Raw genomic sequence first — 111,335 nt, 5'->3', positions numbered from 1 at the left:
CTCCTGGATGCGCAGTGCGGTGACGTCCTGCGCGTGGCCCAGCACGAAAGGCGGGTCGGCCTCGCTGTCCAGCACGTTGTGGTACGCCCAGTAACGGCGCGTACCGTCGGCGGCGATCAGCTCGATGACGCCGGCGTCGGTCAGGTTCTCGCGGATGCGCGCCAGGTAGGCCTTGAATGCTTCGCGCTTCTCCGGGCGCATCAGGTCGCACAGGCTGCGCCCCACCATGCGGCTTTCCTCGTAGCCCAGCGACTGCACCGCGGCAGGATTGACCGAGGTCAGCGTGCCGTCCAGTGTGTGGGTGCAGATCAGGCCCAGGCTGTAGTGGAACAGCCGCCGGTAGCGCACCTCGCTGGCCTCCAGCGCATCCAGCACCGCGCGCTCTTCGGTGACGTCCTGGATCGCGCCGACCAGCCGCGGTCGTCCCTCCACCTGCTGCCGGCTGCCCACCACCCGGGTCCAGATTTCGCGCCCGTCGGCCGTGGTCATCGGCAGCTGCACCTCCCATGACGTGCCCTCGTCGATGCAGCGCTGCACCGCCGTGCTGATGATGGCGCGGCTGTCCTCACGGTAGAACGACAGGGCGCTCTGCAGCGTGGGTTGATAGGTGGAGCGCACGCCGTGGATCTGCTTGGTCTCGCGGGTCCAGCGCACCTCGCGGGTGGCCAGGTCCAGCTCCCAGCCGCCGACCCGGGCGGCACTGTTGGTGCGCTCCAGGAAGTCCTCGCTGCGCTTCAGTTCGCGGTGCAGCGCCTTGGCCTGCGCCATCTGTTGCAGCACGGCGGCACGTTGTTCCAGCACCTGGGTGGTGACCCGGCCCAGATGGACCATCACTTCGCGCTGCGCCGGCGTCAGCTGCCCCGGCACGGTGTCCAGCAGGCACAGGGTGCCGATGCGCGCGCCCTGGGCGGTGCTCAGCGGGATGCCGGCGTAGTGGCGGATGCCGGGCGCAGCGGTGACCAGCGGGTTGCCCGCGAAGCGTGGGTCGTCGCAGGCATCGGGGATCTCGAACAGCCCGTCCTGCTCGATGGCGTGGGTGCAGAAGGAAATGCCACGTTCGGTTTCGCAGGTCTGCTCCAGGCCGATGTTGGCCTTGAACCACTGGCGTTGCTCGGCCACGATGGAGATCAGCCCGATCGGCATGCCGGTGGCGGCGCGCGCCGCAGCGGCGATGGCGTCGAAGACCGGCTCGGGGGCGGTATCGAGTACGCCCAGGCGGTCGATCTCACGGAGTCTGGCGGCTTCATCCATGGCGGACGGTGCAGGCAGCGGGGGTTCCATGACGCCACGCTAGGCGCCTGATCGTTAGCGCGTTGCCTGCAACGGTGAGCCCGGCGTCAACGCTGCTGCAGCGACGCCTGCAGGGCGGTGGCCAGCGCGGCGTCCCCCGAGACCAGCTCGCTCCAGCGCAGCTGCAGCCCGTTGCGGCGCCCCTTTTCGACCAGTTTCAGGCCGTCCGGGTCGATGGTGAGTGTGTATTCCTGGCCGTCGATGGTCACGGCGCGGCGCACGGGTTTGTCGAGCGGGGTCATGGGCGTTTCCTGCGGCGGACAGAGACGTGACGGTGATCGCGGACGTGCCAGCGCCAAGGAAAATCCACCGCGCGGGAGATGCCGATGCGCGGCCCCACCACCGGGTCGTCCGGTGGCGCCATGCCGTCGTCGGCGATCACCAGGCCGTGGCTGCCGTCCACCAGGTCGGCACCGTCATGCCGCCGATCCAGGCCGAACGCCTGCGCCAGCTTGCCGGGGCCGCTGGCGAGGTCATGATCGTGGCGGGCGGCCGCACGCAGGGAACGCATCAGCGCCAGCCCCGCAACCGGTTCGGCGGCACGCAGCAGCACGGCAACGCCTTCACCTGCGTTGCCGCAGACGACATTGCCGGCCCAGTGCATGCCGTAGCTGAAATACACGTACAGATGGCCGGCCTCGCCGAACATGCTGGCATTGCGCGCGGTCATGCCACGGTAGGAGTGCGCGGCTGGATCCTCGCTGCCCGCATACGCCTCGACCTCGACAATGCGTGCAGCGCGGCCATCGTCACGGACCAGCAGCTTGTTGAGCAGCTGCGGTGCGACGGCGGTGGGCGGGCGCTGGTAGAAGTGGCGGGGCAGCGGCGTCCAGGCGGCCGGCAGCCATCGCAGCGTCACCGGGCGGGCGCGGCGTGCCGGAGGAGAACCGGTGGGTGCGGCAGGCGATGTCATGCCCGCAGTGTCTCCCGCCTCAGGTGAAGCCTTCGCCTTCGTGGCCTGGTCCGCGCGGGGAGCGGCGGGCGAGGGCCGCCTGCCGCGCAGCGAACACTTCTGGCGTCTGCGGCTTGATGAACAGCGCGACCAGTTCCGGGAATTCATTCTTGACGGCGGTCTCGATGCGGGTGATGCACGCTTCGATCTGCGGCGTCCGGCGGTCGTCCTCGAACTCACCGCTGAGCATGGCCACCACCTGCGCGGGCCCCATCTGCAGGGTCGTGACACCATTGGCGCGACGCAGGTCCGGATCGGTGGCGGCAACGGTCATGATCCGCTGCGCGACGGCCGGGTGGGCCGGTTCACCCACCAGCAGCCCCTTGGTCTCGCGCGCCAGCAGGAAGGCGGTGACCGCCAGTACCGCAGCGATGAACAGCGAGGCCACGCCATCCAGCACCGGCATGTCCAGCAGTTGTGCGGCCAGCAGTCCGAGCAGGGCAAAACCGAGGCCGAGCAGGGCAGCGCTGTCTTCCAGCAGCACGGTGAAAGTGGCAGGGTCCTTGCTGCGGCGGAATGCTTCGAAGTAGCCCAACGTGCCCTTGCTGCGCCGGAACTCGCGCAGTGCCACCCACCAGGACGCACCTTCGAACAGCATCGAGAGGCCGAGCACGCTGTAACTGATGACGTGGTTGCTGGCCGGTTCGGGGTGGCGGATGTGCTGGATGCCCTCGTACGCCGACACGCCGGCGCCGGCAGCGAACACCAGCAGCGCGACGATGAAGCTCCAGAAGTACAGCTCACGCCCATAGCCGAAGGGATGCAGCGTGTCGGGTGCTTTCCCGGCGCGGTGCAGGCCATACAGCAACAACAGCTCGTTGATGGTATCGACCAGCGAATGCACGCCCTCGCTGAGCATGGCCGAGCTGCCGGACAGGCCGGCGGCGACGAACTTGGCGATGGCAATGGCCAGGTTGCCGGCGAGTGCGGCGTAGATGACCAGGCGCGAACCGGTGGGGGTAGCCATGGCAACGGCTGAGGTGGCGGAGCGCTCATCATCCGGGCCATGATGTCCCGGTGGCGTGACATTTCCGGTCATTGCGCGCCACGCAGGGATGTTTCTTGACCGCCCATGGAAGGATCTGCCTGTCCGTGAGCAACCACAAATACAATCACTACGTTCACAGTGCCTACCTGAGAAGCTGGGAAGTCTCCGGCCAGGTGCGGAGCTACGATCTGCACAGGAACCAGGTGAATACCTCGTCCGCGAAGAACACGGGCGGCGAGAACTATTTCTATTCCTTCCATCCGGATCCGGTGGTCATCCAGCTGGTCATGTACACCTTTTCCGATATCGTCAAGCAGGACGGTGCAGGCGCGGTGTACGCACGCTATCTGGAGGAACTTTCAAGCGCTGCCGAAGCGGAGCCGATGCAGCGCAACAAGCGCTTCATCGAGGGCCAGTATGACCGATGGGAGACGGCCACCGGCGAGGCGCTGAAGGAGATCCGTGAGTCCTGTCGCGGCCCGCTTTCCGCGAAAACGCTCGAGTCGCTGGTGAAGCTCCATTGCATGCAGCATCTCCGTACTCCCCTGATGCGCAGGCGGGTGATGGACCGGATCAGGGGGCTCACCTACGACGGTGTTGTTCTGAGCGAAACGCAGTCGGAAGACTATTTCAAGATACGCCTGGTCGCCGATGCGCAGGCGATGGCATCGGACATCATTGCCGAGGGGTTCCAGATCACGCTCTACGACACCGGCGATGAGCGGCTGATCAACTCGGACAATCCTGCGGTGCAGTGGGTGCATCCGCTGAAGAGCGTGCGCGACATCAGCAGATTCATGCCACTGACGCCGACACTGGCGATGGGGATCGATCACATCGGGCAGGGGGCGGCGTCGCTGCGGACCGAGGTTGTCGGCGCAGCCAAGGTCCGGCAATGGAATGCCAACATCATTCACGGAGCGCACGCGTTCCTGTACTTCTCCACACCCGAGCAGATCGAGCAGTACGCCGATGCAGTGAACGAGCGCCTCGCTGTCATCGCCGGCTAGCGGGTGCCCCGGTGGCGGCCTTCCGTCACCGGGCCCATCGGCGGCCTGGGCGGTCAACGCCCCTGCGGATTCAGATACAACCGCGCGCCATCGGACTCACGCCGCCCCGTCCAGCGCCCGCCGCCACTCGGGTGGAAGCGCCCGAGCACGGTGTTGTCGGTATCGGTGAGCAGCAGCTGGTTGCCCGACAGCAGCCAGCGATTGGCCGAGAAGAAGCCATCCGGGCACCCCGCCGGCACCCAGGCGCCGTAGCCACCGAACCAGGTGCTGTCCTTCAGCTGGATGGTGCAGCTGTTGCCGCTCTCCTGGCCCAGCGTCCAGCTGCCGAACAGATCGCCTTCGCGCACGGTGCCGCGCCTGCGGTCGCTGCCCCAATCGTCATCGTGGCGGTCAGCACCGCCCAGATCGATGCCAACGTCGGTGCTGCGTTCGCGTGACTCGGACTGCGAACTGCCGCTGCTACGGGTCTGGGTGGTGATCGATCCGACGTTGGCGGACGTCGTGCTGTCCTGGCTGGACGCATCCGATCCGGTGCCAACGGATCCGGAGGTGGTCCAGCGGGTGTCGGTGGTCTGCGTGGCGAGGGTCGACTGGCTGCTGCTCTGCTGGTCAATCTGGACGGAGGCGTCCTGGGCCAGCGCGGGCAGGGCGAGGCAGCACAGGACAGACAGGCAGGTGCGGGCAAGGGCGATCATGGCAGGCTCCTGGGGCCGGCACGCCGGTTCGCGTGCGGGGCGGAGCATAGAGCCGCCGGGACGCTAGGCCGTGTGATGATCCGGCGGCGATGGGCATGCCGGACCCGGATCAGTCGGGCATCACCCTGGCGATCGCATCGACCAGCATGCCGCGCACCAGCGCCGGGGCCAGATCCGGGTCGCGCACCGCGCGCATGGCCAGGCCTTCCACCAGCACCCGCAACAGCAGGGTGCGGCCGGCGATGGCGGCTTCGTCGATGATCCGGCCCCGTGCCTGGTCATGCGCGCGCAACCAGGCGTGGATGGCCGCGCTGATCTGCCTGTCATGGGTCCGAAGCACCTCGGCCAACGCCGGGTCACGATGCGCTTCGGCGTTGATTTCCGCGTACAACGCCACGCTGGCGATGGCATTGCCATGGATCGGCAGCACCTCGCCGCGGGCCCATTGCTGGTAGCAGGCGAGCAGGCCGTCGGCCAGATCGGCCGCCGCCGGCATCTCGCTGATCGAGGCCTGGTCGTGGCGCAGCTGGCGCTCGATCAGGGCCAGGATCAGGGCGCGTTTGTTGGCGAAATACCGGTACATCAGCCCTTGGCTGATCTCCGCCTCGGCCGCGATGTCGGCGATCGACCCGGCGTGGAAACCACGCTGGATGAAGCAGGTCTGCGCGGCATCCAGGATGCGGCGGCGCTGTGCTTCGGCATGGGCGGCAAGCGGTGTATCGGCAGGCGAGGGGAGAGCGGTCTTCGGCGTCATTGCGTGAGGTCGTGGCATCCAGAGGCGGGATAGTACGTCACAAAAGGTGTGAATGAACGGTCATTCATTTGTAATTCGCGCCGCCCAGACTGCGCCGGCCTCCTCCTTCCGTGAACGAGATCGATGCGCCCTTCCACGTTGCACCGTCCGCTGCTGTCCCTTGCCATTGCCGCCGCGTTGCCGGGGCTGGCCCACGCCGAAGACGCGCCTGCCGGCGCCGGCGCACCCTCTGCCGATGCCGCGCGCACGGTGGTGGCCCTCGACCAGGTGGTCGTGACCGCGCAGAAGCGCGCCACCAACCTGCAGGAGACGCCGATCTCGGTGTCGGTGGCGGATGCCGAAGCGCTCAAGGACCGCTCGGCGATCTCGCTGGGCAGCCTGTCCGATGGCTCCATTCCTTCACTGCGGGTCACCCCGTTCGCCACCCGCAGTTCGGCGCTGAACATCGGCATCCGTGGTATCGGTGCCTCGGGCGATGCCAACCAGCCGGCGCGCGATGCCGGTGTCGGCATCTATGTCGATGGCGTGTTCATGGGCCGCGCACAGGGCCTGGGCAGCATGCTCTACGACGTGGAGCGCATCGAGGTGCTGAAGGGCCCGCAGGGCACGCTGTTCGGCCGCAATACCGAAGGCGGCGCGGTGAGCATCGTGACCAAGGCGCCGACCGGCGAGTTTGGCGGCAGCGTCAGCGCGGGGGTGTCCAACTTCAGCGGCTACAACAGCGCGCTGCACCTGGACCTGCCCAAGGTCGGCGATGTCAGCTTCAAGATCGACGCCGTGCAGGCCAGGCGTGACGGCACCACCGACAACCCGATGCGCGGCGAGCGTGACTTCAACAGCTATGACAAGCGCGGCGCGCGGCTGAGTGCGCTGTGGCAGCCCAGCGATGATGTCTCGCTGCTGTACGCGTTCGACCGCTCCTACGACGCCACCACGCCCTACCACACCCAGGTGCTGGTGCCGGGGGCCTACCTGAGTCCACTGCAGCAGGCCGGAGCGAGCCTTGACCGCCGCGACAGCGCCATCCTCGGCGGCCCGCAGGAGGACAACATCGGGCGCACCAGCGGCCATCTGTTGAACGTATCGTGGACGCTGAACGAGAACCTGGAGCTGAAGTCGATCAGTTCCTACCGCGAACTGACCCAGGGCCAGTTCGACATGGGCCTGGTCGATGCGATTTCGGCCTATGGTGGCGCCGGTACGCCGTTCGGCCGCTACAGCCTGGCCCAGGTGTACCAGCACCAGTACAGCCAGGAGTTCCAGCTGATCGGCAACACCTCGCAGGTGCAGTTCCTTGGCGGCGCGTTCTATTACCACGAGACCGCCGGCGACAATGCGCAGACGCCGAACATGCTGGTCTGGGGGCCGGGTGGCAACAGCTACACGGTGAACCCGGCGACCAATCCGCTGGATCTTTCCCGCGTGCGCATTGACCGGGCCAGCAAGGCCTGGACCGACAGCCTGGGTGTGTTCGGCCAGGCCACGTGGACGCCGGAGGCGCTGCAACGGCTGCACCTGACCGCAGGCGGCCGCTATACCCGCGACGACAAGAAGGGCAGCCTGTACATCGTCAATGGTGCGGCCACCAACCTTGCCTTCAAGGACCGTTGGAGCCGCTTCGACCCGATGGTGAACATCGCCTATGACCTCGGCGAACACGCCATGGTCTATGCCAGGTACAGCACCGGCTTCAAGGCCGGCGGTGCCAATTCGCGTTCGACCAACTACACCGCGTTCGGTCCGGAAGAAGTGACCGCCTACGAGCTGGGCTTCAAGTCGCAGTTCTGGGACAACCGTGCACGCCTGAACCTGGCCGTGTTCGACTCGACCATCGCGCACAAGCAGATGGACTTCTCGCTGCCGTTCGACCCGAACAGCGGTGAAACCCGCACCACCATGGTCACCACCAACGCATTGAGTGACGGCACATCGCGCGGCGCCGAGCTGGAATTCAATGTGATGCCGGTGGACAACCTCACGCTCGGTCTCAACTACGCCTACACCAGGATCGACGCGCAGACGGCAACCGACCCGTTCGGCGCCGGCGTGCAGGTGACCGTGCAGCCGCTGCTGGCACCGAAGAATGCCGGCAGCCTGGCGGTGGACTACCTGGTGCCGTTCGCCAACTTCTCCGCGCTCAAGTTCCATGTGGACGGCAACTGGTCCGATGGCTACTACACCAGCGAGTACGACCAGATGCTGACCGACAGTTCGTTCGTGGTGAACGCGCGGGTGGCGCTGGTCGACGTGCCGGTCAACAGCACCGGCACCACGATGTCGTTCTCGCTGTGGGCGCGCAACCTGCTGGACGAGCAGCACCTGTTCTACAAGCTCAACAGCCCGGCGCTGGGCCAGACCGGCATTTTCAACGATCCCCGTACCTTCGGCCTGGATGTGGCCGTCAACTTCTGATCCGAATGGAGACCTGCATGAAGACCCGCTCTACCGAACTCGCCCTGGCGCTGATGCTCAGCCTGCCGCTGGTCGCCACCGCCGTGGCGGCCGACGCGCCGCAGGCCATTGCCGCGCAGCCGACCGCTGCGGCCAACGTGAAGCCCGTCGCCTCCGACGCGCAGCGCGTGATCCCGTTGCAGGGCGCATGGAACGTCCGCACCTTCGCCGGCCTGCAGGGACGCCATGGCCCGATTCCGGCCGACGCGTTCGTGCGTACTGCCGACCTTGGCCGGCTGACCGACGCCGACCGCGATGCGCTGGCCGCCGCCGGCGTGAAGCTGGATATCGACCTGCGCACCGCCGATGAGGAAGCCCAGTCGCCGGACCTGCTGGCCCGCGATGATCGTTTCGATTACCAGCGCATCTCGCTGATGGGCACCGAAAAGATGGACCTGCAGAAGATGATGACCAGCTTCCCCGATTCGCTCGGCGAAGCCTACGTGCAGTGGCTGGGCCACAGCCAGCCGCAGTTCAGGCAGGTGTTCCAGCGCATCGCCGCGCAGCAGGAGGGGGCGGTGCTGTTCCATTGCACGGCGGGCAAGGATCGTACCGGCATCATCGCCGGCCTGCTGCTGGACCTGGCCGGAGTGCCCAGGGCCGAGATCGTGCACAACTACGCGATCTCCGCGCACTATCTGGAGGGGCAGCCGAAGGACAGTGCGATGAACGCACAGATCCTGGCGCTGATCAAGCAGAACCCGGAGATCGGCCGCAAGATGGCCGGCATGTCCGGAACCGCGCCGGACAACATGGAGCAGTTCCTGGCCGCGCTGCACAGCCAGTACGGCGGCGCCGAGGGCTACCTGAAAGCGATCGGCGTGTCCGAGCAGGACATCCAGCAGCTGAAGGTACGGCTCGGGCAGGCCGGCTGAAGCCTGGCGCGCTTGCGCAGCCCGTCGTGCCGGCCAGCGGCCGGCGCGACGGGCGGTGGGGCGGCCGCTAGGGGCCGCGCTTCACCCGCGCGACCCGTTTTCGATAGTCGTACACGTTGTCACCGCGGATCCGCTTTTCCTGCGTTCCACTGATGCTGTCCACGCGATGATCCGAGCCGGTCACCGGCTGCGCCTCGATCTCGGTCTCGTGCTCGAACGCATGCGATTTGTCGGTGTTGCGGTAGAAGCGGTACAGCGCCCAGTACAGCGCTGTCGCGCCGGCGGGGCCTGCCGCCAACAACCAGAGACCACTGTCGTCACTCATGTGCTGGCCACCAGGAAGGCAATTGCGAGGGCTTCGATGATCGTGCCGGCGGTCAGCGCCGCCAGCAGCATCTTCCACTGTTGCACGGGCACGCTGCCCATGGTTTCGCCGGTGCGGCCATTGACCGCGATGTAATGCAGCATGCCGCCGTTCCTGCCCGGCTGGTGGTATGAGTACAGCCAGACCGGCAGGTACATCGAGACCCAGCGGGTGCCATGGACCTCCAGCTGTTCCTGCTCCCAGCGCACGCCGCGATCGTAGCGGCGCACGGTGCCTTCCACCTGCGCGCGTGCGATCGACAGCAGCTGGTCCTCCAGGCGCGGGCGCAGTGCGTCCACGTCCAGGTTGCGCTTCTCCGAGGTGAAGCCTGCCAGGTAGGACGCATTCCACTTCACCGCGTTCTTGGTGTCGAACGGCAGGATGGTATTGATGATGTTGTTGGTGTTGGCACGCGTGTCGAGATTGCCGCGTTCGGCGGACGACTCCAGCGGCAGATCGTCGACGGTGAAGTCCACCTGGCGTTCCACCTGGTAGACGTCGGCGTCGTAGTAGGTCTGCTTGTTCTTCTCGCTGCCGCGGGTGTACTCGCGGGTCTTGATCTCGCCCTTGCCGGCCACGGCAGCGCTGACACTGCCGTCGACGATCATGTAGGGCAGGTACACGCCCACCACGTTTTCCGGGGTGAACTGGTCCTTGAACGCCTTCAGCGCGAACAGGCGGCGCTTGTCGACGAACTGGCGAATGCGCGCGACCGCATCATCCTTGCCGATATGGAACGGCAGCACCGCATCGGGCACCGCACCGTTGGCAACCTGTTCGTTGACACCGAATACGTGACGGCACCAGTGGCAGCGTGCGGTCATCGTGCTTTCGGTGTTGACCGTGACCTCGGCGCCGCAGCCGGTGCACTTGAACGTCATCAACGCCGAGGTATCGGCATCGATGTCGCGCGCACCGGAGGCGATGACCGTGCCGCGCAGCTGGCCGATGGCTTCGCCGAGGCCGAATTCCTCCTCCACCCGTGCGCCATGCCATTGGTGGCGGCAATACAGGCAGACCAGGATGTCGGTACCCAGCCTGGGCCGGATGTCGGTGGCGCCGCACTTCGGGCAGCGGTTCAGGCCATCCTTCAGCTCGGCCGCCGAAGTATCGATGGCGAGCGGGTCCGGGGCCTCGACCTCCTTGCGGATCGCGTCGGGCAGCTGCGCGGTGTCCAGCGGAAAGCTGCCGGGCAGGGGCGGGACATCCTGCGGCGACCCCGGGCCATCCAGCGCCGCCGCCGGCAAGGGCGGTGGCAGCGTGGATGCCGGTTGCGGCAGCGGCGGGGGCGTGTTTCGTGGATCGGACATGGTCGATGCGCGTCCTGCGTCGTGTTACAGCCCCAGCGCCTTGGCTTTCAGCGCGTCGTAGTCGCTCTGGGTGATCAGGCCCAGGTCCAGCATTTCCTTGGCCTTCTTCAGCTTGGCCACCGGATCGTCAGCGGCCGGTGCGGCCGGCGTGGCCGGTTGCTGCAGGCTGCCGGCGCCGAACATGCCCGAGGCCATGCCCACGCCGACCAGGCCGGCCGCACCTCCGGTCTCGCCGGCGGACTGGATGCCCTGGGCAACGCTGGCCTGCAGGTTCGAGTTGCCGCGCGAACCGGACAGCGCATCGGCGCGCTGCACGGTCTTCAGCAGTTCACGGGTGTTGGCGTCGTACTCGATGGAAACGATGGCGGTCTTGACGATGGCCAGGCCGCGATCGGACTTCCACTGGTAACCCTGTTCGACGGCGGCCGACAGGCTCTGCGCGAAGCCCAGCGAATCCTGCTGCAGCTTGGTGATGCGGTTGCCCTTGCCCGGATCGTTGGTATACAGGCTGAAGGCCGGCGCCAGCGAACCCACCACTTCATTGAACAGCTGGCTGGCGGCGGCGTTGTCCAGATCGGTAAAGTCGAACACCTGGCCCGGCTGCAGATAGCTGGCCGGCACGAAGTTCTTCACGAACAGGATCGGGTCGATGATCTTCAGCGTGTACGAACCGCGGGTGACTGCACCCACCTGGGTATTGAGGAAGCCATCATCCCAGTAGATTTCCGACTGGGTGCCGAAACGGTTGTCCGGAAGCTCCTTCAGCGAGACGAAATACGCTGCCTGCTGCGAGCCCGGCTGGCCGCCGAACTTGAAGCGTTCCCAGCTCTGCTTGATGAAGGTGCTGACCAGGCCGTCACCGGCGAAGATCGACTGCGAATTCAGATCATCCGAGCGCCACTCGTAGCCGCCGGGTTCGGCGACGAAGGCGGTGATCGCGCCGTCCTGGAACAGCAGCAGGCCGTAGCCTTCGGGCACCACGATCTTCGAGCCGTTGCTGATGACGTTGGACGAGCCGCTGGTGTTGGAGCCGCGCCCGGCATTGGTGCCGCGCGGCACCGCTGCAAACAGCGCCGCCGTCGATGGCAGACCGGTCGGCACGGTGTAGAAGTCCTTCCACTGGTCGGCCAGTACACCGCCGACTGCACCCTTCACCGCTTGTACCAGACCCATGACCTGCTCCCTGTAGTTGCCGGACAGGCACCGTGCCTGTCGTGCCCGGCTGACTATAGAGGAGGCAGGCCGGGCCCGGCTAGACGCCGCGCCCGGGCCCATTCATGTGGGGTCTCAGCCCGGAAGACGGGCACGACGCCACGCGGACGCTGCGTGCTCCACGAGCGTGCCTGCTCGCTGCCGGGAGCCGCGCTCATCGAGGCATGCGCACCTGATGCAACGCCACCCGCATCACTCCGAACGCACCGATTGCGGCACCCGGCGCAGGGTGCGGGTGTCGTAGCCCATCGCCGCGATGCGCGCCACTGCCTGCTGGTAGTCGGCATCGCTCACCTGCGGCGTGCGCGCCATATACCACACGTAATCGCGCTTGCTGCGGGCCACGATGGTCTGGGTGTAGCCCTCGTCGAGCCAGGCGATGATGTACTCGGCCTGGATCGGCCAGATGAACTGCATGCCCCAGACCGCACCATTGCCGTGATCCTGTACGCGGCCGATCGGGTGCATCGATGTCTGCGGCGCCTGGAAGCTGCCCTTGCGGTAGGTGAAGGTGGTCTGGATGCGGCCATCGCTGCGCAGGGCGTAGCTTTCCACCGCATCGAAGGCCTCGCGCTCGGGCCAGGACGGAATGTGCGCGATGACATACCAGTCGCCCATGAAGCGCGGCACGTCCACCTTCGGCGGCTGCGGCAGCGGGCGGGTGTCATGGCTGCTGCAACCAGCGCCGGCCAGGGCGACCGCCAGCAGCGGAATGAGGGAAAGCGGGCGCATGGCGGGGCTCCTTCAGCGCGGGCGGAACAGGTAGTGGGCGACCAGCCATTGCTGGCCATTGTCATAGCCGAACAGCTCGGCGCAGGCCATCCAGAACATGCGCCAGCGCTGCCACCACAGGCGGGCGGCGGCATCGCCGCCATAGGTGCCTGCCAGTACCGGCAGCAGGCGCTCGCGCGCGGCATCCTGGTTGGCCAGCCAGTGGTTGGCGGTGCGCTGGTAATGGGTGCCATCCAGCAGCCAACGCTCCTGCAGCCGCAGATCGTGCTGGAAATGCAGCAGCGTGTCGGCGGCCGGCATCAGGCCACCGGTGAAGAAGTGCCGGCCCATCCAGTTGTCATCGCCCTCGGTTTCGAACGGATACATCAGCGTGCGATGCGCGAAGATGTGCACGAACAGTGCACCCTCCGGCTTCAGCCAACCGGCGATGCGGGCCAGCAGTTGCCGGTAGTTGCGCACGTGCTCGAACATCTCCACCGATACGCAGCGGTCGAAGCCGGCCGCAGGCAATGCCAGCAGGTTGACGTCGCGGGTGAGGACCTCCACGTTGCGCAGCCCGCGCTGCTGGCACTGGCCCAGGATGTACCCGCGCTGGCTGTGTGAGTTGGATACCGCCGTGATGCGCGCCGCCGGAAAGCGTTCGGCCATCCACAGGGTCAGTGATCCCCAGCCGCAGCCCAGTTCCAGGATCTGCTGGCCGTCGGCCAGGCCGGCACGCTGCGCGTACAGCGCGAGCATTGCGTCCTCGGCCTGGTCCAGCGTTTCGTGACCGGTGCGGTAGTAGCAGCTGCTGTACTTCAGGCGGTGCCCCAGGCAGGCCTGGAAGAAGTCGGCCGGGACCTCATAGTGCTGCTGGTTGGCGGCGTCCACGTGCAGCGCCAGCGGACTGTCGGCCAGCTCGGCCAGGCGCTGCGCGAAGCGCTGCGACTGGGCCTGCAGGCCACCGGCGGATTCCTCCCGCAGGCGCTGCGCGCACAGCCGGCGGATGCCAGCGCGCAGGACGGCGTCGGGCAGCCAGCCGCGCTCGGCCCAGCCGGTCAGGCCGAGCTCGGGCGTGGCAGCGGGGAGCGGGGTGGTGGCGGTGGTCATGAGGACGGCTCCTTCGAAGCCCGTGGAAACCAGGGAAAGAACATCGGCGTGGTGCGCTGGTAGTCGCGGTAGTCGTCGCCGCGGCTGCGCAGGGCCTGCTTTTCGGTGAAGGGAATGCCGCTGAGGTAGCGCAGGAACACGTACATCAGCAGCGGGCCGGCCCAGGCCAGCGCCCACAGCGGTGAACCGACGGCCAGCAGCACGTAGGTGAACCAGTGCAGCCACTCGAAGAAGTAGTTCGGATGGCGCGAGTAGCGCCACAGGCCCTGGCGGCAGGTCCGCCCACGGTTGCCCGGGTCGGCGCGGAAGCGGGCCAGCTGGCGGTCGGCCAGGCTTTCTCCGCCCACGCTCAGCAGCCATACCGCCACCGCCGCGATCGTCCATGCCGGGGATGCGCGCTGCGGCGTGCTGGCCACCGCCACGAACGGCAGTGCGAACAGCGCCACCAGCGCGGCCTGGGCCATGAAGAAGCCGAAGATCCGGCCCTGGTGGCCGTGCCAGTACTCGCGCAGGTAGCGGTAGCGGCCGTCCTCGGCTTCGCTGCGCACGCGCCGCCACAGATGCAGCGCCAGGCGGCTGCCCCACAGCCCGCCCAGCACCGCCAATGCGATGCGCGGCCCGGCGTCACCGTCGCCGAGCCAGGCCAGCAGCAGTGCGCCGGCAGCCACGCCCTTGGCCCACAGCACATCGACGATGCCGATGTTCTGGTGCCGGCGCTGCCAGGCCCAGCCCCACGTCATGATCAGTACGGCATACAGCACGACCCAGCCGAGGTGGCTCATCGGACGGCTCCATCAGGGGCGCGATCGCGCCGGGACAGGTCACCGCGCCGGGCCAGCCCGACCAGCAGCGGCAGGGCCAGGCACCAGCCCGCCGCGAGCACGGCCAGGCCGTGCCAGGCCGGTGGCGGGAAGTGCACCGCCTGGAAGCCGCGTGCGGCGGAAAGGTAGGCCAGCGGCGCCAGCAGGGCCATGGCCAGTGGCAGCACGCGATGGCGCTGCAGGAACTGCATCGAATGGGTCAGCGTCATCGCAAACGCCGCCCACAGTGCAAAGATCCACAGCGGCGGCGCCCCTGCCCACGGCGAGGCCGCATAGCGCACCGTGCCCGTGGCCGCGGCACCGCCATCGACCAGCCACGCGCAGGCCAGGGCCAGCAGCACCAGGCGCAGATCCAGGCCGGGATGCGCCGACGCCCGCAGCTGACTGCCCACGAACGCGGTGGCCGCCAGCAGCGCCGGCCATTGCCAGCCGCGCCCCGCACCGGCCACCGCGCACAGCCAGACCAGCTGGTTGCCGAGCAGGTTGACCCAGGCAGCGCGTGTCGGCCGGTTCCCCATGTCAGTGCGTCCGCGCGTCGGCGAGGCCGGGCCGGTAGCCCGGGCGCGCCAGCAGCAGGTGCGACACGCCGATGGAACGCTCCAGGAAGCCGCCCTCGCAGTACGCCAGATAGAACTCCCACAGCCGGCAGAAACGATCGTCGAAGCCCTGCGCACGCACCGCAGGCAGCTGCGCCAGGAAGCGCTGGCGCCAGGCGTGCAGGGTCAGCGCATAGGACGCGCCGAAGTCGTGCTGGGCCAGCAGCTGCAGGTCGCTGGCGCGGGTCTTGGCCGACAGGATCGCCGTGAGCGAGGGGATGAAGCTGCCGGGAAACACGAAGCGCTTGATGTAGTCCACACTGCGCCGCGCCTGTTCGTAGCGATGGTCTTCAATGGTGATGGCCTGCAGCAGGGCCAGGCCATCGGGTGCAAGCAGGCGCTGCAGCGTGGCCATGTAGGTGTCCAGGTACTCGGCGCCAATGGCCTCGATCATCTCGATGGAGACCAGTTTGTCGAACTGGCCCTGCAGGTCACGGTAGTCCTGCATCAGCACGGTGACCCGATCCTGCAGCCCGGCGTCGCGCACGCGCTGGCTGGCCAGGGCATGCTGCTCGGCGGAGAGGGTGGTGGTGGTGACGTGGCAGCCATGGTGCTGCGCTGCGTGCAGGGCGAAGCCGCCCCAGCCGGTGCCGATCTCCACCACGCGATCGCCGGGCTGCAGCTGCAGCTGCTGGCAGATGCGTTCGAGCTTGCGCCGCGACGCGGCCTCCAGCGGTTCGTCGGCGGCAGCGAACAACGCCGAGGAGTACATCAGGTCCGGTGACAGGAACAACGCGAAGAAATCGTTGCCGAGGTCGTAATGTGCGGCGATGTTGCGGCGGCTGCCTTCGCGGCTGTTGCGCCGCAGGCGGTTCCAGCCGCGCAGCAGCCAGCCTGCGGCGCGGGCCGGTCCACCCTCCATGCCGTCCAGCAGGTCGCGGTTGCGCACCAGCAGCCGCACCAGCGCCACCAGGTCGTCGCACTGCCAGTCACCGTGGATGTAGCTTTCGCCGGCCCCCACGCTGCCCTGCGCGGCCACCTTGCGATAGAAGGCCGGGTCGTCGATGGTCACGGTTGCCTGCAGGTCCGCGGCGGCATCACCGAGCAGCACCTCGCCGCACGCATCACGCACGCACAGGCGACCACCGCGCAGCGGCGCCAGCTGGGCCAGCAGGCGTCCGCGCAGGAACGCATCCAGGCTGGTGGGGCGGGGCAGGGGGACCGCGCGGGTGATCGGGTTCATCGTGATTTCTCGGCTGGGGAGGGGTGGTCGTGGACCGGGGTGCGCTTGATCCACAGGCGCAGCGCCTGCCAGTGGATGGCGGCGACCACCTGCAGGGTCATCAGCGGATAGGCCGCCAGCACGTGGGCCAGGCCGCGCGCGTCCAGGGCCCGGCGCTGCATGCACTGGGTCGCGTCGAACTGGCGCCTGCCATCGCGCCAGACCTGCATGTGCACGCGCAGATCGTCAGCGGGCGCAGTGAAGCGCCAGTCATAGGCGCAATCCATCGGCATGAACGGCGAGACGTGGAAGCGTTTGTCGAACTGCCAGCGCAGTGCGCGGCCCTGTGGCAACGCCTCGGCCACCGGCAGCACATAGGCATGCCGTTCCTTCCAGGGCGTGTTGGTGATCTCGGCGACGATGCAGTCCAGGGTGCTGCCGTCCGCCTGGTAGCAGTAGTAGAAGCTGACCGGATTGAACACATGGCCGCCCATGCGCAGATGGGTCAGCACGCGCACCGGCCCGGCCGGCAGGCGGCCAAGCCGGGTTGCGGCGCGGGCGCGGACCGCATCGGCCAGCGGCACGGCGGGGTCGCCCAGATAGTCGCTGCGGCGGAACTCGGCCAGGTTGCGGCGGCCAACCGACCACAGCCAGCGTCCGCTGAACACCTGGTCCAGTTCATCGAGGTCCAGCAGCAGCTGGGCAATGGGGTAGCGGAACCGATGGGGTTGCGGATGATGGCGGCGATGCTCGACATGGCCGGTGTAGATCGCGCTGGCGCTCATGCCGGCATCTCCAGCGTCAGCGTTCTCCGCTGTTCGGCAACGCGCCGGCCAAGTGCATCCACCACACGCTGCGCACTGCGCATGCCGTCCTCATGGAAGCCCCAGCCCCAGTAGGCGCCGGCAAACCAGGTGTGGCGGTGGCCCTGCACCTCGGCCCAGCGCTGCTGCGCGCGCACGGCGGCGTGGTCATGCACCGGATGCGCATACTGCAGGCGGCGCAGGACCAACGCCGGATCGATCGCCTCGCTGCGGTTCAGCGTGACCACCACCGGCGTCGTGCCGGGCAGGCCCTGCAGCAGGTTCATGCAGTAGCTGACCGTGCAGGGCGCGGCAGGGTCGCGCGGCACGTGTGCATTCCACGCCGCCCAGGCCTTGCGGTTGCGCGGCAGCAGTGCAGCGTCGGTGTGCAGGACGACCTCGTTGGGCTGGTAGCGGATCGCACCCAGCACCTCGCGTTCGTTGGCACTGGGGTCATCGAGCAGCGCCAGCGCCTGGTCGCTGTGGCAGGCCAGCACCACTTCATCGAAGCCTTCGATGCCGGCGGCACTGTGGACCCGGATGCCCCACGGCAGGCGCTCGACTGCATGCACCGGGCATTCCAGCCGTTCACGCACCCGCCAGCGTGCGCGCAGCGCGTCCACGTAACGGGCCGAGCCGCCCGTCACCACCCGCCACTGCGGCCGTCCGCTGATCTGCAGCATCTGGTGGTTGGCCATGAACTGCACCAGGTAGCGCGCGGGGAAGTCGAGCAGCGAGGCGGTGGGCGACGACCATAGCGCCGAGGCCATCGGCAGCAGGTGTTCGTCGATGAACGCGCGGCCATAGCGCTCGCGCTGCAGGTACGCGCCCAGCGTCGGCCCGTCACGCTCGTCCAGCAGCGCCGGTGCATGCCGATAGAAGCGGCGCAGATCGGCCAGCATTCCCCAGAAGCGCGGCGAGAGCAGGTTGCGGCGCTGGCAGAACAGGCCGTCGAGCGAGGTGGCGTTGTACTCCACGCCACTGCGTTCGCTGTGCATGGAAAAGCTCATGGTGGTCGGCTGTGACGCCACCTGCAGCTGCTCGAACAGGGCGGTCAGCAGCGGATAGTGCTGCGGATTGAACACGATGAAGCCGGTATCGACGGCCATCGGGTGGCCATCGACCCGTACCTGGTGGGTGTGGGTATGGCCGCCCAGATGGTCGGCGGCCTCGAACAGGGTGACCTCGTGCTCGGCATCCAGCCCCCAGGCCGTGGCCAGGCCGGCGATACCGGAACCGATGACCGCGATGCGCATCTCAGTACCTCGCCTTGGCCAGCACCCAGGCAGGGATCGGCTTGAGTCCGCTCACCAGGCCCAACGCCGCCATGGCGCGCAGGCCGTACCAGGTCAGGTCGATTTCCCACCAGCGGAAGCCCTGGCGCACGGTGCCGGGGAAGAAGTGGTGGTTGTTGTGCCAGCCCTCGCCGAAGGTCAGCAGCGCCAGCCACAGGTTGTTGCGGCTGTCATCGCGGGTATCGAAGCGGCGGCGCCCGAAACGGTGTGCCAGCGAATTGATGGTGACCGTGGCATGGAACAGCACGACGGTGGAGATGAAGAAGCCCCAGACCAGCAGTTGCGGGCCGGACGTGTGCAGCCCCGGTGCGAGGCGCTCCAGCGTCGCGCCCAGTCCATACAACGCGGCGGCCAGCAGCACCGGCACCGCGGTGTCGAACCGGTCCAGCCAGCGCAGCTCCGGGTAGCGCGCAAGGTCGGGAATGCGCCGCAGGTCGGTGGCGAACGCGCCGCGGGTCAGGAACCAGCCCATGTGGCTGCGCCAGAAGCCCCCCGCGCGGGGAGAGTGCGGGTCTTCGGCCTGATCGGCATGGCGATGGTGGTGGCGGTGATGCGCTGCCCACCACAGCGGCCCGCGCTGCACACTGGCCGCGCCGATGACGGCAAACACGAACTGCACCGGGCGCGAGGCCTCGAAGGTACGGTGCGAAAAGTAGCGGTGATAGAACGCTGTGATGGCGAACATCCTGACCGCATACAGGAACGCGGCCACCGCCACCGCAATCCAGGACACGCCCACCCAGATCACCGCAACGCACGCCACATGCAGGCCGACGAAGGGCAGGGCGCGCAGCCAGTCGATGCGCGCAGCGCGGCTGTCGTCGCCGTCCGCCTCACGCGCTGCGCTGGTATCGAACCAGCGCAGCACGGTGCGCAGCGGGGAGGAACGGCGGCGAAGCGGAGGCGCTGCGGAGGCCATGGCCGGAAACCCGTGATGTCGATTGCCCCCTCTACGCAGCGCAGCGCGGATTGGATGCAGTCGCTGCGCGACGACAACGCAGCGGCACCGTCTTCACTCGGGCGTCACTTCGCACGCGCGGACCAGCGGTTGCTGCTGCGCATCGCGCCAGGACGCCTCGGACGCCGCGCTGGCGGCATCGGCAAAGCGCACGGTGACCAGCGGGTAGTCGCCGCGCGCATCGCGCAGGTTGCTGGTGCCATGGAATTCCAGCAGGCGCTGGTCACGGTCCGCATAGACCAGCGCCAGCCGCGGTGCCACGGCGCCGAACCAGGTATCCAGCCGCACATCGATGGCATGCGCGGCCTGGCCCTGCCAGCGCACCGGGCCGCGATAGCGGACCTGCACCGGGTAGTAGCGCTGGCGGGCGGGGACCAGGAACGGCAGGCTGAGCGGGGTTCCGCCCAACAGCGCCGCCCAGTGCGCGCGCACCGCGGCATCGAAGCCGGCGTCGACCACCGCATCCTGCGGCAGTGGCAGGCGCTGCCTGCGCAGCGGCGCGCTGGCCGTTTCCTGCCATTCGACCTGTACCGACGCCGGCCCCACCTGCACGTTCGCGCTCTGGCCGCTGCGCGCGTCCTGCAGGCGGTAACCGCGGGCCTGCGCACGCGCGGTGGCCGGCATCTGCTTGCGCGCGAACGGCTGCCCGCCGGGACAGCGGTACTCCACCCAGCGTGCGCCGCCATCGGCGGCACCCTGCTGCCAATGCACCTCGCGGTACGCCAGGCGCCCGTCGGCGGTGGTGGCCACGCCCTCCGAACGCAGCAGCGGGGCTGCGGCACAGGTGCAGGGAATGCACAGCATCAGCCAGACCAGGCGCATCGGAAGCCTCCATCGGCGGGATGTCTGGCTGTACGTACAGGAGGCACTGCTGGATGCAGGCCGGGCCGTGCATCCAACCGGCGCCCTGCTGCGTACAGAGCAGGACTCCTCTTCACTCCACGGCCGCCAGCGTCGATGTACCGTCCCCCCGCCAGCCCCTTCCACTCCCTCGACGCCACGCGGATCGTGTCCAGCTCACAGCAGCCCAACAATGAGCCGTTGAACTGGACCGGTGACATGGACGGCGTCGCGCGGCTGCGCGACCGTGACTGCTTCATGCGCATCTACGACCACTTCATGCCGCGCCTGTGCCTTTACCTGCGTGGCCTGGGGGCGCCGGAGGCGGTGGCCGAGGAGCTGGCGCAGGAATGCCTGCTGCGCCTGTGGCTGCGCGCGGCCGAGTTCGATCCGGCGCAGGGCGCGCTGAGCACCTGGCTGTTCCGCATCGGCCGCAACCTGCATATCGACCGCGTGCGCCGCGAGCGCAGCTGGATGCTGGTACAGGATGCGGTGGAGACGGCCGCGGCGGGCGATGCCAGCGAACGCAGCAGCGCCGAACAGTTCGCCGACCATGCGCGGCTGCGGCAGCGCATCAACGAACTGCCGGCCACCCAGGCCCGGCTGGTCCGCATGTCCTATTTCGAGGCCAAGAGCCACAGTGAGATCGCCCAGGCGCTGGGCATGCCACTGGGTACGGTCAAGTCGCACCTGCGGCGCGCGTTCCTGCAGCTGCAGAGCAGGGTGGGGGGCGCGTCGTGAATCCGCACCATCACCTGCACGAATCGACCCTGCTGAGCTACGCCGCCGGTGCGTTGCCGGAGCCGTTGAGCATTGTCGCCGGCACCCATCTGGAACAGTGCGCGCACTGCCGGCAGCGCCTGCGCGATGCCGAGGCGATCGGTTCGGTGCTGCTGGAGCAGACCCAACCTGCGGCTGCAGAGGCACGCCAGGCCACGCTCAGGCAGGCCATGCTGGCGCAGCTGGATGATCAGCCGGATGGCGTCCGGCCGCCCGCTCCTCAGCCGCGCGTCGCGGAGCGGCCGGGTGCCGACCCCGATGCGCTGCCGGCCGCGCTGCACCCGTTCTTCGGCGACTCGCTGCGCCGCCTGCGCTGGCGCTGGATCGCGCCGGGGGTGCACTGCATCCGCGCCGAACAGATGGAGTCGCTGATCATGCTGCGGATCGCACCGGGCAAGTGCCTGCCGATGCACAGCCATGGCCGCAGCGAACTGACGCAGATCCTGCGCGGTGCCTACAATGACGCGCTGGGACTGTTCGCGCCGGGTGACGTGGCCGATCTGGACGAAGCGGTCGAGCATCAGCCGGTGACCGCGCCGGGCGTGCCGTGCATCTGCGTTTCGGCGCTGGATGCACCGCTGGTGTTCAGCGGCTGGCTGGCGCGCCGGATCCAGCGTTTCGTGAAACTCTAGCTGCCCCGCAGGTGTGCGCATGGCTGACTCCGCCCCACTGAAGATCCTGCTGACCGGCGCGACCGGCCTGGTCGGGCAGGGGGTTGCCCGCGCCTGCCTGGCCTCGCCGCACGTCGCGCGCACGGTGGCGCTGGTCCGCAGCGACGGCGCGCTGGATGCGCGTATCGACCGGCTCGTGCTGGCCGACTTCCGCCAGGCTGCCACGTTGGCGACGCAGCTGGCCGGCTTCGACGCGTGCTTCTACTGCGCGGGTGCTCCACCGCTGGGCACGGCCGAGGCCCTGTATCGGCAGGTGACCGTCGATGCCACCGTGGCCGTGGCCGCGGCGTGGGCCGTGCACAACCCACAGGGGCGCTTCCTGTATGTCTCCGGCGCACATGCGGATCCGCGCAGCCGCATCATGCCGCTGCGGGTCAAGGGCGAGGTCGAGGCCGCGCTGGTGCAGCTTCCCGTTCGCAGCGTGATGCTGCGGCCGGCGGGGGTACGGCCGGTGGCGGGAACCGGCAGCCGGCACGTGCTGCTGCAGCCGCTGTACCGCGTCGGCGGGCCGCTGATGTCACTCGCTGGCCGGGCGTTGCCCGCACTGGTCACCAGCAACGAGACGATTGGACGGGCGATGATCGCGCTGGCCCTGGCCAGCGATCCGCCGCCGGTGCTGGAGTGTGCGCAGATCAACCGCTGGGGCGCTGGCCGCGCGCACTGACCGCGGGATTGCACATGCGCTGCACAGCCCGCGCTCTACAGTCCAGCGCTGTCCCCGACATAGACAGCGCAACGTGAACCTGCAGCCTTCCGCTTCTCCTTCCCTGGCCTCTCCCTCCGCGGATACGACCACGCGGTCGCCTCGTTCCCGGTTCGAACTGCTGGACGTCGATGCCCTGCACGACCCCTGCAGTGGCCGCATCGTGCACCTCTACGCGCTGGTGGCGCGCTGCCTGTCATGCGAGGCGATCTTCAAGGCGCAGGAGGGGGAAGGGCTGGTCAGTACGTCGGCGGCACGTGTGCTGCGGTGTCCGACCGGATGCGGCGAGCAGGCCTTCCGCGGCAGCGCGTTGCGCCACTGGCACCTGCAGGCGGTCACCGCCCAGTAACCCGCTCGCGGCGATGCGCTGCGGCCCGTGGCGGTGTGCGCCGCGGGCGTGCACGCCTGCTCAGTCCGCGCTGCCGCCGACGGCCTGCGCCGATGCGCCGGACAACAGCGCCGGCCGGCTGTCGAACCATTCGCGCGCACCGGCCAGGTGCCACTGCCGACGCTGGTCGTCCAGTTCGATCCCCGCGCCGAGCACGCCCCAGCGCAGGTACAGATCGCCGCGCTTGTGCTTGTCCATCAGGTCCAGCCGCGCCCGCAGCGAAAGCCGCTCGTTCTCTGCCTCCAGGCCATCCAGCACCAGGTGGCCGGGGCGCCAGCGCAACCGGGTATGCGCGTCCAGCTGGCCTGAATCCAGCAGCGACAGCGCCCAGCGCGGATAGTCGCCGCGCTCGGCAAAGACGGCGAGCAGGGGACCGGCATCGCGCAGGCTGAGGTCGGCGCGCCCGTCAACCTGGAACGGCGACTGCGCATCGATGTCACCGCGGGCGATGCTGAGCCGGCCCCACCACGGCTGCGTCCGCTTCTGGCCGCTCACCGCCACGTCGCGCAGTTCCACCACGCTGCCGGCCAGATCGAAACGGCGCGCTGCGAAATCGCCGCGCTGCAGTCGTGCGTCGGCACGGGCATCGCCCTGCAGTTCCAGCCCGGCCATGCTCAGGCGTGCGCGTGGAATGCGCAGGCGCGCGCGGCCGTTGCCGATCCGGCCCTGGGTGTCCAGGTGCACGTCACCGCTGACCTGGCCACTGCCGCCCAGCAGCCGCAGCTGGCCCTGGCCGAGATAGCGGTTGTAGGCGCTCAGGTCGGGCACGGTGGCATCGCTGAACTGCAGGCGAGCGCGTACGCCCCGGCGCAGTTCGCGCAGCCGGCCGTCGCCGGTGAGCGTGAGCGCCAGGTCGCGGCCATCGAACAGGGTGTCCGCATTGCCATCGCCAGCGCGCGCCTTGAATGTCGGCAGCGTGACTGCCAGCACCGCGCGCGAGGGCGTGCCCGCCTGCAGCTGCCCATGTGCCCGCGCCGTGCCCTGCATGCGGACGCCCGCGACCTCGGCCACCGCTTCGGCGGCGGGGATGTCAACGCTGCTGCCTGCGGCCAGCTCTCCTCCCTGCAGGCGCAGATCGGCACGCAGCAGTCCGCCGCCCTGCAAGCGGAACCAGGGTTTCTGCACGAACAGCGCGGGTATCCAGTTGAGTGAGGTGAAGGTCCATTCGCCCTTGACCGTGCCCGACAGCCGGCCCAGTACCTGCCCAGGATCGGTGAACGGCACGTGCCGCCCGGCAACGTGCAGGTCGGCCTGCACCGCGCTGCCGGTGCCGTCGCGCGCGGGAAGGCGTGCCTGCAGGCGGATGTCGCGCGCGGCATCGAGCTGGACCGCCAGCGTTCCGCGGTCGGGTGCGCCGGCGCCCAGCAGCAAGGGCACGCGCCACACCGCGTGGCTGCCCGGTTGCAGGGCGCCACGGTCCAGCACGATCGACGCCTGCAGCTGCCCGGGTACTGCCGCGCTGGCAATGGACGGCTGCGGGCTGTCGGTATCCAGCCGCAACCCCTGGCTGCGTGCCTGCACCTCCAGCACCGCGTGCAGCAGGCCCAGCTTCGCCAGCCCCGGTGCCTGGTCGCGGTAATGGCGGGGATAGGAGAACGCGGACTTCAGGTGCATGTCATCCAGCAGCTGGGTTCCGGCAACGCTCACGTCGGCGCCGCTGAATTCCACCTGCGACGGCAGCAGTTCCGATGGCCCACCGCGCAGCTGCTTGACGAACCCCACCGTGCCGCGACCCTGGCCGATGATCAGCAGTGAACCGACCCGGAAGCTGCGGATGGTCTCGCTGTGGATCGCGTCGAAGCGCAGCGTCCAGCCGCGGTCACTGCGCGGCGGCGAAGGCACGGCATCGTCCACGCGCGCGATCTCGGCGGCGACGCCGCTCGCCTGCAGCGAGGGAATGCGTACCTCGCGCCGGAACAGCGGCAGCACCGCCAGCCGTGCACTGGCGCGGTCGGCCCGCAGCACATACACGGTGTGGTTGACGTGGCCGCGCATCTGCACATTCCAGGCAATGACGTGGCCGGGCAGCAGGGTGATGGCCGGCCCGGTGGACATCACGAACTTGTGCGGCTTGCGGTTGGTGACCTGGTCGAACAGCGGGGTGTTGAGGAAGACGTTGCCGGCGATCAGGTAGAGCGCATACAGGCCAAGCAGGTAGGGCAGCAGCCTGCGGCAGCGCGCACGCCAGCGCCGCGCGGAGGGATACGACATGAGCGCGGTTACCAATGGGATGACGATCACTATCGCGGATCGCGTAGCGGCACCATGTGAACGCTGCGCGGCGACGCCACCCTATACTCCGGCGTCCATGTTGCTTGTTGAAAGGAGGTCCCGGCATGACTGCCCCGACCCGAACTCCCGGCGCAGCCCCGGAAGCGCTGCAGGATGCCGCCAGCGTCGCGTTCGATCCGACCCACACCTCGGCCCACGGCGAACTCCGCGCCGCGGCCGCCGGCCACGCCATCACCGTGAACCCAGGCGATGGCGCGGTGAAGGTCGCAGCCGAGCAGAAGGGCCCGGCCTCCCGCTTCGCCACGCCGTTCCAGGCGACCTCGCTGAACGTGGCGAGCACGCCGACCGCTGATGGAGGGCGCGAGCATCTACTGACGATGGAGTCGCTGCTCGGTGCCGGTGGCCAGCGCGGTGGCGTCCAGCACTCCGCCAGCAGCGGGGTGCGCGGCCGCTACAAGGTCAGCCTGCCGGCGGACGCGGTCGATGTTGATCCGACCCGGGTCAATCCGTTCGACCCGGGCAGCATCCCGCGCGGAGCCAGCGTCACCCTGGATGGCCAGCACTTCACCGGCACCGTGCTCGAAGCCAGCTTCCGCACGATCGTGCTGCAGAGCCAGCACACCGAGGCGAGCGGGGCCAGCTACCGGGTCGATCGCCTGCAGGATGGGCGGGTGCGGGTCAGTACCGGGCCCAATGAAGCACTGGAAGCGTTCAATGGTCTCGGCTTCAAGGTCGGCGGTGTTACCGCGCTGGCCGGCCGCCAGGACGCGCTCGGGCACTCCGCCGTGCGTACCGCCACCTTCGACCTTGAGCAGGCCGATGGCCGCCGGGCCTACCAGCAGTTCATCGACCACGGCACGCTGGATGCGCGCACGCCCGGTGTGCAGGACCTGGCCACGGTCGAGCGCCTGGGCATGAGCTCGCAGACCCGGCTGAAGCTGGGGCACGGCGACCGCTTCGGCGTCGACCTGGCCGGTGCGCGCAACAGCGGCGATGTGGTGCGCATCCGACGCGACGACGGCAGCCAGACCGAGCTGCGCACGGTGCAGTACGACGGCAATGTGCCGGCTTCGCGGCAGAGCGCGTATGGCGCCGATGGTGCCGAAGACCTGGCGCAGCGCCGCTATGCCTTCACCTTCGATCTGCGCGAGCACGAACACGGCGCGCAGGTGGCCGGCATGCTCAACGCTGCGCTGTCCGGTGATGCCGCCGGCGGGCACGGCCCGGTCAGCGCCGGTGCGGTGAACACGCTCACGTTCAGCGAGGCGCAGATGCGCACGCTGATGGAGCGTACCCAGGGCATGCTGCGCGACAGCCCGGGCCTGGGACCGGCCTGGCACGCGCTGGCCGAGGATGGCAGCGGCCGGCCGCTGCAGGACGTCGATGCCTTCGCCACCGCGCTTGCGCGCAACCAGGGCCAGTCCGCCCATGGCATGGCCGAGCGGCTGTTCCACATCGCTGCAGCCGGCGGCAGGGACCTGCAGCGTATCGAAGCGGAGGTGCAGGGCGAGCATCTGAAGGCGCTGGCACCGCCGTCACCGCTGCGCCCGGACCAGGATCCGCGGCAGTCCGCCAGCCCCCACCACGGCATGTGGCTGCAGAGCCAGGGGGCGGTGCGCAGCCTGGACCAGGCGATGGGTCGCCAGCACGACGGACTGAGCGAGCGGCTGGGCATGGCGCTGCTGATCGCCGCGCAGGACCGGGGCCTGCAGCGGATCGACCAGGCAGTGCTCAGCGATGACGGCCGCTATGCGTTCGCGGTGCAGGGCGAACCGCACGCGGCCGACCGCCGGATCGCGCGTACCGATACCGCGCAGGCGATCGCCACGCCGGTCGATGTGCAGCTGCGGGCGCTGGAGCAGGTGCAGACGCGGGCGGCCGCGGCGTCGTCGCCGGTGCAGCAGCAGGAACCGCTGGTGCAGGAGCGGCCGGTGCAGGAGCAGGAGCCGCTACTGCGCGCGCAGACGCGCTGAGCCTTCCGCGCGGATGCGGAGGATGCCTGCAGCCGGTGCCGCTCACCGCGCCACCGGTGCCGTGGGCATCGGCACGGGCGGCGCCAGGCCCGGCCGCACGCGGTAGGCCACCCGGTACACATCCAGGCCCTGGCTGTCGGCGCGCCGCGCCGAATAGGCAAGCGTGCCCGGCCGGGACCAGTCGAGCATGGCGCCGTAGCTGTCATGTGCGCCCTCGTTGAGCGGTGCCGGCAGCAGCGTGCCGGCGTCGTAGCCGGCGCGGCCGGGGTGGGCTGCGAACTGCAGCACCTGCGCAGTGCCGAAATCGGCCGCGCGCGCGAACACCACCGTGCGGCCATCGGCCAGGAAGGTCGCATCGAACTCCTGCGCTTCGCTGTTGACGGCGCCCGGCAGCGGCCGCAGCGTGCCCGGCGTGCCCAGCTGGGCCAGGTACAGGTCATGGCCCCCGGCGCCGCCGGCACGGTCGCTGGAAAACAGCAGCGTGTCGCCATCCGCGGCCAGCATCGGCGCGAACTCATCGGCGCTGCTGTTGATGGCCGGCCCCAGTGATTCCACCGTACCGAAGCTATCGTCCTGCACCGGCACCCGGTACAGGTCGTCACCGCCGAGGCCGCCGGGACGGTCCGAACAGAAGTAGACGAAGCGGCCGTCGGCCGAGAACGCCGGATCGAAATCGCGCCCCGCGGAGTTGAAAGCGACCGCTGCTGCCTCGCCCCATTGCGCGCCATGCCGGCGCGACATCCAGATGTCGTAGCCACCGGCGCCCCCCGGGCGGTCCCGGCTGAACCACAGCGCAGTGCGGCCATCGGGGCTGATCGTCAGCCGTATTTCGCTGTACCGGGTCGAGACCACACCCGGCGCGAAGCGCTCGGCCGTGCCGTGGATCTGCACCGGCGAGGGGCGCTGGCCTGCGGCGGTGAGCGCCGCCAGCGCGAACGCGGCCATCATCGCGGGAAGGTTCATGCCTGGCGCTCGAAATCGCTGATCCAGTTGGTTTCCCAGGTGGCGCCGCCGTCGGCGGACGCAGCCTGTTCCCAGCGCGCACGGCGTGCGGTGATGCGCGACCAGATCACCCGCGTCCTGATCGGCGTCCCTGCGTGTTGATCATTGCCGAAGAAGGTGCCGACGCCATCGCGGAAGCCACCGCGCACCGGTGCGCCGATCCGGGTCGGCGCACGACTGTCCAGCCACCAGCTCAGCCATTCACCGCTGGAAGGATCACGCGCGCGGATGCCCATGCCGCGCACCGTCGCGCCCGGGAAATGCATCACGTTGTCGCCGACGTTGCCGAAGCCGCCAAGCACGGGCCAGTTGTGCAGCGTGCCGTCGAAGCGGTCCCAGACGTCGCTGCCGGTCAGCCGGGAGCGCAGGCGCTGGTGCTGTACCGACCAGCGCCCGACCAGGAAATCGAAGTCATGGGGGGCATCATCGCGCCGCGCCAGCGGTGAGGGCAGGGCCGCGCTGCGGGTGAACCAGTTGCGCCAGTTCACCTCCCAGTGCGCGCCGTCATCGGCCGAGAACGCCTGTTCCCACCAGGGCTGTGCCGTGTCGATGTCATGCCAGCGGAAACGTACCCGGATCGGCACGCCGTTGAGATGGTCGGTGCCCTGGAACACGCCGCCGGCACCGCTGAAGCCGCCGCGCACGGGCGGCTCGAAGCGGGTCGGGTCGCGGCCGTCCAGCCACCAGATCGACCAGCGCCCCGACGCCGGATCGAACGCGCGCACGCCCAGGCCGTGGTAAGCGCCGCCGGGCAGCTGCATCAGGTTGTCATCGACGGTGCCGAGACCACCCAGGGTCAGCCATACCGCACTGGTGCCGATGAAGTCCTCCCAGCGCGTATCGCCGACCAGCCGCTCCTTCAGGCGCCGGTGGCGCACGTTCCAGCGGCCCTGCAGCCAGCGCCAGTCGTTGCCGTGCGGGTCCGGCGCAGCCTGCGGGTCGCTGCCGCGTGCGGCGCCCGCGCCCAGTGTGCCGGCGCCGCACAACGCGGCGAGTCCGGCGACGAATGTTCTCCGCTGCATGTGCGCTCCCCCTTCGGTCTGGACCCTCATGTTTCCCGGGTGGCGGGGGATTGACCACGGGCATGCCGGGGCTCAGGCTAAGTCCTGCTTATGGTCGCTCCCCGCCACCTGCCATCGCTGATCGCGATCCGCGCCTTCGAAGCCGCGGCGCGGCTGGGCAGCTTCGCGCGCGCCGCCGAGGAGCTCGATACCACCGCGGCATCGGTGAGCTACCACGTCCGGCGCCTGGAAGCGCAGACCGGGGCGCGCCTGTTCCTGCGCCATGCCCAGCATGTGGAACTGACCGAGGCCGGTGCCAGCGTGGCGCAGGAGGCAACCCGTGCCTTCGATGCACTGCGGGCCAGTTTCATGCGCGCCGCGGACATGGACGCGGCACGGCTGCGGCTGACCGTGCTGCCCACGCTGGGCAGCAGCTGGCTGACGCCACGGCTGGGACGCTTCCGTGCGTTGCATCCGCAGCAGGTACTGGAACTGGAGCTGTCGGCCGAGCCGCAGGATCTGGCCGGTGGCCGCTTCGACGCTGCCATCCGCAATGGCCACGGTGACTGGCCCGGGCTGCATGCGGTCCCGCTGTTTCCCAGCGTGTTCACGCCGCTGTGCGCGCCGGCCCTGCTGCCGGCAGCGCAGGCGCTGGGCGGGCCGCTACTGCCGCCGGTGCCGTTGCTGGGGCGGCCGGACTGGTGGGCGTTGTGGTTCGCCGCCTTCGCTCAGGCCGACGCACCGGACGCAGCCAGTTTCGTGACCCACTTCGCGCTGGAACATCTGGACATCACCGCCGCGATCGCCGGGCAGGGCATCGCGATCGGTTCGCCGATCCTGTTCAAGGACGAACTGGATGCCGGGCGGCTGGTGCAGGCGCACCCCGGCGTAGCCAGCGACGGGCGCAGTTTCTGGTTCGCCAGTCCGGCCGCGCGCAGCAACACGCAGAAGGTCGTGCAGTTCCGCGACTGGCTGTGTGCCGAAGCCGAGGCGGCACGGCGCGCCGCGCACCGCTTGCTGCGCACTGTGGCGGCACCCTGATGGCGCGGCGGCAGGCAGCTGCCCCCGGGTAGACGTCACGAGGTACCGAGGCGGTTGCCGGCACACACGGTGCGCCCCTGCTCGACCAGCGCGGTGGTGAACCGCTCGTCCATTCCGATGTGCGCCACCAGCTGCCGCTGCCACGTCTCCAGCGTGGCCAGATCGCCGCTGAGGCAGGCGAAGCGCTGCGCGCCGTTCCGGTTCTCCAGTGTCGGGTAGCGCGCCAGCAGATCCTCCAGCCCGCGCCGCATCAACGGCCAGTCGACCTGTGACTGCTGGAACAGGGCGTCATCCAGGGGCATCTCGGTGGCTGCCCAGTACAGACGCGCATAGCGCTCGGCGCGATCCCCGGCCGGCAGGGTCGCCATCGAACGGCGCGCGAACGCTTCCATCTTGGCGGTGCTGCCGCCCCAGCGTGGGGTGAAATGCTGCATCGCCACCAGATGCAGGGGCAGGTAGTCCGGGAAGGCGCTGGAGGCCTCGTCGACGATGGCCAGCAGCGCCTCGTCATCCTGGTTGTGGCGCGCGGCCAGCTGGGTGGCCAGGTCATACCAGTAGGCATCGCGCTGGGCGATGCGCTTGTGTTCCTGCAGGTACGCCGCCGACACCGCGTTGTACTCGTGGAACTGCGCCCAGTCCTGCGCGGAGACCCCGCTGGCATAGCCGCTGCCGCGATGGCTCCAGGCCAGATTGAGCGGGATGCGCGCGGCCACCAGGTGCGCGGAGGGCGACCGGGGCGACTGCCGGATCCAGCGTGCGGCCCAGGCGGTCCAGTCGTTCCAGTGCTCCACGTCCTGCCGCTCGGTGCCGATGCGGCGTGACAGGCACAGATAGAAGCGCCCCAGCCGGGATTCCCCGTGCGCGTCACGCTCGCCCTTGCGCAGCTGCTCGGCCAGCGCATCGAGTGCATCGAAGTCGTCGCTGGCCATCAGCGCCACCACCTCCTGGCAGAAGGCCTCCGACGCTTCATCCTCCACGGCGTGGGCAGCGACGGGGAAAAGACAGGCAGCGCTCAACAGCGTGCCGATGAAATGCTTCCTGCGCATCGGTCCATCCTTGGGGTCGGGAATCCATGGGCGGCCGCTGCAGCGACCGGCCAGCGCCAGTATCCCACCCCCGCGTCCGTTGCGGAATCGGTGCGCCGGCTGCGGTACGCTGCCGGCGTCCCCCCGGCCGTCCGCCATGAACCAGAGTCCCGACCTGCTGCGCCGTTTGCTGCGCGCCAAAGACAGCATGGACCGCGCCAGCCATGAGGCCTGGCCGGTGGCGCGGCTGGCCCAGGTCAGCGCGGTCTCGGCGGCGCACTTCGCGCGCTCGTTCAAGCACGCCTTCGGCCTGCCCCCGCACCGCTACCTGCTCAGCCGGCGCATTGAACGGGCAGTGGCGCTGCTGCGCGAGACCGAGCTGCCAGTGACCGACATCGCCTTGCAGACCGGCTGGACCAGCCTGGGCACCTTCGGACGGATCTTCCGTGACATCACCGGCGACAGCCCGGGCGCGATCCGCGACCGCGAGCGCGCCAACGCGCCGGGGCCGGCGCCGGTACCGGAATGCCATGCGCGCGCGGCGCTGCGTCCCGACCTGGACATCGCCGTGCTGGAGAAACGCCGCCGCGCCGCCGTTGCCCGCAACGCCCCGCGCTGAGCGTGCCCGCCCGGATTGCGCAGTTTTGGAGAAGCGGCACGCCCGGCGCAGTTGCTAACGTGCACGCCACCTGAGGGAGGTCCCATGACGAACACGATAAACACCGTCGGCCTGTATGTGCGCGACCAGGATGAAGCACTGGCGTTCTATGTCGGCATGCTCGGCTTTGAGGTGCACACCGACGTGCGCAATGGCGCCTATCGCTGGCTGACCGTGCGCAGCCCGGGCCAGGACGGTTTCCAGCTGGGCCTGTTCGTGCCCGGTCCACCCACCCACGACGCGGCCACGGCCCGCGCATTGCAGCAGCTGGTGGCCAAGGGCGCGATGCCACCGCTGGTGCTGGCGGTGGACGATTGCCAGGCGCGCTACGCCGAGTGGCAGGCCAAAGGCGTGGAATTCACCCAGGCGCCGATCGAGCGCTACGGCGCGGTGGATGCCGGTTTCCGTGATCCTTCCGGCAACGGCTGGAAGATGATCGAAGCCCGTTCCGCCGCAAGGCGCCAGCAATGAGCCGCGGCGGCTGGGCGCGGCCGGTGCACCGCTGGACCTCGATCGTGTTCACCGTGGCGGTGATCGCCAACTTCGTCGCCCGTGGGCTGGGGCAGGGCGAGCCTGCCGCTTGGATCACCTATGCACCGCTGCCGCCGCTGTTCCTGCAGCTGTTCACCGGCCTGTATCTGTTCGCACTGCACTACGCCGGCAAGCGCCGCAGCCGCGCGCCGGGGGCCGCAGGTTGATGCCGGATCAGGCGATCGCATCGGCCGCGTAGGCGGCCAGCACCCCGGGCAGCTGCTCCATGCGCTGGAAGATCACCTGCGCGCCCACGGCACGCAGGGCATCGGGCGTGCTGTGGTGCGGGCCGCCCTCGCTGAAACCGAACACGGTGGCGCCGGCGGCCACGCCGGCGGCGGCCCCGGTCACGGTGTCCTCGATCACCGCGCAGCGCCTCGGGTCCACCCCCAGCGCCGCCGCTGCCGCCAGGTACACGTCCGGGTGCGGCTTGGTCCGTGGCATGTCCTGGCCGCTGAAGATGTGGTCGCCGAAGGCATCGAGCAGGCCGACCTTGCGCAGCTGCAGCGTGACCTTGTGCAGGTCCGCGCCGGAAGCGCAGGCAATGCGGCCGCCCGTCGCGGCGTGGATCGCGCGCACCGCCTGCGGTGCGCCCGCGATCGCCACCAGGTCACGTTCCAGCGCCTGGTTGCGCTGCTGGCGGAACGCTTCCAGCCAGGCCTCGGTGAACGGCTTGCCGGTACGTTCTTCGATCAGTCCGGCCAGCCCGGCCACGGACTTGCCAAGGAACACCTCGCCGGCCTGCGCCGGGGTCAGCGGCCAGCCGCGCTCGGTCAGCATCTCCGCCAGCACGCGGGCCACCAGCGGCTCGGAATCCACCAGCACACCATCGCAGTCGAACAGCACGGCATCAAACGGAAAACGGGACATCTACGGCTCCTGGACACGGCCCGTGGGGGAGGGCACCGGCCATTTTCCCATAGCGCAACCGGCCAGGCACCCGCCCACGCCCGCCGTGGCCCGGCCGCTGCCGGCATGTTGCGTCGCAAGGTGCGAGCCACCATTCGCACTGGTACGGTCGCAGCCGTTGCACCACCACCGACGGGGAGACACCACGATGCGCAAGCTGGTGCTGCTGTTGTTCCTGCTGACCGGGCTGACCCCCGTGGCCTTTGCCACCGCGGTCAAGACGACCCATCGGACGCTTCCCAGCTGGGATGGCACCCCGCTCGGGGTGTTCGTCATCGAACCGCAGGCCCAGGGCGACGCCCGCTTCCCGCTGCTGGTGATGCCCAGCAGCTGGGCGGTGCCCGGGGTGGAATACGTGGGCGTTGCACAGGCGCTGGCCCAGCGTGGCTACGTGGTCATCAGTTACAGCTCGCGCGGGTTCTGGGAGTCGGGCGGTGGCATCGATATCGCCGGACCGGCCACCGTCGAGGATGTCAGCGCCATGATCGACTGGGCGCTGGACAACACCCGGGCCGACCCGGCGCGCATCGGCGTTTCCGGCATTTCCTACGGCGCCGGCACCAGACTGCTGGCCGCTGCGCGCGATCCCCGCATCAAGGCCGTTGCCGCTCTCAGTGGCTGGGCCGATCTGCCGTCCTCGCTCTACAGCAACCACACCCCCAGTGCGCAGGGCATCGCCCTGCTGGTGGCGGCGGGCCTGGCCACCGGCCGGCCCGGACCGGAGCTGGCCACCATCAACCGCCACGTGCTGGCCGGCAATTACCAGGGTGCGGTGGACTCACTGCTGCCGGTCGCCGCGATCCGCAGCCCGGCCGCGGGCATCGACGCGCTCAATGCCAACCGGCCCGCCATCTTCCTGGCCAACGCGTTCAACGACAGCCTGTTTCCGCCGGGCCAGCTGGTGGATTTCTTCACCGCGCTGGAAGGCCCCAAGCAGCTGCAGCTGCGCCACGGCGACCATGCGCTGAACGAGGCGCTGGGTGCGCTGGGCGTGCCCAACGAGGTCTATGCCACGGTCGGCGACTGGTTCGACCACTACCTCAAGGGCGCCGCCAACGGCATCGACCAGCAGCCCGCCGTGCAGCTGAAATCGCAGCAGGGCCGCTGGAACCGCTACCCGGACTGGCAGGCAACCGCGAACGGTGCAACCCGCTATGCGCTGACCGCCCCGCGTGGCCTGCTGCAGCCGACCGGCGGCCTGGCCGGCGACGCCGCCGGCGCCGGCTGGAGCTACCGGATCGGCAGTGGCCTGGCCACCGCCGCCAGTTCCGGCGTGGCGCTGGTGTCCGGCGCCCTGCAGATGATCAACGTGCCACCCGGTGCCTATGTACCGTTCATCGGCCGCAACGCCGCCGGTGTCTGGCAGGGACCGGTGTACTGGAGCGCGCGGCGCCTGGACGGTGCGCCGGAAGTGCGGCTGACGGTGACCCCCAGCCGCGCCGACACCACGCTGTATGCCTACCTGTATGCAGAGGACATGCTGGGCAATGGCCAGTTGATCAGCCACGCCCCCTACACGCTGCGCGGTGCGGGCGTAGGGCAGGCGCGCACCATCGACCTGCGCCTGGAAGCCAGCAGCTGGAACCTGCCGGCCGGCAGCCGGCTGACCCTGGTGGTGGACACCGTGGACCTGCGCTACGCCGGCATCAGCCAGCTGGGCGGGGCGGTGACCTTCAGCTCACCGGCATCGGCGCCGTCGATCCTGAAGGTGCCGTTGCACTGACGCATCGGTGATCGGCTACGCGCGCCGTCTGCTGATCGTGCATGAGCGCTTGCCGGGCATCAGCGGGTACAGCCGGGCCAACACCCGCGGGATCGACGACACGCCGGCCGGGGAGGTGACCCTGCAGGAGGGTGATGAACGGTTCGCGGCCTTCACTGCGGCGGCGGCGTGATGCCGCCGGCACCGATCACGGTCTGCACCGCCTGCTGCAGCGCCTGTACATGGAACGGCTTGGCGATGAAGGGCACACGCTGGTGACGCTTGGGCACCAGCTGCGCATACACCGCCGACGCGAACAGGTAGGGGATGCCCAGGTCGGCCAGCCGGTCGGCGACCGGGAACACCACGCCGTCGCGCAACTCCACGTCCAGGATCGCGCCGTCGAACTGCCCGCAGCGAAGCAGGCTCATCGCCTCGGTCACGCTGCAGGCATGCGTGACCCGGTTGCCACTGTCCACCAGTGCCTGTTCGACCAGATCGGCCAGGTCGAACTCGTCTTCGACCAGCAGCAGCTCGCGGCCGCGTCCATGCTCATTCCCATTCATCTGCATACATCACACATCTATCGAAACCGGGTGGATGCAGAGTTTCCACGGCGCCGCATCAAGGGCGTGGATGGCCGCTGTATGCGCAACGCGAAGGCGGGCCGGCCGTGCACGGACCTGCCATGTTGTCTTGACGGCGCCTTGGCGCGCGGCGTGGATACTGCCGCCGTCGTTTGCCGAGGAGGATCGCAATGGGCACTGTTGCCACTGAGAAAGCACCGCGCACCCTGCGCGTGGAGGTCATGCCGCTGGACTGTGGCGAAACCGCTGTGGTGATCGAGCTGGCGACCGCGCCGGGGCGGGCGTGGGAGAAGGCGCTGAAGCGTGTGCTGGCCGAGACGGAGGCGCTGGAATCGGCGCAGGCGCGCTGCGACGGCCGCTTCGTCTATGTCATCGGCATCGAGCCGGGCAGCCGTGGCGTGGTGCAGCAGGTCAACCAGCTGCTGGCCGCGACCCACGATCGCATCGCCCCGCGCAGCGGCAGCCCGCAGCCGCCACCCCCGCAACCGGGCAGCCGCCAGGCCAGTGCGAGCCTCTGAGCGGCTGCCCCCGCGTGACCCCGGTGTTCCTGCCGGCCCGGGCCCGTGCGTGCGCGTGGGCTGCGCCGGCTGGTCGCTGCCCGCGCAGTTCGCGGCCTGCTTCGATCCGGGCGACAGCGCGTTGCAGCGGTACGCCTCGCGCTTCTCCCTCGTGGAGATCAATTCCTCGTTCTATCGGCCGCACCGGCCCGCAACCTATGCGCGCTGGGCGGCGAGCGTGCCCGAGGGCTTCCGCTTCTCGGTGAAGATGCCGCAGAGCGTGTCCCACCTGGCCCGCCTGCGCGGCGCAGCACCCTTGCTCGACCCGTTCCTGGATGCCGTGCAGCAGTTGGGCGATCGGCTGGGTGCGCTGCTGCTGCAGCTGCCGCCCAGCCTGGCCTATGACGGCCGCACGGCCTCGGCGTTCTTCCGCGCACTGCGTCGCCGCAGCGCGCTGCCGGTCGCCTGCGAGCCGCGCCATCCGAGCTGGTTCGAGGACCGGGCCGACACCCTGCTGCGCGACCATGAGATCGCCCGGGTCGCCGCCGATCCCGCGCGCATCGCCGCGGCCGGCGTGCCCGGTGGCGCCCGGCACTGGAGCTACTGGCGCTGGCACGGGCAGCCGCGCATGTACTACAGCGCCTACCCGCTGCCCGATCTGGATCGGCTGGCTGCGGCGGCGCGGCAGGCCGCGCGACACGGCGAAGCGTGGATCATCCTCGACAATACGGCGCAGGGCCACGCGCTGCCGAACGCACTGCAGTTGCAGGACATGCTGGCGCAGACGCACGCGTGAGCGGCGTTCATCCCTCTGCTGCGCGGATCGGCGTGCGGCCTGTGCCGATCCGCGCGCGGGTCAGCGCGACGCGGAGAGCAAGGCGACGATCTGCCGGTTGCCCAGCACGCGGGCAGCCCCCGAGCGCTGCAGGGTCTGCAGCGCGGGCCCGCGCCGCCCAGGCAGCGCCGCGCTCGCATCCGCCGCGACCACCGTGGCGTACTCGCGCGAATTTGCGTCCAGTGCCGTGGCCAGCACGCAGGCATCCAGCGCCATGCCGGCCAGCACCAGGCGGCGCACGCCCAGCTTGGCCAGCAGCACCGGCAGCGGCGTGGCCAGGAACGCGGAATGCTTGGGCTTCAGGATGAAGTAGTCGCCCGGGCGGGGCGCCAGCTGTGCGGCAATCCGTGCGGAGGCGCCGCCGCGCTGCCTGCAGGCGTCGACCAGTTGCGGGAAGTCGCGCTGCCAGTCACCGAAATTGTCGTTGGCATAGATGACGGGCAAACGGCGCGCATCGAACGCCTCCCGCAACCGTGCGGCCTGTTCGGCCGCGCGTACGGCCAGTGGGGCCAGCCGACGGCCCTGCGGGAAATCGAACAGGCTGAACAGATCGATCAGAAGCAGGGCGGCCGTTGGCTCCATGGCGGGCTCCCGGGACAGGTGCGTGCCGCAGCCGGCGGCGTACACGCAGGATTCTCCTGATGAAGCGCCGCCCCGACGGGCGGCACTCCCTCAACGCGGCGCTCAAGCCGCCTGCGCGGCCTTGGCGTTTCCACCGCCCTTGGCCAGCAGGGTCAGTTTCTCATCGGTGGCTTTTTCCTCGTCCAGGGTTTCCAGCAGCAGCGGCAGCGCCTCCTTGTAGCCGAGCTGCTTGGCCAGCGCAGCGATGGTGCCGTACGACGCGATCTCGTAGTGCTCGACCTTCTGCGCGCCACCGATGAGCGCGGCATCGCGCACCGGGCCCTTGTCGATGCTGTCGATTACTTCCTTGCCTTCCTCCACCAGGCCTTCCATCGCCGCGCACTTGATGCGCTTGAGGCGGATGCCCAGCAGTTCGACGACCTGGTCGATGCGCTCGATCTGGCCCTGGGTCTCTTCCAGATGGGTTTCGAAGGCGGTGGCCAGCGCCGGGTTCTCCGCCGCCCTGGCCAAGCGGGGCAGGGCCTTGGTCAGCTGCTTTTCCGCGCTGTAGATATCGGACAGTTCGTGGATGAAGAGGTCTTCGGCGGTCTTGATGGCCATGCTCGGCTCCTGCGGGAAAGGGAGCCTCAACCTAGCCCGGCCACCGTTTGCCCGCGGCGCAGGCGCGGTGAACAGCGCATGCGCAGCGGGGGACGCAGGGCATGCGCCGGCTTCACAACCGGTGGCCGCCCCTGCCTGAACCCTTGTGGCCCAGGTACGGGGACAGCGGCGCGCGTTGCGGCGCTCTGTTATGGTGCGGCCCAGTGTCAGGGTGAGGTCTGTCGTGCCCATAAGAGCGGTGGTCTACACCAGCGAAGCTGCAGCCGCGATCACCGCCGGCGGCCTGGGGCAGGCCGACGGCACCCTCTGCGCGCTGGTCGACGACGCTGCCCGCTTCAACCGCGATGCTGGCGTCACCGGGGTGCTGCTGTTCGATGGCCAGCGTTTCCTGCAGTACCTGGAGGGACCGGAAGACGGGCTGGCGGTGGCGTACTCGCGGGCGCTCGGCGCACGCAGCCATGCCGGGCTGATCGAACTGCAGCGGGGCCGGGTGGGGCAACGGCGCCTGCCGTTCTGGCCGATGCGCTGGTTGCCGGTCGAAGCCGACGAACTGGGCAGCCTGTCGCGCGCCGACTGGACCGGGTTCATCCAGCGCCAGCCCGGAAGCAGCACCGCGCCGACGGCCATGGATCTGCTGCGTGCGATCGTGCAGCGCTACGCTGCAACCGAGTGAGCCGACAGCCGCGGCGTCACCGCCCACCCCCCACGTGTGCGCGGCATGCGGTGCCCCTGCAGGGCCCAGGTGCCGCGTCAGTCGCCGGTCTGGCGGTGCGGTGCCTGCAGCGGCTTGGACTGCGGGGAGTCCTTCTGCCGCAGGAAGATGGTCAGCACCACCAGCGCCAGCACGGCCAGGAATTCGCTCTGCCAGTTCTGCATGGATTCAAACCAGAACGTGCTGCTGCCCAGGTGCTGCAGCAGGGTCGGTGGCGGCAGGCCCTGCAGCGTCTGTTGCAGCCGCTCCGCGCGCCAGCTGCCCAGCGCGTGCAGGCAGAAACTGGCCAGGAACAGCAGCCCGAAGGCGATCGCCAGCGAGTGCGCATACAGGGTCTTCCACAGCCCGCCCCGCACGATGGGCCAGGGCGTTGGCCCCGCCTCCACGCGCGCGTGCTCATGGGACGGATCCAGCGGCCGTGATTCCGCCGAACCGCGCTGCCGCAGCACCACCGTCAGCAGCACGTACATGCCCATCTGCAGGAACTCGCTCTCCCAGTTCTCGAACGTGGCACTGATGAAGTGCCCGCTGTGCAGGTAGCGCTACAGGTCCAGCGCGTGCCGGCCGTGCTGCTGCAGGTCCGCGTTGTGAACCCGCCACCCGGTCAGCGCCTGGCCGGCCAGGAACAGCACCGCCAGCGCAAGCAGGACCAGGGACAGGCCATTGCGTTTCCACATGTCGCTACCTCCGGATCCGTCCGCTCGGGTCTGGCCGGCGCGTGCATGCGGGCCGTCGCCGCGACCCCGCGGCGTGCGCCGGGTGAGATGCGCTCATGCCCGGCGTTTCCCGGTGGGGTCCGGATCCGGACGTTCGTAATCCTCCGGCACCGCCTTGGGACCCTCGCCGTCGTCGGGCATGTCGTGCTCCTTCCAGACCGCACGGTCGTTGCGCCGTTTGTCCGGGGTATGCGCCTTGGCCTGGTCGTCCACCTGCGTGGTCGGGTTGAAGGGCAGTTTGTCGGTCATTGCCGCGCTCCGCATCGGGTGGGTACCCACCATGCGCGGGCCGGGGTTAGCGCGGCGGCGACAGCGAATGAACACCGCGTACACCCCGGGGTCACCCGCATCGCATGCACCGGCAGGCGATGCTGTCGGCCCAACGCAGCGGAGAAGCACCATGCAGGCATTGACCTATCACGGGCGCAGGGATGTGCGGGTGGAAACCGTTCCGGATCCGGCGCTGGCGGCCGACGATGACCTGATCCTGCGGGTGACCGCCACCGCCATCTGCGGTTCGGACCTGCATCTCTATCGCGGAAAGATTCCCGAACTGCACAGCGGCGACGTGCTAGGTCACGAATTCATGGGCGTGGTCGAGGAGGTGGGCCGCGGTGTGACCGATCTTCGTCCGGGTGACCGGGTCGTGATTCCGTTCGTGATTGCGTGTGGCGAGTGCTTCCACTGCCGCCTGGCCGAGTACGCTGCCTGCGAGACCACCAACCCGGGGCAGGGCGCCGCGTTGAACCGCAAGGGCCTGCTGCCTCCGGCAGCGCTGTTCGGCTACAGCCACCTGTACGGTGGCGTGGCGGGCGGGCAGGCCGAGCTGGTGCGGGTGCCCAAGGCCAACGTGGGCCCGCTGAAGATTCCTGACGGGCTGGCGGACGAGCAGGTGCTGTTCCTGTCCGACATCCTGCCCACGGGGTACCAGGCCGCGTTGAACGCGGGCATCGGGCCGGGCGCGACCGTGGCCATCTTCGGCGCCGGCCCGGTCGGCCTGATGAGTGCCGCGTGCTGCCGCCTGCTCGGCGCGGAAACGATCTTCATGGTCGACCCGCTGGCCTATCGTCTCGACTTCGCACAGCGCACCTACGGCGTCACCCCCATCGACTTCAGCCGGATCGATGATCCTGCCGACTACATCGTCAGCCAGACCGGCGGCCGTGGGGTGGATGCCTGCATCGAGGCAGTCGGCTTCGAGGCCGAGGGCAGCACGCTGGAAAGTGCGTTGACCGCGGTGAAGCTGGAAGGCAGCAGCGGGGTGGCCATCCGCCAGTGCATCGCGGCGACGCGCCGTGGCGGAGTGGTCAGCATTCCCGGCGTGTACGCCGGCTTCCTGCACGGCTTCCTGCTGGGCGATGCCTTCGACAAGGGGCTGACCTTCAAGATGGGGCAGACCCATGTGCAGGGGCTGATGCCGGAACTGCTGACGGCCATCCTGGAGGGCAGGCTCGACCCCGGCATCATCATTTCCCATCGCCTGCGCCTGGCCGACGCTGCGCAGGGCTATGCGATGTTCGATGCCAAGGACGATGACTGCCGCAAGATCGTCCTGACCCCGTAGCGTGCCGGCGGCACGGGTGCGGCTTCATGCGCCCGCCACGCGCAGAAGACAGGGAAGTGATCGGCACCGCACTAACGTCGGTGCTGTCTCTTCCCACGACCCGGCCATGCTCGACGCTGTCCCCACCGCCACGCTTGCCAACCGCGCCCGCCAGCACCTGCTGCAGCATCCGCCACTGCCCGCTCCCGGCACCGGCAGGACGCTTGAGCGCTGGCGGGCACTGGCGCGGCTGGGCGCGGAGGATCTGTGTCTGGCCAAGGTGCTGGAGGCGCACCACGACGCGGCGGCCATCCTGCACGAACTGGGCGCCCCGCTGCCGGCAGAGGGCGAACTGTGGGCGGTATGGGCCGCCGAGGGGCCCGCCTGCAGCCTGCGCCTGGACGCCAACGGGCAGCTCCACGGTGACAAGCCGTGGTGCTCGGGGAGCGCCTTCGTCGATGTCGCGCTGGTGACGGTACGCACGCCCGGCGGCGTGCAGCTGTACCGGGTCGATGCCAGCGCGTGGCAGACCCTGGACGAGGGCAGCTGGGCCGCCACCGGCATGGCAGGCATCCCGTCCACGACGGCACGCTTCAATCGATCGCCTGCCACCCCGATCGGCGCGCAGGACGCCTATCTGCAGCGGCCGGGGTTCTGGCACGGCGGCGCCGGCATTGCCGCTGTGTGGTGGGGCGCGGCCGCGGCACTGGCCACGCGCATGCAGCCCGCTGCCGGGGACGATCTGCGCGCGCGCCTGCTGGGCAGGGCCGACCTCGTGCTGGCGCCCGCCGCAGCCCTGCTGCGCGAACTGGCAGCGGCCATCGACAACGCGCCCGGGCAGCCGCATCGCGCCGACGTGGTCCGTGCCCGCAGCGTGGTGGAACGCGCCGCCACGCAGATCCTGGACCTGGCCGGGCGTGCGCTGGGGCCGGCGCCGATGTGCATGGACGCCGCACACGCCCAGCGCTGGGCCGACCTGACCGTATTCCTGCGCCAGAGCCATGCCGACCGGGATTGGGCCTGGCTGGGCGCGCAGCGGGCCGAACAGGAAGACGCATGGACGCTGTAGCGACCATTCACGGCGAAGGCTCGGCGGAGCAGGCCTGGCAGCACTGCGACTGGTTGTGGCGGCAGCCGGCCTGCAGCGTGCAGAGGCTGTGCGGCGATGCAGCGCGCATCGTTGTGATCGCACCGCATCCGGATGACGAGATTCTCGGTTGCGGTGGCCTGCTGCATGCCGCCGTTGAACGCGGTGTGGAGGTGCAGGTGGTGGCGGTGACCGACGGCGAAGCCTGCTACCCGGACGAAGTGTGGTGGACCCCGGCGCGGCTGCGCCAGGCACGCCGGCAGGAGCTGCGCGAGGCGCTGGCCGAACTGGCCATCGGTGCCGACGCGATCCGTCACCTTGGAATCGCCGACGGCGGCGTCAGCCACCACGAACACGGCCTGCAGGACTGGTTGCAGCAGAACCTGCGCAGCACCGATCTGGTGCTGGCACCGTGGCGGTTCGATGGCCATCCCGATCACGAAGCGGCCGGCAGGGCAGCCCTGGGCGCCGCCGACGCCGTTGGCTGCATGCGGCTGGAGTACCCGGTGTGGGGCTGGCACTGGCTGGACCCCGCCAGCGTCCACCTGGCATGGAAAGCGCCGCGTCTGCTGGACATCTCCGATGCCGTGGACCGCAAGCGGCGGGCGATCGCCCGCTTCCGTACGCAGCTGGGCGCGGTCGACCGGCTGCGCGCGGCGCCGATCCTGCCGGCCCATGTGCTTGCCCGTTTCTACCGGACCCACGAGGTGTTTCTCGCATGAGTGCGCAGCCGTATTTCGATGATCTGCACCAGCACGAAGATCCGTTCGGCTATCGCAGCCGCTGGTATGAGGCGCGCAAGCGCGACCTGCTGCTGGCCAGCCTGACCCGGCGCCAGTTCCAGCGTGGCTGGGAACTGGGGTGTTCCAACGGCGTGCTGACTGAAGCCCTGGCCCCGCGCTGCGAGCGCCTGCTGGCCACCGACCTCAGCCCGCGTGCCACCTTCCTGGCCCGCCGCAACCTGGCACACCTGCCGCATGTACAGGTGCATTGCGCCAGCCACCCGCAACAGTGGCCGCCGGGGCGGTTCGATCTGGTGGTGTGCAGCGAAATGGCCTACTACCTCGCCCCTGATGCGGTGCAGGCGCTGTGCATCGGATTGCACGCTGCGCTGCGTCCGGACGGGCTGCTGGTGGCCTGCCATTGGCTGCCCTGTTTCGACGGCCGGGCCAGCAGCAGCGAACAGATCCATGCACGGATGGGCCGCGGTCTGCAGGAGGTGTTCTGCTATCGCGATGCGGATTTCATCCTGCAGGGCTGGAGCCGCAGCCCACTGTCACTGGCGCGCAGCGAGGGGCTGCGGTGATCGGCGTCCTGGTGCCGGCACACAACGAAGCCGGGGCCATCGACGCCTGCCTGCGATCGCTGCAGGTGGCGGCGGCGCACCCGCGGCTGCAGGGCGAGCCGGTACGGATCGTGGTGGCGCTGGATGCCTGCACTGACCACACCGCGCGGCTGTGTGCGCGCCGAGGTGTAGATGTCCTGCATCTGCATGCGCGCTGCGTGGGCGCGGCCAGGGCCGCCGCTGCCGCCTACCTGCTGGGACAGGGAGCGCACTGGCTGGCAAGCACCGACGCCGACAGCATCGTGCCCGCGCACTGGCTTGCCGCGCAGCGCAGCGCCGGGGCCGATGCCTTCTGCGGCGTCGTCGATATCACTGCGGTGGATCGTGCCGGCGCACGGCTGCAGCAGCGCTTCCGCCGCAACGAACGCTGGGGCGATGGGCATGGCCGGGTTCACGGTGCGAACTTCGGGGTCAGCGCCGGGGCCTATCACGCGGTGGGCGGGTTTCGTGATCTGCCGTGCGGGGAAGACGTGGACCTGGTGCAGCGGCTCGATGCGGCCGGCGCGCGGATCCGATGGGCGGGTGCGCCGGCGGTGCTGACCAGCATGCGCCTGCGCGGCCGGGCTCAAGGTGGCTTCGCCGATCACCTGGCGGCACTGGCGGCACCGCTGTCCCTGCCATGTGCCGCGCCCGCCGGTTGAAGCGGGCGTTGGCCGCGGTTACTTGCGCGCGGAGCGCGCGCTCCTGCGTTCGTCGTGACCGGCCGCGCGGCTCTGCGCGAACTCGGGGAAGGTCTCGTCCATCGTCGCCTTGTCCGGCAGCACGTAGAACACCCCGCCGCGCTCGAACGTGGAGCGCACGATCTGCTCGTAGAAGGCGGGTGAGACGTTGATGCAGCCGTGGGTGACGCGATTGTCGTCCGGCGTCGGCGATGCCAGTCGCTCGGCACGCTTCTCGGCCGGGGTGCCGGGGGGCGTGGGGTGGATCGAGACCGCCGAGTCGTAGTCCACCCACAGCACGCGTCCGGCATCGATGGACGGGCCGTAGCCGCCCACGAAGCGACCGGCGGGAGTGGTGCGGTCGCGGCCGGGAATCTCGCGGAGGGCCAGGCCGGCGACGCCAGGCGCCGAATGGTCGCCGACCGCCGATCCGAACAGGGCCGGCGCGGCACCGCGCAGCTTGCCATCGCCGCCGAACACCAGCACCTGGGCGGCGGCCTTGTCCATGATCGCGAACGGATAGCCCTGGCTGTCCTTGCTGGCGACCACCCAGCCTGCCAGCTCGATCACGTTGCTGGAAACTTCCTGGCCTGGCGGGAGTTCATCGACAGCGGCGGCAGGGGGCGCCACATCGTCCTTGGCGTTGGCCGCGCCGGCACTTGCCAGCGCCAGCGCCACCGCCAGCACGCCCTGGAGGGCACGGGTTGCAGGGAAGGGATGCATGCGGATGGGACGGCTCCTTCGAATGCAGGCCGTTGGGCCTGGGGCCCCGGTGGCGGGTGGATGCCACCGGGGCCCGGTTCACACGGTCATCAATACTGTGCTGCGGGGGCGATCAGCCGCGCGGGGTGCGGCGGGGTGCCCTTTCAAGCTGCTGGACACGCCCTTCGATCTGATCCAGACGCTGGTTGGCCTGCTGCGCCGACTGGTTGGCGGACTCGGCACTCTGCGCCGCGCCCTGTACCTTCACATCGAGCTGGTCGAGGCGTGAGTTGATCGTTGCAAATTCGTCTTTATAGGTGGCACAGGCGCCAAGGCTGACGGTGGCGATGATGGCAACGGCAAGTGCACGTGCCGAGTTGAGATGCTGCTTGTTCAGTGACATTCCACTCCCTCCTTCGTCTGGGGAATCTGGAATATAGCCGTCTTTTGCCCCAAGTCATGATCGCCTTTCAGCTGCAGTTGGAAGACGTGGATACAGCGTGAAATCGGCGAAATTCGTGGCCGTTCCCGTTCAGAAAGCGCGTTCACGCGGCGCGCACGGGCGGACCGGGGAAGGCGATGCAGGCCGCGGCGCGCGGCGCACCGCATGCCGGTCAGCGGACGCCGGCGGCCGTATCCCGGTCATGCAGGCTGCGCAGCTTCTTCTTGTTGATCTTGCCCACGCTGGTGCGCTCGATCGACGCCACGAAGCGCACGCGCTCGGGGATCGCGTAGCGCGAGATGTCGCCGTTGCGGCTGCGGGCCGCCACCAGCTCGATGATCTCGGCTTCGGTCACGTCACTGCCGTCGTGCAGCACCACCAGCGGCAGCGGCCGCTCGCCCCATTTCGCATCGCTGATGCCGATCACCGCGACCTCGTTCACCGCCGGATGCAGCGCGATGATGTCTTCCAGCGCGAGCGAGGAGATCCACTCGCCGCCGGTCTTGATCACATCCTTGATGCGGTCTGTCACCCGCAGGTAGCCACGCGCGTCGATCGTGCCGATGTCGCCGGTATGCAGGTAGCCGCCGGCCCACAGCGCCGCCGATGCATCCGGGTCGTGCAGATAGCCGGGGGTGAGCCACGGTGCGCGCACCACTACTTCGCCGGTGGCGACGCCATCATGGGCAACATCGTTCATGTGCTCGTCGACGATGCGCAGCTCGACCAGCGGCACCGGGCGGCCGGCCTTGGTGCGCAGCGCCAGGGCCTCGTCCGGATCGTCCAGGGCATCGGCGTCGATCTGGGCCAGGGTGAGCAGCGGGCAGGTCTCGGACATGCCGTAGCCACCGAAGATATCGATGCCGCGGGCCAGTGCGCGCTGCGCCAGCGCCTGCGGCAGGGCCGCACCGCCGATGATCACCTTCCAGCCGCGCAGGTCGGTCTGCGCGGCGGCGGGGTGCTCCAGCAGCATGTGCAGGAGGGTCGGCACGCAGTGCGAGAAGGTCACGTTCTCGCGGGCGATCAATCCCAGCAGGCTTGCGGGCAGATAGCGCCCCGGGTACACCTGCTTGATGCCCAGCAGGGTGGCCACGTACGGCACGCCCCAGGCATGCACGTGGAACATCGGGGTGATCGGCATGTACACGTCGTTGCGGTGCAGCCGCCCCTGCTGCGGCGCGCTGCCCAGCGCGGCCATCGCAGCCAGCGAATGCAGCACCAGCTGCCGATGACTGAAGTAGACCCCCTTGGGCAGGCCGGTGGTGCCGGTGGTATAGAACACCGTGGCGCGGCTGTTCTCGTCGAAGTCGGGGAACGTCCGGATCGCGGTGGCGCCCCGCAGGCCGGTCTCGTATTCGGTGACGAAACCGTCCGGCAGCGGGCCGCCCACATCGTCCAGCAGCACGCGCGTGTACAGGTCCGGCAGCTGCTCGTCGATGCCCTGCAGCAGCGGCAGGAAATCGCGGTTGGCCAGCACCACCCGCGCCCCGCTGTGGTTCAGCGTGTAGGCGATCTGCTCCGGCGCCAGGCGGATGTTCACCATCATCAGCACCGCACCGATCATCGGCACCGCGAAGTAGCTCTCGAGATAGCGGTTGCTGTCCCAGTCCATCACCGCCACGGTGTCGCCGTGCGTGACCCCGAGCGCGGTCAGCAGGCCGGCGAGTTGGCCAATGCGCTGCTGCAGCGTGCGGTAGTCGAAGCGCACCGTGTCACCGCAGACGATCTGCTGGTCCGGATGCACCGCCATCGGGGTCTGCAGCAGCTGCTTGATCAGCAGCGGGCAGGGGGCGGCAGAAGAAGTGTGTGCGGCGGCGTCGGGCGTCATCGTGGGGTCCTGGTGGGGCGTGTGTCAGCGGCCGGGCGTGGCCGGGGTCACGGGAAGGGCAAGCTGTCCGCGCCGCAGTGGCGCCTCGGCACGCGGCGTCGGCTGGATGAGTGCGTCCTGCGGCAGCGCACGCGCCGGGTCCTCAAGGTGGTCCCAGATCTGGTCCAGTGCTGCGAACAGGTAGGGCAGCAGCGGTACATAGCGCCTGCGGTAGTCCGGGAAGGCCAGCAGCGCGTCGAAATGCTGCGCATGGTCCACCCGCCAGTAGGCGATCTGCGCGCCCGCGTTGCGCGCCAGCGCCACATAGCGGTCGCTGCTCATGCGGATCGGCACCAGCCCATCGTCGCTGCCATGGATGACCACGATCGGCAGACCGCGCCGGGGCGGCCGTGCCGCCGCCTCGGCGATGCCGGCGCGGACCCGCCGTGCATCGGCGCTGTCGGCCACGCCGAGCGCGCGCAGGCAGTCCAGGCCGCGCAGCGGATCCGCGTGCGCGGACGCGCTGCTGCCCTCCACCAGCAACACGTCCTGGCCGGGTGGAATGCCGCTGCCTTCGCTCCACCAGCGGGCGCGCGCCATCGAACCGGCCGAACCGGCGGGGTCCGCCGCCGCTGCGAAGCGATACCCGCAGGGGTGCTGGCCCGCGCCATAGCGGCCATAGGCCGAGGCGTAGGTCACCGCGATCGCGCGCCACATGTCGAGCCCGCTCGCGAACGCGCCGGCGCGGAGGACGCGGTCGCTCCAGCCGGCATCGACCAGCTGCTGCCGCGCCGAGCGCGCCTGTGCAGTGGTGTCCTGCCCCTGTACCCGGCCGGCCGCATGCAGGGCGGCGCAGCGCTGCACGCCGGCCGGCGTGGCCTGTGTCTGCGGCGGCGGTTGCGGCAGGTCGTCGACCGCAAGCAGCGCACAGGGCATCAGCAGTGCGGCCAGGATCACCGCGTCGTACAGCGGTGGCGCGCCGGGCACCGAGACGTTGGGTTCGCCGGCCACCATCGCATCGAAGCCGTCGCCATCGATCTCCGCCGCGCGCAGCACGGCACCCCCGCCGTTGGACACGCCCACGCCCAGTACACGCGTGCGCGCTGCGGTGAACGGGCCGGCCGCAGGGTAGGCGCGGTCCAGCACCTGCTGGCCGAACTGCAGCGCCTGCTGCAGGTGCCGGCCCCAGTCGGCTTCGGGATTGTCACCCGAGTGCGCGTGCTTGAAGGCGATGCCCTGCGTGGCGGCCGCATCTTCGGGCATGAACGCCAAGGCGCCGTCGCCGGCAGGCGTGCCGTCGGCGCCGACGCCGATCCTGGCGTGCAGGTCGTAGTAGTCGCTGCCCGCCCCCTTGTCGGTGTAGGCGACGGCACAGCCGCGGGCAAGGCCCCAGCTGCCGGCGACCGCGATCGCGCCGTACACCCCGCGCGATCCGGACGCGGCGGCCACGACCAGGCAGCGTCGCTCGGCATCGAAGCTGTCGGGTACCTGCACCAGCACCCGATGCGGTTGGCGCGCGCCCGGCAGCCACGCATACGCCGAGTACTCGCGGCCCGGGACCGCCTGCAGATGGCCATACACATCGCCGAAACCGCCGCCGGGGGTCAGGTCGGCAATGCCGCGCCAGCTGCTCCAGATCGCCCGCCGCCGGGCTTCGCCTGGCGTCGGCCGGGCCGGGTCGGCGAAGGCGGGCGCCGCGCTCGAGCGCAGGCCGTCGAGGCCCAGGCCGGCGGTGAGCAGATCATCGCTGCCGGCGTGGCGGGTTTCCCGCCAGTGCTCGAACACGGCAGCGTCGGCGCTGCGCCGGGGCAGGGCGCTGGCGGCATCGGCGTTCGACGCCCAGGCCCACAGCAGTGGCAACGCGGCAGACAGCACGATCATCGGCGGACGGTTGTTCATGGCTCCACCCTAGCCATCCCGCGGCGGCGCGCCAGCGTACCTAGGTCCCCCTGTCCGGGCGCCGGCGATTTGCTAATCTCGGTTGCGCATGTCAACCCTGCTTATCGCCGATGACCACCCCTTGTTCCGCGCCGCGCTGCATCGCGCGGCCGAAGAGGCGGTGGCCGATCTGCAGATCAGCGAAGCCGATTCGCTGCACAGCGTGCTTGAAACCCTGGAACGCCAGCCGATCGACCTGATGCTGCTGGACCTGCACATGCCGGGCAACCACGGGTTGGCCGGGCTGGCCACCATCCGCGCCCTGCAGCCAGGCCTGGCGATCATCATCGTCTCGGCCAATGAAGAGCCGCAGGTGATCCGCCGCGCCATCGATCTCGGCGCGGCCGGCTACCTGCCCAAGAGTTCGGGGCTGGCCGAGCTGCAGTCGGCATTGCAGACCGTGCTGGAGGGAGAACGCTGGATTCCCGCGCTGCTGCGCGAACCGGTGGCACGGGTGGCGCCTTTCAGCAAGGATGCCGATCTGGCCGCACGCCTGGCCAGCCTGTCCGCGCACCAGTACCGGGTGCTGAGCCTGGTCGCCGAAGGCCTGCTCAACAAGCAGATTGCCGACCGTCTGGGTGTGCAGCTGCGGACGGTGAAAGCGCACATGACCCGCATCATGGGCCGGCTGGGCGTGCGCAACCGCGCGCAGGCCATCCGCGTGCTGCACGAGATGGGGCTGGCCGATCCTGCGCGGCAGATCGAACCGGCGCAGGACGCCTGAACCCTCACCGGGCGGCCGTGCCCGAGGCGGCCAGCAGATGGTTGATCGCCCAGCGCAGCGCCAGCGGTTTGAACGGCTTGTTCAACAACGACAGGCCGGCCGCGCGCACCGCCTCGCGCGTGCCGGCGCCGGTGTCGGCGCTGAGGATCACCGTCGGCCGCGGCCCATGCCGGGCCACCAGCCGCGTCCACAGCGCGACGCCGGTATCGCCGTCATCCAGGTGATAGTCGAACAGCCATAACGCGGCTGCCTGCGCCGAGGGATCGAGGGCGGCGGCATCGCGCAGCGCGGTCACCTCGCAGCCCCATGACAGCAGCAGCTGGCGCAGGGCGGCCAGTGCATCGGCATCGTTGTCGACCACCAGCACCCGGGTACCCTGCAGGGCGCGGGTGACCGCCGTGGCCGGTTCCGGCCGCGGCGTTGCCGGTGGCGCCGCGCGGGCCACGCGGATCGAGAACGTCGAGCCCCGGTCCGGCGCGCTGCGCAGGTGCAGCGGTGCGTGCAGCAGGTCGGCGATGCGGTGCGCGATGGCCAGGCCCAGCCCCAGTCCCTGGCCATTGCTGCGGTCGCCGCGATGGAATTCCTCGAACACCACCGCCTGCTGTTCCGCGGCGATGCCCGGGCCGCTGTCATGCACGCCGATGGACAGGGCCGGCCCGCAGCGGCGCACGCCCAGCAGCACGCCACCCCGGCGGGTGTAGCGGATGGCATTGGCCAGGAAGTTCTGCAGGACCCGGCGCAGCAGCAGCGGATCGCTGTGCACCCACGCCTGTGTGCGCACGTAGCGGAACCGCAGGCCACGCGCGGCGGCCAGCACCGCGAACTCCTGCGCGAGCGGCTCCAGCACGCTCGACAGCGCGAACGGGCGCGGGTCGGCCACCAGTCCGCCGGCTTCCAGCCGCGAGATGTCCAGCAGGCCTGACAGCAGGTCATCGGTGGAATCCAGCGCACCGCGGATCTGGCGCAGGAAGCTGTGCAGGACGTCCGATTCGATGTGCTGCGACATCGCGTCGGTCAGCAGCTGGGCGGCGTGCAGCGGCTGGATCAGGTCATGGCCGACTGCGGTCAGGAAGCGGGTCTTGGCCACGTTGGCGCGCTCGGCTTCCTGCACCGCCTGTTCCAGCCGTGCGGTGCGGTCCTGCACGCGGCGTTCCAGCGTCTCGTTGCTGCGCTTGAGCGCATCCTCGGCGCGGCGGAAGGCGGTGACATCGGTGAAGGTCGCCACGTAGCCGCCGCCAGGCATCGGGTTGCCGCGGATCTCGACGATGGTGTTGTCCGGGAATATGCGCTCGGACAGGTGCGGGCTGCCGCGCCGCATGTGCACCACGCGGCGCTGCAGGGCCTTCTCGGGACTGTCCCCCGGGCTGTCGCCGATCTTCAGCTGGCCCAGTGCCCACGCGGTGAGATGGGCGACCGGCTGGCCGACCTGCAGCAGTTCCGGAGGAAACCGGAACAGCGCGGCGTAACGACTGTTCCAGGCCACCAGTTGCAGCTGCGCATCGACCACGCTGATGCCCTGGCTCATGTTCTCCAGTGCGGCTTCCAGCAGGCGCTGGTTGAAACGCAGCACCTGGGTGGCCTCGCCGACGGCGCGGGTGACCGCATCCAACGGCGCGGCGCCGCCATCGCGGGCGGCTTCCACCAGCAGCCGGGCCATGCCGGCGCCGACCACCGCGGTCAGTTCACGCTCGATGGCGGTGACCCGGTCGTCATCCAGCAGCTGCCCGGCATGTCCCTCCATCAGCTGCCGCGCGCGTTCCGGGCCCAGGAAGCGGCCGGCGGTCTTGCGCAGCGATGCGGCGGCCACCGCATCGCGCTGCCGCGGCAGCGACGGGCGCACCGCACGCGCCACCAGCAGCACGGTGGCCAGATTCACCGCCAGGCTGGCGCCCATGCTGATGGCGATATGGCCCGGCTGCGGGCGCAGCGAGACCATCGCCAGCCAGTGCAGCCGATCAGGGTGTGCCGACAGCGGCGGCGCAGGCACCACCATCGGCAGCAGCACCAGCCACAGCCACACCAGCGATCCCAGCACGATGCCGGCGATGATCGCCGGCGACGGCGTGCGTGGCCGGTACACGGCAAACAGCACGGCCGGCGCCAGCTGCGAGAGCGCGGTGAACGACATCAGGCCGAAATCGCTGAGTGCTTCGGTGCCACTCATCGCACGGCTGTACAGCCATGACATCAGGAACACCGCAACGATGCCGGCACGCCGGAACGCCAGCACGCGGGGGCGCAGGTCGGCCCCGGGACGTCCGCTCTCGATGCCGCCGAGAAGGCGCGAACCGAAGCCGTGGTTGCCGAGCATGATCGACAGGGTCAGCCCGGACAGGATCATCATGCCGGTCGCCGCGCTCAGGCTGCCCAGGTAGGCCACCAGCGCCAGCAGATGGTGGCCGCCGGCCTGCGGCAGGGCCAGTACGTACAGGTCGGGCGACACCGCCGGCGGCAGCTGTGCCGCCCCGTACAGCGCCATCGGCACCGACGGCAGGCCGATCAGCAGCAGGTACAGCGGAAACAGCCAGCGCGCCGTCTTCAGGTCCGAAGGCTGGCGCAGTTCGACCACGCCCACGTGGAACTGGTGCGGCAGGGTGAAGGCGGCGATCGCTCCCAGCGCGACCATCGTCAGGTAGTCCGGAACGACCGCTGGCGGCGGCAGCTGGGTCATCTTCTGCAGCAGCGGCGTGCCCGCCTGCTGCACCGACAGCGCGGCGTACAGCCCGATCGCCAGCAGTGCCACCAGCTTCAGGACCGACTCCAGGCCCAGCGCGACCACGATGCCGCGGTTGTGCTCGGTGGCCGACGCCTTGCGCGCACCAAACAGCAGGGTGAACGCCGCCATCGTCAGCGCGAACCAGAACGACATGTCCAGCTGCCAGCCGGCTGCTGCGAACTGATCACCCAGCAGCGCGCCCAGCCCCTGGCTCACTGCCTTGAGCTGCAGTGCGATGTAGGGAACGATGCCGAACAGGGCCACCAGGGTGATGGTGATGCCCAGCCCCTGGTCGGTACGCAGCCGTGCCACCACCAGGTCGGCGATGGTGGCGCTGTTGTGCTGCTTGGCCAGCCGCCCCAGCCGGGCCAGGAAGGGCAGGCCGAAGGCGAAGATCAGTGCCATGCCGATCAGTGTCGGCGGAATCGGGAAGCCCCATTGCACGCCCTGCGAGGCAGCCCCGTAATAGGTCCAGGCCGTGCAGTGCACGCCCAGCGACAGCGCGTAGATGGCCGGCCACGGCCGCGCCAGCCGGTGCCCCTGGCGCTCCCCCCACAGGGCCACGCCAAACAGCAGAACGGTCCACGCAATGCAGGCGAACAGGACGATGGAAGGCGTCAACATCGCTCCAGTGTAGAGAGAACCCGGCGTGGCGTGCAGCAGCGCGGGCAGGTGCCGCCAGACCCGGGCGTCAGCCGGCGATCACGATCAGCGACAGCTGTTCGGCCACCAGTGCCGCCTCGCCGCCGGGCACCCGCTGCACGGTCTTGTGCTGGGTCAGCAGCCAGTGTCCGGGCTGGCGCGGCTGCAGCGACAGCAGCTGCGAGCGCACCTGCACCACCGAACCGCTCGGCACCGGCGCCAGGAAGCGCACCTTGTTCAAGCCGTAGTTCAATACGTGGGCGATGCCGGGGAACCCGGCCAGGGCGGCCACATCGTCTTCCACGGTGAGCGACAGCAGCAGGAATCCGTGCGCGATGGTCTGCCCGCCCGGTAGTGCCGCGCGGGCACGGGCCGGATCAACGTGGATCCAGTTGTGGTCGCCGGTGGCATCGGCGAACCGGTCGATACGCGATTGGGTGACCGGTATGTGCCGGCCCAGCCGCTCGCGGGCCGCCCAGTGCTGCAGCGCCTGCAGCGCTGCCGGAAGCCGGGCGGTCGATGCGTCAGCGCTCATCGCGCCGCTTCCAGCAGCGACAGGATCGCGTCGCGCGCCTCGGGTTCGGACAGCATCGGCGCGTGGCCCACGTCCGGCACTTCCACCAGGCGGGCCCTGTCCGATGTCGCGGCCATCTGCCGTGCGACGTCGGCCGGCAGGATGTCCGACAGCGCGCCGCGCACCACCAGCACCGGGACCCGCGCGGTCAGTCCCCGCACTGCGCGCCACAGCAGCGGGCGCAGCAGCCACAGCAGCCAGGGCCGGGTGGTGCGGATGACCGCCGGGTCGTAGTCCAGTTCCAGCAGGCCGTCGCTGCGCCGGCGGAAGGACCGTGCCGCCATCTCCCGCCAGTCGTCGCTGCTGAAGCGCGGAAACGCTGCCTTGCCGATCGCCGCCACATAGGCCGTGGCCTGCGCCATATCCATCGGCGGCACCGGCTTGCCGGCGTACTTGCCGATGCGCGCCAGGGCCTGGCGTGGCACCTTGGGGCCGGCATCGTTGAGCACCGCGGCGGCAATCCGTGAGGGGGCACGCGAGGCGAGGGTGATGATCACCAGCACGCCCAGCGATGTGCCGATGAACACCGCACTGTCGATGTGCTGCGAGCGCAGCAGCGCCACCATGTCGTCGGCGTAGGTGCGCGGGTTGTAGCTGGACGGATCCGGCGCACGTTCCGAGCCTGCGCGTCCGCGCAGGTCCACCGCGATCACCCGCCAGCCGGCCGCGGTCAGTGATCCGGCCAGGGCGTCGAAGTCGGCCCCGTTGCGGGTCAGCCCGGGAATGCAGACCACGGTGCCGCGCGCCGGCGCCGCGGCCGCCGGCGCATGATCCCGCGCGTGCAGGCGCAGGCCATCGCTGCTGTTCCAGTACAGATCTTGGTAGGACGCGGTCATGCACAGGCTTCCTGGAAATCGTGACGGGCGCGCTAGAAATCGTAACGGACGCTGAGGCTGTACTGGCGCGGCGGGCCATAGAAGCCGATCAGCGTGCCGACGGCCGGGATGTTGTAGCCGGTGGTGCGGTATTCCTTGTCGGCCAGGTTGGTGCCCTGCAGCGAGAACGTCCAGGCCTCATCCAGCCGCCAGATCACGCCCGCATTGACCAGGCCATAGCCGGCCTGGCGGATCACCGGGCTCAGGTCGGTGGTCGGCCACACTTCGCTCTGGTAACTGTAGCCGACCCGTGCCGACAGGTTGCCGCCGTTGCCCAGGTCGGTACGGTACTCCACGTTCAGGGCGCCGGAAAAATCCGGCGCGTTGGTGAACTTCATCTGGTCGGCGACGTTGATGCCGCGGTCCATGTACTCGTCATACGTGGCATCCAGCCAGGCCAGGTTGCCGGAAATCAGCCAGTGCCGGGTCGGCAGGTACTGGTACTCGACTTCCAGGCCGTTGATGGTGCCGGCGCCAGCATTGGTGAAGTCACCGAAGAAGGCATCATCCACGCCATCCCCGTTGCTGTCGATGCCGGTGAACACCGACAGCTGGATGTCCTTGTACTTGTTGTGGAAGGCCGACAGGTTCAGGAACAGGCGCTGGTCCAGGAAGGCCATCTTGCTGCCGATCTCGAAGCTGTCCACGGTCTCGTCGTCGAACGGTTCGGCCGAGCGCGGCACGGCCACCGCATTGGCGCGGATGTTGTAGCCGCCGGACTTGAAGCCGCGCGTGGCCAGCCCGTACACCATGATGTCCGGGGTGATCTGGTAGTCCAGCGACACCTTGGGCGAGACGTTGCGGAAACGGGTCTTCTTGTCGAAGTCCGCAGTGACCGCCACCGGCCGGCTGAACCCCGGGTCGGCGTACAGCCGGTTGAGCACGATCGCGCGCTTGTCCTCGTCGGTGTAGCGCGCGCCCACGTCCAGCTTCAGCCTGCTGGTCAGATCGAAGGTCCAGTCGGCATACAGCGCTACGCTGTCGGTCAGCACCTTGCCCTGGTTGTCGGCGAACTGCGCGCTGAAGTAGTTGTTCTGGATCTGCCCGCCGGCCTCGCCACTGAAGTGGTAGAGCCCGACCACGCCGCGGGCGCGGCCGCCCGCATCGTAGTTCAGCTGCAGCTCGTTGCTCACCTGGTTGTCGGTATAGGTGCCGCCCACATCGGCCAGCTTCACCGGCGTGGTGTCGAAGTCGATGTTCGCCTCGCTGTCCGACTCGCGCTTGGCCAGCACGTACTTCACGGCCACATCCTCGTTCGGACGCCAGTTCACCGTCGCCGAGGCCCCCTTGGTCTCCACGTTGTTGAGATTGCGCATGCCCGAGCGGATGTCGTAGCGGCTGTCCATCGGCGGGTAGGCACGCAGGAACGGGTTGGGCGCCAGCATCTTCGAGCCGCGCATGCCGGACTGGTCATCGGTCCAGTCCAGTGCGAACTGCACATCGAGATCGTCGCCCGCGTAGGCACCCAGGTTCAGGCGTGCTGCATTGATCTGCTTGTCGCTGACCGGCTGGCCGTTGAAGGTGTTCTCACCGAAGCCGTCACGATTCATGCTGGCCACCGCCACCCGCGCGCGCAGCCCGCTGTCGGCACCGCCGAGCGGTCCGCCGATGGCGGCCTTCGCGTCCCGCTGGTTGTAGTTGCCCACGGTGATCTGGGCGAAACCTTCGGTCCGGGTGGGCAGGCCGCGTGAGATGTACTTGATGGCGCCGCCGATGGTGTTCTTGCCATACAGCGTGCCCTGCGGGCCCCGCAGCACCTCGATGCGCGAGACATCGAACACGTCCAGCAGTGCGCCCTGCGGCCGCGCGATGTAGACATCATCCAGGTAGATGCCCACGCCCGGGTCGGCGCCCCAGGTCGGGTCGGACTGGCCGATGCCGCGCAGGTAGGCGGTGACCGTACTGCTGGCGCCGCGCGCCGCGTAGATGGTCAGGTTCGGTACCTGGCCGTCCAGGTCGCCGATGTCCTGCACGTTCATCCTGTCCAGTGCCTCAGCGGTGAACGCGGTCACCGCTACCGGTACTTCCTGCAGGGTTTCCTCGCGCTTGCGCGCGGTCACCGTGATGCTGTCCAGGTTGGTGGCCGCGGCCGCCTTGCCCGCTGCCGGCGCATCCTGCGCCAGTGCCGGCGCGGCAGCCAGCAGCGCGCCGATCATCAGACTCAAGCCATTCCGTTTCATCCGCTCGTCCCCCAGGGCATGTCCGTTGCAGATGGCCCTTTGCCACCCCTGCAGCCTAGGCTAGCGGCGCGTCGCCACAGCGGCGAGTGGACCTAGGTCCAGTCGGCAGCGACGGCCAGATCCGGATACTGGGCCGCGTCCTCACCGGGAAGCGCCCCATGTCGTTACTGATCGTGCTCGCAGCGCTGGGCTTCCTCATCCTGGTGGCCTACCGGGGCTACAGCGTGATCCTGTTCGCGCCCGTCGCCGCGCTCGGCGCGGTGCTGCTGACCGATCCGTCGCTGGTGGCGCCGATGTTCACCGGGGTGTTCATGGACCGCATGGTGGGCTTCCTCAAGCTCTATTTCCCGGTGTTCCTGCTGGGCGCGGTGTTCGGCAAGCTGATCGAACTGTCCGGGTTCTCGCGCTCCATCGTCGGTGCGGCCATCCGGCTGTTCGGGCCACAGCGGGCCATGCTGTCGATCGTGCTGGTCTCCGGCCTGCTCACCTATGGCGGCGTCTCGCTGTTCGTGGTGGTGTTCGCGGTGTATCCGTTCGCGGCCGAAATGTTCCGCCAGAGCAACATCCCCAAGCGCCTGATCCCGGCCACGCTGGGGGTAGGGGGCTTCAGCTTCACCATGGATGCCTTGCCCGGCACGCCGCAGATCCAGAACATCATCCCCACCGCCTTCTTCGGCACCGATACCTGGGCGGCACCGGTGCTGGGCACGCTGGGCAGCGTCTTCGTGCTGGCCGTGGGCATGGCCTACCTGGAATGGCGCCGCCGCGTGGCCGTGCGCAGCGGCGAGGGCTACGGTGATCCGGCCACGCTGGTCAACGAGCCGTTGCCGTTCACCGGGGCGCGGGTGGCGCCTGCCGGCATTGCGGTGCTGCCGTTGCTGCTGGTGTTCGCCTGCAACAAGCTGTTCACCCTGGGCATGCCGCACTGGTACGGCAGCGCCCACAGCTTCGTGCCCTCGGTGCTGGGCGGTGCCGCGCCGGTGGTGCAGGAGGTGTCGAAGATCGGCGCCATCTGGGCCGTGGTCGGTGCGCTGCTGGTCGGCATCCTCTCCGTGCTGGTGCTGGCCTGGCGGCCGGTGCTCAGCCAGTTTGCCGACGGCACCCGCAGCGCCATCAACGGAGCGGTACTGGCGGCGATGAACACCGCATCCGAGTACGGCTTCGGTGCGGTCATCGCCGCCCTGCCGGGCTTCATGGTGGTGGCCAACGCGCTGGGTGCCATCGAGGACCCGCTGCTGCATGAAGCGATCACCGTCACCGGCCTGGCCGGGGTGACCGGCTCGGCGTCCGGCGGCATGAGCATTGCCCTGGCCGCGATGTCGGATACCTTCATCGCCAACGCGCAGGCCGCCGGCATTCCGATGGAGGTGCTGCATCGTGTCGCGGCGATGGCCTCCGGCGGCATGGACAGCCTGCCGCACAACGGCGCCGTCATCACCCTGCTGATGGTGACCGGTCTCACCCACCGCCAGGCCTACAAGGACATCTTCGCGGTCACGCTCATCAAGACCGCCGCGGTGTTCGTGGTGATCGGCCTGTACTACGCCACCGGCTGGGTCTGACGGCGGCGTCGCAGCACCCTCGGGACGGCGGGTCCACGAGGCGTTCCGGAATTCCTTCATCCACGAACCATGCATGAGGATCGGGTCATGACATCTGCAATCGATTCGTTCAAGGGGGTGCGGCTGGCGCTGTGTGGCTGGCTGGCGGCGGCGGGCAGCGCAATGGCTGCCGGGCCTGCGGGGCATTGGGACATCGGCCTGTACGGCAATCTGTCCGGTGCCCGCGAGTACCAGGTGTGGGTGCCGGCCGGCTACGACGGGTCGCAGCCGCTGCCACTGCTGCTGGTGCTGCACGGCTGCGTGACCGGGCCGAACCTGATGGGTGAGGCCTCGGGCTTCAACGAGGTGGCCGACAGCGAAGGTGTCATCGTGGTCTACCCACGGCAGAACGTCACCTCCAACCCGGCACGCTGCTGGAACTGGCAGCTGCCGATCAACCAGGCGCGCGACAGCGGCGAGCCGTCCCTGCTGGCCGGCATCGTGGACAAGGTGAAAGCCGGTTACCGTATCGATCCGCAGCGCGTCTACGTCACCGGCATTTCCGCCGGTGGTGCGATGACCGCGATCATGCTGGCCTGTTATTCGGATGTGTTCGCCGCCGGCGCCATCCATTCCGGCGGCATGTACAAGGGCGCCACCACGATCTCCGGCAGTGCCTATGCACTGTTGGCCGGCAGCATCTATTCGCCGGACAGCAACGGGCGACTGGCCTGGCAATGTGCAGGATCGCCATCGCCACGCCCGCTGCCGGTGCTGGTGTTCCATGGCAGCGCAGATGCCACGGTCAATCCGGTGAACGGGCAGCAGGCGGTGCGCCAGTTCCTGCAGACCAACGACCTGGCCGACGACGGCCTGGACAACGACTCGGTGAAGCCGGTGCCGACCGCTACCGTCCACGCGCAGGTGCCGGGCGGGCGCGCCTATACCATCGATACCTACGCCTACGGTGGCCGCACGCTGGTGCAGCACTACGTGGTGCAGGGGATGGGGCATGCGTGGAGCGGCAGCCAGTCCGGATTGCCGTTCACCGACCCGAAGGGCCCCGATGCCACGCTGATCACCTGGTTGTTCCTGAGGGATCAGCAGCGCTGAGCGCAGCGCGTGCCTGCTGCGTTCGCGCTGCACCGGCACGGTCCGTGCCGGCGCCATGAGGGGCCGGGCACGGCCGTGCCCGGCCCGTTGTCACCGCGCGCGACCGGCTGCGTGCGTGGCGGAAAACCGACGCGCTGGCGGCGGCGACTTGGCGCAGTGGGGTGGCAGCGGTGGCTTTGCTACTCTTCGCGCGGGGTGCCGATCCGGGCACCGCTTGATCAACGGATCGCTCAGGCAGATGCCAGACAAAGCAGCACGGCAATGGCAGGGCCTGCCCAGATTCCAGGAGGCGCCGCGCCACGGAAAGATCCGCACCATCCTGCGGCTGGCAGGCGTCGCCTGCAGTGTCCTCGGCCTGGCCTGGACCCTGTGCTATCTGTACGTCGGCCGTGCCGAGCTGGCCGCGCCCTTTGTCGGTGTGATGGCCGTGGGTGTGCTGGCACTCTTCCGCAGCCGGCGTGCCGATGGCACCTCATTGCTGATCGTCGCCCACGGGGTCTTCGCTTCGGTCTGCGCGGTCGCGGTCATCGATGCGCCCATCGCCTGGGTGCCACGGTCCGGCCACCTGTTCCTGCTGCCGCTGGCCGCCGGCGCGGCTTTCACGTTCGATGCGCGCGAGCGCTACGGCTCGCTGGTGTTCCCACTGGCCTGCCTGGCGACCTTCGTGGCCTTTGCCATGGGCGCGCTGGACTTCCTGGCGCCGGCCACGTCGCCACCGCTGGAGGTGCGTGCCTGGGGTGCGCGCTCCAACACCGCGCTGTCGATGGTGCTGCTGGCCGCCATCTTCGCGATCTACCGGGTGGATATCGGCAATCGCCTGCGGATGGAGCGCGAGCTGGGGCGTGCGGTGCGCAGCGGCCAGATCGAGGTCCACTACCAGCCGCAGGTGCGTGGCAACGGTGTGGTCACCGGCGTGGAAGCGCTGGTGCGGTGGCGGCGTGCGTCGGGCAAGCTGCAGCAGCCGGCGCTGTTCATCGCGCAGGCGGAAGAGAGTGGCCTGATCCGCGACATCGGGCTGGAGGTGCTGCGGCAGGCCTGCGGGCAGCTTGCGCACTGGGCCGAGCGGCCCGAAACGCGCGGGCTGCGCGTAGCGGTGAACATCAGTCCCGTGCAGCTGCTCGACGAGGGCTTCGTGGCCTCGGTCGGCGCGGTCATCCGTGAGACGCGGGTCAACCCCGCGCTGCTCGAGCTGGAACTGACCGAATCGGCGCTGTCCGCGGAAACCGCCGACATCATCGCCAAGATGAAAGCGATCGAGGCGATGGGCATCACCTGGGTGCTGGACGATTTCGGCACCGGCTTCTCCGCGCTGTCCACGCTGCGCATGCTGCCGGTGCGCGCGTTGAAGATCGACCGCAATTTCGTCCACGAAGCCACCAGCCATGAGCGTGCGCAGCGGCTGCTCGGCAAGATCGTGGAGATCTCGCAGGTCATGGGCATGAGCGCGCTGGCCGAAGGCGTGGAAACCAACGCGCAGTGCGAGCTGCTGCTGCGCCTGGGCTGCAGCCACTTCCAGGGCTACCTGTTCGCACGGCCGATGGCCCAGGCCGAGTTGGCGCACTGGCTGCAGGGGCGTCCACTGCAGGGCGCTGCAACGCCGCTCGAGGTGCCGGCAACAGCCTGACGCCGCCGCTGATGCGGCGGAGTGGCCCCATTCGCCGGATGCGGCAAGGTCAACCACCCCGGTGGCGGCTGTCGCGCGGCGGCCGGACTGGCCATACTGGTGCCGATGAAGCCTTTCCACCGGATCCCGTCGCACGTGTTCGGCCAGCTGCGCAGCGAGGCGTGGCGCCGCCGTGCTGCGCTGTGGATCGGTGCCGTCGCGGTGGCGCTGGTCGCCATCCTGTTCGCCAAGGCCAGCGATCTTGCCTTCGGGCTGTTCCAGCGCGCCATCAGCCACTCGCCGTGGTGGGCGCTGCTGCTCACCCCGGGCATCTTCGCGCTGCTCGCCTGGCTGACCGGTGGCGCGCTGCGCCCCACCCGCGGCAGTGGCATTCCACAGGTCATCGCGGCGCTGGAAAAGCCCGATGAGACGTTCCGCCAGGTCAATCTCTCGCCCGCTGTCTCGGCCGGCAAGCTGCTGCTGACGTCGCTGTCGCTGCTGGGCGGCGCGTCGGTCGGGCGCGAGGGGCCGACCGTGCACGTCGGTGCCAGCCTGATGTACCTGTTCGGCCGCTGGTTCGGGTTCAAGGATCCCCGCGAGCTTTCGCATTTCCTGCTGGCCGGCGGCGCGGCCGGCATTGCCGCCGCCTTCAACACGCCGCTGGCAGGCATCGTGTTTGCCATTGAAGAGCTCAGCGGGCGCTTCGAGCATCGTTTTTCCGGCACGCTGCTGACGGCGGTGATCGTCGGTGGCGTGGTCTCGCTGGGGCTGCTGGGCAATTACACCTATTTCGGCCATGTTGCCGCGCGCCTGCCGCTGGGCCAGGCCTGGCTGGCCATCCTGCTGTGCGGCGTGGTGGCGGGCCTGCTGGGCGGAGTGTTCTCGCGCACGGTGCTGGCCAGCGTCGCCGGCCGCCCGCGTTGGCTTGGCACGCTGCGGCAGCGGCACCCGGTGCTGCTTGCCGCCGGCTGCGGGCTGGTGGTGGTGGGGCTGGCGGCCGCGTTCGGCACGGGGGCCTATGGCACCGGTTATGAGCAGGCGCGCAGCCTGGTGCAGGGCCAGGCGCTGGTGGGGCACGAATTCGGGCTGATGAAGCTGCTGGCCAACCTGGCCTCTTACATCGCCGGCATTCCGGGCGGTCTGTTCTCGCCGGCGCTGGCCGTGGGGGCCGGCATCGGCCACAACCTGGCGGTGCTGATGCCCGCCGTCGACCCGCGGGCGTTCGTGCTGCTGGGCATGTGCGCCTATCTCACCGGCGTCACCCAGGCGCCGCTGACGTCTGCGGTCATCTCGCTGGAACTGACCGACAGCGGCGACCTGCTGTTGCCGATCCTGGCCACGGTGCTGATCGCCCGTGGCGTGTCCGGGCTGGTCTGCCCGGTGCCGATCTATCGCGGGCTGGCCGAACAGCTGCTGCCCAAGGGCCCGCACGTCAATGCGGGTGGCAGCTGATCCGCCGCGGCCGCGCCCGCGGTAGAGTCGGCTGACAACGAAACGGGCCGCTGGGCCTGGCAGGAGAGACGGGCATGCAGGTTCTGGAGTACGAAGAGCGGCTTCGCGTTGCCATGCTGCACAGCGATGTCGAAGCGCTGGATTCCCTGATTGACGAAGGCCTGTTGTTCATCGGGCCTGGCGGCGGCATCCATACCAAGGCCGATGACCTGCAGCTGCATCGGTCCGGCGCGCAGCGGCTCTCGCAGGCCGAGTGGCAGGCGGTCGAGCTGCGTTGGCACGGTACGACCTGTATTGCCGTGGTGACCGCAGCGCTGTCCGGCGCGATCATGGGCGAGCCGTTCTCGGGCCGGTTCCGCTATCTGCGCACCTGGAGGCAGCACGGGGACGGATGGCGCGTGATCGCCGGCAGCGTGTGCGTGGTCACCGCGCCGGAGGCCTGAACCGGCGTGCGCGCGCCTACCCGCAGGCACGCCCGCCGCGCGCGCTCAGCCCGGCAGCTCGCACTTCATCTTGCCGTCCACGTAGTACGGCTTGGGCACGTTCGGGTTGTCGCTGGTCTTCTCGAAGACCACTTCGAACGACGCCGCATCCGCGGTTCCCTTGCGATCGGTGCAGGCGTCCTGCAGCTTCTTCTTCACCGCCGTGATGCCCGCATCGCGATTGGCGCCCTCGGCGCTGTTGGTCAGGTTCACGGTCTCGGCCGATGCCAGCGGGCTCAGTGCAAGCAGGCAGCCGGCAAGCATCAGGGTGTGCAGTCGGGTCACGGGGAGCACCTCGCAGATAGCCATTGGGGCCTGCAGCATAGTGCGGGGCCGTTAACGGTTCGTCGTCGCGCGCAGCCGGCGCCGTTCAGCACGGCGGCGGTGCCGCGCCTCGCCGCCGTCGCTGCCAGGCCGTCAGCTGGCCGATCACCGCGGTGACCAGCAGCAGCGCATTGGTCACCACGAAGACCGTGGCGCCGAGCAGGGCGCTGTAGACGGTGAACAACGTGGACGCGGTCATCTGACCCACGAACAGCCACTTCGATACGGTCTCCGGATGGGGGGACTGCCACTGCTTCACCATCTGCCGGATCAGGGTGGCCATCAGTACCGCCGTCGCGGCCCAGCCAAGGACGTCGGGATGCATGCAGACCTCCAGGGGTCGGGAACCCGCATGTTGGACCGCCGCAGCTCAACGCAGTACCAACGTCGCGTGAAGGCGTCATCCGCAACCCTGCGCCGCAACGTCGCGGGGTTGCGCTTCCGGCGTAATCCGCGATGGCTGACAGCTGTCACTGGCTGCCGTGCGCGGCAACGCGAATAGTGGGCGCCAAGGCGGCGAGCGCCGCCACCACTCACCAAGGAAACCATCGTGAACATGCTGCAGCTCCTCGTCTCGCAGACACCGCTCTGGGTCTGGCTGCTTCTGGCCTTCCTGGTCACGCGCGGCATTGCCGCCATGAAGCCGGGGGAGACATCGCTGCAGAAGCTGGCGGTCGTCCCCGTCCTGTTCGCTGCGTGGGGCGCGTGGTCGATCAGCCACCGCTATGGGGCGTCGTTCAGCGCCTGGGGCGAATGGCTGGCCGGCGTCGCTGCGGGTGCGGCGCTGGGCTGGGTGCTGCTGCGGCGCGCGCGGCTGACCATGGACGCTGCCAGCGGCCGCCTCCGGCGTGGCGCGGACTACAGCCTGCTGCCGCTGCTGCTGGTCACGTTCCTGGTGAAGTATGGGTTTGAAACCGCACTGGCGGTGTCGCCGGCGCTCGCTGCGCATGCCGGTTTCAGTGCGGTGTACCTGCTGCTGTCGGGTGCGTTCACCGGCATCTTCGCCGGCAAGTACTGCCGCTATCTGGCCTCGTTGCGGCGTGTTGCGGCAGGCGACGGGCTGGCGGCCGCAGGCTGAGCCGCGTACAGCGGGACACGGCGCCGTGGCGGCGTGACGCGTCACGCTGATCGCTCTCTGCACAGCGCCGCAGGCGGCGGCGTCTCCACCCGCCCAGGCCAGGGCCAGCGTGCAGCAGCGGGGCAGGGGAGTTTCAATTGCAAATGACTCTCACTACACTTGGCGTCGATTCCTTCCCCTTCGCCGCCCGCTGCGGCCCATCCTCCGGCGATCAACGTGAATTCCCCGCCCCTCCTGTGCAGACCGCAGGCATCTGTTTCGAGGGCGATGTGTCCACCGTAGGCCGGGGCACGAGCGCGGACCCAGCAGCATCCGCACAGGCCGGTCCGGGCAGCGACAGCCCGCCGGCGGCTGCAGGCCTGCTTGCGAAGGCCTATGCGCGCTGGCGGGGTCCCATCCTGCGCAGCCTCGGACGTGCCAGCGGCAGTGACGTCGAGGATGCCCTGCACGACGGCGCAGTCAAATGGATTGCAGCAAACCCGGCGCTCGATTCCTGTGACCAGCAAGGTGCCTACCTGCGCCGCACGGTGCTGAACACCGTGGCCGACGAGTACCGGGAGCGTCGCGAGGGCCGTCGGCTGCAGACGCTGCCGCTGGCCGACGCCGAGCACGCCGGCCACCCCATGCCCGGCGATGAGTCGCTGTGTCCGCTGCAGGTGGCGGCGCAGCGGCAGCGCCTGCAACGCCTGGGAGAGGCGCTGGCCGAACTGCCGGAGCGCCAGCGCGAAGCCTTCGTGCTCTGCCGTTTCGACGGACTGACCCAGGAGGAGGTGGCGGTGCGCATGCAGATTTCACGGCGCATGGTGGTCAAGCACCTTTCCCGCGCACTCGCATACTGCGAAGTCCGGGTACGCTATGCCTCTCTGGCACAGATGCAGGAACTGCATCGCCCTGGCACGGCGGGCGAGGCGTTGGCGCCTGCCATCGATGCTGATCTTCCCTGCCGATGACCGACCTTTCTTCTGCTTCCGGTGTCGACCCGCTTGCCCTGCATGAGGCGGCTGCCGCGTGGCTGGTGCGGCGGCAGGATGCGGGCTGGCAACCGGACGATGAGGCGGCCCTGCAGCAATGGCTGGCCGAGAGTGAAGCACACCAGCGGGCGTTCGCCGACGTGACCACGACCTGGCACGACCTGGGGCAGCTGCCGCGCCCCGCGCTGGCCTCGGACACGCGTGCGGTGATCGCCCCTGCCGCTCTGCGGCCGGGCAGGGCGCTGCGGCGTGCGCGGCGGCTGCCGCGCGTTGCGGCCGCTGCGGCCGTGGCGATGCTGGCCTTGGGATATGCCGGCTACGGGTGGTACACCGCGCCCAGCTACGTGCAGGACGTGGCCACCGGTACCGGCGAGATCCGTGATATCCCCTTGCCGGACGGCTCACGGATTTCGCTCAATGCACGCAGCACGCTGTCGGTGCATTTCTATCGATCCCGTCGTGAAGTGGTGCTCAGCCAGGGCGAGGCGTTCTTCGAGGTCGCCCCGGCGGCCGACCGTCCCTTCACCGTGGATGCCCAACGCAGCCGGGTGACCGTGGTCGGCACGGCCTTCAATGTGCGCAATGGGCCGGGCGACGTCGTGGTCAAGGTGCTGCATGGGCACGTGCGGGTGCAGCCGGATCGCACCGAAGAGGCCTCTCCGGTCAGCCTGCACGCCGAGCAGGGCCTCGCCGTCACCACGCGCACCGCCGCTTATCACGCCATTGCCGCAAACGCGGACAGCATCGGCGGTTGGCGCAGCGGGCGCCTGGTGTTCCGGCGCACCCCGCTGGACGAAGTGGCGCAGGAGGTCGCGCAGTATCTGGGCCACCCCGTCACGCTGGGCCAGCCAGGGCTGAAGTTCCTGCCCGTTTCCGGCTACGCAGCCACCGATGCCCCGGCCACGTTCCTGGAAGCGCTGCCGGATCTGCTGCCGGTGCAGGTGACCCGCACCGCCCAGGGCGGCTATCGCATCGACGAACGGCCTGTGCCGCGCTGACGCGGGAAGAAAAATTTGCTGCGGCCCGGGTTCCCACCCCACCGCCATTTTCCGTTTACCCCGGTGAGGCCAGTAGCGGCCAGGCATGATGGAGCGGTAATGGGGTACATGAAGATCAAGCGCGCACTCGCTGCCCGCGCGTTTTCCACGGGCGTGCAGTCCAAGCGACTCCCGCTGCTGGCACTGTGCATTTCCAGCGCGCTGGCAGCGCCGGCCATCGCCCAGGCCCAGCCGGCCGCGCGCATGCCGTTCAATATCCCCGCTCAGGCGCTGGACGCTGCATTGCGCAGCTTCTCCGAGCAGTCCCGGCAGCAGGTGCTGTTCAGCGAGTCAGCGGTGGCGGGCCGTCGCGCCCCGGCCCTGACCGGCAGTTACACGCCGCAGGAAGCGCTGGCGCGCCTGCTCGAAGGGAGCGGGGTCCGGGTCAACGCCACGCGTCCGGGCGTGTTCACGCTGGCGCAGGAAGCGGCGTCACCTGCGCGCGGCAAAGATGCCCAGACCACCCTGCAGACGGTGAACGTGACCGCCAGTGCGCCAGGCGATGGCTCCTATACCGCGCGCGAACTCAGCCTGGGCAAGCTGGGGCAGAGCATCCGCCAGACCCCGCAATCGGTCAGCGTGATCACCCGGCAGCAACTGGATGACCGCAACCTCACCACGTTGGACGAGGCGCTGGCGCAGACCACGGGCGTGACCAAGACCGCCCGCAACTTCGGCAACCACAAGTTCTCGATCCGCAGCTTCACCGTGGACGACAGCAACTATCTGGTCGATGGCGTGGCCGGCATCGTCTATGCCCCCGTGGGCTGGCTGCCCATCGACACCGCGGTACTGGAACGGGTTGAAGTCCTGCGCGGTGCCGGTGGCATGATGCTGGGCGCGGCCGACCCCAGCGGGGCGATCAACATGGTGCGCAAGCGCCCGCGCGACCAGGCCCATCTGGATCTGGCGGCGTCCGTGGGCTCCTGGGACAACTACCGCGTCGAGGTTGATGGCGGTGGCCCGCTCAATGCCGCCGGCAGCGTGCGCGGCCGACTGGTGGCCGCCTACCAGGACCGCGACTACTTCCAGCGGGGCACCTCATCGAAGACGCCGGTGGCCTATGGGGTGATCGATGCCGATGTGGGTCAGGACACCACGCTGACCTTCGGCCTGCGCCATCAGGCCAGTGACACCGACGGCTACTGGCTGTTCGGCCTGCCGCGCTACACCGATGGCGGTGCGCTGGACATCAAGCGCTCCACCTCGCTGATCCAGGACTGGAACCGGCAGGAGGGATCCGTCGACGAAGCCTTCGCACAGGCCGAGCACCGCTTCAATGAACGCTGGAAGGCACGCCTGTCGGTGAACCGCACCGAGTCGGACCTGGATCAGCGGGTGGCCGTGCCCCTGGGCGGCGTGGACCGCGCCACCGGCAGCGGTTCGCGCTTCTATGACATCTACTTCAACCGTTCCCGCGTACGCAGCGACGGTATCGATCTGCACACCACCGGCAGCTTCGAGGCCTTCGGCCGCAGCCACCAGCTGCTGCTGGGCGCGATGTGGTCGCGCCAGCGCACCCGGCAGAGCTCGGCGGACCTGGCCATCGACGTGCCGATCGATGTCTACGCACCGGACCACAGCGCAATCGCGCGTCCGGCCCAGCCGGACTGGGACTGGGCCGAGCACGCCCGCGCCCAGCAGAGTGGCGTGTACAGCAACCTGCGCCTGCAGCTGGCAGCGCCGCTGCACCTCACGCTGGGCGGCCGGCTGAGCTGGGTGAAGTACCAGTCCAGCGATGGCTTCACCGGCGCCAGGAGCCGCGACTACGAACAGAAGCACGAATTCACCCCGTACGCCGGCCTTGTCTACGACCTGGGGCCGCAATGGTCGGTCTACGCCAGCTACGCCGACACCTTCCAGCCGCAGAGTTCGTACGTCACCGCGTCCGGCTCGGTGCTGGACCCGGCCATCGGGGCCAACTACGAGCTGGGTGTGAAAGGTGAATTGAACGACGGCCGCCTGAACCTCTCCGCCGCGGTGTTTTCCATCCGCAAGACCGGCAACGCCGTGGTGGACGACTCCGATCCGGGCAGCTGCCGCGGCTCGCTGGCCTCGTCCGACTGCTACCGCAATGGCGGCACGCTGCGCAGCAAGGGCTTCGAACTGGAAGCCAGCGGCGAGCTGGCGCCCGGCTGGCAGTTGATGGCCGGCTACACCCACGTCACCAGCCGTGACGACGAAGGTGCCACCATCAGCGCCGAAACGCCCCGCCACCTGCTGCGGTTGTCGACGTCCTACCAGCTGCCCGGCAGGTGGGAGGCGTTTTCCGTGGGAGGGGGCGTGTCGGCGCAGAGCAGCTATTCCTACCCGGCCTACGATGATCCGGACTGGCGCATGGGCGCAGCCGGCCGCGCGGTCTGGGACCTGCGTGCCGGCTACCGGATCAATCCGCGCTGGAGCGTCGGCGTCAACGTGGCCAATCTGTTCGACACCCGCTACTACGCCATGCTCAGCCAGATCCGCCGCGGCAACTACTTCGGCGAGCCGCGCAATGTGATGCTGACGTTGCGCGGCGCGTTGTGATCGCCCGCAACCGGCCGGCCTGCGGCGGCGCCGTCACGGGCGTGGCATGAAGGCAGGTTTCCGGCAGAGCATGTCGTGGCTGCACACCTGGTGTGGCCTCACCTGTGGATGGCTGCTGTGTGCGATCTTCCTGACCGGCACGCTCAGCGTGTTCCGTGAGCCGATCACCCGATGGATGGAGGCCGGTCCCGTGCCGGCCACTGCGCCTGCAGCGGATGCGGGCACGCAGGCGGCGCGCGCGCAGCAGTGGCTGGCCGCGCACGCGGCGGATGCACAGGCATGGCAGATCCAGTGGCCGGCGCAACCCGGCTGGCCGCTGCAGCTGACCTGGCAGGACCGCAGCGGCGGCGATCACCAACGATGGGTGGACGCCGCCACAGGTGCCGCCCAGCCCGCGCCCCGGCTGCGGGAGACCGAAGGCGGGCGCCACTTCATGTCCTTCCACTACACGCTGCACGGCGGCATGGCCGGCTACTGGCTGGTCGGCTGGATCACCGCCGGCATGCTGCTGGCGCTGGTATCCGGCGTGGTGGTGCACAAGCGCATCTTCAAGGACTTCTTCACCTTTCGCCCGGGCAAGGGCCAGCGCAGCTGGCTGGACGCGCACAACCTCAGCGCCGTGCTGACCCTGCCGTTCCTGTTCATGATCGGCTACACCGGGCTGGCGTTCTTCTACAGCAGTTACCTGCCGTGGCCGGTGCAGGCGGCGTATGGCGACGCGGATGACGCCCATGCACGCTATGAAGCCGAACTGGCGCCTGCGCGTCCGCTTCCCCCCGTCATCCTGATCACTGCGGCGCGGCTGCCCGATCTGCCCGATCTGATGGCGCGGGCACAGGCGATCAGCGGGCAGCCACCGGCACAGGTGACCATCCAGGCGCCCGCCACCGTACACACCGTGGTGGACGTGGTCGGCCGCAAGCCGCAGGGAGGCACTGAGCGGCACCTGCTGGGTGAGGCCAGCCGGGTGACGTTCGATGCGGCCAGCGGCAGACTGCTGCAGCAGCACGCGGCACACCCGGAGCAGATCGGTGCCGTCCAGGTGCACGAAACCATCGAAGCGCTGCACAAGGCGGACTTCGGTGGCTGGCCGATGAAGTGGCTGTACTTCTTCAGCGGGCTGCTGGGCACGGCGATGATCGCCATCGGCACGCTGCTGTTCTCTCTCAAGCGGCGCAAGCGCAGCGAACATGAGTTCGGTGCTGCTACGGCGGGCATCTACCGCTGCGTGGAAGCCTTCAACGTGGCATCGCTGGCCGGGGTGGCACTGGCGAGCATCGCCTACCTGTACGGCAATCGGCTGCTGCCCCTGCACATGGGGGATCGCAGTGCGTGGGAAATCCGCATTTTCCTTTTGACCTGCGCCGCCTCGGTGGTGCACGCGCTGTGGCGGCCGCCGCGCCGGGCCTGGATCGAGCAGTTGTGGCTGGCCGCCGCATTGTGCCTGGCGCTGCCGCTGGTGAACCTGGCAAGCACCGGGCAGCAGCTGCTGATGTACCTGCAGCGGGGCGCATGGCAGCAGGCGGGCGTGGAGCTGGGCGCACTGGCATTCGGGCTGATGCTGGCACGCATGGCCCTGATGCTGCAGCGTCGGTGGCCACGGGTGCAGGACGCTGCGCGCACTGCGAAGCCGCCTGCCGGGCAGGGCGCGGGCTATCGCTGGCAGGTGGCAAACCGCGTACTGGCGGCGTCGCTGGGCGGCTACGTGTTCGCCGCCGTCACCGCCACCGCACTGGCGCTGTTGATGCCCGCACTGATCGGTGTCCGCACGTCCGTTTCGGTCCTGGCCAGTTCACTGCTGGGGTTCGTGCTGTTGATCGCTGTTGCGGTGGGTGTCTTCAGCGCCCGCAGCGTCGGGAAGGTGTGGCTGAGCCTCATGGCGGGAAGTGCCCTGATGGGGGTGTGGGTGGCCGTGCTGCGGCCGGGATGAGGGAGGTGGCGCTGCAGCAGGGCAGGGGTGGTCGATGCTAGTGCGAATGATTCGCATTTGGTATTATTTAACGCGAAATTAACGCCGCCGCAGCTGCCGCCCAGGGCGCACTTCCTACCATAGGCCCTCCCATGTCCAAGATCGTCCTTACTGACCGCGCTCCCGTGCGCACCCTGTTGTCCACCGCCGTTGTGCTGATGCTGGCCCTGCCGCGGGTGGGGCACGCCGAGGTGGCCTCGCCAGACGCCCCCGAAAGCAGCGCCACCACGCTCGATGCAGTGCGCGTCAACGCCTATCGCACCACCACCCACACCTCCGGCGCTACCAAGACCGACACCCCGGTTGCGGAGATGGCCAGGTCGGTCTCGGTCATCGCCCGCGAGGAGCTTGACGCGCGTGGTGTGCAGAACCTCAACGAGGCGATGCGCTACGTGGCGGGCGTCGTTCTGGAGAGCGGCGGCATCGACAATCGCGTCGACGACTTCCGCATCCGTGGCTTCGATGCCGGCAGCTGGAGCAACAACGTCACCATCGACGGCATGCGTGCGCCACAGGGCGGCCAGTGGAACCGGACCATGGTGGACAGCTGGAACCTGGACCGTGTCGAGGTCCTGAAAGGTCCCGCGGCCGTCATGTATGGCCAGGTGGCGCCGGGCGGCATGGTCAACCAGGTCAGCAAGACCCCGACGCCTGACCAGCATCAGGTGTTGCAGGTTGGCCTGGATGGCAACGGGCAGTACAGCGGCGCGTTCGACCTGGGCGCAGCATCGGACGACAGGCGGCACCTCGGGCGCCTGGTGGGCTTGTATCGCGACGGTGACACGCAGATCAAGCACACCCGGCAGGAGCACTGGTTCCTGGCGCCCAGCTATACCTTCCAGATGGCCGAGCGCACGCGCCTGACGGTGCTGGGCCTTTACCAGCGCGACGACGGCGGCTCGACCTACCAGTTCCTGCCGATGGACGGCACGCTCAAGGCCACCCCCTATGGGCGCATGAAGAACACGACCTTCATTGGCGAGCCGAACTGGAACACCTACGACCGCACGATCTGGACGGCTGGCTGGCTGTTCGAACATGCCTTCAACGAGAACTGGACCCTGAGCCAGGGTGCCCGCCGCACCAACGTCGAATCGACCTTCCGCACCGTGGTGACCAATGGTGGCCTGAACGCAGATGGGCGCACGCAGAAGCGACGCGCCACCTGGGGCGAGGGGGACTCGCAGGGCGACACCATCGACACCCGCGTGACCGGCAGGTTCCACACCGGCCCGGCCGAACACACGCTGCTGGTGGGCGTGGACTGGCAGAAGGCCGATTGGGATGCGGCACGCGGCGCGATGCGAGATCCGTCGCCGATCGACATCTTCAATCCGGTCTACACCGGCTACGTGCCGGTGACCAACAGCATCAGCTATTCCGGAGGCGTCAACCGCCAGACCGGAGCCTACCTGCAGGATCAGATCGCGCTGGACAAGTGGCGCTTCACCGTGGGCGGCCGTTACGACTGGACCAAGGACGATACCTGGACGCAGGCGTACACCGTGGCTACGAATCGCTATGGCGCACGCGCGCCGAGCCGCATCAAGAACGAGGCGTTCAGCGGCAATGCCGGCATCCTGTTCGTGGCGGACAATGGCCTGACGCCGTATCTGAGCTATGCCGAATCGTTCCAGCCCGCAGGCAGCACCGCGACCCAGTCCTTCGAGCGGGCCCCGTTCGACCCGATCACCGGCACGCAGTGGGAAGTGGGCGTGAAGTATCAGCCGTCTGGATTCGATGGCCTGATCACGCTCTCGGCCTACGATCTGCGCCAGCAGAACATCCTCACCAACGACCCCGATCCCAGCCACAACACCTGCGGCACGACCGGGTCCAGCCAGTGCCAGGTGCAGGATGGCGAAGGCCGCGTGCGTGGCGTGGAACTGGAAGGCCGCATCACCCCCCTTGATGGCTTCAGCGTGATCGGCGCTGCATCGTGGATGGACTCGGAAGTCACCAGGAGCAACAACGGCTATCAGGGCAGGCAGTTGGCGATGGTTCCGGACTGGACCGCCGCGCTGTGGGGCGACTACACCTTCCAGGGCGGGGCACTCGCAGGCCTGAGTCTTGCCGCAGGCGTCCGCTACAACGGCGAGAGCTACGGCGACAGCGCCAACCTCTACCTGATTCCGTCCTACACGATGTGGGATGCAGCTATCCGGTATGACGTCGGTGCCATCGGAAGTGTGGGCACGCAGTTCTCACTCAACGTCAGCAACCTGACCGACAAGCGTTTCGTGACCACCTGCAGCGGCGTGTCGTCGTGCTTCTTCGGCACCGGCCGCACCGTGACGGCCAGCGCCCGGTTCACCTGGTGATGCTGCCGCCCCGTGGCCTGCCCGGCAGGTCACGGGGCGTTCCGTCGCAAGCGCGTCTGTCGACACCGGCCGTGAAGCGCCTGGGCAGCGGCGTCGCCGGTGGCCTGCGCTGGGCCGCCGCAGATGCACCGGATGATGTCGATCACCGTCTCCGTCGTCCGGCACAGGTGGCTGCGTCCGTCCTCCAGGTGGGCGCTCGGGCTGATGTAACTCTGCGGGCCGACGTGGGTTGCAGGTTCCAGCCGCTGCACGCTGACCTTTCCCGCGCGCACGGCACGGTTCCACGCACTTCGCCGGAACAGCCGCCAGCGATGGGGGTAGATCCGCGTTCCCAGCTTCTCGATCCAGTCCTGTGCGCTGGTCAGGCAGTACAGGTGCCTGGCTGCGGAGAGATCGTTGGCGCCACTGTGGAAGCCGCCAAGGGTGATCACGTGCAATGGCGCACGGAACTGTTCTGACAGCGCCCCGAGCGCGCCTGTGGCCGCCTGGGCACCACCACTGTAGCCAAGCAGGACGATCGGCACGCCGCTTCCGGGCGTATAGCCTGCGAGCCTCAGGTGGGCAGCGATCTGCAGGCCGACCGCCTGGTTGTACAGCGGCCGGTAGCGGGGGTCTGCGGCAACGAAGGTCTGCATCACGTTGTGCAGGAACAGGGTGATGCCCACCCGGCGCCGCAGCCAATCCCAGACCGGTCGCCCGGTGAGCGGACGTGCCAGGGGCGAGTAGGGCTGGATCTGGCTGAGCACTCGCAGCTGCGGCGCCGCGGCGATGATCGCGCTCACCAGCTTGCCGCCATCGCGTGTGTCCGTGAAGCGGCGCTTTCCGATCCCGTCCAGATACACCAGGTACGCTGCAGGAGCCGCGTCGGCGGCGGCGCCCCTGGCATAGGGAACACCGGCCGGCAGCCGCCATGCCGGCGCGCGCAGGCCGACCGAGAAGGCAAGCAGCTCATAGCGGGCGAGCAGGCCTTCGGCCAGCAGCAGCGGCCCGAGCAGCAGCAACGCAAGCAGGAGCAGGGACTCACTCATGCGACCGGCCCCGGCATGCGCGTACCGGCAACCGCACGCGCAATGCCACGGCGCAGCAGTTCAACGATCAGCTCCAGCCACACGACCGCCACGGCCAGGCACAGTGCAGCATCCCACCAGCCGAGGCCGGAGGCCGACGCCAGCGGGGCGACCATGCGCACGCCGACCAGCAGCAGCACCAGCGCGTGCAGGGCATGGCCGAGCAGCGGGAAGGCCAGGATCGCCGCCAGCAGCAGCGGCGCCAGCAGCGAAGGCGTCCATGCGAAGCCGAGGGTGGACGACAAGGCGGGGATCTCCGGGGCAATCAACGGCTGCGCCAGGTCCGCCACGACCCAGGCCATCAGCGGCCACAGCGCGAACACGGCCGCTTCCACCAGGGCGCCGGCCAGCATCAGCGCCAGCAGGAAGCCCAGCGACAGTGCATTGCGGCGCGCGAGCAGCGGAAGCGCCCGCCCCACACTCGCGGAGATGCCTGCAAGTGCCAGCAGAAGGGCAACATCCCACGGCATGCGCTAATCGTTCCTGGTCGGCCGAGGCACGCCTCGGGAAACAAACGTTTCGATTTCATCTGCTGCCCGCGCTGCACCGCCTGCCGACAGATGGGAGCCGCGTTGTGCGTCCGCAGCCTCCCTGAAGCGCGGATCGGCCAGGATCCGGCGTGCCAGCCGCTGCACGGTCGCGACGTCCACCTCCTCCTTGCCCAGCGCCAAGCCTGCGCCCACGTCGCAGACCCGGCGCGCGACCATCGGCTGATCGGCCCCCTGAGGGATCACCAGCACCGGCACGCCCGCAGCCATGGCCTCGTTGACGCTGTTCATCCCGCCATGGGTCACAAACAGCGCGGCATGCCGCAGCACCTGCAGTTGCGGCACCGACCTGCGCACGATCACGTTCGCGCCCGCCGCGGCGAGCGCGTCCGGATCGACCTGCCCCGTTGCAACGACCACGGTGCCGGCCAGCGGCGAAAGCGCCTCGGCGAGCGTCCGCAGCAGTGCCGGGCCGGCATCGAAGACGGTTCCCAGCGAGACGTAGACCAGCGGCGACTCATGCACCTGCACATCGAACGGAACATCCACGGGCCGCGCGCCGACACTGGCGCCGACGAATCGATAGGAGGCATCAAAGCCGGCACCGTCGGGCTGGAAGTCCGGGGTGGTGAAGACCAGGTTCAGTCCCCCGCGTGCGTTCATCAGGTCCAGCAGCGGCAGGGTGTCGGCGTGATAGGTGCGCTGCAGCGTCATCCGTGCCCGCAGGTAATCCAGGGCCAGTGCGGGGTAGCGGGCCGCTGCCTGCAGCAGCGGCCATGAGAGACGCGTCGGGCTGGGGGTGCGGGCATTGAACGCAAACGTGGTGAAGGTGGCGGCGGCCGGCACCCCGAGTTCCCGCGCTGCCACCGCGCCCCAGGGGCAGGCCGCGCCGTGCACGACCAGGTCGGGGCGCGCAGCGCGCAGGTCGGCCAGGACGCCGGGCAGCAGGGCCACCGCTGTACGGCCCAGCCCCGCCATCATCGCCAGAGGGATCGGCGGCTCGGGCACGGCAAGATCGGTTCCCGCGTACAGGCAGACCCGTGCGCCGGTGGCTTCGATCTTCCCGGCGAACGCTGGCGAGGTGTGATAGGTCACACTGTGGCCGCGGCGCACCAGCTCGGCCACGACCGGAAGTGTCGGGTTGATGTAGCCGTGCATGCCGATGTTGATGAAGGCGATGTGGCTCATCGGCATGCTTCCGGCAGGGGCGCAGGGGTGCGGGCAATGGGGGAGGTCATGGCGCTACTCGCTGATCGTGATCCGCGGAGTGACCGACATACCGACGCGCAGGCCGCTCGCCTCCTTCTGGCCCGGTGCGATGCGGATGCGTACCGGCAGGCGCTGCACGATCTTGGTGAAGTTGCCGGTCGCGTTGTGCGGGGCAACGGGGGAGTAGCTCACGCCGCTGGCGGGCCCCAGGCTCTCGACGCTGCCCTTGAGCTTCACCCCCGGCAGGCCATCGACGGTGATGGCGACGTTCTGGCCGACACGAACCCGCGCCAGCTGTGTCTCGCGGAAGTTGGCCGCGACATAGACCTCATCGAGCGGAACCACGGCCAGCAATGGCTTTCCCACGCCCACATGGGCACCGAGCCGCACCGAGCGTTGGCCGACCACGCCATCGATCGGAGACGTGATCCTTGTGTAGGAAAGCGCCAGTTTCGCGGCCTCCCAGGCGGCGGTGGCCTTGGCCAGGGCGGCCTCGGACTTCTGCAGTTCGGCTCTCAGGATCGTTGTCTGCTCGAGTGCGGCATCCAGCCCAGCGCGATTCCTGTCACGCCCGGCCACGCGAACCGCGAGCGAGGCATCGGCCTGCTGCCGGGCCTGGATCGAGCCGGAACCATCCGCAGCGAGGTTGCGATAGCGGCGCTGGTTGGCCTGCGCGAGGACGACCTCGGCCGAATCCGAGGCTATCGCCGCTCTCGACTGGCGCACCAGCGCGTCCTGCTGCTGGATCCGTCCGGCCAGGCTGGCCACCGTGGCCTCTGCTGCCTTGACGTCCGCGGCAGCGGCGCTGACCGCAACCTGGAAGTCGCGGTCGTCGATGCTGACCAGCAGGTCGCCGGCACGCACCTTCTGGTTCTCTTCGACAAGGACCTTGCTGATGAGGCCGGAGACCTGTGGCGACACGACGGTGAAATCCGCCTGCACGTAGGCATCGTCGGTGCTCTGGGTGGACGCGCTGGCCTCGTCGCGGTTGAAGTAGGCGATGGCAAGGAGGATGGCGGTCGCCGCCAGCGATACGGCGATGAGCTTGGTTTTGGGAGGCATGGTCATGAGTGTGATGTCCTGGTGATTACGCGCCGCTTCCGGCGGCTTTCTTCCCGGAGAGATCAGGGGCAGGGATGAAGGTCATGCTCAGTACGAACGGGACCATGAGGAGGGCCAGCGCCCCGAGTACGCGGTAGGCGTCTGCCACCGACAGCACCAGGCTCTGCGCGCCGGTGTAGGCCATCAGCTGGGTGGGATCGAACGCCAGCGGATGGGTTCCCGCGCTCAGGCCCGCCTGGTCCAGCAGCATGTCCGAATGGAACCGCTGGCGGACCACGATGAGCTGGCCCACGACCGCGCCACCCAGCAGCGAGCCCACGGCGCGCAGCGTGTTGATGTTGCCGGAGACGAAAGGCCCCTCGTGCGGCTGCACGACACTGGTGCAGAGGAACAGCATGGCGACCACCGCCATTGGCTGGCCGAGGGCCTGGAGCGCCTGCTGCAGCACGAACTGATCGCGGTTCCAGCTGGCGTCCAGGTGTGCCCCGAGGAAGCATGCCGTCGCGATCAACAGCAGGCCGCCTGCAAACACCAGGCGCGCATCCACCCATCTCCGGTAGAGCAGCACCGCGACCAGCGAGCCCAGCACCAGCTGCGGCAGTGCGATGGACAGGCCGATCTGCGCCATCTGCGCGGGCCGGTATCCCTGGATCGCGGCCAGGTAGTTCATCGGCAGCAGGGTGCCCGAGGTCATGACGACCAGCAGAACGACGAAGAGGGAAAACCCAAGGCCGAGATTTCTCCTGCCCAGGATCTGCAGCTTGATGAACGGCGCCGGGTGGTACCACTCGGTGAGCAGGTACAGCGCCAGCAGCGCAAGCCCGGCGACGCCGGTGGTGACGATCAGCGGCGAGTTGAACCAGTCCAGGCGGATGCCCTGGTCCAGCGTGATGGCCAGCAACGCGAACCCGGGCACGCCGCACAGCATCCCGGGCCAGTTGGCCTGCGCGAAGCGGTCCCGCTGCACTGGTTCGCTGGGCAGGCCGATGGCCACCAGCCACGCCGCGAGGGCGGCCAGCGGGATCACCTGCCAATAGATCCACCGCCAATCGGACAGCCCGTCTGACCAGTACCCGGCCAGCCAGATCGACACGTTGGGCGCGAACGTGGCGGTCAGCGCATACAGCGCCAGACCGTGCAGGCGGATGTTGGGCGGCAGGAACTTCAGCGCTGCCATCATCAGCACCGGGATCATCGTTCCACTGGCCACGCCCTGCACGAAGCGGAGCGCCAGCAGCAGTTCAAGGTTCCGCACGAACGGTGCAAGCAGCGCGAGCAGCGTGCACACCGCGATCATGCACAGCTCGAACCTGCGCACGGAGAAGGTGATGGCGAACCAGGCCGAGAACGGCATGGCGATCAGCTCACCGACGCTGTACACGGTGGTGAGCCAGGACGCATCGTCGAGGCCGAAGCCGAGCGCACCGCGCACGTCCGGCAGGGCAATGGCGCCCACGCGGTTGTTGAGGCCGGCCAGCATGGCGGCCAGGAAGATGCCGGCCAGGCCCAGCATGGCCCGCTGCGGGGAATGGGCGCCTGCACCGGCCGGCAGCGCGGCAGGAAGGGTGGCCTCGGTCATGGCCCGCTCCCCCCCAGGCGCGGCCCGGCGGCATGTGCCTCCGCGTCATCGGCGTGGGAGAAGGCGGTACTGTCCCATCCGCCGCCGAGCGACTTGAACAGGCCGACGACGGCGAGGGCAGAGTTGGTGGCGCTGGCATTGAGCGCCGACTGGCTTGCCAGCAGGCCGCGCTGCGCGGTGAGCACGCTGAGATAGTCCGAGGCGCCTTCGCGGTAGCCGCGTTCGGCTGCGCGCAGTGCCAGCCGATTCTCCTCGTAGGCGATCTCTGCGTCCTGGTGATGGGAACGCTGCGCGCTCCACGCATCCAGGGCGCCGTCCACTTCGTGCCAGGCATTGAGCACCGTCTGCCGGTACGCAATGGCCGCGCTCCGCTGGCGGGACTCATTGAGCGCCAGCCGCTGCTTGAGGCGCCCGCCCTGGAAGATGGGCAGGTACACGGTGGGCCCGACCGAGAACGTCCGCGAGTCCCAGCTGCCGAGATCGCTGCCTTCGAACGCCTCCACGCCGATCCTGCCGCGGAGCCCGATGCGCGGGTAGAAGTCTGCCTTTGCCACGCCGATCGCTGCCGTCGCAGCGTGCAGCTGTGCCTCGGCCCGTCGAATGTCCGGGCGACGGCGGGCCAGTTCCGAGGGGATGCCGACGGGGATGTTGGAGGGAAGCGCCGGCAACGGCATGGCCATCATCAGCCGGGCATCCAGCGCACGCGGCTCTTCGCCGAGCAGCAGGGCCAGCGCGCTGACCAGTGCGTTGCGACGCTGGGTCAGCTCAGGCACCAGCGACCGGGTGGTGGCAAGCTGGGCGCGCGCCGACGCGGTCTCGAACGTCGTGCCGACGCCGTTGTGCTGCCGGTTCTCCGCGATCCCCAGCGCACGGTCGGCGACTTCCAGGTTCTGCCGGGTGACGTCCAGCTGCGCCTGGACGCCGCGCAGCAGCAGGTAGTTGCGGGCCACTTCCGCAGCCAGCGCTGCGCGCGCGACTTCGCGCCCATAGACGGAGGCTTCCAGCGCCGCCGCCGCACCTTCGCGGGCACGCCGCGCGCGACCCCAGAGATCGATTTCCCAGCTGGCGTCCAGGCCGGTCTGCCAGAAGTCATTGGCCGTGGTCGGCGCCCCCAGCGCGGCGAACTTGCCGTTCGCGCTGTTCGCCTCGCGCGCATAGGCAGCCGACGCGCCGACGCTGGGCAGAAGGTCCGCGGACGCGATGCCCAGCTGTGCGCGGCTTTCCTGGATGCGCTCGGTCGCCAGCAGCAGGTCCAGGTTGGCCGCCTCGGCGTCGGTCTGCAGGCCGGTGAGCACCGGGTCGTTGAACAGGTCCCACCAGCGGACCGGCGTCGACGCCGATGTCGTGCGGTCCTCGATTTCGTAGGTGTCGCGTGCGCTGAGCTGGACCTGGGCCAGGCCATCGTCGGGCCTGACGAAGTCGGGGCCGACCGTGCAGCCGGTCGCCGACGCCACCAGGAGGAGGCAGGGCAATCGGCCCAGCAGCGTTGAAGGTGAGATTCGGTATGCCATGGCGGTGCCTGCGCGGGCGAGTCAAGAAAGGAGGGCTGTACTGTACCGCTCGGTACGATGCGGTCAGATTCTTATCGGATGGGCCGAAGATTGCAAGCCCCTGTTGCGCAGGCGTCTGTACCTGCGTAGTCTTGCAGTACCCCTCGGTACAGTTTTGCACTTGCCCGCGCCCTTGCACGGCAAGCCGGAGACCCGCAAATGGAACGCCACCCGCCCGCGCCCCGTGCCCTCCATGCCGCCGCCGCACCTGCGCCCAAGGCGCTGCCCGCGAAGGCCCAGGTCGTCCTCGAGGCCGCCAGGGGCGTGTTCCTGGCCAACGGCTTCAGTGCGGCAACCACCGACATGATCCAGAGGGAGGCGGGCGTTTCCAAAGCAACGGTCTATGCCCACTTTCCCAACAAGGAGGCGCTGTTCTCGGCGGTGATAGAGGCCGAGTGCGCAGCGTTCACCCGCACCATCAGGGAGATCCAGTTCGACCGGGGCCGCCTGCGCGAGACCCTTTCGGAACTGGCGCGCGCCTATCTGGAGATCGTGCTTTCGCCCGCCGGCCTGGCCATGTTCCGCGCCGTGGTGGGTGAAGCGCAGCGATTTCCCCACCTGGCCAGAACGCTCTACCTCGCCGGCCCCCGGACGGTGACCGAACTGGTGGCGGCGCAGCTGAGCCAGGCCGCCGCGGAAGGCGAGCTTGAGCTGGACGACATCGGTTCCCATGCGGCAGCGAGCCATTTCGTCAACCTCGTTCGGGGGGAGGGGCAACTTGAATCCCTGTTGCATCCGGACTCAGCACCGTCGGACGCGCAGATCGACCAGTGGACGGCCCAGGCCGTTTCCACATTCATGCGCGCCTTCGGCAAACGCTGACGGCATCGCGCGGGTACTGCCTGCGCTGTCCACGTCGCGCCGCACCGGCGCGTCCTGGCGGAGGATCCGCAGGACCGTGGCGATCGCTTCGGGGTGCTCGTACACGTAGTGGTTGGCATCCAGGATCGTGGTCGTCTCGGCCCCGTCGAGCAGGGCACTCTGCAGGGGAACGACGCCGTCACCGGGCGGATCCGAGCCGCGCCGGCGCCCGGCGATCGTGTCGTATGCGATGGTCGGCACCGGCATCAATGACTGGCTGGCGACCCGAACCGGGTGAGACACCCGCAGGGTGGCGATGCTGTTGATGCGGAACCTGAAGATGCTGTCCCTCAGCTCCTTGCGGATCGCCTCGGGCTGATCGGCGGCGATCCGCCTCAGCGCATCCAGCTCGGCAGGCCGCCCGCGGACGAGGTGCGCCACCAGCTTGCCGATCCAGCCATCGGCCGTCGGGCTGCCGTGATGCGGGGTGGCCAGGAAGATCGCCCGGGTGACGCCGGGGAAGTGGCGGAAGCGGAACGTATCGCCGATGACCTGGAGGTCACGGTCCGCACCCACCAGGTCTTCGGGGGCGACGGTGAATGCCGAGTCCCACAGCGCTGGCGAGGCGTCGGCGCACAGCAGGCGCGCGACCACGCCCCCCATGCTGTGGCCGATCAGCACGATTCCGCTGCGGGCGGGATCATCCCCTTCGCTATCCAGAACATCGAGCACCGCGTTCAGATAGTTCTGTGCGCGGTAGCGCGCGGTCAGCTGCGGCGCATTGGTCTGGTAGACCATGTGCCAGACCTGGTATCTCCTGCTCAGCTCCGGGTCGGCCCAGATCGCGCTGGACAACCTCGCCCAGATCAGTGGGTTGCTGCCAAGCCCGTGGATCATGACGATGGGGCGCTTGCCGGGATCGTAGTCCTCAAGCAGGTAGAGGCCCGAGCGGCGCCCGAGCGCCTTGCCGCCGAGCAGCCCCCATACACCCAGCCGTCCCAGCGACGAGGTCCTCGCCAGCCAGGCATAGGCGGCCGTGCTGTCCACGGCGGGCGTGCCGGGAATGCCCGGCGCGACGGCGGCGTCCGGCCCGGCAATCACCAGCGTGGGATGCCCGGCCTGATCGGTCTCGATCCAGCCGGTAGCCGGCCTGGCGATGCCTTCGGGTGGAAACAGGCTGCATTCCGGGCGGTCGACGCAGCGCCGCGACCATACGACGAGGGGAACGCCATACCCTGCAACCGTGCCCGGCCGCCCGCCCGGGATCCGGATCGGCACCTGCGCCGACCGCACGACGCGGAGCGGCGGCTGCAGGTTGCGCGACAGGCCGCGGAACTGCACATCGATGTCGATGCCCAGCACCTGGCGCCTTCCCGGCTGCCAGGGCGCACGGCCGGTCAGCGCCAGCGACAGGAACTGGTCGCTGCACCGGGTCCAGGTGCCGACACGGTGCGTTGAAGGATCGCCCCCGGACACCATCGCCGTGTATGACGTGGCCGCACAGTCGAGCCACTTCCGTGCCTGGCGCGGAGCGGCAGCGGCCGGCACCTCGTGCAACGGTCCCGCATCCCGTTGCACGCCCGGCAGTGGGTCGCACGCGGCCCGTGCGGTGCAGCCCTCCAGCGTCGACGCGGCCTGGCCTGGCGCAGCCAGCGTGCTGCACGCGCACAGCATCAGGAGCAGGGGCAGCACGGCTAGCGATGTGATGGACATATGCAGCTCCCAACCTGTGCAGGTTCCTTGCGTGTTCTGCCGGAATGCTGCCGACGCGCCGATTATTGCGTTGGGGTTCGCGCAGGGAAGTCACCTGCAGGTCACTGCAGCGGTTCCTTCATGGAACCACCTGAAGCCGCGCTGCGTGGCAGCCGACTGGCAGGCCTGCGCTGCCTGCTGCTGCCTTGCACTCAACACACTGTGGCCGCACGGATCACTAGTGGGGCCCGCGGATTCGGCCTAGCGTGGCGACGCTCCCATGTTTTCCCGGCAGAGCGCGGCGCCGCCTTCACAGTGCCGATCGTGTGCCCGCCCACGGGCACCGCGCTGCCGGACGAGCATCAGCCACGGACCCCAGGGTCCATCCAGCCACCTGTGGAGGTTTTCCATGTCCAGTCTGCAAGAAGCCACTGTCGTGACCAGTTGCCCTGTCGAAGAGCTGGTTCCCTCGCGCTATGCGCTGAAAGTCGGAGAAATCGATGTCCTGGTGGTCAGCGACGGTGTCCTGCCGCTGCCCACGCAGATGCTGGGTCACAACGTATCGGCACCGGAACGTTCGGAGTGGCTGGACGAGATGTACCTGCCGCACGATGTATTCGAATGGGCACTCAATGTGATGGTCGTTCGCAGTGCCGGCAGGACCATCCTCATCGATGCAGGCCTGGGCATGGATCCCGAACTTCAGCTGCCACGCGCCGGGCAGCTGATCAGGCGCCTTGATGCGGCCGGAATCGACCTCGGTTCGGTCACCGATGTGATCATCACGCACATGCACATGGATCACATTGGTGGATTGCTGGTGGACGGTGTCAAGGAGCGCCTCCGCCCCGATGTCCAGATCCATGTGGCCGCTGCGGAAGTGGCGTTCTGGCAGTCCCCCGATTTCTCCCGGACGAGCATGCCGGACGGCTTTCCGGATGCACTGCGGGCCACGGCCACCCAGTTCTGGAACACGTACAGGCAGTGCATCCGTACCTTCGATGAAACGGTCGAAGTGGCGCCCGGCGTGGTTGCGCACCGGACCGGCGGGCACACCCCCGGCCACTGCGTGGTGCGGCTCTCTTCGAAGGGCGACGCGCTGACCTTCGCAGGGGATGCGGTATTCGCCGTAGGGTTCGAGAAGCCGAACTGGTTCAACGGCTTCGAGCATGACCCGGAAGAGTCGGCGCGGGTGCGGATGCGCCTGCTGAGTGACCTGGCCGATACCGGCGAACTGCTGGTGGCCACGCACCTTCCATTCCCGTCCGTGGGCCGGGTGTCGGCATCGGGCGAAGCATTCGAGTGGGTGCCGGTTTTCTGGAGCTTCTAGGAACGTCCATGGGACTGGATGCCCTGCAGCAGCGCGGGGCACCGTCCTGCGGACCACGCCAATCCGAGTGAGGTCGGTCGTGCCAGCAACGCCGCGTGCGCCTGGCACGGCCCAGGGAGGTGGGAAATGGCAGTCGCAGCAATGGCGGAGCGCTTTCCGATGAGATGGCGGACACATCATGTGCTTCTGCTGCCGCTGCTGCATGCCGCAGCGGTGGTGGCGCTGTACATGGGCACCGAATCGCTGTGGATCCGCATGCCGTGGGATGTGGTGGCCACGATCGCGCTGACCCTGGCCATCGTCCTTGCTGCCAGGCTCATCCGAGGGCACGCGCGATCCCTGCAGGCGCGCAGCCACGGGGCGTCGGTCATGGCCACCAGTCGCAGCTGGATGCTGCTCGCGCGGCATTCGTCGCAGGCGATGGATCCCGCTGACGCGTTGGCCGAACGCCACCTGGCCTGGCTTGCCGCGCTGGGATATCAACGGCGGCAGGCCCATGCACATGCCGGCCAGCCATCGCGCGGCCTTCCCGCAGCGAGGGCAATGCTGCAGCGGGAGCGGCTGCGTCTTGAGCGCAAGCTGGGGTCCTACGTGGGTCCCTGCGAACGCGAGCGGATCCTGGCGGCGGCCAGGCCCTCGCAGGAGATCCTGACGCTGCAGTGCGAGTCGTTGCGAGCGCTTCTGGGCAAGGATGTCATCTCGCCCTCCATCTTCCTGGAGCTTCACCGCCTGCTGCATGAACTCCAGCGGCTGGAGGCGGCCGAAGAGCGCATGCAACCGCTGGCCCCCTGTGTTGCCGCCAGGGCCGAGGCACTGCTGCTGGTTGTCCTGATCCTGCTGATGCCGTTCGGCCTGATCGATGCCATGGGGCCGCTGGTCCTGTTCGACGACCATCCCATCCGCGCGATCGCCTGCTGGGCCATCGTCCCCCTCTCCACCGTGCTGGTCTGGCTCTATCTCGTACTTGCCAATGCGGCGAAGCTTGACCGGACGCGGATGCATCACGCCGACAACGCGGATCCCGGCACTTCGGTCATCGCATTGGCCGAGAGGGAACTGCGCAGGGCCGGCGGGCATGCGTGATGCCGGGCCGATGCCGCTGCAGGGCCGCCGGCGTGGCCGCTAGCAGAGCTGCGCGGGCGTATTGCCCACGATGCGCGAGAGCTTGTGGGGGTTGCGTTGCACCAGCACTTCGATGATCCGGCTGCCGTCGGTATCGAATGCCATGGCCGATTCCAGTTGCCCGTCGAAGTAACGGAGCAGCCCCAGGCGGCCATTGAGGAACCGCGGCTCGATCCGCATCCGATGCGCATGGCGCAGCTGTGGTGCATAGAAGAGGTGGGCGATCCGGGCGCCCCCCAGAAGCGGGCGGGGGAAAGTGGGCACGACGCCGCCACCATCACCCAGCAGGATCGCCGAGTCGTGCATCAACGCCTTCATCAGCTTGAGATCCCCGGATATCACTGCAGCGGCAAACTGCTGCATCAAGCGGCGGTGGACGTCCTCGGGAACGACGTAACGCCGACGCTCGCTGCGCAGCTGCTGTCGGGCACGATGCACGATCTGGCGGCAGGCGGCCTCCGACTTTTCCAGGGTCCGCGCAACCTGGGCGTAGTCCTGGTCGAAGATGTCATGCAGCAGGAAGGCCGCCCGGGCCTCCGGTGCCAACCGTTCCAGGACACTGAGGAAGGCAACGGAAAGATCGTTGGCACTCTCCAGCACCGATTCGGGCGTGGCGGGCGCTTCGGTGAGTACCGGCTCAGGCAGCCACGTGCCGATGTACGTTTCCCGTGCATGGCGGACCAGCCGCAGGTCGTCGACCGCACGCCGCACGGTCGTGGTCACCAGCCACGCCTCATGACACGCGATCTGGTCCGGATCCGTGCCATGCCAGCGCAACCAGACGTCCTGCACGACATCTTCCGCCTCCGCCGCCGAGCCCAGCATCCGGTAGGCGATGCCAAGCAGGCGAGGGCGCAGTCGCATGAACAGTGCAGTAGGGTCTTCCATGCACAGGCAGACGGATGGGCAGGCTGCATTGTGACACCTCCGCGCACGTCCGCGGCTGCCGCCGGGCGCGGATGGGCGGTGGTGCGCTCAGTGCGGGGGAGTACGGTGTGCAGGGGCAGCCAGGCCCCTGCAACCTGCGCCCGGCCTTCGTGCAGTGCGCAGTGCGGGCATGGGCCGCGCCGCCGCTGGACCGGCCTGGGCAGGCCCGCCGGCGTTTCGCCACCCCCACCCACCCGCTGTCACAGCCCCTGCCGGTAGTCCGTCTAACCGGCATGGACGATACATCCTCCCAACACGCCGCATCGATCCCCGCCAGCGAGCGCGTGTGGCAGCACTTCCTGGACCTGATCGCCACGCTTCCCGCCGATGCCAGGGCGCTGCTGCTGCACGATGCGCTCGGCCTGCAGGTCGAGGACATCGCACCGCTGCTTCATCTGAGCGTGGCCGAATGCCGCAGCCGCCTGGCCTTCGCACGGACCTGCCTGAACGCGCATCCCCACCCCACGGAGCCCGACCACTCATGACCGCACTGCAGCCGCACTCTTCGAATCGTGACGGACGGGATTCGCTCGGCACCTCGTTCTCCACCAGCTACGCTGGCGTGCTGGCCTTCATCGCAGTTGCCGAGGAGGGCAGCTTCGGGCGGGCGGGCGATCGGCTGGGCATCGGCCGCTCGGCGGTCAGCCGGGCCGTACAGAAGCTCGAGTGCCAGCTGGGCGTCCGCCTGTTCCTGCGGACGACCCGCGAAACCACGCTGACCCGGGAAGGTGAACTGTTCTATGAAGGGTGCAGCCCGGGCGTGGCCAGCATTCTCCGGGCACTGGACGGCATGCGCGACCTGCACGACGGGCCGCCGCGCGGGCACCTGCGGGTCAGCGCGTCGCATGGGTTCGGCCGCAGGATCGTCGCACCGCTGCTGTCCGCGTTCCGCAACGAGTTCCCGGACGTATCGCTGGAGCTGGTGCTGGAGGACGGGGTCCCCAACCTGGTGGGTGACCGGGTCGACGTCGCGTTCCGCGACGGCCTGCTGGAGGACAGTCATGTCGTCGCCAAGCATCTGGTGCCGATGCAACGGGTGGTCTGCGCTTCGCGGGACTACCAGCGTGCGAACGGGGTTCCGCTGACCGTAGAGCAGCTGGCTGACCATGTGTGCATCGGCATGCGCACGGCCGATGCCCGGCTGCAGCGATGGGAGTTCCGCGCAGCCGGGCGTTCCGTGGTGGCAACGCCGCAGACCACGCTGGTCTTCGATGATCCCGAGCTGGTCTTCCGCGCGGTGCTGGAGGGGCACGGCATCGCCCAGCTGCCGAGCTACCAGGTGGGGGACGCGCTGCGCGACGGGACGATGGTGACCTGCCTGGATGGATTCGCCCCCCTCGACCAGGGGCACTATCTCTGCTACCTGAGCCGCCACCAGCTGCCGAAGCGGATCCGCGCTTTCGTGGATTTCAGTACGCGCTACGTCAGGGAACTCGACCTGGATGTCATCTCGCACTGGCAGGCCGCGCAATCGGCCAATGCGTCCGGTGCGGCCCTGGCTGCAGCGACGGCGTGATGCCAGCGGTGCCTGCAGATCAACACTCCTCGTACCAATACGCGACTACTGGATCGCAAGCAGGCTGCCTAGACTCGGTACGACTACCCGTCCATGTCTGTCCAGCAGAGGAGCGTCGCCATGAAGATCGTGGTCATCGGAGGCACCGGAAGAATCGGTCGCGGAGTGGTGCAACGGCTGGCAGCGGCTGGCCACGAGGCCATTGCTGCAGCCCCGTCCACCGGAGTCGATGTGCTCAGCGGGGAGGGCCTGGCCGCTGTCATGTCCCAGGCTGAAGTGGTCGTCGACCTGAGCAACCCGCCTTCGTTCGAAGACCAGGACGTGCTGTCGTTCTTCCAGACGGCCGGCCACAACCTGCTGGCATTGGCGAAAGAGCAGCGCGTCCGGCACCACGTGGTGCTGTCCGTGGTCGGCACGGACCGGCTGAGTTCGAGCGCCTACTTCAGGGGCAAGATCGCGCAGGAACGCCTGGTCAGGGAATCCGGGGTTCCGTACACGATCATCCACTCGACCCAGTTCTTCGAGTTCATCCCCAGCATTGTCCAGTCTGCCGGCGATGCACAGCGCATTCGCCTGCCGATGGCGATGGTGCAGCCGATCGCAAGCGAGGATGTTGCCGAGGCGGTCGCGCGCATCGCGCTGCAGCCACCGGCCTATGGCCTGGTGGAGATCGCTGGCCCCGACCGCACGCCCCTGTTGAATCTGGTGCAGCGATTCCTGCGCGCCACCGGGGATACCCGCCCCGTGGCCGAGGACAGCCAGGCCCGCTACTTCGGCGCGCGGCTGGCCGAGGATACACTCGTGCCCGTGGGGCGTGCCTGGCTGGGGAAGCATGCCTTTGAAAGCTGGCTGACCACCCGCGCCGCAGTGCATGCATCGTCGGCCTGAGCGTGCCCGAAGCTTCGGTCAACTCCACTCAAACAGGCCATGGAGCTGCGATGACTGACTTGATTCCGCCCCCGACCAGCATGCTCGACCGCTACAAGGGCGATGAACAATCCCCCCTCTACACCGGGCGTGTCCGGGTCTCAGGCGGGGAGGCACAGCACGGTCGCGCGTCCGGCGAAGTGCGCTCTTCCGACGGCGCACTGCAGCTGGATCTCAGGCTGCCGCCCGAGCTCGGCGGCCCGGGCGGCGGAACCAACCCGGAGCAGCTGCTGGCGGCGGGCTATGCCGGCTGCTTCCACGGCGCCATGGTCCTGCTGGCCAAGCGGTCGGGCATGCAACTGCGCGATCCGGTCGTGGAGGCGGCGGTGACGTTTGCACGCGACCCGGTGGATGGCTTCTACATGCTGACCGCCGAGATCACCGTCTACCTGCAGGGCATGGATCCGATCCTGGCCGGCGAGCTGGTGCGCAATACCGAGCGCGTCTGTCCCTACGCCAAGATGTTCCACGGCGGCATCGTGCACGTGGTCCGTGTGCAGGTCGACTGATCCGCGGCGCGCAGGGGGATGGCCGCCAGCGCGCCCCCTGGCCGGGACAGGAAAGGTCCCGCGGCGTGCCGCGGGACTCTTCGAGGCGGGCCTGCGATCGATCGACTAGTAGTCCCACCAGGCTGGGACCCAGCGGAACAGTTCGCCCGCTGCAGCCACCCGCCCGAGCGAAGGGAAGGGCATGTGCGTGGCGGTGAGCCAGGCCCGGGTGTCGACCAGCTCCCTCAGCAGCTCGAGCCTGACCCGGGTTGCCTCTTCAGGGTCGTGTTCAAAGCCGTTGTGCCATTCCGGATGATCGAAGGACACCGGGAAGATGGCATCGCCGGCAAACATCAGGCGCTCGCCCTTGGACTGCAGCCGCACCACGCTGTGCCCGGGCGTGTGGCCGCCGGTCCGCGCGGCAGTGACACCCGGCGCAATGGTGGTCTCCTGATCGAACAGCTGCAGCATGCTGCCGTACCGTTCCAGGAACTGACGCGCGGCATCGCGCGCGATCCGTGCCAGCTCCGGGGGCATTCCCGTGCGTGTGAAATCGGGATCTTTCCAGAACGCAGCCTCCATCGAGGAGGCATGGATCTTCAGGTCGGGGCGCACCCGTTCCTTCACCCCGTCGATGAGCAGGCCGCCGACATGGTCGAAGTGCATGTGGGTCAGTACCACATCCGTGACCTCGGCCAGGTCGATCCCCGCGGCGTGCAACCGCTGGCCGAACCGACCGGCGCGGGTGAAGTCCGGCACCTGCAGCCCGATCCCGGTATCGACCAGGATCGTCTGGTTTCCGCTGCGGACCACCAGCGTGTTCAGTGCCCAATCAAAGACGTCATGATCGAGGAACATCCCGTCCAGCCATGCGTTCCGGTCTTCCGCTGATGCGTTGGTCGACATGGATTCGGAAGGCGGGGACAGCACGCCATCGCTGATCACGATGGCCTCGATGTCGCCGACCTTGACTGCATAGCGTGACGGGACCACTTCGTCGGGTGGCACGGGTGTGGTGGCCTGGGTGTACTGCTGCTGATTCACGATGAACTCCTGCAGAGACGCTGCCGTTGTCATTTTCGGGCGCCCACGCAGCGGCCTGGCGGCGTCGCCAGCACTGGAGGGCGGAAGTGGCCATGGGCCAGCCGCCAATCTAGGGGGGTGCCGAACGGGCCAGTAGTACTCGGAAGGGACTCACTCTGTTGTGTGGCTTACAACGGCCATGGCGAGGTACCGGCAAGTCTGCGAGGGTGGGTGCCGTGGCTGTCGGAGGGTCCCTGACGCCCCTTTCCCGGCCGGCGGGTACACTCGACCCCACCCATGCGATGGATATCTCCATGCCAGCCGTTGCTGCAGGGCCGATCATCAGCAAGCGCGCGCAGCGTGAGTGCCAGCAGGCACTCCAGCAGCTTTCGCTGCTCGCCGATCCGCATGCCGCGATCCATTCCGTCCGCAAGCACATCAGGAAGCTGCGTTCGCTGCTGGCGCTGGTGCGCAATCCCGAGTTCGATCTGCAGGACCTGGATGCCACGCTGCGCCGCCTGGGCGTCAGCCTGTCCGATGCACGCGATGCGCATGTCGTGGTGGAAGCGGCGCAGCGGCTGCAGCAGCTTCACCCGGCACCGGGCTGGGCGGCGGTGATCGACCTGCTCTCGGCCAGGCGTGACCGCATCCTCGATCAGCTGCTGCGGCGTGATCCCGGGCTGCAGCGCAGGGCCATGACCCTGCGGCGCGTCGCCCGGCAGCTGCAGGACCAGCCTTGGCACGCACTGCGCCGGCGCGACGTCCGCGCCGGGCTGGAGCGGACCCGGCGCCGGGTCCGCAAGGCCGCCGCCCGTGCGGGCGATGCGGGCGCCAACGACGTGGAAGGCGTGCACCGCTGGCGCCGCCGCGCGCGTCGGCTGCGCATGCAGCTGGAACTGCTCAAGGACATGAAGCTGCGCCCCGGAGGTTCCCGTGAAGGGGCGGAACGCGGCAAGGCCGCCCGATCGCTGCATCACCTCAGTGATCGACTGGGCGACATGCAGGATCTGCGGCTCCTGCGCAATCTGGTGCGGGCGATGCCCGCCTGCAGCGGCAAGGCGGTGGTGCTGCAGCTGATCGACACAGCGCGCCGCCCGCTGCCGGTCGACGCCGGCGCGGGGACCGGCGCCTGACCGCGAGGCGGCCGTCATGAACGCGTCATACGGCACGCTTACCTTGCGGCGCACTTCAGGGGGTAAAGGCGACGCAGGTGGCCGAGCAGGCAAGACGGCGCCTGGCGCGCATGTTCGAGGACCACGCGCCGCTGCTGCGCGGCTTCTTCGTGCGGCGCGGTGCGCGGCAGGACGCCGAGGACCTGGTGCAGGAAACCTATCTGCGCTTGCTGCGTGCGCATGAAGGCAAGGGCGAGCCGATCGCCAACCCGGAAGCGTACCTGTTCACTGTCGCCCAGAATCTGGCACGCGAGCAGGCCGCGCGCCGGCGCTGGTCGACGCTGTCCATCGAAGAGATCGAAGGCCCGGGCCAAAGCCTGGCCAGCGGGGAATGCGTGGAAGATGCCGCCGAACGCGAACAGCGCCGCCAGCGCCTGCAGGCGTTGCTGGGAACCCTTCCCGAGCACACCCGGGCGGTGCTGGTCATGCAGTACCGCGATGGATTGAGCTACAAGCAGATCGCCGAACGCATGGGCGTCTCACCGCACATGGTGAAGAAGCATGTGGTACGCGGGCTGTCGGTATGCCGGCGGGCGATGACCGAACCGGCGGGGAGGTCGTGAGCGTGGCCATTGAACACCCGTCGGCGCTGACCCGGGCCGCCGCGCACTGGCATGCGCTGCAGCGCGAAGGCGATCTCAGCCCCTCGCAGCAGCGCGCTTTCATGCAGTGGCTGCTGGTGTCCCCCGACCATCTGCGGGAGTACATGGCGATCAGCGAGGTGGCCGGCGCGCTGGCCGAGGCGCTGCGCGGCATGCCCGATGACCTGGACGCGCTGCTGAGCGCGCCTGCGCCGTCCCGCCACGACGACGACAACGTGGTGCGGTTGTCGCCACGGCCCGCCGCTGCAGCCCGGGAACGCACGGCGCGGCCGGCGCGCGGGCTGCCGCGCATCGCGGTGGCGGCGGTGCTGATGCTGGCCGTCGGGGTGGCCACCACCGTTGCCTGGCCGCGTACCGGGCACTACGTGGCCGCACATGGCACGCCACGCCAGATCACCCTGTCCGACAGCACGGTCGTGCGCCTGGACGCGGAAAGCGAGATATCGGTGCGCATGACCCTGCTGGGGCGGCGCGTCGAGCTCGAACGTGGCCAGGCCAGCTTCGCCGTGGCCAAGGACCGGCGCCCCTTCGCGGTGCATGCTGCAGGCCTGCAGGTCACCGACATCGGCACCACGTTCGATGTCTCGCTGCTGCGCGAGCAGGCGCGCATCGGGGTGAGCGAGGGCCGCGTGCATGTGCGTGGCGATGGCGGTCGCGGCCGCATGCTGGCCGACCTTGGCGCAGGCCAGGCCGCGCAGGTCGATTACCGTGACCAGCGCGTGCGCATCCGCGACGAGGATGCGGTCAGCATGACCGCGTGGTGGTCCGGGCGGGTGATCTTCCGTGACGAAGCGCTGCGCGACGTGGCCGACCGCTTCAACCGGCGCAACGCGCAGCGCCTGCATGTCAGCGACGACGCCGGCGCGCTGCGCCTGACCGGCAACCTGCGCGCCGATGACGTGGCATCGCTGCGCGCGTTCCTGGACCAGCAGCCGACGCTGGTCACGCAGGCCGATGCGGACGGGATCCATGTGCGGCTGCGTGCCGGGTCGCCGCCGGCGCTGTAAGAAAAAATTCATCGAAAAAGCGGTGCCCGATCAGCGCGCTGCGCCCTCGTAGTTGGGGAAAGCAGGAACACACCCGTTCCGCGACCACCGCCATTCCCTCACTGGATCCCACGATGCGCCGCACACTGTTCCTTTCCATCGCCCTTGCACTGCAGGTCACCGCCACGGCCGGCGCCCACGCCGCAGAACCGGCCCGCATCGCCAGCGAGGCGATCGCTTCGCAGCCGCTGGACGGGGCGCTCAACGCGCTGTCGCGCCAGACCGGTCTGCAGTTCGTCTACAACGCGCAGGCTGCCGGCAATCCGCGCACCGCGGGCGTACCGGCCGGGCTGAGCGCGGACGCGGCGCTCGGCCGCCTGCTGGCCGGAACCGGCCTGCGCTACCGCTATCTCAACGCCACCACGGTGACCATCGAAGCGCAGGACGCGGTTGCACCGGCATCGACCTCGACGCTGGCAACGCCAGGTCCGGTGGTCGGCGCGGTCGCGGCCTCGGCGCAGGCAGGGGCGGCGGCGCCCGGCGCGCAGGCGGCCAATCTGGAGACCATCCAGGTCACCGGCAGCTACAGCCGCAGCCTGGAACAGGCGGTGGACATCAAGCGCGCCACCGTGGGCTTTTCCGATTCGATCGTCGCCACTGACGTGGCCGACTTTCCCGAACAGAATCTCGCAGAAGCGCTGCAGCGCGTGCCGGGCGTGACCATCGAACGCAACAAGGGCCTGGGTACCAAAGTCAACGTGCGCGGCCTGCCTTCGGAGTACACCCACGTCTCGATCAACGACCTGGCCACCGCTTCGGGCAGCGGCGGGCGCGATGTGGAATTCGACATGTTCGCCTCGGAGATCATCCAGCAGGTGACCGTGCAGAAGTCGCCCACGGCCGCGGACGAGGAGGGCGGCATTGCCGGCTCGGTGAAGATCTCCACCGCGCGCCCGTTCGACTACAACGAACGCAAGCTGGTGTTCTCCGCCGAGGGCGCGCACAACAGCATTTCCGAGGAAGTGGATCCGCGTTTTGCCTTCCTCGCGGCCGATACCTGGGGTGACTGGGGCGCGCTGGTCTCGTACTCGCAGTCCAAGCGCACCAACCGGACCGACTCCACTTCGGGCATCAACTTCCGCCCGTCGTCACGCTTCCTCACGGCCTCGGGTACCCGCGGCACCCAGGCGCAGTCGGTGCTGCGCCGCGACGCAGGCGTCAACATCACCAACCGCAACGATGCCGAGCAGACCAACCGGGTCGTGTTCCAGGACAAGGTCGGCGACCGCGTCTACCTCAACGAGCAGGACAAGTGGGGCGCGACCGGATCGCTGCAGTACAAGCCGAGCAGCAATTTCAGCCTGACCTTCGACGCGATGGTCGGTGGCTATGACAGCACCGAGGACGAGTACGACGCAGCTGCCTATTCCGCCTCCAGCCGCAGCACCTTCGACACCATCCACTCGTATGACGCCAGCACCCTGTCCGAGTACGGCATGGTGGTGCTGCGTGATGTGTCCTACACCGCCACCCAGCACGAGATGCTGAGCAAGGAGCGGATCAACAAGACCGACTACAGTCAGTACAGCCTGGCCATGGACTGGAAGGGCGACCGCTGGTACGTGGATGCGCTGGTGGGGTACTCCGGCGCGGAGAAGACCTCGGATTTCTCCAACCTCAAGCACGTGGCCTATGCGCCGTCGCGTACCCGCTGGACCGGCGCCAGTGGTGAAACCATTCCCACCGCCGCCGCCGGCAGCTTCGACATGTACAACGATCCAGGCCGCTATATGTTCGAGGCCTACGAGACCACGCTGGAGAAGGTGAAGGATGACAAGTACGCCGCCCAGGTCAATGTCACCCGCCTGCTGGAGATGGCCTTCCTGCCCGCGCTGCACACGGTCCGGTTCGGCGCCCGGTACACCGACCGTTCCAAGGAACGCCAGTACGGTGAACTGAAGATCACCGGGCCGAGCGCCGGCAGTGCGGCCTGGGTCAATACCCGCACGATGGCCGACAGCCCGCTGCAGTACATCGACGACATCGTCCCCGGCGGCAGCTACTCCAACAAGGGGCTGGCCTGGCAGCAGATCTCCAACGACTATGCCCGCAGCGCATTCCGTTACGCGGGCTTCCAGACCCCGTTCGACCCGGGCCAGTTCTACCAGGTCGATGAAAAGGTGATGAGTTTTTACGCGATGGCCGACTTCGCCTTCGATGTCGGCAGCGTGCCCTTCACCGTCAACGCCGGCGCACGCTACGTGGATACGAAGGTCGATTCGTTCGGCTACCACCCGATCCAGCTGCCCAACGGCAGCACGGGCTACACCGACACCCCGGTGTCGAAGGACGGCAGCTATGACGATCTGCTGCCCAGCTTCAACATGACCGCCGAGCTGTCGCACGGCCTGCTGCTGCGTGCGGCAGCGTCCAAGGTGATGATGCGCCCGGCGCTGACCGACATTGCCTACAAGCGCACCGCCAGCTGGAGCTCCTACCGATTCACCGACGGCAATCCCGAGCTGAAGCCGACCTATGCCAAGCAGTGGGAAATCGGCCTGGAGAAGTACCTGGACAACGGTGCGCTGTTCGCCGCCAGCTACTTCCGCAAGAACATCGACGGCGTGGTGATCAACTCGCTGACCGGCGTGGTCCAGGATGTGGCGGTGTACAACGCCAACGGCAGCCTCAATGGCATCTATGATTTCGACGTGTACCAGCCGGTCAATGCCAAGGGCGCCTATGAGGTCGATGGCATCGAACTGGTGGCGCAGCTGCCGCTGAACATGTTCACGCCGTGGCTGGACGGGTTCGGCATCAATGCCAACTACACGATGCTGGACAGCTCGCTGGCCGGCGAATCCGACCTGGGCATCCGCACCCCGATGCCGGGCTTGTCGGAGAAGACCTGGAACTTCACCGCGTACTACGAGAATGAGCGCTTCGACGCGCGCGTGTCCTACAACCACAAGGACGAGTACGTCGAATCGATCGGCTACAACCTGTACCCGATCTGGCGCGATGCCTATGGCCAGATGGATGTGTCGATCGGCTACCGCATCACCGACAACATCAAGATCAGCCTGAAGGGCATCAACCTCACCAACGAGCGGACCAGCGGCTACACCATGGACCCGTCCTTCCCGACCATGGATGAGACCTCCGGCCGTCGCATCAGCCTGGGCCTGCGCGCGGACTTCTAGGCAAGCATTCACGCACGGGCGGCGTGCGGACCGGAGAGGGTCCGTGCGTCGTCCGTGCGCCTTCTCAGGAAAAGACTCATGAAGACCCCTCTGATGCTGGCGCTGCTCGCCGCAGCGGCCCCTGCATTTTCGGCCACGGCCACGACAGCGGCCGATGCCGGCCGCCAATGGCTGGCCGGCGACCACCACGTGCACAGCGAATGGAGCGTGGACTGGGACCGCAGCACCACGCCGCCCACCCCGGTCCGCGGCGGTGACTCGCCCTACAGCCGCAGCCGCAACGCCGCCCAGGCCAGAGCGTTCGGCCTGCGCTGGATGGTCCACACCGACCACGGTGGCCCCGGCCACTCCGCGGTCACCCGCGACCAGGCGTATCCCGCGCTGCTGCAGGCGCGCACCGACGTTCCCGAGGTGATCCAGTTCAATGGCATGGAATTCGACGTGCCGGCGGGCGAGCACGCCTCCCTGATCATTGCGCCGGGCCCCCGGGAACGCGAGCAGCTGGTCACCGCCGAGCGGGATTTCAGCCGCAGCGAGCCGCTGCACGGCAGCCGTGACAGCGAACAGCAGATGCAGGCCGCACTGGCCTACCTGGGGGGGCTGCGCCCGGCACCGCTGATGTTCATCAACCATCCCTCGCGCACCGCGACGGCGATGGGGCAGTGGGGCGAGGTGACCCCGGAGGAGCTGCGTGGCTGGCACGCGGCCGCACCGGACGTGCTGGTAGGCATGGAGGGTGCGCCCGGGCACCAGGCCATCCGCAGCGAACGCGGGCTGTACCGCAACGCGGCCGCCCCCACCGTGGGCGGCTATGACCAGATGACCGCGCAGGTGGGAGGTGTGTGGGACCAGATGCTGGCCGACGGCATCCGCTTCTGGATCACCGCCAATTCCGACTCGCATGTGAACCTGCGCGATGGTGGGCGCGACTACGACCCCGGCGAGTACAGCAAGACCTATGCCTGGGCGCGACCGGATGCGGAAGACATCCTGGATGCGCTGCGCAAGGGGCGCATGTTCACCGTCACCGGTGACCTGATCGATGCGTTGGACCTGCGCGTGACCGCTGGCGGCTCCAGCGGCGGAATGGGCGATACGCTGATGCTGCGGCCCGCGCAGACGATGCAGGTGGACGTGCGGGTACGGCAGCCGGCCGGCGCCAACGCGAACGGGCAGCATCCGGCGCTGAAGCGCATCGAGCTGATCATCGGCGGCAGGGACGCGGAGGGCAGGCTGCAGATGCAACGGCGCGGCTTCGACGCGGCAACCTGGGTGCGGGACGGTGACTGGATCGTGGCGCGCGGTTCACTGCCGGCACCGCCGCGCGGCGGCTTCGTGCGGGTGCGGGGCAACAGCACCGGCGCGGTCGACGCAGTGGCGGACGCGCCCGGCGAGGACCCGTGGCAGGATCTGTGGTTCTACTCCAACCCGGTCTTCGTCACGAATGCCGGCGGCGTCATCCCGCCGCAGCGGTGACCTCGAATCGCCTGTTGGCGTGACGCACGTTGTCTGCTGCAAGCCCATCTGCAGACGCAGAACGGAGGAAGGATCGCCTTGTCAGAACCCTATTCAGCCATGCTCCGCCTTCGCATGTGCCAGCAGGACCTTGCCCGATGGCTGGCCGCGCCGGTGCCTGCGGCATCCCGATGGTCAGACTGGCGAGGCATCGCCGGGCAGTGGCGCATGCACAACGGCGGGTACCTGGCCTCATCGAGCGAGGCAGACCTGCAGGAGCTGCTTGCGGACTGCCAGACACTGCTCGCGCGCTATCCGGACAACCGCACCGCGCTGGATGCCATCCTGGCAACTGCACAGGCCGATACCATCCGCATTGCGGCGTATGAACGCACCGGTAGGCAGTTTGTTGCAGGGTCGCTGACGTACTCGGAAAGCCTTTACGATCTCATTGTCTTTCTGGCGGTGGCACGCGGTGCCGCCGACTTCCTGCAGGCGGGCGACCACGGCGTGGCACTGGTCCACGACTTTCTCTGGGGCCAGGAGGGCGAGCGCGAGACCGTGGCTGCGATTGCGCTGGCGGGGCAGGGGGATTCCCGGTTCCTGCCCCCAAGCGACCTGGCTGCCGCCATCGAACCGTTCGATGCACGGGTCGAGGCCATGCTGGACGGGGAGGATGATCCGGAATTCCATCCGCGCTACCAGCTTGATCGCATCTGACCGGCGCGACGGGCATCCAGAACACCCCCGGCGCGGCTGACAGCAGCCTCACACACGCAGCGCGTCAACCACCAGCCGGAATGCGGGCGAGGGCTGCTTCCGGCTGGGGTAATACAGGTGATAGCCCGGGAACGGCGGGCACCAGCGCGCCAGCACCCGCACCAGCTCGCCCGATTCGAGATGGGGCGCGAACTCGTCCTCGGGCAGGAAGGCAACACCCAGTCCATCGCGTGCGGCCGCGACGATGTGGTGGCTGGCATTGAAGGTGACCTGTCCTTCCACGCGGACGTTCTGTTGCCGGCCCGCGCGCTCGAACTCCCAGACGTAGAGTCCGCCGTGGGTGGGAAAGCGGATGTTGATGCAGCGGTGCCCGACCAGGTCCCGGGGGGTCTTCGGCGGCGGATGCGTTTCCCAATAGGCCGGTGAGGCCACCGCCGCCATGCGCAGCCGGGGCCCGATCGGCACAGCGACCATGTCTCTGTCGATCTCTTCACCCATGCGTACGCCAGCGTCGAAACGATCGGCCACGATATCGCGCAGGCCATAGGAAACATCGAACTCGATGTGGATGTCCGGGTACTGCTGCATCAACGGCGTGAGCCGTGGCAGCAACGTTGTGCGCAGCACGTGATCGCCGCTGGTGATGCGCACCGTGCCTGCGGGCTTGTCCCGCAATTCGGTGATGGCATCCAGTTCAGCCTCGATTTCGTCGAAGCGGTGCCCGATCGCGCGCAGCAGGCGCTCGCCGGCCGGTGTCGGCGCCACACTGCGTGTGGTGCGGGTCAGCAGCCGGATCTGCATCCGCGCTTCCAGCCCGCTCACCGCCTGGCTGACGGCTGACTGGGTGACGCTCAAACGCGCCGCTGCGCGCGTGAAGCTGCCCTCGCGCGCCACGGCGATGAAGGCAAGCAGATCGTTGAGGTTGCTCCTGGCCATGGCGCCAGTGTGCCACGCGCGCCCATTAGTTTGACTAATAACTGCATTCATCAATCAGTACCTAGTCCTCGCAACCGGGTGCGGCCAGACTGCCCCCCGCTGATGGTCACCCGCCCATCGACCGGAGATCGCAATGAATGCCTTCACCCTGTCCACCGCCCTGCTGTTGGCCCTGTCACCCCTGTCCAGCAGTGCACAGGATGCCCGTACCGCAGCAGGACACACCGTGACGTTGACCCAGGCCTGGGACAAGGTATTTCCCAGGAGTGACCAGGTCGAACACCGCAAAGTGACCTTCAGGAACCGCTACGGCATCATCCTGGCAGCGGACCTGTATCAACCGAAGAATGCCAACGGCAAGCTGGCTGCCATCGCCGTCAGCGGTCCCTTCGGTGCGGTGAAGGAGCAGTCGTCCGGCCTGTACGCGCAGACAATGGCTGAACGTGGCTTCGTCACTCTCGCGTTCGATCCTTCCTACACCGGCGAAAGCGGCGGCGAACCGCGCAATGTCGCCTCGCCGGACATCAATACCGAGGACTTCAGCGCTGCCGTCGATTTCCTCGGCCTGCTGCCCATCGTCGATCGCGAGCGCATCGGCATCATCGGCATCTGCGGCTGGGGCGGCATGGCGTTGAACGCGGCCGCCGTCGACATGCGTATCAAGGCCGTGGTCACCAGCACCATGTATGACATGACCCGCGTCATGTCCAAGGGATACAACGACACTGTTACTCCTGCGCAGCGTACGCGCACCCTGCAGCAGCTGGGCCAGCAACGTTGGCAGGATGCTGCCCAGGGAGCGCCGGCCTATGGCCCGCCAATGAACGCGCTCAAGGGCGGCGAGGCGCAGTTCCTGGTGGACTACCACGACTACTACAGGACGCCGCGCGGATTCCATCCGCGCTCGGTCAACTCCAACGGGTCGTGGACCGTGACCAACCCGCTGTCCTTCATGAACATGCCGCTGCTGACCTACATCGGCGAAATCTCGCCACGTCCGATCCTGTTCATCCACGGCGGGAAGGCGCACTCGCGCTACTTCAGCGAAACCGCGTATGCGGCAGCTGGGCAGCCCAAGGAACTGATGATCATTCCCGGCGCCAGCCACACCGATCTGTACGACCGTACGGGGGTGATCCCGTTCGACAGGTTGACAGCCTTCTTCGAGAAGAACCTGGCGGCGGACTGAGCCGGCAATGACAACCCACCGCAGCCCTCAGACCCGAACGGATATCACCCGACCATGACCGCACCTGCCTGCACTGCTACCGACGCTGCAGCGTCCACGGCTCCTGTCGCGCCCGCCTGCTGGAGCGGCGTGTTCGCCATGACGCTGTGCGTGTTCACGCTGATCGCCTCCGAGTTCATGCCGGTCAGCCTGCTGACGCCGATGGCAGCCGAACTGTGTGTCAGCGAGGGTCTGGCGGGCTACGGCATCGCCATCTCCGGTGCGTTCGCGGTGCTGACCAGTCTGTCCATCTCCACCCTGGTGGGCAGACTCGACCGCAAGGTCCTGCTGCTGTTGCTGACCGGCCTCATGGCAGCATCCGGCGCGGTCGTAGCGACGGCCCCGAACTATCCGGTGTATATGGTCGGGCGGGCACTGATCGGGGTGGTGATCGGCGGCTTCTGGTCAATGTCCGCCGCGACGGCGATGCGCCTGGTGCCGGCCGCGAAGGTGCCGCGGGCCTTGGCCATCTTCAATGGAGGCAATGCGCTGGCCACCGTAGTTGCCGCGCCGCTGGGCAGCTACCTGGGTTCGGTGATCGGTTGGCGCGGCGCCTTCCTGTGCCTGATTCCAGTGGCTGCCATCGCCCTCATCTGGCAATGGATCAGCTTGCCGGCCATGAGCGCCGGGCACGGTAGCGCGTCAGGCAATCCGCTGCGGCTGCTCATGCGCCGGCCGGTTGCGCTGGGGATGGCGGCCTGCGCGGCCTTCTTCATGGGCCAGTTCGCGTTGTTCACCTATGTGCGCCCCTTTCTGGAATCAGTGACCCGGGTGGACGTGGCCACGCTGTCGCTGATCCTGCTGGGCATCGGCGTGGCCGGCTTCACCGGCACAGTGATGATCGGCAGCTTCTTCGCGCGGGGTCTGTTCTGCACACTGATGGCCATTCCGGTGGCGATGGCGGTCATCGCCTTGGCACTGATCCCCGCAGGCGCGCGGGTCGGCCTGGTTGCGCTGCTTCTGGCGGCGTGGGGCCTGCTGGCCACCGCTGCGCCGGTGGGCTGGTGGAGCTGGATTGCGGGCGCCCTGCCAGAGGACGCGGAAGCGGGCGGTGGCTTGATGGTCGCGGTCGTCCAGATGGCCATCGCGCTGGGTTCCATGCTCGGCGGCGTGATGTTCGATCACAGTGGCTACCGCAGTACGTTCATCGCCAGTGCGATCCTGCTGCTGTGCGGTGCCGTGCTGACCCTGTTGACCTCTCGCGCGCACGCAGCCCCCCGCGCCTGAGCATCGCGGCAGGCGCGGGCAGGGGACGGCAGCACCACGTTCACCCCGCAGCAGCGAGAATGCATCACCGGGCACGCCCCGACGCGTGCCGCTCACTGCCTGCAGGTTCGTAGAAATGTCCAACACCCCTTCTGGTGAGTCGTCATGCGCCGTCGCTGCCAGCGGCTGCGTCGAGGTGCGCGGCGCGCGCGAGCACAACCTCAGGAATGTCGACGTCTCCATTCCGCGCAATGCGCTGGTGGTGTTCTCCGGGGTGTCCGGGTCCGGCAAGTCATCGCTGGCCTTCGGTACCGTGTTCGCAGAGGCGCAGCGGCGCTACTTCGAGTCCGTTGCGCCGTATGCACGGCGCCTGATCGACCAGGCGGGCGTGCCCGACGTGGACGCCATCGACGGGCTGCCGCCTGCGGTGGCCCTGCAGCAGCAGCGCGGTGCCAGCAACGCGCGCTCCTCGGTGGGCAGCGTGACCACCCTGTCCAGCCTGGTGCGCATGATGTACTCGCGCGCAGGGGCCTACCCGGCCCACCAGCCCATGCTGTACGCCGAGGACTTCTCGCCCAACACCCCGCAGGGCGCCTGCAGCACCTGCCATGGCCTGGGCCACGTCTACGAGGTGACCGAAGCGCTGATGGTGCCGGACCCGTCACTGAGCATCCGCGAGCGCGCCATCGCCTCGTGGCCGCCGGCATGGCATGGCCAGAACCTGCGCGACATTCTGGTCACACTCGGCTACGACATCGACGTGCCCTGGAAGCAACTGCCGAAGAAGCACCGCGACTGGATCCTGTTCACCGAGGACACGCCCAGCGTGCCGGTCTATGCCGGCTTTACTCCCGCCGAGACCCGCGCCGCACTGAAGCGCAAGCTCGAACCCAGCTACATGGGCACCTATACCGGTGCGCGCCGCTATGTGCTGCATACGTTCGCCAACACCCAGAGCGCGCTGATGCGCAAGCGCGTGTCGCGCTACATGGAAGGCAGGCTGTGCCCGGCCTGCCACGGCAAGCGCCTGAAGCCGGAGGCGCTGTCGGTCACCTTTGCCGGGGTGGATATCGGTGAGTTCATGCGGCTGCCGCTGGATCAACTGGCGGACCTGCTGGAGCCGATCGCGCACGGCGACTTCAGCGCACACCGCCGGGGCGCACGCGCCCCCGGCAGCGCCACGCAGCGCGATCGCCGTCAGCGGGCGGCCAGCGGCCGGCCTGTCCACGCCGGCGCGCCCGACGTGCGCCTGACCTCGGCCCTGTCCGAAGAGAAGCGCCTGGCTGCACAGCGGCTGGCAGGCGGGGTGATGGCACGCCTGCGCCAGCTGCGTGAACTGGGCCTGGGGTATCTCTCGCTGGACCGCGCCACGCCGACCCTGTCGGCCGGCGAACTGCAGCGCCTGCGGCTGGCCACGCAGCTCGGCTCCTTGCTGTTTGGCGTGCTGTACGTGCTCGATGAACCGTCGGCCGGCCTGCACCCGGCCGACAGCCAGGCGCTGTACGACGCGCTGGACCGGCTGCGCGACGGCGGAAACTCGGTCTTCGTGGTGGAACATGATCTGGAGCTGATGCGCCGCGCGCAGTGGCTGGTGGATGTCGGCCCAGAGGCCGGCGAGCACGGCGGACGGGTTCTGTACAGTGGCGCGCCCGACGGCCTGCGCCAGGTCCAGGAATCGCGCACGGCCCGGTATCTTTTCGACCAGGTGCCAGCGCCCGCCAGCCGGCAGCGCAGCGCCGGCAGCTGGCTGCAGTTGAAGGGCGTCCACCGCCACAACCTGCGGGGTGTGGACGCGCAGGTGCCGCTGGGGCTGCTGACGGCAGTCACCGGCATTTCCGGGTCGGGCAAGTCCAGCCTGATGGCGCAGGCACTGCCCGAACTGATGCTGCTGCACCTGGGGCATGAGCCCGCGGACGATGGCGCGGACAGCGCACCCAGCGACGCGCCGACCGTGATCGAAGCCACCCGCGGACAGCTGGCCGGCGATGTGGACGCCATTCAACGCGTCGTGCAGGTGGACCAGAAGCCCATCGGCCGCACGCCACGCTCCAACCTGGCCACCTATACCGGGCTGTTCGACCCGGTGCGCAAGCTGTTCGCCGCCACGCCCGCCGCGCGCCGCCGCCGCTTCGACGCGGGCCGTTTCTCGTTCAACGTGGCCAAGGGCCGGTGCGAGACCTGCGAGGGCGAAGGGTTCGTCAGCGTCGAACTGCTGTTCATGCCCAGCGTCTATGCGCCGTGTCCCACCTGCCATGGCGCCCGCTACAACGACGCCACGCTGAAGGTGCTGTGGAATGACCGCAACATCGCCGAGGTCCTGCAGATGACGGTGGACCAGGCGCATGCGTTCTTCATCGGCGAGGAGGCCATTGCGCGCCCGTTGCGCTTGCTGCAGGAAATCGGCCTGGGCTATCTGAGGCTGGGCCAGCCGGCCACCGAACTCTCAGGCGGAGAAGCCCAGCGCATCAAGCTGGCGACCGAGCTGCAGCGCAGCCAGCGCGGCCGCACGCTCTACGTGCTGGACGAACCCACCACCGGCCTGCATGCCGCAGACGCGGACCGGTTGCTGGTCCAGCTGCAACGGCTGGTGGATGCGGGAAACACGGTGGTGATGATCGAGCATGACATGCGTGCCGTCGTGCAGGCGGACTGGGTGATTGACGTCGGGCCGGGTGCCGGCGGGGCGGGCGGCACCATCGTGGCGAAGGGAACACCGCAACAGGTGGCACGTGCTACGGGCAGCCGGACGGCGCCGTTCCTCGCGCGGGCGCTGGCGCAGGGACAGTGACGGCGAGCGGTTGCCGGGTGCGCGCACCCGGCATTCCAGTCGGGAACCCGGTCAAGCTGCCGGGCACCCCGCGCGGGAACGCAGGGGCCACCCGGGAGACTGCCATGGGGAACTGCAGGTCATGGGCCTGGCCCTGGGGGGCGCTGGTCTGTTACGTGCTGCTCATCCGTCTGGCGTCTACCCGCAGTCGATCCACACGGCACTGGGTCCAGCCGTACGCACGGCCGTGGCAGCTCGCGCGGGCCGCAGCGATTGCCGGTCACCGACGCGGCGCGGCGCGTCGGTGACCGGCCCACGGCGCGGCGCAGGCCGGTCCCGGCGGCATCAACGGGGCATCAGCACGCTATCCACCACGTGCACCACGCCGTTGGACTGCTTCACGTCTGCGGTGGTCACCGACGCCTTGCCGCCCTTGGCATCGATCACCCACACCTTGCCATCCTGCAGCTTCACGGTGAGCGGCTCGCCCTGCACGGTCTTCAGCGTGCTGGCATCACCCTGCTTGCGTGCGGCAGCGGTCAGCTGCGCAGCGGTGTAGCTGCCGGGCACGACGTGGTAGGTCAGCAGCTGGGTCAGCCTGGCCTTGTTTTCCGGCTTCAACAGCGTATCCACGGTGCCGGCAGGCAGCTTCTCAAACGCCTGGTTGGTGGGCGCGAACACCGTGAACGGGCCCTTGCCACTGAGCGTGTCCACCAGGCCGGCGGCCTTCACCGCCGCCACCAGCGTGCTGAGATCCTTGGCGGTGGAGGCGTTCTCCACGATGGTCTTGTTGGCGTACATCGGCACGCCGCCCACCATCGGGTTATCGGCGGCAAACACGGACGGTGCTGCACAGGCAATCGTGATGCCGGCGGCAAGGGCAAGGCGCTGAATCTGGCTACGCATGTTCGTATCCTCGTTGGTTAGGTGCAGGCAGGCCTGCCGTGAACGCGCCGGGGAAGGTGCAAAGGCGCGTTGTGCAGGTCTGTACGTGCGGCGAGGGCAGGGTGGATGCACGCGCCAACCAGCAGGGGTGAATGGTTCAACCAGGTGCATGGTCCGTGAGGGCCTTACACCGGCAGTCTGGCGCTTCCGTCCCGGGCTGCGGTGGGTTGGCGATGCCGCAGGTGGCTGATGGGCGAAATCCGGGTTGCAAGCGGAGGCAACATCACGCGTCGATCTCCCGCACTCCGGCCAACCGGCTCAGCAGGTGGCCGAGCTGCTCACGTTCCTCCGCCGACAGGTTGGCGCCCACCTGGGTGTTGGCGCGCCGCGCCTGCGGGATGGTGGTCTCCAGCGCCTTGCGGCCATCGCGGGTAAGGGTGATCAGCTTGCGGCGCCGGTTCTCCGGATCAGGCCGCGCTGCCACCAGATCGGCCTGCACCATCTTTTCGACAACATAGGTTCCGGTCGCCTTGTCGATGCCGACGCGGCTACAGAGCGTCTGCTGGTCACAGGTTTCCATCTCGTCCAGCACGATCAGGGCGGCGTACTGCACCTGCGACAGGCCGCTGCTTACTTCCTCTCCCCAGCAGAGGGCGGTGCGCTGCGCAGCACGTCGGATCAGGTGCATCAGCGAGGTGGGCCCCTTCGGCCACAGGGGTGCGCCTTCGATCAGTTCGGCTTCGGTCGTCATCGGTCCTGTTGACATTGTTTGAACACGAACAGTATCGTACTCCACATGGATAGTACGTGTTCAAACTATAAACCCGAGAGCGGGCAGTACGGCGCAGCAGGCCTGCGCCTGGTGGTGGGCATGACCGGTGCCACCGGGGCGATTCTGGGCGTGCGCTTCCTGCAGGCCCTGCACGGGCTGGGCGTGGAAACCCACCTCATCGTCTCCAAATGGGCCCGCGCCACGCTGCAGATGGAAACCGACCACAAGGTGGACGAGGTGCTTGCGCTGGCGCACAAGGTCTACAGCGAGCGCGACCAGGCCGCGGCCATTTCCAGCGGCTCGTTCCACACCGACGGCATGGTCGTGGTCCCGTGCAGCATGAAGACCCTGGCCGCGATCCGCATGGGCTACGCCGATGAACTGGTGGCGCGGGCAGCCGACGTGACCCTGAAGGAACGGCGCCGCCTGGTGCTGGTGCCGCGCGAGGCACCGCTCAACGCCATTCACCTCGAAAACATGCTGGCCCTTACCCAGGCCGGCGCGCAGATGCTGCCGCCGATGCCCGCCTTCTACAACCGCCCCGAAACGGTGGACGACATCGTCAACCACATCATCTCGCGCCTGCTCGACCAGTTCGGTCTGGACAACGATCTGACCCGCCGCTGGAGCGGGGCGCGCACGCTTACCAAGGAGACACCATGACCCACTACAAAGACCTGCGCAGTTACCTGGACGCACTGGATGCGCTCGGCGACCTGGCCCACATCACCCGCGAAGTGGACGGCGACATGGAGCCGGGCGCGATCACCCGGCTGGCCTGCGAAACCGATGCACCGGCGCCATTGATGGAGAACATCCGCGGCGTCGCCGCAGGCTTCCGCATCCTCGGCGCACCGGCCGCGCGCTCCTCGCGCAAAGACATGCCGTATGCGCGCGTCGCGCTGTCGCTCGGCCTGGCGCCGGCATCGACCGTGCCGCAGATCGTCGATGCCCTGCTGGCCAACCGTGAACGCCCGGGCATCAAGCCGGTGCGCGTGGATGCCACCACCGCGCCGAGCCGCCAGCACATCCTGCGCGGCGACGACGCCAACCTCGACCGCTTCCCGATCCCGTTCGCGCACGACAGCGACGGCGGCCGCTATGCCAACACCTGGGGCATGCTGATCGCCAGGACCCCGGACGGCCGCTGGACCAACTGGTCCATCGCACGGGTCATGAAGGTGGACGGCAAGCGCATGGCCGGGCTGATGGTGCCCAGCCAGCACATCGGCCAGATCTGGGGCGAGTGGGTGAAGCTGGGCAAGCCGATGCCCTACGCGCTGGTGCAGGGCGTTGCCCCGGCCATCGCCTGCGCCGCCGGCATTCCCATTCCCGCCGATGTGGACGAAGCCGACTACGTCGGCGCGCTGTGGGGCGAGGGCATTGAAGTAGTGCCGGGCCTGAGCGTGGATCTGGACGTACCGGCGCATGCCGAGGTGGTGATCGAGGGCCACGTTTCCATCGAGCGCGACTGCCCCGAGGGCCCCTACGGCGAGTACTCCGGCTATCTTGGCAGCGAGTCGTCCCTGCAGCCGACCTTCCACATCGAGACCATCAGCTACCGTGACGACCCGATCTGGCCGCTGGTGGTGGCCGGCCGCCCTGCGGACGAGTCGCACACCCTCTGGGCGATGGGCATGGCGGCCGATGCGATGGCCCTGCTGCGTGCAGCCGGCCTGCCGGTGACCACCGCCTGGGCGCCCGAGGAATCGGCGGTGCACTGGTTCGTGGTGGTGGTGCCGAACAACTGGCGCGAACTGCTGCCCGGTACCACGACCGAACAGTTCGCGCGCAGGGTGGGCGAGGTCCTGTTCTCGGCCAGCTCGCTGGTGTTCATCCCCAAGATCTTCCTGGTGGACGAGGACATTGATCCAACGAAGATCGCCGACGTCGCCTGGGCACTGGCCACACGCGTGCATCCGCAGCGGCGCCAGGTGGTGTTCCCCGCTGCGAAGGTGGTCTCGCTGGCGCACTGCTACGAGAACGATGAGTACGAGAGCGGCCGCGGCCCGAAGGTGGTGTATGACACGCTGCAGCTGCCGATCGGCGAGGGGCGCATGCGCCACGCTTCCTTCGCGCAGGGCTACAGCGAAGACGTGCGCCAACGCGTGCTGGCCCACTGGGCCGATGACATGCGCACCCCGCGCTGAACGCGTTCCGGGCGGCACCTGGCAGATGGCCGGTGTCGCCCGATGGATCAGGAGCCCCCATGGTCATGCCCGTTGCATTCAGCAAGCGCATCGATGCGTTGCTGGATGAATTCCACGTACTGTCCCTGTCCGCCTGCGACGGCACGTCACACTGGGCGGCGCCGCTGTTCTATGTGTTCGACCCGCAGAATGCGCGTCTGGTGCTGGTCACCGACCCGGCCACCGAACACGGCACGCTGATGCTGCGCCGTGCCGAGGTGGTGGTGACCATGGCCGGTGGCGGCAGCGCGATCGACCAGCTTCGTGGCCTGCAGATGCGGGGGCAGGTGACCCGGCTGCCCCAGGCCCGCACCGATGGCGGCGCGGTGCTGTACCAGCAGCGGTTCAAGGTGCCGGTGGCCTTGTCGCCGGTGTACTGGCAGTTCATACCGGACTTCATCAAGGCCACCGACAACCGGGTGCGCTTTGGCTACAAGGAACGCTGGCCTGCAGCCGTGTAGAACCACGCGCGGCGCAGTCTACTTCGCAGACTTCCCTTCCGAATCAGCCCCGGACGGATCGTGTGCGGGCACCGCATGCGCGCGCTCCTTTTCCAGCTGCGCCCGCACCTTCCTGGCTTGCCCCGCATCCACCGCAGAAGCCGTGTTGCCGAACTCCTGGCGGACGAACGTGGCCAGCTGGGCGATCTCTTCATCGCTCAGGCGCTCCGCGAAGCCCGGCATGCCCAGGTTGGACGGACGCTTGGCAGTGGAAGGCAGTTCACTGCCGTGCAGCAGCAGGCGGATCACCGATGTCGGGTCATCGGCCAGCACGGTCGGGTTGCCGGCAATGCTGGGGAACACGTTCCTGTAACCGTGGGCATCGGTGCGGTGGCAGGCGGCGCAGTTGTCCACGAACAGCTCGGCACCGCGGCTGTCGTTGATGCCAGCCTGCAGCTTGCGCGCCGTCGCATCACTGGCAGCAAACGAGGACGGATCGTGGCCGCTGGCCGGCAGCTGCTTCAGGTAGACGGCCATGGCGCGTAGATCGTCCTCGGTCAGCATCTGCGTGCTGTGCACCACCACGTCGGCCATCGGCGTGCCCACCACCGTGCTGTGCGCGTTGCGGCCGGTCTGCAGCGTGTCCACGATGTCCTGCTCGCTCCAGCGGCCCAGGCCATCGGCCGGATTGCCGCGCAGGTTCACTGCGTTCCAGCCATCGATGATCTGCCCGCCGCTCAGATACGCAGCGCCGGATTCGTCCAGCGCCTTCTCCTGCAGCGCGAATCCACGCGGGGTGTGGCAGCTGCCGCAGTGGCCCAGCCCCTGCACCAGGTACGCACCGCGTGCCAGCTGCGGGTCGCCGTAGCGGCCCGGATCGAAAGCCACCGCCTCTGCGTCGGGGGCAAAAGTCTTGCGCCAGATCGCCAACGGCCAGCGCATCGACAGCGGCCAGGTGATCTCCACCGGCATGTTGGCTTGCTTCACCGGAGCAATGTCGCCGTGCAGGAAGTAGGCATGCAGCGCCCGCACATCATCATCGGTAATGCGCGCATACGAGGGGTAGGGCATGGCCGGGTACAGGGTGCGGCCGTCCGCTGCGATGCCGTGGCGCACCGCGCGGTCGAAGTCATCCAGCGAGTAGCTGCCGATGCCGGTGTCCTTGTCCGGGGTGATGTTGGTGCTGTAGATGTTGCCCAGAGGCGAGGCCACTGGCAGCCCACCCGCGAACGGCTTTCCGCCCGGCCGGGTATGGCAGGCCGTACAGTCGCCGGCCGCCGCCAGATAGCGGCCGCGCTCGATCAGGGCCGCGTCCGCTGCAGGGCCATCGGCAAGCACCCGGGTGCGGGTCGGCACGAAGGCGTAGGCGAGGGCGGCCAGCAGCACGACCACGCCGATCGCCACGATCCAGAGGAACAGCTTTTTCATGGATGCGTCCTCAGGCCTGTACCAGCGGGCCCGGATCGGGCAGATACTTTTCGCGGATCGCCGTGGCTGCCCAGTACGCCAGCCCACCCACCAGCCCGGTGGGGTTGTAGCCGTTGTTCTGCGGGAACGCGTTGGCGCCAATCACGAAAACGTTGGAGACATCCCAGCTCTGCAGGTAGCGGTTCAGCGCGGACGTCTTCGGGTCCGCGCCCATGATCGCGCCACCGCAGGTGTGCGTGCTCTGGTACTTGGTGATGTTGTAGCGCTCGCCATCCTTCTTGGCATCGCCGCTCATCGACAGCGGGTCCAGCACCCTGCTCATCTGCATGGCTTTGTCCACGAAGAACTGCGAGGCCTTGATCTCGTTCGGGTGCCAATCAAAGGTCATGCGCAGCAGCGGTCGGCCGAAGGCATCCTTGTAGGTGGGGTCCAGGCTCAGGTAGTGCTGCCGGTAGGACATGCACGCACCCTGCACCTCGTAATAGAAGTTGTGGCGGAAGTTGTCCGCCGCCGCCTTCTTCCACTTCGCGCCCCAGGCCGGCGTGCCGCTGGGCACGTTGATGCCACGCACCGGGCCCGCACCGGGCTGCCGCGCCCACACCAGGCCGCCGCCCACGAAGCCGGCCTTGGCGTTGTCCAGCTGGTTGCCATTGAGGTCGTCCATGGTGGTGCCGGCGCCGCCAATGCCGATGAAACCGTTGGCCTGCACCGTCTGGTCGAAGAACAGCACCACGCGGTTGAGGTTCTGGTAGGAGTAGTTGCGGCCCACCGTGCCGGTGTTGCTTTCCGGGTCGTAAGGCTGGCCGATGCCCGACAGCAGCATCAGGTGCACGTTGTACAGCTGGAACGCGCACAGCAGCACCATGTCCGCCGGCTGCTCCACTTCGCGGCCCTGCGCGTCCAGGTAGGTCACGCCGGTGGCCTTGCTGCGGCTGCCGTCCAGGTTCACCTTCAGCACCTGCGAGTGGGTGCGCAGCTCGAACTTCGGGCGCTGGCGCAGCACCGGCAGGATGCAGGCGTTCGGGCTGGCCTTGGAATAGTTCAGGCAGCCGTAATCGCTGCAGAAACCACAGGCATTGCACGGCCCCAGCTGGCAGCCGTAGGGGTTCACATAGGGACCGGACGCGTTGGAAGCGGGGATGGGGTAGGGGTGCCAGCCCATTTCCTTGGCCGCCTTGTAGAACAGCTCGCCGCCCAGGTAGTTCGGGTTGGGGCCCAGCGGGTACTCGGCCGAGCGCGAACCCTCGAACGGGTTGCCGCCCGGCTGCACCACGCCATTGACCACGCCGGCCTTGCCGGAGGTGCCGCACACCAGCTCGAACATGTGCAGGTGCGGCTCCAGCTCGGCATAGGTCACCGGGAAATCCTGGATCGTCATGTCGGCCGGAATGAAGGCCTTGCCATACCGTTCTTCCACGTTGCTGCGCAGCTTCATGTCTTCCGGCAGCGGGCGGAAATGCGCGCCGGACCAGTGGCTGCCGGCGCCGCCCACGCCGGTACCCGGCTTGAACGACCCCATCTGCCGGTACGGCACGGCCGTATCGGAGGTCTTGTGGCGGATGGTCACCGTTT

General features: G+C 68.7%; 104 protein-coding genes and 1 pseudogene (2 of these 105 only partly in view). 53 read left to right on the top strand and 52 right to left on the bottom strand.

The window, feature by feature from the left end; translation table 11 throughout:
- The 4 genes from Q5Z10_RS11850 to Q5Z10_RS11835 all read right to left on the bottom strand — a co-directional run.
- On the bottom strand, window positions 1-1,251 hold the 5' portion of the coding sequence (locus tag Q5Z10_RS11850) for a sensor domain-containing diguanylate cyclase (RefSeq protein ID WP_303635631.1). The gene continues 462 nt to the left of window position 1, outside the view; 1,251 of the gene's 1,713 nt are visible here — the first part of the coding sequence; its start codon is at window positions 1,249-1,251; its stop codon lies off the left edge, out of view.
- 86 nt (window positions 1,252-1,337) lie between these two features.
- Window positions 1,338-1,532 carry a hypothetical protein gene (locus Q5Z10_RS11845; RefSeq protein ID WP_303635630.1) on the bottom strand — a complete coding sequence of 65 codons (195 nt, stop codon included), beginning with the start codon at window positions 1,530-1,532 and terminating at the stop codon, window positions 1,338-1,340.
- A complete protein-coding gene (locus Q5Z10_RS11840) occupies window positions 1,529-2,203 on the bottom strand; it encodes a DNA-3-methyladenine glycosylase (protein ID WP_303635629.1) in 675 nt (224 codons plus the stop codon). Before Q5Z10_RS11840 ends, Q5Z10_RS11845 begins: the two co-directional genes overlap by 4 nt.
- Window positions 2,204-2,222: 19 nt before the next feature.
- Window positions 2,223-3,209 carry a cation diffusion facilitator family transporter gene (locus Q5Z10_RS11835; protein WP_303635628.1) on the bottom strand — a complete coding sequence of 329 codons (987 nt, stop codon included), beginning with the start codon at window positions 3,207-3,209 and terminating at the stop codon, window positions 2,223-2,225.
- A gap of 125 nt (window positions 3,210-3,334) precedes the next feature.
- On the opposite strand from Q5Z10_RS11835, the gene Q5Z10_RS11830 reads away from it, so the two are divergent.
- Window positions 3,335-4,240, top strand: coding sequence for a DUF4238 domain-containing protein (locus Q5Z10_RS11830; RefSeq protein WP_303635627.1), 906 nt, complete (start codon window positions 3,335-3,337; stop codon window positions 4,238-4,240).
- Window positions 4,241-4,293: 53 nt separating this feature from the next.
- Here Q5Z10_RS11830 and Q5Z10_RS11825 read toward each other — a convergent pair whose 3' ends face one another.
- Window positions 4,294-4,935, bottom strand: a complete 642-nt coding sequence (locus Q5Z10_RS11825) for an AprI/Inh family metalloprotease inhibitor (protein WP_303635626.1) — start codon at window positions 4,933-4,935, stop codon at window positions 4,294-4,296.
- A gap of 109 nt (window positions 4,936-5,044) precedes the next feature.
- Window positions 5,045-5,689, bottom strand: a complete 645-nt coding sequence (locus tag Q5Z10_RS11820) for a TetR/AcrR family transcriptional regulator (protein WP_303635625.1) — start codon at window positions 5,687-5,689, stop codon at window positions 5,045-5,047.
- Between the two features lie 123 nt (window positions 5,690-5,812).
- Here Q5Z10_RS11820 and Q5Z10_RS11815 point away from each other — a divergent pair, with 123 nt between their 5' ends.
- Together Q5Z10_RS11815 and Q5Z10_RS11810 are read left to right on the top strand one after the other, a co-directional pair.
- A complete protein-coding gene (locus Q5Z10_RS11815) occupies window positions 5,813-8,101 on the top strand; it encodes a TonB-dependent receptor (RefSeq protein WP_303635624.1) in 2,289 nt (762 codons plus the stop codon).
- 17 nt (window positions 8,102-8,118) lie between these two features.
- Window positions 8,119-9,015, top strand: coding sequence for a tyrosine-protein phosphatase (locus Q5Z10_RS11810; protein ID WP_303635623.1), 897 nt, complete (start codon window positions 8,119-8,121; stop codon window positions 9,013-9,015).
- A gap of 67 nt (window positions 9,016-9,082) precedes the next feature.
- On the opposite strand, the gene Q5Z10_RS11805 is transcribed toward Q5Z10_RS11810, so the two are convergent.
- The 12 genes from Q5Z10_RS11805 to Q5Z10_RS11750 form a co-directional block, all read right to left on the bottom strand.
- Window positions 9,083-9,340 (bottom strand): hypothetical protein, encoded by a 258-nt coding sequence (locus tag Q5Z10_RS11805; RefSeq protein WP_303635622.1) that lies wholly within the window; start codon window positions 9,338-9,340, stop codon window positions 9,083-9,085.
- The gene (locus Q5Z10_RS11800; RefSeq protein WP_303635621.1) at window positions 9,337-10,689 is read right to left on the bottom strand and encodes a TFIIB-type zinc ribbon-containing protein; all 1,353 of its coding nucleotides are present in this window, start codon (window positions 10,687-10,689) and stop codon (window positions 9,337-9,339) included. The genes Q5Z10_RS11805 and Q5Z10_RS11800 overlap by 4 nt, the downstream gene beginning before the upstream one ends.
- 24 nt (window positions 10,690-10,713) lie before the next feature.
- Window positions 10,714-11,862 (bottom strand): SPFH domain-containing protein, encoded by a 1,149-nt coding sequence (locus tag Q5Z10_RS11795; RefSeq protein ID WP_303635620.1) that lies wholly within the window; start codon window positions 11,860-11,862, stop codon window positions 10,714-10,716.
- 231 nt (window positions 11,863-12,093) lie between these two features.
- Window positions 12,094-12,633 carry a lipocalin family protein gene (locus tag Q5Z10_RS11790; protein WP_303635619.1) on the bottom strand — a complete coding sequence of 180 codons (540 nt, stop codon included), beginning with the start codon at window positions 12,631-12,633 and terminating at the stop codon, window positions 12,094-12,096.
- A gap of 12 nt (window positions 12,634-12,645) precedes the next feature.
- Complete coding sequence (locus Q5Z10_RS11785) at window positions 12,646-13,722, bottom strand: SAM-dependent methyltransferase (protein WP_303635618.1); 1,077 nt, start codon at window positions 13,720-13,722, stop codon at window positions 12,646-12,648.
- Window positions 13,719-14,504, bottom strand: a complete 786-nt coding sequence (locus Q5Z10_RS11780; protein ID WP_303635617.1) for a DUF1295 domain-containing protein — start codon at window positions 14,502-14,504, stop codon at window positions 13,719-13,721. The genes Q5Z10_RS11785 and Q5Z10_RS11780 overlap by 4 nt, the downstream gene beginning before the upstream one ends.
- Entirely contained in the window at window positions 14,501-15,061 is a 561-nt protein-coding gene (locus tag Q5Z10_RS11775) for a DUF2878 domain-containing protein (protein WP_303635616.1), read from the bottom strand. Before Q5Z10_RS11775 ends, Q5Z10_RS11780 begins: the two co-directional genes overlap by 4 nt.
- A 1-nt stretch (window position 15,062) precedes the next feature.
- Window positions 15,063-16,322, bottom strand: coding sequence for an SAM-dependent methyltransferase (locus tag Q5Z10_RS11770; protein WP_303635615.1), 1,260 nt, complete (start codon window positions 16,320-16,322; stop codon window positions 15,063-15,065).
- Window positions 16,319-17,086, bottom strand: a complete 768-nt coding sequence (locus Q5Z10_RS11765) for a DUF1365 domain-containing protein (protein ID WP_303635614.1) — start codon at window positions 17,084-17,086, stop codon at window positions 16,319-16,321. Before Q5Z10_RS11765 ends, Q5Z10_RS11770 begins: the two co-directional genes overlap by 4 nt.
- Window positions 17,083-18,360 (bottom strand): NAD(P)/FAD-dependent oxidoreductase, encoded by a 1,278-nt coding sequence (locus Q5Z10_RS11760; RefSeq protein ID WP_303635613.1) that lies wholly within the window; start codon window positions 18,358-18,360, stop codon window positions 17,083-17,085. Before Q5Z10_RS11760 ends, Q5Z10_RS11765 begins: the two co-directional genes overlap by 4 nt.
- A 1-nt stretch (window position 18,361) precedes the next feature.
- A complete protein-coding gene (locus Q5Z10_RS11755) occupies window positions 18,362-19,318 on the bottom strand; it encodes an acyl-CoA desaturase (RefSeq protein ID WP_303635612.1) in 957 nt (318 codons plus the stop codon).
- A gap of 93 nt (window positions 19,319-19,411) precedes the next feature.
- Entirely contained in the window at window positions 19,412-20,179 is a 768-nt protein-coding gene (locus Q5Z10_RS11750) for a hypothetical protein (RefSeq protein WP_303635611.1), read from the bottom strand.
- A 135-nt stretch (window positions 20,180-20,314) separates the two neighbouring features.
- Between Q5Z10_RS11750 and Q5Z10_RS11745 the strand changes: the two genes are divergently transcribed.
- The 4 genes from Q5Z10_RS11745 (at window position 20,315) to Q5Z10_RS11730 (ending at window position 22,700) form a co-directional block, all read left to right on the top strand.
- Window positions 20,315-20,938 carry a sigma-70 family RNA polymerase sigma factor gene (locus Q5Z10_RS11745; RefSeq protein WP_303635610.1) on the top strand — a complete coding sequence of 208 codons (624 nt, stop codon included), beginning with the start codon at window positions 20,315-20,317 and terminating at the stop codon, window positions 20,936-20,938.
- Window positions 20,935-21,609 (top strand): ChrR family anti-sigma-E factor, encoded by a 675-nt coding sequence (locus Q5Z10_RS11740; protein ID WP_303635609.1) that lies wholly within the window; start codon window positions 20,935-20,937, stop codon window positions 21,607-21,609. Before Q5Z10_RS11745 ends, Q5Z10_RS11740 begins: the two co-directional genes overlap by 4 nt.
- A gap of 19 nt (window positions 21,610-21,628) precedes the next feature.
- Window positions 21,629-22,312, top strand: coding sequence for an NAD(P)H-binding protein (locus Q5Z10_RS11735; RefSeq protein ID WP_303635608.1), 684 nt, complete (start codon window positions 21,629-21,631; stop codon window positions 22,310-22,312).
- A gap of 103 nt (window positions 22,313-22,415) precedes the next feature.
- Complete coding sequence (locus Q5Z10_RS11730) at window positions 22,416-22,700, top strand: hypothetical protein (protein ID WP_303639179.1); 285 nt, start codon at window positions 22,416-22,418, stop codon at window positions 22,698-22,700.
- Between the two features lie 60 nt (window positions 22,701-22,760).
- Here Q5Z10_RS11730 and Q5Z10_RS11725 read toward each other — a convergent pair whose 3' ends face one another.
- The gene (locus Q5Z10_RS11725) at window positions 22,761-24,950 is read right to left on the bottom strand and encodes an AsmA family protein (RefSeq protein ID WP_303635607.1); all 2,190 of its coding nucleotides are present in this window, start codon (window positions 24,948-24,950) and stop codon (window positions 22,761-22,763) included.
- Window positions 24,951-25,075: 125 nt separating this feature from the next.
- Here Q5Z10_RS11725 and Q5Z10_RS11720 point away from each other — a divergent pair, with 125 nt between their 5' ends.
- Window positions 25,076-26,944 (top strand): XVIPCD domain-containing protein, encoded by a 1,869-nt coding sequence (locus Q5Z10_RS11720; RefSeq protein WP_303635606.1) that lies wholly within the window; start codon window positions 25,076-25,078, stop codon window positions 26,942-26,944.
- A gap of 42 nt (window positions 26,945-26,986) precedes the next feature.
- Here Q5Z10_RS11720 and Q5Z10_RS11715 read toward each other — a convergent pair whose 3' ends face one another.
- Entirely contained in the window at window positions 26,987-27,892 is a 906-nt protein-coding gene (locus Q5Z10_RS11715; RefSeq protein WP_345783989.1) for a TolB family protein, read from the bottom strand.
- A gap of 11 nt (window positions 27,893-27,903) precedes the next feature.
- Window positions 27,904-28,968 (bottom strand): hypothetical protein, encoded by a 1,065-nt coding sequence (locus Q5Z10_RS11710; protein WP_303635604.1) that lies wholly within the window; start codon window positions 28,966-28,968, stop codon window positions 27,904-27,906.
- Between the two features lie 90 nt (window positions 28,969-29,058).
- Between Q5Z10_RS11710 and Q5Z10_RS11705 the strand changes: the two genes are divergently transcribed.
- Window positions 29,059-29,988 (top strand): LysR substrate-binding domain-containing protein, encoded by a 930-nt coding sequence (locus Q5Z10_RS11705; protein ID WP_303635603.1) that lies wholly within the window; start codon window positions 29,059-29,061, stop codon window positions 29,986-29,988.
- 35 nt (window positions 29,989-30,023) lie between these two features.
- Here Q5Z10_RS11705 and Q5Z10_RS11700 read toward each other — a convergent pair whose 3' ends face one another.
- Window positions 30,024-31,034, bottom strand: a complete 1,011-nt coding sequence (locus Q5Z10_RS11700; RefSeq protein ID WP_303635602.1) for a hypothetical protein — start codon at window positions 31,032-31,034, stop codon at window positions 30,024-30,026.
- 136 nt (window positions 31,035-31,170) lie between these two features.
- Here Q5Z10_RS11700 and Q5Z10_RS11695 point away from each other — a divergent pair, with 136 nt between their 5' ends.
- The 3 genes from Q5Z10_RS11695 (at window position 31,171) to Q5Z10_RS11685 (ending at window position 32,369) form a co-directional block, all read left to right on the top strand.
- A complete protein-coding gene (locus Q5Z10_RS11695; protein WP_303635601.1) occupies window positions 31,171-31,632 on the top strand; it encodes a helix-turn-helix transcriptional regulator in 462 nt (153 codons plus the stop codon).
- 84 nt (window positions 31,633-31,716) lie between these two features.
- Window positions 31,717-32,142, top strand: coding sequence for a VOC family protein (locus Q5Z10_RS11690; protein WP_303635600.1), 426 nt, complete (start codon window positions 31,717-31,719; stop codon window positions 32,140-32,142).
- Window positions 32,139-32,369 carry a hypothetical protein gene (locus Q5Z10_RS11685; protein ID WP_303635599.1) on the top strand — a complete coding sequence of 77 codons (231 nt, stop codon included), beginning with the start codon at window positions 32,139-32,141 and terminating at the stop codon, window positions 32,367-32,369. Before Q5Z10_RS11690 ends, Q5Z10_RS11685 begins: the two co-directional genes overlap by 4 nt.
- Before the next feature lie 7 nt (window positions 32,370-32,376).
- Here the strand turns inward: Q5Z10_RS11685 and Q5Z10_RS11680 are convergent, their stop codons facing one another.
- Window positions 32,377-33,072, bottom strand: coding sequence for an HAD family hydrolase (locus tag Q5Z10_RS11680; protein WP_303635598.1), 696 nt, complete (start codon window positions 33,070-33,072; stop codon window positions 32,377-32,379).
- A 187-nt stretch (window positions 33,073-33,259) separates the two neighbouring features.
- On the opposite strand from Q5Z10_RS11680, the gene Q5Z10_RS11675 reads away from it, so the two are divergent.
- Entirely contained in the window at window positions 33,260-34,834 is a 1,575-nt protein-coding gene (locus Q5Z10_RS11675) for an alpha/beta fold hydrolase (RefSeq protein WP_303635597.1), read from the top strand.
- Window positions 34,835-34,841: 7 nt separating this feature from the next.
- Window positions 34,842-35,006 carry a hypothetical protein gene (locus Q5Z10_RS11670; protein WP_303635596.1) on the top strand — a complete coding sequence of 55 codons (165 nt, stop codon included), beginning with the start codon at window positions 34,842-34,844 and terminating at the stop codon, window positions 35,004-35,006.
- On the opposite strand, the gene Q5Z10_RS11665 is transcribed toward Q5Z10_RS11670, so the two are convergent.
- Window positions 34,987-35,379 (bottom strand): response regulator, encoded by a 393-nt coding sequence (locus Q5Z10_RS11665; RefSeq protein WP_303635595.1) that lies wholly within the window; start codon window positions 35,377-35,379, stop codon window positions 34,987-34,989. The two genes, Q5Z10_RS11670 and Q5Z10_RS11665, sit on opposite strands and share 20 nt — an antisense overlap.
- Window positions 35,380-35,570: 191 nt before the next feature.
- On the opposite strand from Q5Z10_RS11665, the gene Q5Z10_RS11660 reads away from it, so the two are divergent.
- Window positions 35,571-35,918, top strand: a complete 348-nt coding sequence (locus tag Q5Z10_RS11660; RefSeq protein WP_303635594.1) for a hypothetical protein — start codon at window positions 35,571-35,573, stop codon at window positions 35,916-35,918.
- 49 nt (window positions 35,919-35,967) lie between these two features.
- Window positions 35,968-36,693, top strand: coding sequence for a DUF72 domain-containing protein (locus tag Q5Z10_RS11655; protein ID WP_303635593.1), 726 nt, complete (start codon window positions 35,968-35,970; stop codon window positions 36,691-36,693).
- Between the two features lie 60 nt (window positions 36,694-36,753).
- Here the strand turns inward: Q5Z10_RS11655 and Q5Z10_RS11650 are convergent, their stop codons facing one another.
- Entirely contained in the window at window positions 36,754-37,314 is a 561-nt protein-coding gene (locus Q5Z10_RS11650) for a cysteine hydrolase family protein (RefSeq protein ID WP_303635592.1), read from the bottom strand.
- 102 nt (window positions 37,315-37,416) lie between these two features.
- Entirely contained in the window at window positions 37,417-37,914 is a 498-nt protein-coding gene (locus tag Q5Z10_RS11645) for a YciE/YciF ferroxidase family protein (protein ID WP_303635591.1), read from the bottom strand.
- Between the two features lie 223 nt (window positions 37,915-38,137).
- On the opposite strand from Q5Z10_RS11645, the gene Q5Z10_RS11640 reads away from it, so the two are divergent.
- Entirely contained in the window at window positions 38,138-38,587 is a 450-nt protein-coding gene (locus tag Q5Z10_RS11640; protein WP_303639178.1) for a BLUF domain-containing protein, read from the top strand.
- A 77-nt stretch (window positions 38,588-38,664) separates the two neighbouring features.
- Here Q5Z10_RS11640 and Q5Z10_RS11635 read toward each other — a convergent pair.
- Together Q5Z10_RS11635 and Q5Z10_RS11630 are read right to left on the bottom strand one after the other, a co-directional pair.
- Window positions 38,665-39,303 (bottom strand): annotated as a pseudogene (locus Q5Z10_RS11635) (DUF6766 family protein).
- A 93-nt stretch (window positions 39,304-39,396) separates the two neighbouring features.
- A complete protein-coding gene (locus Q5Z10_RS11630) occupies window positions 39,397-39,591 on the bottom strand; it encodes a hypothetical protein (protein WP_303635590.1) in 195 nt (64 codons plus the stop codon).
- Between the two features lie 151 nt (window positions 39,592-39,742).
- Between Q5Z10_RS11630 and Q5Z10_RS11625 the strand changes: the two genes are divergently transcribed.
- From Q5Z10_RS11625 to Q5Z10_RS11605, 5 genes are all read left to right on the top strand, one after another.
- Entirely contained in the window at window positions 39,743-40,906 is a 1,164-nt protein-coding gene (locus Q5Z10_RS11625) for a zinc-dependent alcohol dehydrogenase (protein WP_303635589.1), read from the top strand.
- A gap of 106 nt (window positions 40,907-41,012) precedes the next feature.
- Entirely contained in the window at window positions 41,013-41,954 is a 942-nt protein-coding gene (locus Q5Z10_RS11620) for an acyl-CoA dehydrogenase (protein WP_303635588.1), read from the top strand.
- On the top strand, window positions 41,942-42,694 hold the full coding sequence (locus Q5Z10_RS11615) for a PIG-L deacetylase family protein (RefSeq protein ID WP_303635587.1): 753 nt from the start codon (window positions 41,942-41,944) through the stop codon (window positions 42,692-42,694). The genes Q5Z10_RS11620 and Q5Z10_RS11615 overlap by 13 nt, the downstream gene beginning before the upstream one ends.
- Window positions 42,691-43,278 carry a class I SAM-dependent DNA methyltransferase gene (locus Q5Z10_RS11610; RefSeq protein WP_303635586.1) on the top strand — a complete coding sequence of 196 codons (588 nt, stop codon included), beginning with the start codon at window positions 42,691-42,693 and terminating at the stop codon, window positions 43,276-43,278. Before Q5Z10_RS11615 ends, Q5Z10_RS11610 begins: the two co-directional genes overlap by 4 nt.
- Window positions 43,275-43,958 (top strand): glycosyltransferase family 2 protein, encoded by a 684-nt coding sequence (locus tag Q5Z10_RS11605; RefSeq protein WP_303635585.1) that lies wholly within the window; start codon window positions 43,275-43,277, stop codon window positions 43,956-43,958. Before Q5Z10_RS11610 ends, Q5Z10_RS11605 begins: the two co-directional genes overlap by 4 nt.
- Window positions 43,959-43,976: 18 nt before the next feature.
- Here the strand turns inward: Q5Z10_RS11605 and Q5Z10_RS11600 are convergent, their stop codons facing one another.
- From Q5Z10_RS11600 to Q5Z10_RS11585, 4 genes are all read right to left on the bottom strand, one after another.
- Window positions 43,977-44,654, bottom strand: coding sequence for a L,D-transpeptidase family protein (locus tag Q5Z10_RS11600; protein ID WP_303639177.1), 678 nt, complete (start codon window positions 44,652-44,654; stop codon window positions 43,977-43,979).
- A gap of 157 nt (window positions 44,655-44,811) precedes the next feature.
- Window positions 44,812-45,081 (bottom strand): hypothetical protein, encoded by a 270-nt coding sequence (locus Q5Z10_RS11595; protein WP_303635584.1) that lies wholly within the window; start codon window positions 45,079-45,081, stop codon window positions 44,812-44,814.
- Window positions 45,082-45,292: 211 nt separating this feature from the next.
- On the bottom strand, window positions 45,293-46,948 hold the full coding sequence (locus Q5Z10_RS11590; protein WP_303635583.1) for a fatty acid--CoA ligase: 1,656 nt from the start codon (window positions 46,946-46,948) through the stop codon (window positions 45,293-45,295).
- A 24-nt stretch (window positions 46,949-46,972) separates the two neighbouring features.
- The gene (locus Q5Z10_RS11585; protein WP_303635582.1) at window positions 46,973-48,826 is read right to left on the bottom strand and encodes a 3-hydroxybutyrate oligomer hydrolase family protein; all 1,854 of its coding nucleotides are present in this window, start codon (window positions 48,824-48,826) and stop codon (window positions 46,973-46,975) included.
- A gap of 88 nt (window positions 48,827-48,914) precedes the next feature.
- On the opposite strand from Q5Z10_RS11585, the gene Q5Z10_RS11580 reads away from it, so the two are divergent.
- Window positions 48,915-49,589: a response regulator transcription factor gene (locus Q5Z10_RS11580; RefSeq protein WP_303635581.1), complete on the top strand. Its 675-nt coding sequence runs from the start codon at window positions 48,915-48,917 to the stop codon at window positions 49,587-49,589.
- Window positions 49,590-49,593: 4 nt separating this feature from the next.
- Here Q5Z10_RS11580 and Q5Z10_RS11575 read toward each other — a convergent pair whose 3' ends face one another.
- From Q5Z10_RS11575 to Q5Z10_RS11560, 4 genes are all read right to left on the bottom strand, one after another.
- Window positions 49,594-52,929, bottom strand: a complete 3,336-nt coding sequence (locus tag Q5Z10_RS11575) for a hybrid sensor histidine kinase/response regulator (RefSeq protein ID WP_303635580.1) — start codon at window positions 52,927-52,929, stop codon at window positions 49,594-49,596.
- Between the two features lie 67 nt (window positions 52,930-52,996).
- Complete coding sequence (locus Q5Z10_RS11570; protein ID WP_303635579.1) at window positions 52,997-53,482, bottom strand: MaoC family dehydratase; 486 nt, start codon at window positions 53,480-53,482, stop codon at window positions 52,997-52,999.
- Entirely contained in the window at window positions 53,479-54,357 is an 879-nt protein-coding gene (locus Q5Z10_RS11565) for an alpha/beta fold hydrolase (RefSeq protein ID WP_303635578.1), read from the bottom strand. The genes Q5Z10_RS11570 and Q5Z10_RS11565 overlap by 4 nt, the downstream gene beginning before the upstream one ends.
- A 32-nt stretch (window positions 54,358-54,389) precedes the next feature.
- The gene (locus tag Q5Z10_RS11560; RefSeq protein ID WP_303639176.1) at window positions 54,390-56,552 is read right to left on the bottom strand and encodes a TonB-dependent receptor; all 2,163 of its coding nucleotides are present in this window, start codon (window positions 56,550-56,552) and stop codon (window positions 54,390-54,392) included.
- A gap of 182 nt (window positions 56,553-56,734) precedes the next feature.
- Here Q5Z10_RS11560 and Q5Z10_RS11555 point away from each other — a divergent pair, with 182 nt between their 5' ends.
- The 5 genes from Q5Z10_RS11555 to Q5Z10_RS11535 all read left to right on the top strand — a co-directional run bounded on the left by Q5Z10_RS11555 (window position 56,735) and on the right by Q5Z10_RS11535 (window position 62,728).
- On the top strand, window positions 56,735-58,138 hold the full coding sequence (locus Q5Z10_RS11555) for a GntP family permease (RefSeq protein ID WP_303635577.1): 1,404 nt from the start codon (window positions 56,735-56,737) through the stop codon (window positions 58,136-58,138).
- An 87-nt stretch (window positions 58,139-58,225) separates the two neighbouring features.
- Window positions 58,226-59,230: an extracellular catalytic domain type 1 short-chain-length polyhydroxyalkanoate depolymerase gene (locus Q5Z10_RS11550; protein ID WP_303635576.1), complete on the top strand. Its 1,005-nt coding sequence runs from the start codon at window positions 58,226-58,228 to the stop codon at window positions 59,228-59,230.
- A 238-nt stretch (window positions 59,231-59,468) separates the two neighbouring features.
- On the top strand, window positions 59,469-60,854 hold the full coding sequence (locus tag Q5Z10_RS11545; protein WP_303635575.1) for an EAL domain-containing protein: 1,386 nt from the start codon (window positions 59,469-59,471) through the stop codon (window positions 60,852-60,854).
- 105 nt (window positions 60,855-60,959) lie between these two features.
- Window positions 60,960-62,285, top strand: a complete 1,326-nt coding sequence (locus tag Q5Z10_RS11540; RefSeq protein ID WP_303635574.1) for a chloride channel protein — start codon at window positions 60,960-60,962, stop codon at window positions 62,283-62,285.
- Between the two features lie 74 nt (window positions 62,286-62,359).
- Window positions 62,360-62,728, top strand: coding sequence for a nuclear transport factor 2 family protein (locus tag Q5Z10_RS11535; RefSeq protein WP_303635573.1), 369 nt, complete (start codon window positions 62,360-62,362; stop codon window positions 62,726-62,728).
- Window positions 62,729-62,773: 45 nt separating this feature from the next.
- Here Q5Z10_RS11535 and Q5Z10_RS11530 read toward each other — a convergent pair whose 3' ends face one another.
- Both Q5Z10_RS11530 and Q5Z10_RS11525 read right to left on the bottom strand, forming a co-directional pair.
- Window positions 62,774-63,076 (bottom strand): hypothetical protein, encoded by a 303-nt coding sequence (locus Q5Z10_RS11530; RefSeq protein ID WP_442758912.1) that lies wholly within the window; start codon window positions 63,074-63,076, stop codon window positions 62,774-62,776.
- 61 nt (window positions 63,077-63,137) lie between these two features.
- A complete protein-coding gene (locus Q5Z10_RS11525) occupies window positions 63,138-63,416 on the bottom strand; it encodes a hypothetical protein (protein WP_303635571.1) in 279 nt (92 codons plus the stop codon).
- 231 nt (window positions 63,417-63,647) lie between these two features.
- On the opposite strand from Q5Z10_RS11525, the gene Q5Z10_RS11520 reads away from it, so the two are divergent.
- From Q5Z10_RS11520 to Q5Z10_RS11495, 6 genes are all read left to right on the top strand, one after another.
- Window positions 63,648-64,169: a DUF6622 family protein gene (locus Q5Z10_RS11520; RefSeq protein WP_442758911.1), complete on the top strand. Its 522-nt coding sequence runs from the start codon at window positions 63,648-63,650 to the stop codon at window positions 64,167-64,169.
- Window positions 64,170-64,312: 143 nt separating this feature from the next.
- Window positions 64,313-65,119, top strand: coding sequence for an RNA polymerase sigma factor (locus Q5Z10_RS11515; RefSeq protein WP_303639175.1), 807 nt, complete (start codon window positions 64,313-64,315; stop codon window positions 65,117-65,119).
- Window positions 65,116-66,138 (top strand): FecR family protein, encoded by a 1,023-nt coding sequence (locus Q5Z10_RS11510; protein ID WP_303635569.1) that lies wholly within the window; start codon window positions 65,116-65,118, stop codon window positions 66,136-66,138. The genes Q5Z10_RS11515 and Q5Z10_RS11510 overlap by 4 nt, the downstream gene beginning before the upstream one ends.
- A gap of 108 nt (window positions 66,139-66,246) precedes the next feature.
- Window positions 66,247-68,703 (top strand): TonB-dependent siderophore receptor, encoded by a 2,457-nt coding sequence (locus Q5Z10_RS11505; protein WP_303635568.1) that lies wholly within the window; start codon window positions 66,247-66,249, stop codon window positions 68,701-68,703.
- A 70-nt stretch (window positions 68,704-68,773) separates the two neighbouring features.
- Window positions 68,774-70,633: a PepSY-associated TM helix domain-containing protein gene (locus Q5Z10_RS11500; RefSeq protein ID WP_303635567.1), complete on the top strand. Its 1,860-nt coding sequence runs from the start codon at window positions 68,774-68,776 to the stop codon at window positions 70,631-70,633.
- Window positions 70,634-70,764: 131 nt separating this feature from the next.
- Window positions 70,765-72,993 carry a TonB-dependent siderophore receptor gene (locus Q5Z10_RS11495; RefSeq protein ID WP_303635566.1) on the top strand — a complete coding sequence of 743 codons (2,229 nt, stop codon included), beginning with the start codon at window positions 70,765-70,767 and terminating at the stop codon, window positions 72,991-72,993.
- 29 nt (window positions 72,994-73,022) lie between these two features.
- On the opposite strand, the gene Q5Z10_RS11490 is transcribed toward Q5Z10_RS11495, so the two are convergent.
- From Q5Z10_RS11490 to Q5Z10_RS11465, 6 genes are read right to left on the bottom strand one after another with little or no spacing between them, the layout of a single operon-like run.
- Entirely contained in the window at window positions 73,023-74,021 is a 999-nt protein-coding gene (locus Q5Z10_RS11490) for a hypothetical protein (RefSeq protein ID WP_303635565.1), read from the bottom strand.
- Window positions 74,018-74,530: a hypothetical protein gene (locus Q5Z10_RS11485; protein ID WP_303635564.1), complete on the bottom strand. Its 513-nt coding sequence runs from the start codon at window positions 74,528-74,530 to the stop codon at window positions 74,018-74,020. Before Q5Z10_RS11485 ends, Q5Z10_RS11490 begins: the two co-directional genes overlap by 4 nt.
- Window positions 74,531-74,533: 3 nt before the next feature.
- Window positions 74,534-75,736, bottom strand: a complete 1,203-nt coding sequence (locus Q5Z10_RS11480) for a macrolide family glycosyltransferase (RefSeq protein WP_303635563.1) — start codon at window positions 75,734-75,736, stop codon at window positions 74,534-74,536.
- A 54-nt stretch (window positions 75,737-75,790) separates the two neighbouring features.
- Window positions 75,791-76,825, bottom strand: a complete 1,035-nt coding sequence (locus Q5Z10_RS11475) for an HlyD family secretion protein (RefSeq protein WP_303635562.1) — start codon at window positions 76,823-76,825, stop codon at window positions 75,791-75,793.
- A 19-nt stretch (window positions 76,826-76,844) separates the two neighbouring features.
- On the bottom strand, window positions 76,845-78,398 hold the full coding sequence (locus Q5Z10_RS11470; protein WP_303635561.1) for an MFS transporter: 1,554 nt from the start codon (window positions 78,396-78,398) through the stop codon (window positions 76,845-76,847).
- A complete protein-coding gene (locus tag Q5Z10_RS11465; protein ID WP_303635560.1) occupies window positions 78,395-79,870 on the bottom strand; it encodes an efflux transporter outer membrane subunit in 1,476 nt (491 codons plus the stop codon). Before Q5Z10_RS11465 ends, Q5Z10_RS11470 begins: the two co-directional genes overlap by 4 nt.
- Before the next feature lie 237 nt (window positions 79,871-80,107).
- Between Q5Z10_RS11465 and Q5Z10_RS11460 the strand changes: the two genes are divergently transcribed.
- The gene (locus tag Q5Z10_RS11460) at window positions 80,108-80,770 is read left to right on the top strand and encodes a TetR/AcrR family transcriptional regulator (RefSeq protein ID WP_303635559.1); all 663 of its coding nucleotides are present in this window, start codon (window positions 80,108-80,110) and stop codon (window positions 80,768-80,770) included.
- Here the strand turns inward: Q5Z10_RS11460 and Q5Z10_RS11455 are convergent.
- Window positions 80,690-82,462, bottom strand: coding sequence for an alpha/beta hydrolase (locus Q5Z10_RS11455; RefSeq protein WP_303635558.1), 1,773 nt, complete (start codon window positions 82,460-82,462; stop codon window positions 80,690-80,692). The genes Q5Z10_RS11460 and Q5Z10_RS11455 overlap by 81 nt on opposite strands.
- Before the next feature lie 388 nt (window positions 82,463-82,850).
- On the opposite strand from Q5Z10_RS11455, the gene Q5Z10_RS11450 reads away from it, so the two are divergent.
- Together Q5Z10_RS11450 and Q5Z10_RS11445 are read left to right on the top strand one after the other, a co-directional pair.
- The gene (locus Q5Z10_RS11450) at window positions 82,851-83,771 is read left to right on the top strand and encodes an MBL fold metallo-hydrolase (RefSeq protein WP_303635557.1); all 921 of its coding nucleotides are present in this window, start codon (window positions 82,851-82,853) and stop codon (window positions 83,769-83,771) included.
- A 126-nt stretch (window positions 83,772-83,897) separates the two neighbouring features.
- A complete protein-coding gene (locus tag Q5Z10_RS11445; protein WP_303635556.1) occupies window positions 83,898-84,854 on the top strand; it encodes a hypothetical protein in 957 nt (318 codons plus the stop codon).
- Between the two features lie 39 nt (window positions 84,855-84,893).
- Here Q5Z10_RS11445 and Q5Z10_RS11440 read toward each other — a convergent pair whose 3' ends face one another.
- Entirely contained in the window at window positions 84,894-85,781 is an 888-nt protein-coding gene (locus Q5Z10_RS11440) for an RNA polymerase sigma-70 factor (RefSeq protein WP_303635555.1), read from the bottom strand.
- A 272-nt stretch (window positions 85,782-86,053) separates the two neighbouring features.
- On the opposite strand from Q5Z10_RS11440, the gene Q5Z10_RS11435 reads away from it, so the two are divergent.
- The 4 genes from Q5Z10_RS11435 to Q5Z10_RS11420 all read left to right on the top strand — a co-directional run bounded on the left by Q5Z10_RS11435 (window position 86,054) and on the right by Q5Z10_RS11420 (window position 88,772).
- Window positions 86,054-86,305, top strand: coding sequence for a sigma-70 region 4 domain-containing protein (locus Q5Z10_RS11435; protein WP_303635554.1), 252 nt, complete (start codon window positions 86,054-86,056; stop codon window positions 86,303-86,305).
- Entirely contained in the window at window positions 86,302-87,336 is a 1,035-nt protein-coding gene (locus Q5Z10_RS11430; RefSeq protein WP_303635553.1) for a LysR family transcriptional regulator, read from the top strand. Before Q5Z10_RS11435 ends, Q5Z10_RS11430 begins: the two co-directional genes overlap by 4 nt.
- Before the next feature lie 120 nt (window positions 87,337-87,456).
- Complete coding sequence (locus Q5Z10_RS11425; protein ID WP_303635552.1) at window positions 87,457-88,224, top strand: SDR family oxidoreductase; 768 nt, start codon at window positions 87,457-87,459, stop codon at window positions 88,222-88,224.
- Window positions 88,225-88,274: 50 nt separating this feature from the next.
- On the top strand, window positions 88,275-88,772 hold the full coding sequence (locus Q5Z10_RS11420) for an Ohr family peroxiredoxin (RefSeq protein WP_303635551.1): 498 nt from the start codon (window positions 88,275-88,277) through the stop codon (window positions 88,770-88,772).
- Window positions 88,773-88,877: 105 nt separating this feature from the next.
- Here Q5Z10_RS11420 and Q5Z10_RS11415 read toward each other — a convergent pair whose 3' ends face one another.
- Window positions 88,878-89,795 carry an MBL fold metallo-hydrolase gene (locus Q5Z10_RS11415; RefSeq protein ID WP_303635550.1) on the bottom strand — a complete coding sequence of 306 codons (918 nt, stop codon included), beginning with the start codon at window positions 89,793-89,795 and terminating at the stop codon, window positions 88,878-88,880.
- A 293-nt stretch (window positions 89,796-90,088) separates the two neighbouring features.
- Here Q5Z10_RS11415 and Q5Z10_RS11410 point away from each other — a divergent pair, with 293 nt between their 5' ends.
- From Q5Z10_RS11410 to Q5Z10_RS11385, 6 genes are all read left to right on the top strand, one after another.
- The gene (locus Q5Z10_RS11410) at window positions 90,089-90,907 is read left to right on the top strand and encodes a CHAD domain-containing protein (protein ID WP_303635549.1); all 819 of its coding nucleotides are present in this window, start codon (window positions 90,089-90,091) and stop codon (window positions 90,905-90,907) included.
- Between the two features lie 110 nt (window positions 90,908-91,017).
- Window positions 91,018-91,509 carry an RNA polymerase sigma factor gene (locus Q5Z10_RS11405; RefSeq protein WP_442758958.1) on the top strand — a complete coding sequence of 164 codons (492 nt, stop codon included), beginning with the start codon at window positions 91,018-91,020 and terminating at the stop codon, window positions 91,507-91,509.
- Window positions 91,506-92,555 carry a FecR family protein gene (locus Q5Z10_RS11400; protein ID WP_303635547.1) on the top strand — a complete coding sequence of 350 codons (1,050 nt, stop codon included), beginning with the start codon at window positions 91,506-91,508 and terminating at the stop codon, window positions 92,553-92,555. Before Q5Z10_RS11405 ends, Q5Z10_RS11400 begins: the two co-directional genes overlap by 4 nt.
- A gap of 113 nt (window positions 92,556-92,668) precedes the next feature.
- Complete coding sequence (locus Q5Z10_RS11395; protein WP_303635546.1) at window positions 92,669-95,737, top strand: TonB-dependent receptor; 3,069 nt, start codon at window positions 92,669-92,671, stop codon at window positions 95,735-95,737.
- 78 nt (window positions 95,738-95,815) lie between these two features.
- The gene (locus Q5Z10_RS11390) at window positions 95,816-97,213 is read left to right on the top strand and encodes a CehA/McbA family metallohydrolase domain-containing protein (RefSeq protein WP_303635545.1); all 1,398 of its coding nucleotides are present in this window, start codon (window positions 95,816-95,818) and stop codon (window positions 97,211-97,213) included.
- Window positions 97,214-97,327: 114 nt separating this feature from the next.
- Entirely contained in the window at window positions 97,328-97,912 is a 585-nt protein-coding gene (locus Q5Z10_RS11385; protein WP_303635544.1) for a hypothetical protein, read from the top strand.
- A gap of 48 nt (window positions 97,913-97,960) precedes the next feature.
- On the opposite strand, the gene Q5Z10_RS11380 is transcribed toward Q5Z10_RS11385, so the two are convergent.
- Window positions 97,961-98,848 carry a LysR family transcriptional regulator gene (locus Q5Z10_RS11380; RefSeq protein ID WP_303635543.1) on the bottom strand — a complete coding sequence of 296 codons (888 nt, stop codon included), beginning with the start codon at window positions 98,846-98,848 and terminating at the stop codon, window positions 97,961-97,963.
- A gap of 133 nt (window positions 98,849-98,981) precedes the next feature.
- Here Q5Z10_RS11380 and Q5Z10_RS11375 point away from each other — a divergent pair, with 133 nt between their 5' ends.
- From Q5Z10_RS11375 to Q5Z10_RS11365, 3 genes are all read left to right on the top strand, one after another.
- On the top strand, window positions 98,982-100,037 hold the full coding sequence (locus tag Q5Z10_RS11375; protein ID WP_303635542.1) for an alpha/beta hydrolase: 1,056 nt from the start codon (window positions 98,982-98,984) through the stop codon (window positions 100,035-100,037).
- A 54-nt stretch (window positions 100,038-100,091) separates the two neighbouring features.
- Complete coding sequence (locus Q5Z10_RS11370) at window positions 100,092-101,303, top strand: MFS transporter (RefSeq protein WP_303635541.1); 1,212 nt, start codon at window positions 100,092-100,094, stop codon at window positions 101,301-101,303.
- Window positions 101,304-101,418: 115 nt separating this feature from the next.
- Window positions 101,419-104,070, top strand: a complete 2,652-nt coding sequence (locus Q5Z10_RS11365) for an excinuclease ABC subunit UvrA (RefSeq protein WP_303635540.1) — start codon at window positions 101,419-101,421, stop codon at window positions 104,068-104,070.
- A gap of 324 nt (window positions 104,071-104,394) precedes the next feature.
- Here Q5Z10_RS11365 and Q5Z10_RS11360 read toward each other — a convergent pair whose 3' ends face one another.
- Together Q5Z10_RS11360 and Q5Z10_RS11355 are read right to left on the bottom strand one after the other, a co-directional pair.
- On the bottom strand, window positions 104,395-104,955 hold the full coding sequence (locus Q5Z10_RS11360) for a fasciclin domain-containing protein (RefSeq protein ID WP_303635539.1): 561 nt from the start codon (window positions 104,953-104,955) through the stop codon (window positions 104,395-104,397).
- 262 nt (window positions 104,956-105,217) lie between these two features.
- A complete protein-coding gene (locus Q5Z10_RS11355) occupies window positions 105,218-105,685 on the bottom strand; it encodes a MarR family winged helix-turn-helix transcriptional regulator (protein ID WP_303635538.1) in 468 nt (155 codons plus the stop codon).
- A 45-nt stretch (window positions 105,686-105,730) separates the two neighbouring features.
- Here Q5Z10_RS11355 and Q5Z10_RS11350 point away from each other — a divergent pair, with 45 nt between their 5' ends.
- From Q5Z10_RS11350 to Q5Z10_RS11340, 3 genes are all read left to right on the top strand, one after another.
- Complete coding sequence (locus Q5Z10_RS11350; RefSeq protein WP_303635537.1) at window positions 105,731-106,369, top strand: non-oxidative hydroxyarylic acid decarboxylases subunit B; 639 nt, start codon at window positions 105,731-105,733, stop codon at window positions 106,367-106,369.
- Window positions 106,366-107,856: a UbiD family decarboxylase gene (locus Q5Z10_RS11345; RefSeq protein WP_303635536.1), complete on the top strand. Its 1,491-nt coding sequence runs from the start codon at window positions 106,366-106,368 to the stop codon at window positions 107,854-107,856. The genes Q5Z10_RS11350 and Q5Z10_RS11345 overlap by 4 nt, the downstream gene beginning before the upstream one ends.
- A gap of 65 nt (window positions 107,857-107,921) precedes the next feature.
- Window positions 107,922-108,356 carry a PNPOx family protein gene (locus tag Q5Z10_RS11340; RefSeq protein WP_303635535.1) on the top strand — a complete coding sequence of 145 codons (435 nt, stop codon included), beginning with the start codon at window positions 107,922-107,924 and terminating at the stop codon, window positions 108,354-108,356.
- A gap of 18 nt (window positions 108,357-108,374) precedes the next feature.
- Here Q5Z10_RS11340 and Q5Z10_RS11335 read toward each other — a convergent pair whose 3' ends face one another.
- Entirely contained in the window at window positions 108,375-109,763 is a 1,389-nt protein-coding gene (locus Q5Z10_RS11335) for a cytochrome c (RefSeq protein WP_303635534.1), read from the bottom strand.
- 10 nt (window positions 109,764-109,773) lie between these two features.
- Window positions 109,774-111,335: the 3' portion of a GMC family oxidoreductase gene (locus tag Q5Z10_RS11330; RefSeq protein ID WP_303635533.1), read on the bottom strand. The gene runs 214 nt beyond the window's last position; only the last 1,562 of its 1,776 coding nucleotides appear in the window; its start codon lies beyond the right edge, outside the window; the stop codon is at window positions 109,774-109,776.

The sequence above is a fragment of the Stenotrophomonas sp. 704A1 genome, from assembly GCF_030549525.1.
Classification (GTDB): Bacteria; Pseudomonadota; Gammaproteobacteria; order Xanthomonadales; family Xanthomonadaceae; genus Stenotrophomonas; species Stenotrophomonas tuberculopleuritidis.
The sequence above is the reverse complement of the archived record's forward strand: the minus strand, read 5'-3'. Positions and strand labels throughout refer to the sequence as shown.

Bases quoted from the DNA above. Each gene is read 5' to 3' on its own strand.
- Q5Z10_RS11845 (WP_303635630.1), bottom strand. From the start codon at position 1,532: ATGACCCCGCTCGACAAACCCGTGCGCCGCGCCGTGACCATCGACGGC.
- Q5Z10_RS11840 (WP_303635629.1), bottom strand. From the start codon at position 2,203: ATGACATCGCCTGCCGCACCCACCGGTTCTCCTCCGGCACGCCGCGCC.
- Q5Z10_RS11835 (WP_303635628.1), bottom strand. From the start codon at position 3,209: ATGGCTACCCCCACCGGTTCGCGCCTGGTCATCTACGCCGCACTCGCC.
- Q5Z10_RS11825 (WP_303635626.1), bottom strand. From the start codon at position 4,935: ATGATCGCCCTTGCCCGCACCTGCCTGTCTGTCCTGTGCTGCCTCGCC.
- Q5Z10_RS11820 (WP_303635625.1), bottom strand. From the start codon at position 5,689: ATGACGCCGAAGACCGCTCTCCCCTCGCCTGCCGATACACCGCTTGCC.
- Q5Z10_RS11815 (WP_303635624.1), top strand. From the start codon at position 5,813: ATGCGCCCTTCCACGTTGCACCGTCCGCTGCTGTCCCTTGCCATTGCC.
- Q5Z10_RS11810 (WP_303635623.1), top strand. From the start codon at position 8,119: ATGAAGACCCGCTCTACCGAACTCGCCCTGGCGCTGATGCTCAGCCTG.
- Q5Z10_RS11805 (WP_303635622.1), bottom strand. From the start codon at position 9,340: ATGAGTGACGACAGTGGTCTCTGGTTGTTGGCGGCAGGCCCCGCCGGC.
- Q5Z10_RS11800 (WP_303635621.1), bottom strand. From the start codon at position 10,689: ATGTCCGATCCACGAAACACGCCCCCGCCGCTGCCGCAACCGGCATCC.
- Q5Z10_RS11795 (WP_303635620.1), bottom strand. From the start codon at position 11,862: ATGGGTCTGGTACAAGCGGTGAAGGGTGCAGTCGGCGGTGTACTGGCC.
- Q5Z10_RS11790 (WP_303635619.1), bottom strand. From the start codon at position 12,633: ATGCGCCCGCTTTCCCTCATTCCGCTGCTGGCGGTCGCCCTGGCCGGC.
- Q5Z10_RS11785 (WP_303635618.1), bottom strand. From the start codon at position 13,722: ATGACCACCGCCACCACCCCGCTCCCCGCTGCCACGCCCGAGCTCGGC.
- Q5Z10_RS11780 (WP_303635617.1), bottom strand. From the start codon at position 14,504: ATGAGCCACCTCGGCTGGGTCGTGCTGTATGCCGTACTGATCATGACG.
- Q5Z10_RS11775 (WP_303635616.1), bottom strand. From the start codon at position 15,061: ATGGGGAACCGGCCGACACGCGCTGCCTGGGTCAACCTGCTCGGCAAC.
- Q5Z10_RS11770 (WP_303635615.1), bottom strand. From the start codon at position 16,322: ATGAACCCGATCACCCGCGCGGTCCCCCTGCCCCGCCCCACCAGCCTG.
- Q5Z10_RS11765 (WP_303635614.1), bottom strand. From the start codon at position 17,086: ATGAGCGCCAGCGCGATCTACACCGGCCATGTCGAGCATCGCCGCCAT.
- Q5Z10_RS11760 (WP_303635613.1), bottom strand. From the start codon at position 18,360: ATGCGCATCGCGGTCATCGGTTCCGGTATCGCCGGCCTGGCCACGGCC.
- Q5Z10_RS11755 (WP_303635612.1), bottom strand. From the start codon at position 19,318: ATGGCCTCCGCAGCGCCTCCGCTTCGCCGCCGTTCCTCCCCGCTGCGC.
- Q5Z10_RS11750 (WP_303635611.1), bottom strand. From the start codon at position 20,179: ATGCGCCTGGTCTGGCTGATGCTGTGCATTCCCTGCACCTGTGCCGCA.
- Q5Z10_RS11745 (WP_303635610.1), top strand. From the start codon at position 20,315: ATGTACCGTCCCCCCGCCAGCCCCTTCCACTCCCTCGACGCCACGCGG.
- Q5Z10_RS11735 (WP_303635608.1), top strand. From the start codon at position 21,629: ATGGCTGACTCCGCCCCACTGAAGATCCTGCTGACCGGCGCGACCGGC.
- Q5Z10_RS11725 (WP_303635607.1), bottom strand. From the start codon at position 24,950: ATGTCGTATCCCTCCGCGCGGCGCTGGCGTGCGCGCTGCCGCAGGCTG.
- Q5Z10_RS11720 (WP_303635606.1), top strand. From the start codon at position 25,076: ATGACTGCCCCGACCCGAACTCCCGGCGCAGCCCCGGAAGCGCTGCAG.
- Q5Z10_RS11715 (WP_345783989.1), bottom strand. From the start codon at position 27,892: ATGATGGCCGCGTTCGCGCTGGCGGCGCTCACCGCCGCAGGCCAGCGC.
- Q5Z10_RS11710 (WP_303635604.1), bottom strand. From the start codon at position 28,968: ATGCAGCGGAGAACATTCGTCGCCGGACTCGCCGCGTTGTGCGGCGCC.
- Q5Z10_RS11705 (WP_303635603.1), top strand. From the start codon at position 29,059: ATGGTCGCTCCCCGCCACCTGCCATCGCTGATCGCGATCCGCGCCTTC.
- Q5Z10_RS11700 (WP_303635602.1), bottom strand. From the start codon at position 31,034: ATGCGCAGGAAGCATTTCATCGGCACGCTGTTGAGCGCTGCCTGTCTT.
- Q5Z10_RS11695 (WP_303635601.1), top strand. From the start codon at position 31,171: ATGAACCAGAGTCCCGACCTGCTGCGCCGTTTGCTGCGCGCCAAAGAC.
- Q5Z10_RS11690 (WP_303635600.1), top strand. From the start codon at position 31,717: ATGACGAACACGATAAACACCGTCGGCCTGTATGTGCGCGACCAGGAT.
- Q5Z10_RS11685 (WP_303635599.1), top strand. From the start codon at position 32,139: ATGAGCCGCGGCGGCTGGGCGCGGCCGGTGCACCGCTGGACCTCGATC.
- Q5Z10_RS11680 (WP_303635598.1), bottom strand. From the start codon at position 33,072: ATGTCCCGTTTTCCGTTTGATGCCGTGCTGTTCGACTGCGATGGTGTG.
- Q5Z10_RS11675 (WP_303635597.1), top strand. From the start codon at position 33,260: ATGCGCAAGCTGGTGCTGCTGTTGTTCCTGCTGACCGGGCTGACCCCC.
- Q5Z10_RS11665 (WP_303635595.1), bottom strand. From the start codon at position 35,379: ATGAATGGGAATGAGCATGGACGCGGCCGCGAGCTGCTGCTGGTCGAA.
- Q5Z10_RS11660 (WP_303635594.1), top strand. From the start codon at position 35,571: ATGGGCACTGTTGCCACTGAGAAAGCACCGCGCACCCTGCGCGTGGAG.
- Q5Z10_RS11650 (WP_303635592.1), bottom strand. From the start codon at position 37,314: ATGGAGCCAACGGCCGCCCTGCTTCTGATCGATCTGTTCAGCCTGTTC.
- Q5Z10_RS11645 (WP_303635591.1), bottom strand. From the start codon at position 37,914: ATGGCCATCAAGACCGCCGAAGACCTCTTCATCCACGAACTGTCCGAT.
- Q5Z10_RS11630 (WP_303635590.1), bottom strand. From the start codon at position 39,591: ATGACCGACAAACTGCCCTTCAACCCGACCACGCAGGTGGACGACCAG.
- Q5Z10_RS11625 (WP_303635589.1), top strand. From the start codon at position 39,743: ATGCAGGCATTGACCTATCACGGGCGCAGGGATGTGCGGGTGGAAACC.
- Q5Z10_RS11620 (WP_303635588.1), top strand. From the start codon at position 41,013: ATGCTCGACGCTGTCCCCACCGCCACGCTTGCCAACCGCGCCCGCCAG.
- Q5Z10_RS11615 (WP_303635587.1), top strand. From the start codon at position 41,942: ATGGACGCTGTAGCGACCATTCACGGCGAAGGCTCGGCGGAGCAGGCC.
- Q5Z10_RS11610 (WP_303635586.1), top strand. From the start codon at position 42,691: ATGAGTGCGCAGCCGTATTTCGATGATCTGCACCAGCACGAAGATCCG.
- Q5Z10_RS11595 (WP_303635584.1), bottom strand. From the start codon at position 45,081: ATGTCACTGAACAAGCAGCATCTCAACTCGGCACGTGCACTTGCCGTT.
- Q5Z10_RS11590 (WP_303635583.1), bottom strand. From the start codon at position 46,948: ATGACGCCCGACGCCGCCGCACACACTTCTTCTGCCGCCCCCTGCCCG.
- Q5Z10_RS11585 (WP_303635582.1), bottom strand. From the start codon at position 48,826: ATGAACAACCGTCCGCCGATGATCGTGCTGTCTGCCGCGTTGCCACTG.
- Q5Z10_RS11580 (WP_303635581.1), top strand. From the start codon at position 48,915: ATGTCAACCCTGCTTATCGCCGATGACCACCCCTTGTTCCGCGCCGCG.
- Q5Z10_RS11575 (WP_303635580.1), bottom strand. From the start codon at position 52,929: ATGTTGACGCCTTCCATCGTCCTGTTCGCCTGCATTGCGTGGACCGTT.
- Q5Z10_RS11570 (WP_303635579.1), bottom strand. From the start codon at position 53,482: ATGAGCGCTGACGCATCGACCGCCCGGCTTCCGGCAGCGCTGCAGGCG.
- Q5Z10_RS11565 (WP_303635578.1), bottom strand. From the start codon at position 54,357: ATGACCGCGTCCTACCAAGATCTGTACTGGAACAGCAGCGATGGCCTG.
- Q5Z10_RS11560 (WP_303639176.1), bottom strand. From the start codon at position 56,552: ATGATCGGCGCGCTGCTGGCTGCCGCGCCGGCACTGGCGCAGGATGCG.
- Q5Z10_RS11555 (WP_303635577.1), top strand. From the start codon at position 56,735: ATGTCGTTACTGATCGTGCTCGCAGCGCTGGGCTTCCTCATCCTGGTG.
- Q5Z10_RS11550 (WP_303635576.1), top strand. From the start codon at position 58,226: ATGACATCTGCAATCGATTCGTTCAAGGGGGTGCGGCTGGCGCTGTGT.
- Q5Z10_RS11545 (WP_303635575.1), top strand. From the start codon at position 59,469: ATGCCAGACAAAGCAGCACGGCAATGGCAGGGCCTGCCCAGATTCCAG.
- Q5Z10_RS11540 (WP_303635574.1), top strand. From the start codon at position 60,960: ATGAAGCCTTTCCACCGGATCCCGTCGCACGTGTTCGGCCAGCTGCGC.
- Q5Z10_RS11535 (WP_303635573.1), top strand. From the start codon at position 62,360: ATGCAGGTTCTGGAGTACGAAGAGCGGCTTCGCGTTGCCATGCTGCAC.
- Q5Z10_RS11530 (WP_442758912.1), bottom strand. From the start codon at position 63,076: ATGGCTATCTGCGAGGTGCTCCCCGTGACCCGACTGCACACCCTGATG.
- Q5Z10_RS11525 (WP_303635571.1), bottom strand. From the start codon at position 63,416: ATGCATCCCGACGTCCTTGGCTGGGCCGCGACGGCGGTACTGATGGCC.
- Q5Z10_RS11520 (WP_442758911.1), top strand. From the start codon at position 63,648: ATGCTGCAGCTCCTCGTCTCGCAGACACCGCTCTGGGTCTGGCTGCTT.
- Q5Z10_RS11515 (WP_303639175.1), top strand. From the start codon at position 64,313: ATGACTCTCACTACACTTGGCGTCGATTCCTTCCCCTTCGCCGCCCGC.
- Q5Z10_RS11510 (WP_303635569.1), top strand. From the start codon at position 65,116: ATGACCGACCTTTCTTCTGCTTCCGGTGTCGACCCGCTTGCCCTGCAT.
- Q5Z10_RS11505 (WP_303635568.1), top strand. From the start codon at position 66,247: ATGAAGATCAAGCGCGCACTCGCTGCCCGCGCGTTTTCCACGGGCGTG.
- Q5Z10_RS11500 (WP_303635567.1), top strand. From the start codon at position 68,774: ATGTCGTGGCTGCACACCTGGTGTGGCCTCACCTGTGGATGGCTGCTG.
- Q5Z10_RS11495 (WP_303635566.1), top strand. From the start codon at position 70,765: ATGTCCAAGATCGTCCTTACTGACCGCGCTCCCGTGCGCACCCTGTTG.
- Q5Z10_RS11490 (WP_303635565.1), bottom strand. From the start codon at position 74,021: ATGAGTGAGTCCCTGCTCCTGCTTGCGTTGCTGCTGCTCGGGCCGCTG.
- Q5Z10_RS11485 (WP_303635564.1), bottom strand. From the start codon at position 74,530: ATGCCGTGGGATGTTGCCCTTCTGCTGGCACTTGCAGGCATCTCCGCG.
- Q5Z10_RS11480 (WP_303635563.1), bottom strand. From the start codon at position 75,736: ATGAGCCACATCGCCTTCATCAACATCGGCATGCACGGCTACATCAAC.
- Q5Z10_RS11475 (WP_303635562.1), bottom strand. From the start codon at position 76,825: ATGACCATGCCTCCCAAAACCAAGCTCATCGCCGTATCGCTGGCGGCG.
- Q5Z10_RS11470 (WP_303635561.1), bottom strand. From the start codon at position 78,398: ATGACCGAGGCCACCCTTCCTGCCGCGCTGCCGGCCGGTGCAGGCGCC.
- Q5Z10_RS11460 (WP_303635559.1), top strand. From the start codon at position 80,108: ATGGAACGCCACCCGCCCGCGCCCCGTGCCCTCCATGCCGCCGCCGCA.
- Q5Z10_RS11455 (WP_303635558.1), bottom strand. From the start codon at position 82,462: ATGTCCATCACATCGCTAGCCGTGCTGCCCCTGCTCCTGATGCTGTGC.
- Q5Z10_RS11450 (WP_303635557.1), top strand. From the start codon at position 82,851: ATGTCCAGTCTGCAAGAAGCCACTGTCGTGACCAGTTGCCCTGTCGAA.
- Q5Z10_RS11445 (WP_303635556.1), top strand. From the start codon at position 83,898: ATGGCAGTCGCAGCAATGGCGGAGCGCTTTCCGATGAGATGGCGGACA.
- Q5Z10_RS11440 (WP_303635555.1), bottom strand. From the start codon at position 85,781: ATGGAAGACCCTACTGCACTGTTCATGCGACTGCGCCCTCGCCTGCTT.
- Q5Z10_RS11435 (WP_303635554.1), top strand. From the start codon at position 86,054: ATGGACGATACATCCTCCCAACACGCCGCATCGATCCCCGCCAGCGAG.
- Q5Z10_RS11430 (WP_303635553.1), top strand. From the start codon at position 86,302: ATGACCGCACTGCAGCCGCACTCTTCGAATCGTGACGGACGGGATTCG.
- Q5Z10_RS11425 (WP_303635552.1), top strand. From the start codon at position 87,457: ATGAAGATCGTGGTCATCGGAGGCACCGGAAGAATCGGTCGCGGAGTG.
- Q5Z10_RS11420 (WP_303635551.1), top strand. From the start codon at position 88,275: ATGACTGACTTGATTCCGCCCCCGACCAGCATGCTCGACCGCTACAAG.
- Q5Z10_RS11410 (WP_303635549.1), top strand. From the start codon at position 90,089: ATGCCAGCCGTTGCTGCAGGGCCGATCATCAGCAAGCGCGCGCAGCGT.
- Q5Z10_RS11405 (WP_442758958.1), top strand. From the start codon at position 91,018: ATGTTCGAGGACCACGCGCCGCTGCTGCGCGGCTTCTTCGTGCGGCGC.
- Q5Z10_RS11395 (WP_303635546.1), top strand. From the start codon at position 92,669: ATGCGCCGCACACTGTTCCTTTCCATCGCCCTTGCACTGCAGGTCACC.
- Q5Z10_RS11390 (WP_303635545.1), top strand. From the start codon at position 95,816: ATGAAGACCCCTCTGATGCTGGCGCTGCTCGCCGCAGCGGCCCCTGCA.
- Q5Z10_RS11385 (WP_303635544.1), top strand. From the start codon at position 97,328: ATGTGCCAGCAGGACCTTGCCCGATGGCTGGCCGCGCCGGTGCCTGCG.
- Q5Z10_RS11380 (WP_303635543.1), bottom strand. From the start codon at position 98,848: ATGGCCAGGAGCAACCTCAACGATCTGCTTGCCTTCATCGCCGTGGCG.
- Q5Z10_RS11375 (WP_303635542.1), top strand. From the start codon at position 98,982: ATGAATGCCTTCACCCTGTCCACCGCCCTGCTGTTGGCCCTGTCACCC.
- Q5Z10_RS11370 (WP_303635541.1), top strand. From the start codon at position 100,092: ATGACCGCACCTGCCTGCACTGCTACCGACGCTGCAGCGTCCACGGCT.
- Q5Z10_RS11365 (WP_303635540.1), top strand. From the start codon at position 101,419: ATGTCCAACACCCCTTCTGGTGAGTCGTCATGCGCCGTCGCTGCCAGC.
- Q5Z10_RS11360 (WP_303635539.1), bottom strand. From the start codon at position 104,955: ATGCGTAGCCAGATTCAGCGCCTTGCCCTTGCCGCCGGCATCACGATT.
- Q5Z10_RS11355 (WP_303635538.1), bottom strand. From the start codon at position 105,685: ATGACGACCGAAGCCGAACTGATCGAAGGCGCACCCCTGTGGCCGAAG.
- Q5Z10_RS11350 (WP_303635537.1), top strand. From the start codon at position 105,731: ATGGATAGTACGTGTTCAAACTATAAACCCGAGAGCGGGCAGTACGGC.
- Q5Z10_RS11345 (WP_303635536.1), top strand. From the start codon at position 106,366: ATGACCCACTACAAAGACCTGCGCAGTTACCTGGACGCACTGGATGCG.
- Q5Z10_RS11340 (WP_303635535.1), top strand. From the start codon at position 107,922: ATGCCCGTTGCATTCAGCAAGCGCATCGATGCGTTGCTGGATGAATTC.
- Q5Z10_RS11335 (WP_303635534.1), bottom strand. From the start codon at position 109,763: ATGAAAAAGCTGTTCCTCTGGATCGTGGCGATCGGCGTGGTCGTGCTG.